The organism is Nonomuraea salmonea (assembly GCF_042428605.1).
GTDB lineage: Bacteria > Actinomycetota > Actinomycetes > Streptosporangiales > Streptosporangiaceae > Nonomuraea > Nonomuraea salmonea.
On sequence record NZ_JBHMCF010000042.1, the window covers coordinates 1 to 115,343 of the forward strand.

The 115,343-nt window shown below is 71.6% G+C and carries 100 protein-coding genes and 2 pseudogenes (1 of these 102 running past the window's edge); 52 read left to right on the top strand and 50 right to left on the bottom strand.

Annotated elements, in window-relative coordinates; genetic code table 11:
- Positions 1–43: 43 nt before the first annotated feature.
- Together ACFFR3_RS38150 and ACFFR3_RS38155 are read right to left on the bottom strand one after the other, a co-directional pair.
- On the bottom strand, positions 44–412 hold the full coding sequence (locus ACFFR3_RS38150) for a YbaB/EbfC family nucleoid-associated protein (RefSeq protein WP_345398876.1): 369 nt from the start codon (positions 410–412) through the stop codon (positions 44–46).
- Between the two features lie 249 nt (positions 413–661).
- Positions 662–5,413 carry an ATP-dependent helicase gene (locus ACFFR3_RS38155; protein WP_379484711.1) on the bottom strand — a complete coding sequence of 1,584 codons (4,752 nt, stop codon included), beginning with the start codon at positions 5,411–5,413 and terminating at the stop codon, positions 662–664.
- A 91-nt stretch (positions 5,414–5,504) separates the two neighbouring features.
- Here ACFFR3_RS38155 and ACFFR3_RS38160 point away from each other — a divergent pair, with 91 nt between their 5' ends.
- Positions 5,505–5,993, top strand: a complete 489-nt coding sequence (locus tag ACFFR3_RS38160; RefSeq protein ID WP_345398886.1) for a VOC family protein — start codon at positions 5,505–5,507, stop codon at positions 5,991–5,993.
- Here the strand turns inward: ACFFR3_RS38160 and ACFFR3_RS38165 are convergent, their stop codons facing one another.
- Positions 5,994–6,188: a hypothetical protein gene (locus ACFFR3_RS38165; RefSeq protein WP_379484712.1), complete on the bottom strand. Its 195-nt coding sequence runs from the start codon at positions 6,186–6,188 to the stop codon at positions 5,994–5,996.
- Positions 6,189–6,231: 43 nt separating this feature from the next.
- Between ACFFR3_RS38165 and ACFFR3_RS38170 the strand changes: the two genes are divergently transcribed.
- A complete protein-coding gene (locus tag ACFFR3_RS38170) occupies positions 6,232–6,426 on the top strand; it encodes a DUF3046 domain-containing protein (protein ID WP_111184544.1) in 195 nt (64 codons plus the stop codon).
- Positions 6,427–6,465: 39 nt separating this feature from the next.
- Here the strand turns inward: ACFFR3_RS38170 and ACFFR3_RS38175 are convergent, their stop codons facing one another.
- Positions 6,466–6,741, bottom strand: coding sequence for a hypothetical protein (locus ACFFR3_RS38175; protein ID WP_379484713.1), 276 nt, complete (start codon positions 6,739–6,741; stop codon positions 6,466–6,468).
- 366 nt (positions 6,742–7,107) lie between these two features.
- Between ACFFR3_RS38175 and recA the strand changes: the two genes are divergently transcribed.
- The 3 genes from recA (at position 7,108) to rny (ending at position 12,869) form a co-directional block, all read left to right on the top strand.
- A complete protein-coding gene (recA, locus tag ACFFR3_RS38180) occupies positions 7,108–8,202 on the top strand; it encodes a recombinase RecA (RefSeq protein WP_345398898.1) in 1,095 nt (364 codons plus the stop codon).
- Positions 8,203–8,213: 11 nt separating this feature from the next.
- Positions 8,214–10,559: a recombination regulator RecX gene (gene recX / locus ACFFR3_RS38185; RefSeq protein ID WP_379484714.1), complete on the top strand. Its 2,346-nt coding sequence runs from the start codon at positions 8,214–8,216 to the stop codon at positions 10,557–10,559.
- A gap of 693 nt (positions 10,560–11,252) precedes the next feature.
- The gene (rny, locus tag ACFFR3_RS38190) at positions 11,253–12,869 is read left to right on the top strand and encodes a ribonuclease Y (RefSeq protein ID WP_345398901.1); all 1,617 of its coding nucleotides are present in this window, start codon (positions 11,253–11,255) and stop codon (positions 12,867–12,869) included.
- Between the two features lie 4 nt (positions 12,870–12,873).
- Here the strand turns inward: rny and ACFFR3_RS38195 are convergent, their stop codons facing one another.
- From ACFFR3_RS38195 to ACFFR3_RS38220, 6 genes are all read right to left on the bottom strand, one after another.
- Positions 12,874–14,691, bottom strand: coding sequence for a S9 family peptidase (locus tag ACFFR3_RS38195; protein WP_379484715.1), 1,818 nt, complete (start codon positions 14,689–14,691; stop codon positions 12,874–12,876).
- Positions 14,692–14,958: 267 nt separating this feature from the next.
- Positions 14,959–15,804 carry a glutamate ABC transporter substrate-binding protein gene (locus ACFFR3_RS38200; protein ID WP_345398907.1) on the bottom strand — a complete coding sequence of 282 codons (846 nt, stop codon included), beginning with the start codon at positions 15,802–15,804 and terminating at the stop codon, positions 14,959–14,961.
- 106 nt (positions 15,805–15,910) lie between these two features.
- A complete protein-coding gene (locus ACFFR3_RS38205) occupies positions 15,911–16,828 on the bottom strand; it encodes an amino acid ABC transporter permease (protein WP_345398910.1) in 918 nt (305 codons plus the stop codon).
- Positions 16,825–17,493: an amino acid ABC transporter permease gene (locus ACFFR3_RS38210; RefSeq protein WP_364377827.1), complete on the bottom strand. Its 669-nt coding sequence runs from the start codon at positions 17,491–17,493 to the stop codon at positions 16,825–16,827. Before ACFFR3_RS38210 ends, ACFFR3_RS38205 begins: the two co-directional genes overlap by 4 nt.
- A 57-nt stretch (positions 17,494–17,550) precedes the next feature.
- Complete coding sequence (locus tag ACFFR3_RS38215) at positions 17,551–18,423, bottom strand: glutamate ABC transporter substrate-binding protein (protein WP_345398916.1); 873 nt, start codon at positions 18,421–18,423, stop codon at positions 17,551–17,553.
- Between the two features lie 19 nt (positions 18,424–18,442).
- Positions 18,443–19,198: an amino acid ABC transporter ATP-binding protein gene (locus tag ACFFR3_RS38220; protein ID WP_355431948.1), complete on the bottom strand. Its 756-nt coding sequence runs from the start codon at positions 19,196–19,198 to the stop codon at positions 18,443–18,445.
- 137 nt (positions 19,199–19,335) lie between these two features.
- On the opposite strand from ACFFR3_RS38220, the gene miaB reads away from it, so the two are divergent.
- The 4 genes from miaB (at position 19,336) to ACFFR3_RS38240 (ending at position 24,139) form a co-directional block, all read left to right on the top strand.
- Positions 19,336–20,829 carry a tRNA (N6-isopentenyl adenosine(37)-C2)-methylthiotransferase MiaB gene (gene miaB, locus ACFFR3_RS38225; protein WP_364377822.1) on the top strand — a complete coding sequence of 498 codons (1,494 nt, stop codon included), beginning with the start codon at positions 19,336–19,338 and terminating at the stop codon, positions 20,827–20,829.
- An 895-nt stretch (positions 20,830–21,724) separates the two neighbouring features.
- A complete protein-coding gene (locus ACFFR3_RS38230) occupies positions 21,725–22,315 on the top strand; it encodes a hypothetical protein (RefSeq protein WP_364377820.1) in 591 nt (196 codons plus the stop codon).
- Between the two features lie 275 nt (positions 22,316–22,590).
- A complete protein-coding gene (locus ACFFR3_RS38235; RefSeq protein WP_379484716.1) occupies positions 22,591–23,331 on the top strand; it encodes an isocitrate lyase/PEP mutase family protein in 741 nt (246 codons plus the stop codon).
- Between the two features lie 151 nt (positions 23,332–23,482).
- Entirely contained in the window at positions 23,483–24,139 is a 657-nt protein-coding gene (locus ACFFR3_RS38240) for a class III extradiol ring-cleavage dioxygenase family protein (RefSeq protein ID WP_379484717.1), read from the top strand.
- Here the strand turns inward: ACFFR3_RS38240 and ACFFR3_RS38245 are convergent.
- Positions 24,112–25,059, bottom strand: coding sequence for a ribonuclease Z (locus tag ACFFR3_RS38245; RefSeq protein ID WP_345398934.1), 948 nt, complete (start codon positions 25,057–25,059; stop codon positions 24,112–24,114). The two genes, ACFFR3_RS38240 and ACFFR3_RS38245, sit on opposite strands and share 28 nt — an antisense overlap.
- 1 nt (position 25,060) lies before the next feature.
- On the opposite strand from ACFFR3_RS38245, the gene ACFFR3_RS38250 reads away from it, so the two are divergent.
- From ACFFR3_RS38250 to ACFFR3_RS38275, 6 genes are read left to right on the top strand one after another with little or no spacing between them, the layout of a single operon-like run.
- Positions 25,061–25,585 (top strand): methylated-DNA--[protein]-cysteine S-methyltransferase, encoded by a 525-nt coding sequence (locus tag ACFFR3_RS38250; RefSeq protein WP_345398937.1) that lies wholly within the window; start codon positions 25,061–25,063, stop codon positions 25,583–25,585.
- 13 nt (positions 25,586–25,598) lie between these two features.
- Positions 25,599–26,504, top strand: coding sequence for a tRNA (adenosine(37)-N6)-dimethylallyltransferase MiaA (gene miaA, locus ACFFR3_RS38255; protein ID WP_364377811.1), 906 nt, complete (start codon positions 25,599–25,601; stop codon positions 26,502–26,504).
- Between the two features lie 9 nt (positions 26,505–26,513).
- A complete protein-coding gene (dapF, locus tag ACFFR3_RS38260) occupies positions 26,514–27,326 on the top strand; it encodes a diaminopimelate epimerase (RefSeq protein ID WP_379484718.1) in 813 nt (270 codons plus the stop codon).
- Positions 27,327–27,374: 48 nt separating this feature from the next.
- Entirely contained in the window at positions 27,375–28,130 is a 756-nt protein-coding gene (locus ACFFR3_RS38265) for an SCO6745 family protein (RefSeq protein ID WP_364377807.1), read from the top strand.
- A 19-nt stretch (positions 28,131–28,149) separates the two neighbouring features.
- Positions 28,150–30,426, top strand: a complete 2,277-nt coding sequence (locus ACFFR3_RS38270; protein WP_364377805.1) for a tetratricopeptide repeat protein — start codon at positions 28,150–28,152, stop codon at positions 30,424–30,426.
- A 46-nt stretch (positions 30,427–30,472) separates the two neighbouring features.
- Positions 30,473–31,231 carry an SDR family NAD(P)-dependent oxidoreductase gene (locus tag ACFFR3_RS38275; protein ID WP_345398949.1) on the top strand — a complete coding sequence of 253 codons (759 nt, stop codon included), beginning with the start codon at positions 30,473–30,475 and terminating at the stop codon, positions 31,229–31,231.
- Positions 31,232–31,319: 88 nt separating this feature from the next.
- Here ACFFR3_RS38275 and ACFFR3_RS38280 read toward each other — a convergent pair whose 3' ends face one another.
- Complete coding sequence (locus ACFFR3_RS38280) at positions 31,320–32,315, bottom strand: helix-turn-helix transcriptional regulator (protein ID WP_364377802.1); 996 nt, start codon at positions 32,313–32,315, stop codon at positions 31,320–31,322.
- Positions 32,316–32,512: 197 nt separating this feature from the next.
- On the opposite strand from ACFFR3_RS38280, the gene ACFFR3_RS38285 reads away from it, so the two are divergent.
- From ACFFR3_RS38285 to ACFFR3_RS38305, 5 genes are all read left to right on the top strand, one after another.
- Positions 32,513–34,894: a GcvT family protein gene (locus ACFFR3_RS38285; RefSeq protein ID WP_379484719.1), complete on the top strand. Its 2,382-nt coding sequence runs from the start codon at positions 32,513–32,515 to the stop codon at positions 34,892–34,894.
- A complete protein-coding gene (locus tag ACFFR3_RS38290; RefSeq protein WP_379484720.1) occupies positions 34,891–36,093 on the top strand; it encodes a sarcosine oxidase subunit beta family protein in 1,203 nt (400 codons plus the stop codon). Before ACFFR3_RS38285 ends, ACFFR3_RS38290 begins: the two co-directional genes overlap by 4 nt.
- Positions 36,093–36,335: a sarcosine oxidase subunit delta gene (locus ACFFR3_RS38295; protein ID WP_345398961.1), complete on the top strand. Its 243-nt coding sequence runs from the start codon at positions 36,093–36,095 to the stop codon at positions 36,333–36,335. Before ACFFR3_RS38290 ends, ACFFR3_RS38295 begins: the two co-directional genes overlap by 1 nt.
- Positions 36,332–39,571 carry a 2Fe-2S iron-sulfur cluster-binding protein gene (locus ACFFR3_RS38300; protein WP_379484721.1) on the top strand — a complete coding sequence of 1,080 codons (3,240 nt, stop codon included), beginning with the start codon at positions 36,332–36,334 and terminating at the stop codon, positions 39,569–39,571. The genes ACFFR3_RS38295 and ACFFR3_RS38300 overlap by 4 nt, the downstream gene beginning before the upstream one ends.
- Before the next feature lie 61 nt (positions 39,572–39,632).
- Complete coding sequence (locus tag ACFFR3_RS38305) at positions 39,633–40,304, top strand: HNH endonuclease family protein (protein ID WP_345398976.1); 672 nt, start codon at positions 39,633–39,635, stop codon at positions 40,302–40,304.
- A 60-nt stretch (positions 40,305–40,364) separates the two neighbouring features.
- On the opposite strand, the gene ACFFR3_RS38310 is transcribed toward ACFFR3_RS38305, so the two are convergent.
- From ACFFR3_RS38310 to aceB, 12 genes are all read right to left on the bottom strand, one after another.
- Positions 40,365–40,718 (bottom strand): PepSY domain-containing protein, encoded by a 354-nt coding sequence (locus ACFFR3_RS38310; protein WP_379484722.1) that lies wholly within the window; start codon positions 40,716–40,718, stop codon positions 40,365–40,367.
- A gap of 67 nt (positions 40,719–40,785) precedes the next feature.
- Positions 40,786–42,024 (bottom strand): sensor histidine kinase, encoded by a 1,239-nt coding sequence (locus ACFFR3_RS38315; RefSeq protein ID WP_345398982.1) that lies wholly within the window; start codon positions 42,022–42,024, stop codon positions 40,786–40,788.
- Positions 42,021–42,698: a response regulator transcription factor gene (locus ACFFR3_RS38320; protein ID WP_345398985.1), complete on the bottom strand. Its 678-nt coding sequence runs from the start codon at positions 42,696–42,698 to the stop codon at positions 42,021–42,023. Before ACFFR3_RS38320 ends, ACFFR3_RS38315 begins: the two co-directional genes overlap by 4 nt.
- Positions 42,699–43,080: 382 nt before the next feature.
- Positions 43,081–43,965, bottom strand: coding sequence for a hypothetical protein (locus ACFFR3_RS38325; protein WP_379484723.1), 885 nt, complete (start codon positions 43,963–43,965; stop codon positions 43,081–43,083).
- A 77-nt stretch (positions 43,966–44,042) separates the two neighbouring features.
- Entirely contained in the window at positions 44,043–45,944 is a 1,902-nt protein-coding gene (locus ACFFR3_RS38330) for a hypothetical protein (RefSeq protein WP_379484724.1), read from the bottom strand.
- 60 nt (positions 45,945–46,004) lie between these two features.
- On the bottom strand, positions 46,005–46,217 hold the full coding sequence (locus ACFFR3_RS38335) for a DUF2277 domain-containing protein (protein WP_345398997.1): 213 nt from the start codon (positions 46,215–46,217) through the stop codon (positions 46,005–46,007).
- 3 nt (positions 46,218–46,220) lie between these two features.
- Positions 46,221–46,961 carry an IclR family transcriptional regulator gene (locus ACFFR3_RS38340; protein WP_364377784.1) on the bottom strand — a complete coding sequence of 247 codons (741 nt, stop codon included), beginning with the start codon at positions 46,959–46,961 and terminating at the stop codon, positions 46,221–46,223.
- Positions 46,962–46,979: 18 nt separating this feature from the next.
- Positions 46,980–47,726, bottom strand: coding sequence for an IclR family transcriptional regulator (locus ACFFR3_RS38345; RefSeq protein ID WP_364377782.1), 747 nt, complete (start codon positions 47,724–47,726; stop codon positions 46,980–46,982).
- Positions 47,723–48,925: a (Fe-S)-binding protein gene (locus ACFFR3_RS38350; RefSeq protein ID WP_345399006.1), complete on the bottom strand. Its 1,203-nt coding sequence runs from the start codon at positions 48,923–48,925 to the stop codon at positions 47,723–47,725. Before ACFFR3_RS38350 ends, ACFFR3_RS38345 begins: the two co-directional genes overlap by 4 nt.
- 1 nt (position 48,926) lies before the next feature.
- On the bottom strand, positions 48,927–50,108 hold the full coding sequence (locus ACFFR3_RS38355) for an FAD-binding oxidoreductase (protein ID WP_379484725.1): 1,182 nt from the start codon (positions 50,106–50,108) through the stop codon (positions 48,927–48,929).
- Positions 50,105–51,541, bottom strand: coding sequence for an FAD-linked oxidase C-terminal domain-containing protein (locus tag ACFFR3_RS38360; RefSeq protein WP_379484726.1), 1,437 nt, complete (start codon positions 51,539–51,541; stop codon positions 50,105–50,107). Before ACFFR3_RS38360 ends, ACFFR3_RS38355 begins: the two co-directional genes overlap by 4 nt.
- Before the next feature lie 25 nt (positions 51,542–51,566).
- A complete protein-coding gene (aceB, locus tag ACFFR3_RS38365; RefSeq protein ID WP_379484727.1) occupies positions 51,567–53,144 on the bottom strand; it encodes a malate synthase A in 1,578 nt (525 codons plus the stop codon).
- 158 nt (positions 53,145–53,302) lie between these two features.
- On the opposite strand from aceB, the gene ACFFR3_RS38370 reads away from it, so the two are divergent.
- From ACFFR3_RS38370 to ACFFR3_RS38405, 8 genes are all read left to right on the top strand, one after another.
- Positions 53,303–53,995, top strand: coding sequence for a DUF4097 family beta strand repeat-containing protein (locus ACFFR3_RS38370; RefSeq protein ID WP_379484728.1), 693 nt, complete (start codon positions 53,303–53,305; stop codon positions 53,993–53,995).
- 108 nt (positions 53,996–54,103) lie between these two features.
- Positions 54,104–55,516 (top strand): GTPase HflX, encoded by a 1,413-nt coding sequence (gene hflX, locus ACFFR3_RS38375; protein WP_379484729.1) that lies wholly within the window; start codon positions 54,104–54,106, stop codon positions 55,514–55,516.
- A 1,519-nt stretch (positions 55,517–57,035) separates the two neighbouring features.
- Positions 57,036–58,244 carry an imidazolonepropionase gene (hutI, locus tag ACFFR3_RS38380; protein ID WP_345399018.1) on the top strand — a complete coding sequence of 403 codons (1,209 nt, stop codon included), beginning with the start codon at positions 57,036–57,038 and terminating at the stop codon, positions 58,242–58,244.
- A gap of 73 nt (positions 58,245–58,317) precedes the next feature.
- Positions 58,318–59,151: a DegV family protein gene (locus tag ACFFR3_RS38385; RefSeq protein ID WP_364377765.1), complete on the top strand. Its 834-nt coding sequence runs from the start codon at positions 58,318–58,320 to the stop codon at positions 59,149–59,151.
- Positions 59,152–60,070: 919 nt separating this feature from the next.
- Positions 60,071–60,604, top strand: coding sequence for a ComEA family DNA-binding protein (locus ACFFR3_RS38390; protein WP_379484730.1), 534 nt, complete (start codon positions 60,071–60,073; stop codon positions 60,602–60,604).
- A 328-nt stretch (positions 60,605–60,932) separates the two neighbouring features.
- Positions 60,933–63,575 carry a ComEC/Rec2 family competence protein gene (locus ACFFR3_RS38395; RefSeq protein WP_379484731.1) on the top strand — a complete coding sequence of 881 codons (2,643 nt, stop codon included), beginning with the start codon at positions 60,933–60,935 and terminating at the stop codon, positions 63,573–63,575.
- 347 nt (positions 63,576–63,922) lie between these two features.
- Positions 63,923–64,906, top strand: a complete 984-nt coding sequence (gene holA, locus ACFFR3_RS38400; RefSeq protein ID WP_364377759.1) for a DNA polymerase III subunit delta — start codon at positions 63,923–63,925, stop codon at positions 64,904–64,906.
- A gap of 294 nt (positions 64,907–65,200) precedes the next feature.
- Positions 65,201–65,611: a cytidine deaminase family protein gene (locus ACFFR3_RS38405; protein WP_379484732.1), complete on the top strand. Its 411-nt coding sequence runs from the start codon at positions 65,201–65,203 to the stop codon at positions 65,609–65,611.
- Between the two features lie 7 nt (positions 65,612–65,618).
- On the opposite strand, the gene ACFFR3_RS38410 is transcribed toward ACFFR3_RS38405, so the two are convergent.
- On the bottom strand, positions 65,619–66,104 hold the full coding sequence (locus ACFFR3_RS38410) for a MarR family winged helix-turn-helix transcriptional regulator (RefSeq protein ID WP_345399034.1): 486 nt from the start codon (positions 66,102–66,104) through the stop codon (positions 65,619–65,621).
- A 67-nt stretch (positions 66,105–66,171) separates the two neighbouring features.
- Between ACFFR3_RS38410 and ACFFR3_RS38415 the strand changes: the two genes are divergently transcribed.
- Complete coding sequence (locus tag ACFFR3_RS38415; protein ID WP_379484733.1) at positions 66,172–67,422, top strand: MFS transporter; 1,251 nt, start codon at positions 66,172–66,174, stop codon at positions 67,420–67,422.
- A 74-nt stretch (positions 67,423–67,496) separates the two neighbouring features.
- Here ACFFR3_RS38415 and ACFFR3_RS38420 read toward each other — a convergent pair whose 3' ends face one another.
- The 6 genes from ACFFR3_RS38420 to ACFFR3_RS38445 form a co-directional block, all read right to left on the bottom strand.
- Positions 67,497–68,189 (bottom strand): ABC transporter ATP-binding protein, encoded by a 693-nt coding sequence (locus ACFFR3_RS38420; protein WP_345399043.1) that lies wholly within the window; start codon positions 68,187–68,189, stop codon positions 67,497–67,499.
- Entirely contained in the window at positions 68,186–69,103 is a 918-nt protein-coding gene (locus ACFFR3_RS38425) for an ABC transporter ATP-binding protein (protein WP_364915806.1), read from the bottom strand. Before ACFFR3_RS38425 ends, ACFFR3_RS38420 begins: the two co-directional genes overlap by 4 nt.
- Positions 69,100–71,682, bottom strand: a complete 2,583-nt coding sequence (locus ACFFR3_RS38430; RefSeq protein WP_379484734.1) for an FtsX-like permease family protein — start codon at positions 71,680–71,682, stop codon at positions 69,100–69,102. Before ACFFR3_RS38430 ends, ACFFR3_RS38425 begins: the two co-directional genes overlap by 4 nt.
- The gene (locus tag ACFFR3_RS38435; protein ID WP_364377749.1) at positions 71,679–74,732 is read right to left on the bottom strand and encodes an ABC transporter permease; all 3,054 of its coding nucleotides are present in this window, start codon (positions 74,730–74,732) and stop codon (positions 71,679–71,681) included. The genes ACFFR3_RS38430 and ACFFR3_RS38435 overlap by 4 nt, the downstream gene beginning before the upstream one ends.
- A gap of 205 nt (positions 74,733–74,937) precedes the next feature.
- Positions 74,938–75,207: a 30S ribosomal protein S20 gene (gene rpsT, locus ACFFR3_RS38440; RefSeq protein WP_106235424.1), complete on the bottom strand. Its 270-nt coding sequence runs from the start codon at positions 75,205–75,207 to the stop codon at positions 74,938–74,940.
- Positions 75,208–75,315: 108 nt separating this feature from the next.
- Positions 75,316–76,302, bottom strand: coding sequence for a glycoside hydrolase family 18 protein (locus ACFFR3_RS38445; protein ID WP_379484735.1), 987 nt, complete (start codon positions 76,300–76,302; stop codon positions 75,316–75,318).
- A gap of 14 nt (positions 76,303–76,316) precedes the next feature.
- On the opposite strand from ACFFR3_RS38445, the gene lepA reads away from it, so the two are divergent.
- Positions 76,317–78,188, top strand: a complete 1,872-nt coding sequence (lepA, locus tag ACFFR3_RS38450) for a translation elongation factor 4 (protein ID WP_345399073.1) — start codon at positions 76,317–76,319, stop codon at positions 78,186–78,188.
- A 53-nt stretch (positions 78,189–78,241) separates the two neighbouring features.
- Entirely contained in the window at positions 78,242–78,733 is a 492-nt protein-coding gene (locus tag ACFFR3_RS38455; RefSeq protein ID WP_364377742.1) for a GNAT family N-acetyltransferase, read from the top strand.
- 9 nt (positions 78,734–78,742) lie between these two features.
- Here ACFFR3_RS38455 and ACFFR3_RS38460 read toward each other — a convergent pair whose 3' ends face one another.
- Both ACFFR3_RS38460 and ccmA read right to left on the bottom strand, forming a co-directional pair.
- Positions 78,743–80,275: a DUF6297 family protein gene (locus tag ACFFR3_RS38460; RefSeq protein WP_379484736.1), complete on the bottom strand. Its 1,533-nt coding sequence runs from the start codon at positions 80,273–80,275 to the stop codon at positions 78,743–78,745.
- A gap of 26 nt (positions 80,276–80,301) precedes the next feature.
- Complete coding sequence (gene ccmA / locus ACFFR3_RS38465; protein ID WP_345399088.1) at positions 80,302–80,925, bottom strand: heme ABC exporter ATP-binding protein CcmA; 624 nt, start codon at positions 80,923–80,925, stop codon at positions 80,302–80,304.
- Between the two features lie 294 nt (positions 80,926–81,219).
- Between ccmA and ACFFR3_RS38470 the strand changes: the two genes are divergently transcribed.
- Positions 81,220–81,546: a hypothetical protein gene (locus tag ACFFR3_RS38470; protein ID WP_364377736.1), complete on the top strand. Its 327-nt coding sequence runs from the start codon at positions 81,220–81,222 to the stop codon at positions 81,544–81,546.
- On the opposite strand, the gene ACFFR3_RS38475 is transcribed toward ACFFR3_RS38470, so the two are convergent.
- The 3 genes from ACFFR3_RS38475 to ACFFR3_RS38485 form a co-directional block, all read right to left on the bottom strand.
- Positions 81,533–82,468 carry a response regulator gene (locus ACFFR3_RS38475; RefSeq protein ID WP_379484737.1) on the bottom strand — a complete coding sequence of 312 codons (936 nt, stop codon included), beginning with the start codon at positions 82,466–82,468 and terminating at the stop codon, positions 81,533–81,535. The genes ACFFR3_RS38470 and ACFFR3_RS38475 overlap by 14 nt on opposite strands.
- A 406-nt stretch (positions 82,469–82,874) precedes the next feature.
- Positions 82,875–84,074: a sensor histidine kinase gene (locus ACFFR3_RS38480; protein WP_379484816.1), complete on the bottom strand. Its 1,200-nt coding sequence runs from the start codon at positions 84,072–84,074 to the stop codon at positions 82,875–82,877.
- Positions 84,074–84,562 carry a hypothetical protein gene (locus ACFFR3_RS38485; protein WP_345399094.1) on the bottom strand — a complete coding sequence of 163 codons (489 nt, stop codon included), beginning with the start codon at positions 84,560–84,562 and terminating at the stop codon, positions 84,074–84,076. Before ACFFR3_RS38485 ends, ACFFR3_RS38480 begins: the two co-directional genes overlap by 1 nt.
- Before the next feature lie 220 nt (positions 84,563–84,782).
- On the opposite strand from ACFFR3_RS38485, the gene ACFFR3_RS38490 reads away from it, so the two are divergent.
- Entirely contained in the window at positions 84,783–85,235 is a 453-nt protein-coding gene (locus ACFFR3_RS38490) for an RNA polymerase sigma factor (RefSeq protein WP_345409620.1), read from the top strand.
- Positions 85,236–85,438: 203 nt separating this feature from the next.
- Positions 85,439–86,344: a hypothetical protein gene (locus tag ACFFR3_RS38495; protein ID WP_379484738.1), complete on the top strand. Its 906-nt coding sequence runs from the start codon at positions 85,439–85,441 to the stop codon at positions 86,342–86,344.
- A 9-nt stretch (positions 86,345–86,353) separates the two neighbouring features.
- Here the strand turns inward: ACFFR3_RS38495 and ACFFR3_RS38500 are convergent, their stop codons facing one another.
- The gene (locus ACFFR3_RS38500) at positions 86,354–87,601 is read right to left on the bottom strand and encodes a glycoside hydrolase family 18 protein (protein ID WP_345399100.1); all 1,248 of its coding nucleotides are present in this window, start codon (positions 87,599–87,601) and stop codon (positions 86,354–86,356) included.
- A 128-nt stretch (positions 87,602–87,729) separates the two neighbouring features.
- On the opposite strand from ACFFR3_RS38500, the gene hemW reads away from it, so the two are divergent.
- Entirely contained in the window at positions 87,730–88,950 is a 1,221-nt protein-coding gene (gene hemW, locus ACFFR3_RS38505) for a radical SAM family heme chaperone HemW (protein ID WP_379484739.1), read from the top strand.
- On the opposite strand, the gene ACFFR3_RS38510 is transcribed toward hemW, so the two are convergent.
- From ACFFR3_RS38510 to ACFFR3_RS38520, 3 genes are read right to left on the bottom strand one after another with little or no spacing between them, the layout of a single operon-like run.
- Entirely contained in the window at positions 88,947–89,891 is a 945-nt protein-coding gene (locus ACFFR3_RS38510) for a DUF4870 domain-containing protein (RefSeq protein ID WP_379484740.1), read from the bottom strand. The two genes, hemW and ACFFR3_RS38510, sit on opposite strands and share 4 nt — an antisense overlap.
- Positions 89,888–90,697 (bottom strand): DUF3097 domain-containing protein, encoded by an 810-nt coding sequence (locus ACFFR3_RS38515; RefSeq protein ID WP_364377722.1) that lies wholly within the window; start codon positions 90,695–90,697, stop codon positions 89,888–89,890. Before ACFFR3_RS38515 ends, ACFFR3_RS38510 begins: the two co-directional genes overlap by 4 nt.
- 17 nt (positions 90,698–90,714) lie before the next feature.
- Complete coding sequence (locus ACFFR3_RS38520; RefSeq protein WP_364377720.1) at positions 90,715–91,224, bottom strand: hypothetical protein; 510 nt, start codon at positions 91,222–91,224, stop codon at positions 90,715–90,717.
- Positions 91,225–91,639: 415 nt separating this feature from the next.
- On the opposite strand from ACFFR3_RS38520, the gene hrcA reads away from it, so the two are divergent.
- The 3 genes from hrcA to ACFFR3_RS38535 are packed head-to-tail and all read left to right on the top strand — an operon-like array spanning position 91,640 to position 94,529.
- Positions 91,640–92,653 (top strand): heat-inducible transcriptional repressor HrcA, encoded by a 1,014-nt coding sequence (gene hrcA / locus ACFFR3_RS38525; RefSeq protein WP_345399109.1) that lies wholly within the window; start codon positions 91,640–91,642, stop codon positions 92,651–92,653.
- Between the two features lie 11 nt (positions 92,654–92,664).
- Positions 92,665–93,807: a molecular chaperone DnaJ gene (dnaJ, locus tag ACFFR3_RS38530; RefSeq protein WP_364377718.1), complete on the top strand. Its 1,143-nt coding sequence runs from the start codon at positions 92,665–92,667 to the stop codon at positions 93,805–93,807.
- Positions 93,804–94,529: a 16S rRNA (uracil(1498)-N(3))-methyltransferase gene (locus tag ACFFR3_RS38535; protein ID WP_379484741.1), complete on the top strand. Its 726-nt coding sequence runs from the start codon at positions 93,804–93,806 to the stop codon at positions 94,527–94,529. The genes dnaJ and ACFFR3_RS38535 overlap by 4 nt, the downstream gene beginning before the upstream one ends.
- A 62-nt stretch (positions 94,530–94,591) precedes the next feature.
- Here the strand turns inward: ACFFR3_RS38535 and ACFFR3_RS38540 are convergent, their stop codons facing one another.
- Together ACFFR3_RS38540 and ACFFR3_RS38545 are read right to left on the bottom strand one after the other, a co-directional pair.
- On the bottom strand, positions 94,592–95,254 hold the full coding sequence (locus tag ACFFR3_RS38540) for a hypothetical protein (RefSeq protein WP_379484742.1): 663 nt from the start codon (positions 95,252–95,254) through the stop codon (positions 94,592–94,594).
- Entirely contained in the window at positions 95,251–95,763 is a 513-nt protein-coding gene (locus tag ACFFR3_RS38545) for a SigE family RNA polymerase sigma factor (RefSeq protein ID WP_080047132.1), read from the bottom strand. Before ACFFR3_RS38545 ends, ACFFR3_RS38540 begins: the two co-directional genes overlap by 4 nt.
- 278 nt (positions 95,764–96,041) lie before the next feature.
- Here ACFFR3_RS38545 and ACFFR3_RS38550 point away from each other — a divergent pair, with 278 nt between their 5' ends.
- The 9 genes and pseudogenes from ACFFR3_RS38550 (at position 96,042) to era (ending at position 102,987) form a co-directional block, all read left to right on the top strand.
- Positions 96,042–96,386 (top strand): histidine triad nucleotide-binding protein, encoded by a 345-nt coding sequence (locus tag ACFFR3_RS38550; RefSeq protein ID WP_345399115.1) that lies wholly within the window; start codon positions 96,042–96,044, stop codon positions 96,384–96,386.
- Positions 96,387–96,551: 165 nt separating this feature from the next.
- Positions 96,552–97,256 (top strand): annotated as a pseudogene (locus ACFFR3_RS38555) (PhoH family protein); the annotation flags it as partial.
- An 816-nt stretch (positions 97,257–98,072) separates the two neighbouring features.
- Positions 98,073–98,408 (top strand): annotated as a pseudogene (locus ACFFR3_RS50280) (PhoH family protein); the annotation flags it as partial.
- Positions 98,405–98,881 carry an rRNA maturation RNase YbeY gene (ybeY, locus tag ACFFR3_RS38565; protein ID WP_345399124.1) on the top strand — a complete coding sequence of 159 codons (477 nt, stop codon included), beginning with the start codon at positions 98,405–98,407 and terminating at the stop codon, positions 98,879–98,881. The pseudogene ACFFR3_RS50280 and the gene ybeY, both read left to right, overlap by 4 nt.
- Positions 98,878–100,191: a hemolysin family protein gene (locus tag ACFFR3_RS38570; RefSeq protein ID WP_345399127.1), complete on the top strand. Its 1,314-nt coding sequence runs from the start codon at positions 98,878–98,880 to the stop codon at positions 100,189–100,191. Before ybeY ends, ACFFR3_RS38570 begins: the two co-directional genes overlap by 4 nt.
- A 409-nt stretch (positions 100,192–100,600) precedes the next feature.
- Entirely contained in the window at positions 100,601–101,248 is a 648-nt protein-coding gene (locus ACFFR3_RS38575) for a hypothetical protein (protein ID WP_379484743.1), read from the top strand.
- A 10-nt stretch (positions 101,249–101,258) separates the two neighbouring features.
- Positions 101,259–101,576 carry a cytidine deaminase-like protein gene (locus ACFFR3_RS38580; RefSeq protein WP_355419232.1) on the top strand — a complete coding sequence of 106 codons (318 nt, stop codon included), beginning with the start codon at positions 101,259–101,261 and terminating at the stop codon, positions 101,574–101,576.
- A 7-nt stretch (positions 101,577–101,583) separates the two neighbouring features.
- Positions 101,584–102,060: an NUDIX domain-containing protein gene (locus tag ACFFR3_RS38585; protein WP_364377709.1), complete on the top strand. Its 477-nt coding sequence runs from the start codon at positions 101,584–101,586 to the stop codon at positions 102,058–102,060.
- Between the two features lie 18 nt (positions 102,061–102,078).
- On the top strand, positions 102,079–102,987 hold the full coding sequence (gene era / locus ACFFR3_RS38590; RefSeq protein ID WP_355419228.1) for a GTPase Era: 909 nt from the start codon (positions 102,079–102,081) through the stop codon (positions 102,985–102,987).
- An 18-nt stretch (positions 102,988–103,005) separates the two neighbouring features.
- Here the strand turns inward: era and ACFFR3_RS38595 are convergent, their stop codons facing one another.
- From ACFFR3_RS38595 to ACFFR3_RS38625, 7 genes are all read right to left on the bottom strand, one after another.
- Positions 103,006–103,473, bottom strand: a complete 468-nt coding sequence (locus ACFFR3_RS38595; RefSeq protein ID WP_345399136.1) for a hypothetical protein — start codon at positions 103,471–103,473, stop codon at positions 103,006–103,008.
- A 152-nt stretch (positions 103,474–103,625) separates the two neighbouring features.
- Entirely contained in the window at positions 103,626–104,408 is a 783-nt protein-coding gene (locus ACFFR3_RS38600; RefSeq protein WP_345399139.1) for an urease accessory protein UreD, read from the bottom strand.
- Positions 104,409–104,653: 245 nt separating this feature from the next.
- A complete protein-coding gene (gene ureG / locus ACFFR3_RS38605) occupies positions 104,654–105,328 on the bottom strand; it encodes an urease accessory protein UreG (protein ID WP_345399142.1) in 675 nt (224 codons plus the stop codon).
- Between the two features lie 14 nt (positions 105,329–105,342).
- Positions 105,343–106,011 carry an urease accessory protein UreF gene (locus ACFFR3_RS38610; RefSeq protein ID WP_379484744.1) on the bottom strand — a complete coding sequence of 223 codons (669 nt, stop codon included), beginning with the start codon at positions 106,009–106,011 and terminating at the stop codon, positions 105,343–105,345.
- Entirely contained in the window at positions 106,011–107,720 is a 1,710-nt protein-coding gene (locus tag ACFFR3_RS38615; protein WP_364377700.1) for an urease subunit alpha, read from the bottom strand. The genes ACFFR3_RS38610 and ACFFR3_RS38615 overlap by 1 nt, the downstream gene beginning before the upstream one ends.
- Positions 107,713–108,024, bottom strand: coding sequence for an urease subunit beta (locus ACFFR3_RS38620; RefSeq protein ID WP_345399151.1), 312 nt, complete (start codon positions 108,022–108,024; stop codon positions 107,713–107,715). Before ACFFR3_RS38620 ends, ACFFR3_RS38615 begins: the two co-directional genes overlap by 8 nt.
- On the bottom strand, positions 108,021–108,323 hold the full coding sequence (locus ACFFR3_RS38625; protein WP_345399154.1) for an urease subunit gamma: 303 nt from the start codon (positions 108,321–108,323) through the stop codon (positions 108,021–108,023). Before ACFFR3_RS38625 ends, ACFFR3_RS38620 begins: the two co-directional genes overlap by 4 nt.
- A gap of 198 nt (positions 108,324–108,521) precedes the next feature.
- On the opposite strand from ACFFR3_RS38625, the gene urtA reads away from it, so the two are divergent.
- Genes urtA through urtE form a run of 5 tightly spaced genes read left to right on the top strand, consistent with a single transcriptional unit; the run spans position 108,522 to position 113,009 of the window.
- Complete coding sequence (gene urtA / locus ACFFR3_RS38630) at positions 108,522–109,742, top strand: urea ABC transporter substrate-binding protein (RefSeq protein ID WP_345399157.1); 1,221 nt, start codon at positions 108,522–108,524, stop codon at positions 109,740–109,742.
- Positions 109,742–110,590 carry an urea ABC transporter permease subunit UrtB gene (gene urtB / locus ACFFR3_RS38635; protein WP_364377695.1) on the top strand — a complete coding sequence of 283 codons (849 nt, stop codon included), beginning with the start codon at positions 109,742–109,744 and terminating at the stop codon, positions 110,588–110,590. The genes urtA and urtB overlap by 1 nt, the downstream gene beginning before the upstream one ends.
- Positions 110,587–111,609 carry an urea ABC transporter permease subunit UrtC gene (gene urtC / locus ACFFR3_RS38640; protein ID WP_345399160.1) on the top strand — a complete coding sequence of 341 codons (1,023 nt, stop codon included), beginning with the start codon at positions 110,587–110,589 and terminating at the stop codon, positions 111,607–111,609. The genes urtB and urtC overlap by 4 nt, the downstream gene beginning before the upstream one ends.
- Complete coding sequence (gene urtD / locus ACFFR3_RS38645) at positions 111,593–112,342, top strand: urea ABC transporter ATP-binding protein UrtD (protein ID WP_379484745.1); 750 nt, start codon at positions 111,593–111,595, stop codon at positions 112,340–112,342. Before urtC ends, urtD begins: the two co-directional genes overlap by 17 nt.
- Positions 112,320–113,009, top strand: a complete 690-nt coding sequence (urtE, locus tag ACFFR3_RS38650; protein WP_355419204.1) for an urea ABC transporter ATP-binding subunit UrtE — start codon at positions 112,320–112,322, stop codon at positions 113,007–113,009. The genes urtD and urtE overlap by 23 nt, the downstream gene beginning before the upstream one ends.
- A gap of 31 nt (positions 113,010–113,040) precedes the next feature.
- Here the strand turns inward: urtE and ACFFR3_RS38655 are convergent, their stop codons facing one another.
- Positions 113,041–115,343, bottom strand: the 3' portion of a protein-coding gene (locus ACFFR3_RS38655; RefSeq protein ID WP_364377687.1) for an AfsR/SARP family transcriptional regulator. 280 nt of this gene lie beyond the right edge of the window; the window shows 2,303 of its 2,583 coding nt (coding positions 281–2,583); its start codon lies beyond the right edge, outside the window — the gene reads right to left on this strand; its stop codon occupies positions 113,041–113,043.

The window sequence follows — 115,343 nt, forward strand, 5'->3', positions numbered from 1 at the left end:
GCGGCTTGACGATGTCGGGCACCAGGTTCGGATCGAGCGGCATCTACTTCTTCTCCGTCCGCGGCAGGTCAGAACCCGGGAAGAACAGATCGGCGCCGGCCTCGGGTCCGAACAGGTCCTCGAAGGGGAGGGTGGGGGTGAAGGGCTCCATCAGCTCCCGCATCTCGCCGGACACCTGCCGGGTGGCGTCCTTGATCTGGGCCATGATGGAGTCGGACAGCTCCGACGGTGACAGCTTGCGGTAGACCCGCGGGTCGAGCTCGATGGCCTGCACATCGCCTCGAGGGCCGACGGTGACGGTGACCATGCCGTCACGGGACTTGGCGGTCGCCGTCAGGTCGCGCATCTTCTCCTGCGCCTGTTTGAGCTGCTCGGCCTGCTGATTGACCTCCTTCACGAGCTGCTCCAGCAACCGCCAATGCTCTTGAGATGTCATCGCCGCCCTCAGATCAACGCCGCGTAACCGTGATCATCGAATCCCCATCATTTATCACTTCAGCCCCATATCGGGACAGCAGAATCGATAAAGACGGGGAGCCCGCACCACGCTCGCAGGCCATCGGTGATGTTCCTCTCGCAACCGCTCCGTCCGTGCCCAGAACACGTCAGCGGCGGGGGCCAGGCGTGCGTGGCAGGGTCGCTCGCCCCCGGAGCGGTGTGGTCAGGCGCGCAGGCGCAGGCCGCGGGGGGTGGGGTGGAAGCCGGCTGCTTCCAGGGCCGCCGCCAGCGGGGAGTCGACGATGCTGGCGCCGTCGGCGCGTTCGACGGTCAGCTTGCCCAGAGCGCCGTCGCGTACGGCCAGAGCCAGCGCGTCGACCGCCGGCCGCAGCCGGTCGCCGTCGGTGAACGACAGCAGCGTCTTGCCGCCGCGCTCGACATAGAGCACCAGGTGCCCGTCCACGAGCACGACCAGCGAACCGGCCTTCCTGCCCGGCTTGTGACCGACCTCGCCGGGATGCTGCGGCCAGGGCAGCGCGGCGCCGTACGGGCTGGCCGGGTCGGCCGCCGCCAGCACCACGGCCCGCCGCCCCGACCCTCCTGAACCACCATCCGCGCCCCTGGCCGACCGCCCCCCGAAGCCGGGCACGTCGCCGGGTGCCGTGGCGCTGAAGCCCGGGTCAGGGGGCGGAGCGGCGCCGGGGGACATGGCGCGCATGCGGTCGACCGCGCCGGGCAGCGCGAACTGGGCGCCGCCGAGCCCCTCGACGAAGTAGCCGCGCCGGCACCGCCCGCTCTCCTCGTACGCCCGCAACACCTGGTAGACGGGCGTGAACCCGCCGGGCAGCCGTTCGGAGGTCACCGCCCCCCGCGTCACCACACCATGCCGCTCGAGCAGGACCTCGGCCTGGGCGTGCGCCCGTTGCGTGGCGTCGGCGGCCGGCTCGGGCAGCAGCCACCACCGCCCTGCCACGGTCGGCGGCCCGCTGCGGCTCGGCAGCACGGCCCGGCGCCGCCGCGTGGTGGCGGGCCGGTGGGCGGGCCGCCCGGTGCCGAGCGTGGCCCGCAGCGGCGCCAGCGTGTCACCCGAGACGCGCCCGGCCCACACGAGGTCCCACAGAGCGGACACGAGCGTGGCGTCGTCGAGCGAGCCGAGCTGGTCGGAGATGCCGCGGAAGAACAGCGCGCCGCCCCCGCCGAGCAGCTCGAGAATCCGCTCGTGGATCGGAGTCATGGTGATCTCGGCGGGCTCGGGCATCAGCAGCGGCGCGGTGTCGGCGAAGTAGAGGGACACCCAGCCGTCGCCGCCGGGCAGCGACCCCTGACCGGCCCACATCAGGTCGCCCGACGAGGTCAGCTCGTCGAGCAGCGCCGGATGGTAGCCGGGCACCCGCGACGGCAGCACCAGCGTCTCCAGCGCGGAGGCCGGGACGGCGGCGCCCTGGAGTTGTTCGATGGAGCGTACGAGCGCGTCCATCGCACGAGCCGACCCGATCGCGCCAGGAGAGACCTCGGCGGCGGTGATGCCGTGCCAGGCGGGCAGGAACCTGGCGAGCGTCTCGGGCGCGACCGGCTCCACCTCTTTACGCAGCCGGGCCAGCGACCTGCGGCGCAACATCCGCAGCACGCCCGCGTCGCACCACTCCTCACCCCGCCCGCCGGGCCGGAACTCCCCGTTCACGACCCGGCCCGACGCGGCCAGCCGCCGCAGCGCGTCGGTCACCACGGCCACGCCGAGCCCGAACCTGGCGGCGGCCGTACCGGCGTGGAAGGGCCCGCGCGTGCGGGCGTGCCTGGCCACCAGGTCGGCCAGCGGGTCGGCCACCGGCTCCAGGAACGCGTGCGGCACCCCGACGGGCGGCGGGACGCCGAGCGCGTCGCGCATGCGGCCGGCGTCCTCGATGGCCGCCCACTGCTCCTCGCCGGCCACCCGCACCCTGATCGCCCGCCTGGCCCGCTCGAGCTCCTCCAGCCAGGCCGGATCGCCGCCGCGCACGCTCACGTCGGGCGCGAGCAGCGGCCCGTGGGAGCGCAGCAGGTCGGCGAGGTCCTCCACGTCGCGCAGCGGCCGGTCGAGCCTGGCCAGCTCGCGTTCGGTGTCGGAGATGACGTCGGGGTCTAGCAGCTCGCGCAGGTCGGCCTGGCCGAGCAACTCCGCGAGCAGCGTGGTGTCGAGCGCCAGGGCCTGCGCGCGGCGTTCGGCGAGCGGAGCGTCGCCCTCGTACATGAACGCGCCCACGTAGTGGAACAGCAGCGCCGCGGCGAACGGCGAGGCCTGCGAGGTCTCCACCTCCACCACCCGCACCCTGCGGGCGGCTATGTCGCGCATGAGCTGCACCAGCCCGGGCACGTCGAAGACGTCCTGGAGGCACTCGCGCATGGTCTCCAGCACGATCGGGAACGAGGCGTATTGCGAGGCCACGCCCAGCAGATGGGCGGCCCGCTGCCGCTGCTGCCACAGCGGGCTGCGCCGGCCCGGCGTGCGGCGCGGCAGCAGCAGCGCACGGCCCGCGCACTCCCTGAACCGGGAGGCGAACATGGCGGAACCGCCCAGCTCCTCGGTGACGATCTGCTCGATCTCGTCGGCGTCGAAGGCCGCGACGTCGGTCGGCGGCTCGGCCAGCGTGTCGGGGATGCGCAGCACGATGCCGTCGTCGGAGTGCACGGCCTGGACGTCGATGCCGTAGCGCTCGCGCAGCCGCCGGTTGATCGCCAGGGCCCACGGGGCGTGCACGCGGGCGCCGTAGGGGGAGTGGATCACCACCCGCCAGTCACCCAGCTCGTCGTGGAAGCGCTCGACCAGCAGGGTGCGGTCGTCGGGGACGTAGCCGGTGGCCTCGCGCTGCTCGCGCAGGTAGGCAAGCAGGTTGCCCGAGGCGTATTCGTCGAGCCCGGCCGCCTGCATGCGTTCGGTGGAGTCCTGTTTCGCCTGTTCGCGCAGGAACTGCCCGATCGCCTTGCCCAGCTCGGCCGGCCGCCCCGGCGCGTCGCCGTGCCAGAACGGCAGCTTGCCCGGCTGCCCCGGCGCCGGCGAGACCAGCACCCGGTCGGCGGTGATGTCCTCGATGCGCCAGGAGGTCGCGCCCAGCACGAACACGTCGCCGACGCGCGACTCGTAGACCATCTCCTCGTCGAGCTCGCCCACCCGGGAGGCGCGCTCGCCCACCAGGAACACGCCGAACAGGCCGCGGTCGGGGATCGTGCCGCCGTTGGTGACCGCCAGCCGCTGCGCGCCAGGCCGCCCCTGGAGGGTGCCGGTGACGCGGTCCCAGACGATGCGGGGGCGCAGCTCGGCGAACTCCTCGCTCGGATAGCGCCCGGCCAGCATGTCGAGGGTGGCCTCAAGCGCGCTGCGCGGCAGCGTCGCGTAGGGGGCGGCCCGCTTGACCACGCTCTCCAGCTCGTCGACCGTCCACTCGTCGAGCGCGGTCATCGCCACGATCTGCTGCGCCAGCACGTCGAGCGGATTACGCGGATAGCGCAGCTCCTCGATGAGGCCGCTCTTCATCCGCTCCGCTACCACCGCCGTCTGTACGAGATCGCCGCGGTATTTGGGGAAGATGACGCCCTTCGACACCGCGCCCACCTGGTGGCCTGCCCGGCCGATGCGCTGCAGGCCGCTGGCCACGCTCGGCGGCGCCTCCACGCACGCGACCAGGTCGACCGAGCCCATGTCGATGCCCAGTTCGAGACTGGACGTGGCGACCACGGCGGGCAGCCGGCCCGACTTCAGCGCCTCCTCGATCTGCGCGCGCTCCTCCTTGGAGACCGAGCCGTGGTGGGCGCGGACGATCTCCGTCACCGCCCCCTTGCTCGCCCCCGCCTGCGCCATCAGGTCGGCAGGCATGCGCGTGGGCGGCTCGGAGCCCGCGGGGGGTGTCTCCCAGATCGACAGGTCGATGGTCTCGGCGCCGTGCTCGCGCTCGTAGGCCAGCTCGTTGAGCCTGGTGCACAGCCGCTCGGCCAGCCGGCGCGAGTTGGCGAACACGATCGTGGAGCTGTGGGACCCGATCAGGTCGAACAACCGGTCCTCCACGTGGGGCCAGATCGATCGGCTGCCCGGCTCCGGCGCGAACTCCTCGCCCTCCTCGCCCCCCTGGCTCGGCCGGCCCTCCATCTCCGTCATGTCCTCGACGGGGACGACGACCTCGACCTCGATGCGCTTGTCCGACGGCGGCTGCACCACCGTGGCGGGGCGCGTGCCGCCCAGGAACGCCGCGACCTCGCTCACCGGGCGTACGGTCGCCGACAGCCCCACCCGCTGCGCCGGCTTGTCGAGCAGCGCGTCGAGCCGCTCGAGTGTCAGCGCGAGGTGGGCGCCGCGCTTGGTGGCCGCGACCGCGTGCACCTCGTCGACGATCACCGTCTCGACGCCGCGCAGCGCCTCGCGCGCCTGGCTCGTCAGCAGCAGGAACAGCGACTCGGGCGTGGTGATGAGGATGTCGGACGGCCGCGACGCGAACCGCCTGCGGTCTTCCGCCGGGGTGTCGCCCGAGCGGATCGCCACCGAGATGTCCGGCACCGGCAGGCCCAGCCGCCTCGCCGTCTGCTTCAGGCCGGCCAGCGGGGCGCGCAGATTGCGCTCGACGTCGACGGCCAGGGCCTTGAGCGGCGACACGTAGACGACCCGCGTGCCCATTGGCCGCTCTGTCGGCTTGGCCTGCTCTGTCGCCTTCGCCCGCTGCGTCGCCTTCGCGTGCTCCGTCGTTTTCGCGCGCCCTCGCGCCGCCGCCACTTTCGCGCCCTTCGGCGCGTCTTCCATGGCGGGCGGCTCTCCGAGGTCGCGGGCCGCCAGCCTGTCGAGCGACCACAGGAACGCCGCCAGCGTCTTGCCCGACCCCGTCGGCGCCACGACCAGCGTGTTGTCGCCACGCGAGATCGACTCCCACGCCCCCTCCTGAGCGGCGGTGGGGGCCTGGAAGGCTCCGGCGAACCATTCCCTGGTCACCTGGCTGAACTGGGCTAGCGAGCTCACCAGCACATACTGCCTCGCGCCACCGACAGAAAACGCATTCGCCCCCGGGGCGGGACGGTTGAGCGGGCGCCCTGGCGGACATACAGCGACCGTGACCATCGACTACGCGGCCATCGAAGCCCGCCGTGCGGAAATACGTGAGCGCTACGTGTTAGCGCACCGGCCCTCCAGCAGCGCACGAGGACTGCACCACATGGCGCTGCTCTCGTCCGACGTCGAACGGACCATCAAGTTCTACCAGGAGCTCCTGGAGTTCCCGCTCACCGAGATCTTCGAGAATCGCGACTACAAGGGCTCCAACCACTTCTTCTTCGACATCGGCAACGGCAACCTGCTGGCCTTCTTCGACTTCCCCGGGCTCGACCTGGGGCCGTACCAGGAAGTGCTCGGCGGGCTGCACCACGTTGCGATCTCCGTCGACCCCGCCACGTGGGAACGGCTGCGCGGGAAGCTGGAGATGGCCGGCGTGCCGCACCAGATAGAGAGCGGCGCCTCCATCTACTTCAGGGACCCCGACGGCGCCCGGCTGGAGCTGCTCGCCGACCATCTCGGTGAGATGTACGGCGCGCGGGTGATGTGACTAGCGCCGCGACGCCCTGCGCGTGCGCGGCCTGCCTGCTCGCGGCGCCTGCCTGATGCCGGCGTGCCGCTCGGCGCGCTCGGCCTTCTCCTTCTTCACGGCCTGCCGCAGCAGGGCTAAGAGGTGACGGCGTCTGGCCCTGTTGGCCTTCGTCTCGGCGGTCTTCGGGGGTGAAGACTTGGGGGTCTTTGGCATGCGGTTGTCCTACCCACCCCCGGGGCGCTTCCATACTTGAGTGATGCGCCTGACCGAGTTCTGGAGACGGATGAACGCCCATTTCGGCGAGACCTACGCCGAGTCGTGGGCCCGCGACTATGTCCTCGCCCCGCTGGGCGGTCGCACCGTCGTCCAGGCGCTGGCCGACGGCGAGAGCGCCAAGACGGTGTGGCGGGCGGTCTGCCAGGTGGAGGACGTCTCGCCGAAGCTCCGCTGACCGCGCTCACTCCACGCTCACTTCACGCTCACTCCGCGCTCACTCCACGCTGGGCGCGTCGAGCGTACGGCGCAGCGCCGCGCACGTGCCCTCCAGGTCGTCGGCCGTTCCCTGCCCGCGCGGCGACCACAGGAACCGCCATCCGTCGTTCGCCGGGGTGGCGAAGACGAGGGTCTGGCGGCTCGTACGCGGATGCCACACCCACAACACAGGATCGTCGCCCCCGACCGTCCTGCTGACGAGGCCGTGCGCGGGCAGCAACGCGGCGAGTGCCTCGAGACGGGCGCGCCGTTCCCCGGTGTAGCCGCTCACCACGTGCGCCTCCAAGCGTCGCCGTTGCAGTGAGTCTCCCCAGCTCAGACCTCGGCCAACACGCCGCGCGAGGGTGATGGGGAACGGTCGGCGGCGCGTGATCGCGACGTCACCGACCGCTGAACCGGCCGGCCTTTTCAGGACGCCCGCCTCGCTCCGACCCGGGACGGGGGAGCACCGGGCGTCCCTGTGACACGCGGGATGGCGATGATCAATGGCTACCTGCGTGTTCCTGCTGTGATCGAACAGCCGTTCGGCTACGATGGACCAAGCCGGGCCACGTCTTCCCCGACTGCGGCAGAAATTGTCGGTGGCAGGCCGTAGCTTTCACTCGACTGATCGGACCACGACCCTCCAGGGGGAGTTCCCATGGCTATCAACGACCGCGAGAAGGCCCTCGAGACCGCCCTCGCTCAGATCGAGCGGCAGTTCGGCAAGGGCTCCGTCATGAGGCTGGGCGACGACGCCCGAGCTCCCATCGAGGTGATCCCCACCGGGTCCATCTCCCTGGACGTCGCCCTTGGCATCGGCGGCCTGCCGCGCGGGCGCATCGTGGAGATCTACGGCCCCGAGTCCTCGGGTAAGACGACGATCGCCCTGCACGCGGTGGCCAACGCCCAGCGCGCCGGCGGCATCGCCGCGTTCATCGACGCCGAGCACGCCCTCGACCCCGAATACGCCAAGAAGCTCGGGGTCGACACCGACGCCCTGCTGGTCTCCCAGCCCGACACGGGTGAGCAGGCGCTCGAGATCGCCGACATGCTGATCAGGTCGGGCGCCGTCGACATCATCGTCATCGACTCGGTGGCGGCCCTGGTGCCCAAGGCCGAGATCGAGGGCGAGATGGGCGACAGCCACGTCGGCCTCCAGGCCCGCCTCATGTCCCAGGCGCTGCGCAAGATCGCCGGCGCCCTCAGCAGCACCGGCACCACCGCCATCTTCATCAACCAGCTCCGCGAGAAGATCGGCGTCATGTTCGGCAGCCCCGAGACCACGACCGGTGGTAAGGCGCTGAAGTTCTACGCCTCGGTCCGCATGGACATCCGGCGCATCGAGACCCTCAAGGACGGCACGGAGGCGGTCGGCAACCGCACTCGGGTCAAGATCGTCAAGAACAAGATGGCTCCGCCCTTCCGGGTCGCCGACTTCGACATCCTCTACGGCGTGGGCATCTCCCGCGAGGGCGGCCTCATCGACATGGGTGTGGAGCACGGCTTCGTCCGCAAGTCCGGCGCCTGGTACACGTACGAGGGCGACCAGCTCGGCCAGGGCAAGGAAAACGCGCGTAACTTCCTGCGCAACCACCCCGACATGGCCAACGAGATCGAGAAGAAGATCAAGGACAAGCTGGGCGTGGGCCCGCGTCTCGACGCTCCCGTCGAGGCCGCCGCCGCGGCCCCTGCTCCGGCCGCCACCTCCTCGGGCCGCGGCTCCAAGTCCACCCCCAAGCCGGGTGACGTCTGAGCGTCGGCCGCATGAGCAACACCGACCGGCCACAGGTGCCCCGTACACCGGAGCGGGGCGCCTGGCCCGACCCCTCCACCCGCCGCCGCGACCTGGCCCGCTCAGCCACGGACGGCTGGCCGTCGGTGTCCGAGTGGCGCGCCCAACGCACCCGCGAACGCGCCGCCCAGGAACCCCCCGCCGAAGGCTCTCCTGAGACACCAACAGCAAGCCTCGCGGAAGACGAAGAGAAAAAGACGCCAGCAGAAGACACCGCCCCTGAGACCACCACGGCAGGGGCCCACCCCAAAGGCACCTCCGCACCGACCGCGGCGAAAGACGCCACCCCTGAGACCACGACGGCAGGGGGCCACCTTGAAGGCGCTCCTGCGCCGGTCACGGCGGAAGGCATCACTGCTGAGGCCACAGCGGCAGGGGAGCAGGCCGAAAGCGCGCCTGCACCTGCACCGGCGGCAGCGGAAGGCGCTCCCTCTTCCCTCATCCCAGGGACTGCCACGACAGAAGACCGCGCAGGGGAGCCATCCGAAGCCACGGTGCCAGGGTCTGGCCGACCCATCGCTGATGCACCCGTGCCCGACGTGGCACCACGGCAGACGTGGCCTCAGGCAGCGGCGGCTGACCGGGACGCCGCCGAGACACCTGCGGCTGGCTCCGCGCAAGCCCCCGTGCAGCCCCCGGAGCCCGGCTCCGCGCGAGCTGCCGTACAGTCCCCGGGGCCCGGCTCCGCGCGAGTTGCCGGGCAGCCCCTGGACCACGACGACCCCGAGCGTGCGGAGGCCGGCTCGGCGGCGGAGCGAGCTGAGGTCAGTGGAAACGGCGCCTGGTGGGGCTCCGAGACCAGCTGGACCCCACCGGCCGTTGTCACCTCGCCGACCGTCGGGCTCCCGCCGACTGCGGGATTCTCACCGGCCGATGACGGCACCCCACCAGAGCCGCCTCGCGGTGCTCAACACCCCTTCTTCGCGCGTGAGGACAAAGAGGGCTCCGTAGCGGCGCAGGACGGCGACGACACCCGTCCAGGTGCTTCGCCGCAGCGCCGCCCGGGTGACGAATGGCACTCGGAGGTCCTCCCCGGCCCCAGCTGGTTCGCCCCCGCTCCAGAAGAGGGTGACTCCGGCCGACCGGGCCGATCACGCCGCAGTGGCGCTTCACGCTCAAGCCGATCCGGTACGACGTCCGCAGGCGCTTCAGCGGGAAACCGATCCAGTACGCCGTCCGCAGGGGCCTCAGCGGGAAGCCGATCCCGCAAGGGTCGCGGCCAACCATCCCCCGGCACCGGGCCGACCGGTGCCGGACAAGACGCCTTCGATGACGCACCCGACTGGCTCACCGGAGGGCCGGACTCGTCGGATGAGGGGCGTGGGGCGTACGGGGGAGGACGAGACTCACTTGGCGGCCGCGGCTCCTCGCGGGGGAAACGTGGCGCCGGTTTCGGTGCGGCAACAGGGCCCTCTGATGAAGGCGCGGAGCCGTTTGGTGCGGAAGCCGGGCCGTCCGGCGACGGCGCTGGAGTGTTCGGCGGAGGGACCGGGGCGGCCGATGAGGGTGCCGGGCCGTTCAGTGATGAGGGGACCGGGGCGGCCGGTGACGGTGCGGGGCCGTTCGGTGGTGAGGGTGCCGGGTCGTTCGGTGGTGAGAGTGGGGCGATCGGTGCGGGAGCCGGGGGCTCTAAGGGGGAGAGCGGGGCGTTCGGCGGGGGAGCCGGGGGTTCCAGCGGGGAGGGAGAGGCGTTCGGTGAGGGGACTGCGCGGCGGGGGCGCAAGGGGGGCCGGTACGGGAAGAAGTCGCGTAAGGGTGGCGCTCAGGGCCGGGGATGGCTGCCTGACGGGCCCGATGGCGACAGCCCGGCCGGCGCTGCACCCCAGGCGGATCCGGAGTCGGTGGCTCGGGCCATCTGCCTGCGTCTGCTCACCATGGCGCCCAAGACCCGCGCTCAGCTCGCGGAGGCCCTGCGTAAGCGGGACGTGCCGGAGGAGGCTGCGGAGGCGGTGCTCAGCCGGTTCTCGGAGCTGGGGCTGATCAATGACGAGGCGTTCGCGGCGGCCTGGGTCGACTCACGTCATCACGGTCGCGGACTGGCCAAGCGGGCGCTGGCGGCCGAGTTGCGCCATCGGGGTGTGGACAGTGAGACGGTCAGTGAGGCCGTGGAGCGGCTCGACCCCGACCAGGAGGAGGAGACGGCCCGGCGGCTCGTCGAACGCAAGCTCGCCGCCACCCGCTCCCTCGACCCGCAGAAGCGCACCCGCCGGCTGGCCGGCATGCTGGCCCGCAAGGGCTACCCCTCCGGCCTCGCCTTCCGCGTCATCCGCGAGGCCCTCGAACAGGAGGGCATCGAGATGGACGAAGACTTCTCGTAGGAACCTGTATCGCGTCCCGAGCCCCGGCGCGTCCCGGCGCGTCCCGCACTCCGGCCGTCCCACACCCCGGCCGTCCCACACCCCGGCCGTCCCGCACCCCGGGCGCTTCCCACGCACTGGCGCGGTGGGAGGATCCCCGCGCTTAAGGTTCACCGCCTCCGTGCTGCCTGCGTGCTGCCTCCGCGCTGGCCCCGTGCTGGCTCCGTGCGGCTTCTATGCCGCCTCCGTGCCGCGCCCCCGTGCTGGCTCCGTGCCGGCTTCTGTGCCGCTGCGGCAGGGCTTGCGTGTTGGGGTGGCGGGGTGGGGGCCCAAAAGCGGCTGGGGGGCGTGAGGTGGGCAATTCAGTGGCAATGGCGGATATGGGGTTGGGTGGGGAGATGCGCGCACGTAAGACACGCTTGATGCCTCGTTTGCTTGCTCGTGACCTGTTCGACGCATAACCTCGACGGCAGTGAGGAGTTACTCCGCGCAGCGCGGATTGCCATACCGGTGAACGACGGACGAATGGGCTTGGTTGATCGAGGCAGGCGAGGTGTCGGCTTTGGCGGTCGACGCCCGGTCGGTCGTGGCTTGATCTCGATCGTGGCGATCATGCCGATCATGCCGACCCGGCGATCCGCGGCGCGCCTGTGACCCCTCCTACATTGTGGCCGCGTTATGAGTTCTTGACGACGCGAGGAGGGCGGGGCGCACATGGGGCCGCTGGTCGTGGTGCTGATGGTGGCGGTGCTCGTGCTCGCGTTCGGCATGATAGGGGCGCTCCTCGTCGTGGTACGGCGCACGTCCGGCGGTGTGCCGCGCGCCGGTAAGCCGGATCCCGAGCAGCTGGAGACCGTGCACGAGGAGCTGGAGCAGGCGCGCGAGGAGGCGCGGGAGATCCGCACCAAGGCGGAGAGCGACGCCGAGGACATCCTGCGCAGGTCGGAGGCGGCGGCCGAGAGCGCCGCGCAGATGCGGCGCGAGGTCGAGGAGGAGAGCCGGATACTCAAGTCCGAGCTCAAGGAGCTGCGCGCCGACCTGGAGCGCAGGGAGGCCCGGCTGGCCGAGCGGGAGCAGCGGCTGGACGAGGAGGCCAGGCGGCAGGCCGAGCGCGACAGGAAGCTGGCCGAGACGGAGATCGAGCTGGCCGACCGCCGTGAGGAGCTGCTGCGGGTCGAGGACGAACGCCGGGTCATCCTGGAGCGGGTGGCCGGGCTGACCGGGGAGCAGGCCAAGGCCGAGCTGGTCAAGGAGATCGAGAACCAGGCCAAGCGCGAGGCGGCGCTGATCGTCAGGGAGATCGAGGGCGAGGCCCGCAAAGAGGGCGAGAAGCGGGCCACGAAGATCGTCACGCTGGCCGTGCAGCGGCTGGCGGCGGAGCAGACGGCCGAGTCGGTCGTGAGCGTGCTGCACCTGCCGGGCGACGAGATGAAGGGCCGGATCATCGGGCGTGAGGGGCGTAACATCCGCGCGTTCGAGTCCACGACCGGGGTCAATCTGATCATCGACGACACGCCAGAAGCGGTGCTGCTGTCGTGTTTCGACCCGGTCAGGCGGGAGACGGCGCGGCTGACGCTGGAGAAGCTGGTGCTCGACGGCCGCATCCACCCGCAGCGCATCGAGGAGGCGCACGACCGCAGCCGCCAGGAGGTCCAGGACCTGTGCGCGCGGGCGGGTGAGGACGCCCTGGTCGAGCTGGGCATCACCGACATGCACCCGGAGCTGACGCTGCTGCTCGGGCAGCTGCGCTACCGCACCTCCTACGGCCAGAACGTGCTCAAGCACCTCATCGAGTCGGCCCACATCGCCGGCATCATGGCGGCCGAGCTGAAGATGAACCAGACGCTGATGAAGCGCTGCGCCCTGCTCCACGACATCGGCAAGGCGCTCACCCACGAGGTCGAGGGCAGCCACGCGCTGATCGGGGCCGAGATCGCCCGCCGTTACGGCGAGGAGGAGGACGTGGTGCACGCCATCGAGGCGCACCACAACGAGGTCGAGGTCCGTACGGTCGAGGCGGTGCTCACCCAGGCCGCCGATGCGATCAGCGGCAGCCGCCCCGGCGCCAGGCGGGAGTCGCTGGAGGCGTACGTGAAGAGGCTGGAGCGGCTGGAGGAGATCGCGCAGTCGTACGAGGGCGTGGAGAAGGTGTTCGCCATGCAGGCCGGGCGGGAGATCCGGGTCATGGTCAAGCCCGACGCCATCGACGACATCCAGGCCCAGGTGATCGCCCGCGACGTGGCCAAGCAGGTGGAGGAGGAGCTGACGTACCCGGGGCAGATCCGCATCACCGTGGTGCGGGAGTCGCGCGCGACCGAGTTCGCGCGCTGACCCCTCAGGCGAAGAGCTGCTGGTAGAAGGCCAGCTCGGCGGCGAGCGCGGCGACGCGGGTCTCGGTGCGGCGGAAGCCGTGCGACTCGCCCTCGAACGCGAGGTACGTGCACGGCACCCCACGCTCGGACAAGGCGTCGGAGAAGGCCGTCGACTGCTGGGGCGGCACGACGGGGTCGTCGAGGCCCTGGAGGAGCAGCATGGGGCAGGTGACGCCGTCGACGAGGGCGAGGGGTTCGCGGCCGGCGTAGACCTCGGGGTCCTCCGGGCCGACCAGCCACTCCACGTACCGTGACTCGAAGTCGTGCGTGTGGGCGTTGAGCGGGCCGAGCGCGCTGACCCCGTAGTACGACACCCCGCCCGCGAACACGTCCGACCGGCAGCACGCGGCCATCACGGTCCAGCCGCCCGCGCTGCCGCCGCGTACGGCGATCTTGCCCGGGTCGGCCAGGCCCTCGGCGGCCAGCCATTCGGCGGCGGCGACCGTGTCGGCGACGTCGACCAGCCCCCACTGGCCCTTGAGCCGGTCGCGGTAGGCCCTGCCGTAGCCGGTCGAGCCGCCGTAGTTGACGTCGAGGACGCCGATGCCGCGCGAGGTCAGGAACGCCTTCTCCAGGTCGAGCCCGGTGTCGGCGTGGGCGGTCGGGCCGCCGTGCACGAAGATCACGTAGGGGGACGGGCCGTCGCCCGCGGCCTCGGCGTGCGGCGGGTAGAGGTAGGCGTGGACGTCGCCTCCCACGAGCACGGCCCGGGGCACCGGCAGGTAGGCGGGGTCGGGCAGGGCGGCGGAGTCGCCGGTGAGCCGCTCGTGAGCGCCCGTCGCGGTGTCGACGGTGACGACCGAGCGGGGCGTCGTGGCGGCGTAGCCGATGCCGGTCACGGCGGAGCCGTCGGCGGTCAGGGCCGCGTCCCAGCCGGTGCAGGGCGTCTCCAGGTCGGTGAGCGTGCCGCGCGCCGGGTCGAGCAGGCCGAGCCGCAGGTCGCCGCGCCCGTGCAGGACCGCGAGCCGGCCGTCGCCGAGCACGGCGTACGGCATGCCGCCCAGCCGCCACGGCGGCAGCGTGAACTCCTCGTCGGCCGGGCACAACGCCCGCGCCCCTTCGCCGCGCAGGCCGATCTCGTAGAGGTTCCACCAGCCGGAGGCGTCGGAGACGAGGTAGAGCCGGGAGTCGTCCTTCCAGCAGGGCGACAGCACGGATTCGTCGGCGCCGCCGCGCACGGTCCACGTCTCGCCGTCGGAGAGGCGGGTGACGCGTAGGTCGGTGCCGTCCCAGGGCATGCGGGGGTGGTTCCAGCAGACGTAGGCGAGATGCCGCCCGTCGGGGGACAAGGTGGGGGATGCGTAGAAGTCGCTGCCGGTGGCCCATTCGCGCACATCGCCGCCGTCGAGCGGGATCGCGACGACGGCCCTGGTGACCTTGCCGTCCTCGGCGTGCCGCTCGCGTACGCACCACACCTGGCCGTCCCGCACCACCAGGTCGGCGTAGCGGCCGTCCTCCTCCGTGAGGGGTTTCGGTTCGCCGTTTTCGCCCAGAACGTAGAGGCGCTGGTCCTTGAGGTTGGCGAACACGACGTCGCCCGACGGGGTCAGCGCATAGGGGCGGCCGCCGTACTCGTGGACCCGGGTGCGCGCGCACCACGGCGCGGGCAGCAGGTCACGGCGGGTGCCGTCGGCGTCGCGGCGCACGATCGTGGTGCGCCCGCCCTCGTCGGGGCGGTCCTCGGTCCACCACACCCGGCCGTCGCGGGCCGTGGGCCAGCCGGGACGGACGCCCGAAGCGGCCACGTCTCTGGTCGAAATGGGGGAGGGCCAGAAAGGCATACCCGCATCCTGCCGGAAGATCGCCGGGAGTGCGGGCCGGTCCTCACAGTTCAGCGCCCGTTCCCCGAGATCACCCGGACCGGGAGCCCAAGGTGAGAGCCCCCGGCACGCGCGCATGGACGCGCGGGTCAGGGGCGAGGGGATGACCTCGTGGGGTGCGGGTCAGGGGCGAGGGGACGGCCTCGTGGGGTGCGGGTCAGGGGCGAGGCGGCGACCTCACGGGGGTGCGGGTCTGGGGGACTCATAGGGGCGGGGGCCTCAGGTGGATCAGGGGCAGCCGGCGGAGCGGGGTGGGCCTTGCGGGAGCGTCAGGTGGGAGCGGCCGAACCATTTGCGCAGCAGCCGGTCGGCCGTCCCGTCCCGCCACATGGCGGTGATGGCCCGGTTGACGGCCGCGCAGGTCTCGACGTCGCCCTGCTTCAGCCCCACCCCCCACTGCTCGTCGCTGATCGGCTCGTTGAGCAGCCGGAACCGGCCTGGTTCGCGCTCGACGTACCCGGCCAGGGCGAGGTTCTCGGTGCTGACCGCGTCGAGCAGGTTGGCGGCGAGCTTGCGCACGCAGGCGGAGTAGTTGACGGCGGGCACGAGCTGCGCGGGCAGGTCGAGCTTGCCGTCGGGCGGCGGGTCCACGATCCGCCGGTACGAGTTCGACCCCTCGGCCAGGCAGATCCGCTTGCCGCGCAGGTCGCTCACGTGGCGGATGCGGGTGTCGCCGGCGCGGACCATGGTGTCCTGGCTGACGATCACGTACGGCCCGCCGAACGTCACCTTGGGCTTGCGGGACTCGGTGATCGAGTACGAGGCCACGATCAGGTCCACGGTGCCGTTCTGCAGCAGCGACTCGCGGGTGGACGACGGCGACTCGCGCCAGGTGATGGCGACCTCGGCGCCGCCCGACAGGTGGCGGACGAGGTAGCGGGCGACGTCCACGTCGAAGCCCTGCGGGTCGCCGCTGCCGGTGCGCAGGGCGAGGCCGGGCTGGTCCCATTTGGTGCCGACGACGACCGTACCGGTGTCCTTGATCTTGTCGACGACGGTCGCGGGCCGCCCCACGCCGCCGCACGCGGCCAGGCCCAGCGTCACGGCCGCTCCCGCGAGCACCACCCCACGCATGGTCTACGGCTAACCAGAAGGGCGCAGCGGTAACCCGGTGTGGGACATCTCTGGGTAAAGCGACGAAGCCCCGGCGAGGGATTCGCCGGGGCTTCGTCGACAGGGGTCATTCCACGGGACGGTCGGGTGCCAGGCCACCGCCTTCGGTGCCCTGGCCCGCGGCCACGCCCACCTCGGCGGAGCCGGGCGCCGCGACGGGCCGCGCCGCCGTCTTCTTGCTGCGCCGGCTGCGCCGCTCCAGCCAGGTGGCCAGATAGCTGAGCACCAGGTTGAGCGCCACGTAGATGATGCCGATGACGATCGCCGCCGGGATCAGCGAGCCGAAGAACGCGGCAGGCAGGATCTTGAAGCCGGTGTTGAGCAGGTCGACGTAGGCGATGATGTAGCCGAGCGCGGTGTCCTTCAGCAGCACCACGAGCTGGCTGACGATCGCCGGCATCATCGCCGTGATGGCCTGCGGCAGCAGCACCAGCCGCAGCACCTGGTTCTTGCGCATGCCGACCGCGTACGCCGCCTCCGACTGCCCCTTGGGCACCGCGTGCACGCCGGCCCTGACGACCTCGGCGAGCACCGATCCGTTGTAGAGCGTGAGGCCGAGCACGACGGCCGCGAACGCGTAGTCGCCGCCGCCGAACAGCGTGGGCGCCAGGTAGAAGATGAAGAAGATCAGCAGCAGCAGCGGGATCGCCCGGAAGACCTCGACCACGACGCCCGCCGGGATGCGGATCCAGGCGTGGTCGGAGAGCCGGGCCAGACCGAAGATCGCGCCGAACGCCAGTGCCAGCACCGCGGCCACGGCCGCCGCGCGCAGTGTGCCGATCAGACCCGGGATGATGAAGACCTGCCAGGTGTTCCACTCCAGGAACGGCTGCCAGATCTTGCCCTCGAACTGGCCCTTGGCGTCGAAGCCGCGGTAGACGCCGTACAGGACGGCGAGCACCGCGATGACGCTGATCACGGTCAGCCCGTGGTTGCGCAGCCGCCCGCGCGGCCCGGGGGCGTCGAAGAGTACGGAGGTGCTCATCGGACCACCGCCAGCCGCCGCGACAGCCAACCGGTGAAGAAGCCGATCGGCATGGTCAGTGCCATGAACGCGACGATGATGCCGAGGAAGATCGGGATCGACGCGCCGGTCGTGTCAAAGGTGATCTTCATGACCGCCGCAGAGTCGAGGAGGAAACCACCGGCCGTCGCGACCGTGGTGTTCTTGATCATGGCGATCATCACGCTGCCCAGCGGCGCGATGACCGCGCGGAACGCCTGAGGCAGGATGATCATCGTCAGCGACTGCATGAACGTCAGCCCGATCGCCCTGGCCGCCTCCGCCTGGCCCATCGGCACCGTGTTCACGCCGGCGCGCAGCGCCTCGCAGACGAAGGCCGCGGTGTAGACCGACAGCCCCATCGACACGATCCAGAACGAGTTGGTCGTCGGCGTCTCGGAGAACACCAGGCCGAGCTGGTCGCTCAGGCCCAGCGCGGAGAACGCCAGCACCAGCGTCAGCGGGGTGTTGCGCACCACGTTGACGTAGATCGTCCCGGCCGCACGCAGGACCGGGGTGGGGGAGACCCGCATCGCCACCAGAATCGTGCCGAGGATCAGGGAGGCGACCGCGGACACGAGGGAGAGCTTGACGTTCTCCAGGAATCCCAGCCCGAGGTCGGGGGCGTACTTGATGAGTTCGTCCATTGTGCTCCACCGCATAGGCAGCGGCGGCCGGTCATCCGGCCGCCGCTATTGGTGAGATCAGGCGCAGCCCTCGGCCGGCGGCGCCTGCGTCGAGAGGTTGAGGCCCTGGATGCCGCCGAACCACTTGTCCAGCAGCTGCTTCATGGTGCCGTCGTCCCACAGCTTCTTGACCGCCGTGTTCACGGCCTCGCACGTCTTGGTGTCGCCCTTCTTCAGGCCGACGCCGTACTTCTCGTCGGTGAAGCCCTGGCCGAGCACCTTGAAGTTGCCGCCGGCCTGCTTGGCGAAGCCCGCCAGGATCAGGTCGTCGGTGGTGACCGCGTCGAGGTTGCTGCCGCTCAGCTTCTGCACGCACTCGGAGTAGTTGGCGGCGTCGACGGTGGTGGCGTCGATGTCGAGCTCACCGTCCGGCGGCGGGTCGGTGATCCGCTTGTACGAGTTGGAGCCCGCGGCCTTGCAGATCTTCTTGCCCTTGAGGTCCTGCGGGGCGTTGATGGAGGTGTCGTCCTTGCGGACCATCACGTCCTGGTGCGCCACGACGTAGGGGCCGCCGAAGGTGACCTTGCCCTTGCGCTCCTCGGTGATGGAGTAGGTGGCGAAGATGATGTCGACCGTGCCGTTCTGCAGGAACGGCTCACGGTTGGAGGAGGCGGACTCCTTCCATTCGATCTTCACGTCCTTGCCGCCGGCCACTTCCTTCAGTACGGCCTTGGCCACGTCGACGTCGAAACCCTCGGGCTCGCTGCCCGTCTTGAGGCCCAGGCTCGGCTGGTCCCACTTGGTGCCGACCACAATGGTGCCGCCCCCGGCGATCTTGTCGGCCACGGTGGCGTAGTCGCCGCCACCGCCGCCGCTCTCGCCGCCGCAGGCCGCGAGGCCGGCGGCCATCGCCAGCACCGAGAGCACTGCTCCCATTCGACGCATGTGCATGTGTTCCCTGCCTTGGTTGTCAGTGCGTGAGAATCTTCGAAAGGAAGTCACGCGCCCGGTCCGTCTGCGCGTTGGTGAAGAACTCGTCGGGGGTGTTCTCCTCCACGATCTGCCCGTCGGCCATGAACACCACCCGGTTGGCCGCCCTCCGGGCGAATCCCATCTCGTGCGTGACGACCACCATGGTCATCCCGTCACGGGCCAGCCCGACCATGACGTCGAGCACCTCTTGCACCATCTCGGGGTCGAGGGCGGAGGTCGGCTCGTCGAACAGGATCATCTTCGGGTCCATGGCCAGCGCCCTGGCGATGGCGACCCGCTGCTGCTGGCCGCCGGAAAGCTGGGCCGGATATTTGTCCGCCTGCGCGGCGATGCCCACCCGTTCGAGCAGCTCCATCGCGCGCTTGTTCGCGGCGTCCTTGGCGACTCCGCGCACCTTGACCGGGCCGAGAGTGACGTTCTCCCTGATGGTCTTGTGCGCGAACAAGTTGAACGACTGGAAGACCATGCCGACTTCGGAACGCAGCCGCGCCAGCCCCTTGCCCTCCTCGGGCAGGACCTGACCGTCGAAAATGATCTTTCCGTCGCTGATCGTCTCCAGCCGGTTCATCGTGCGGCACAAAGTGGACTTACCGCCGCCCGATGGGCCGATGACGACCAGGACCTCGCCACGAGAGACGGTCAAGTTGATGTTCTTCAGGACGTGCAACGCCCCGAAGTGCTTGTTGACGTTCTCCAACTGGACCAGTGGAGTGGCGTCGCCGTTCTCCGTCATGGAGTAAAACGTAGAGGGCATTAGAACGCTGTGCACTAACCGAGCGGTACCGATCCGATCACATCATGCCGTCAAGCTGGCCTTTTAGAACCGTACGGCCCTTGTCAAGGCTGACTGCGACTACCCTTGAACCTGCCATGACTGTGACCCAGGAGGGCGCCCGCACATACGAAGTGCGCACATACGGGTGCCAGATGAACGTCCACGACTCCGAGCGGCTGTCCGGTCTGCTGGAAGAGGCCGGCTACGTGCCCGCTCCCGACGGCGAGACGGCCGACGTGGTCGTGTTCAACACGTGCGCCGTGCGGGAGAACGCCGACAACCGCCTCTACGGCAACCTCGGCCACCTCCGCCCGGCCAAGGCCGGCAACCCCCGCATGCAGATCGCCGTCGGGGGCTGCCTGGCACAGAAGGACCAGGGCGAGATCGTCCGCCGGGCGCCGTGGGTCGACGTCGTGTTCGGCACCCACAACATCGGCTCGCTGCCGGTGCTGCTGGAGCGGGCGCGCATCGAGGGCGAGTCGCAGGTCGAGCTGAAGGAGTCGCTCGAGGTCTTCCCCTCGACGCTGCCCACCAAGCGCGAGTCGGCCTACGCCGCCTGGGTGTCCGTCTCCGTCGGCTGCAACAACACCTGCACGTTCTGCATCGTGCCGTCGCTGCGCGGCAAGGAGAAGGACCGCCGCCCCGGCGACGTCCTCGCCGAGGTGCAGGCGCTGGTCGACCAGGGCGTGCTCGAGGTCACGCTGCTGGGCCAGAACGTCAACACCTACGGCGTGGAGTTCGGCGACCGGCTGGCCTTCGGCAAGCTGCTGCGCTCCTGCGGCGGCATCGAGGGTCTTGAGCGGGTGCGCTTCACCTCGCCCCACCCGGCCGCCTTCACCGACGACGTCATCGCCGCGATGGCCGAGACGCCCAACGTGATGCACCAGCTCCACATGCCGCTGCAGTCGGGTTCCGACCGGGTGCTGCGGGCCATGCGGCGCTCCTACCGCGCCGAGCGCTACCTCGGCATCATCGAGCGCGTGCGCGCCGCCATGCCCGACGCGGCCATCTCCACCGACATCATCGTCGGCTTCCCCGGCGAGACCGAGGAGGACTTCCAGGCCACCCTCGACGTCGTACGCCAGAGCCGCTTCGCCAACGCCTTCACCTTCCAATACTCCATCCGCCCCGGCACTCCGGCGGCCACCATGGCCGACCAGGTGCCGAAGGAGGTCGTCCAGGAGCGCTACGAACGGCTCGTCGCGCTGCAGGAGGAGATCTCGTGGGAGGAGAACAAGAAGCAGGTCGGGCGCACGCTCGAAGTGCTGGTCGCCGAGGGCGAGGGGCGCAAGGACGAAGCCACCAGGCGGCTGTCCGGGCGCGCGGCGGACAACCGGCTCGTGCACTTCGCCGTCGGTGACGAGACGCCGCGGCCCGGTGACATGGTGACGGTCGAGGTGACGTACGCGGCGCCGCACCACCTGGTCGCCGACGGGGCAGTGCTCGGAGTGCGGCGCACCCGCGCCGGCGACGCCTGGGAGGCTCGCCAGGGCGGCGGGGCCCCGTCGCCGGGGGTGCTGCTCGGCATGCCGACCATCGGCCGTCCCGCTCCGCTGCCCGCCGCCACGGGGGGCTGCTCGGCGCACTGATCCGTTTCGTCGAGGGCGGTACCGGTTCTCCGGTGCCGCCCTCTGCCGTGTCCTCTGCCGTGTCCTGGGCCGTCAGCGGGTGAGGCGGTTGAGCACGTCGTAGCAGGGGCCGCGGCGGAAGTCGTGGAACGTGGCGCAGGGGTCGGGCATGCCGGGCTTCTGGGCCGGTTCGGGGTTCTGGGCCGGCTCTGCTGGTGGGGGTGGCTGGGGCGGCGCCTGTGGGGCCGGTGAGCCGTGCGGGCGGGCCTTCTGAGGTGGGACGAGGGGGCGCGCTTCTGGGGTGGGCAGGATCGGCTTCTTGTACGTCGGGGGGACCGCGGACGTCGGGGGGACCGGGGACGTCGGGGGGACCGGGGACGTCAGCGGGCCCGCCGAGGGGAGGGGCGGGAGGGGCCGCCCGGCCGGGGTCTCCCAGGGCGGGAGAAGGTCGGCGGCCGGGTCCCAAGGCGGCACCGGTTCTATCCAGGGTGGGGACAGCGGGCCGAACATGATCGACGCCGGGCGGGGCGACGATGAGTGGATCGCTCCATTCGACCGCCTCGCTGCGGGTGTGGCTGTTTGTGGTGTGATCGACGCCGAGAGTGGCGATTCAGACGAATTCGATCTTACGGAAAGCGGGGTTTCCCGATCGAATCCCTGCGGTCTTTGCGAAGATGGTTCCCGCGAGTCGGTGAATGCTAGGAAAATCCCTAGCATCGCGGTGACCAGTACCCCGAAGACTCCGGCCATGGGCGCGAGGTGGGCGCGGCCACCTGGGGAAATGGATCTAAGGGGGGACAAGTCGTGATTCCTTTGTGATTGTTGTGCGAGCATTAGGCTGTTGCGGCTAGTGTGGTCCATCACCCGCGGAAGCCGGTGAGCTTTCCCCGATACGACCGCAGGGAGCTGTAGCGCCATGCAAGATCCGAACCAGGCGGATCGCCAGGAGATCCTGTCCGGGCCGGGAGACGCCCGGCTCGATCCGCGAAATAGACCGCAGAGAAACAGATCGACCAAGAACAACAAGAAGGCGACGATCCTCGCCGCTTCGGCGCTCGTCGCGTTGCTCGCGGCCGGTGGCGCCGGCTACCTGCTGGCGGGGAACGACGGTGAGGCCGCCCAGAGCGGCGCCGGGCCGCAGACGTCCCAGAGCCCGGGAGACGATCTCCAGGGCGACGACGACGCGACCATGGGCGACGTCACCACCGACGAGCCCGGCGACGGCGCCAAGGACCAGGCCGCCGACGCTCCCGTGGACGACGGCGGCGTGGGCGACGTGGCCGACCCCGGCACCGGTGGCGGCGACCCGGCCGGCACCGACAAGAGCGGCTCGAAGGGCGTCAACGCCGCGCGCGGCGACTCCGGCGAGAAGACGACCAACGGCAAGAAGCCGGTCTCGTCCCCCGCGAAGTCCCCGCAGTCCTCGGGCAACGGCGGCACCTCCGACAGCCCGGCCGACGGCCCCGCGGGCACGGTCGCGGGCCAGTGCTCCAAGAGCGGCTGCTGACCCTTCCCCCGGCCCCAGGCGCGACGCTGGCCGGCTCGTGGCCCGCCCGGCGGCGGCTCGCCTTGTGAGCGGTCGCTGACCCGCCCGTAGCCCCGCCTGGCCGGGGCTCACCATGTGAGCGGCCGCTGACCCTCCTCCGGCCTCCAGCCGTGCGCTGACCCGCCCTTGGACCGTTCACCCTTGAGGGCGGCCGTTGAGGCCGGCGAAAGTGGTTCGGCGATTCCGGGGCGTACTGGACCTTCGGCTCCTGGCGGGCGGGTGCCTAGGGTCGGCGTATGACGACTGACAGAGCGTCCGTGCTGCGGGCGCTGCACGTGCCGGGACGCCCGCTGGTGCTGCCCAACGTCTGGGACGCCGCCTCCGCGCGGGCCGTACGGCAGGCGGGGTTTCCCGCGGTGGCCACCAGCAGCGCCGCGGTGGCCCGCACGCTCGGTCACGAGGACGGCGAGCGGACGCCCGTAGCGGAGATGCTGGCCGCTGTTGCCCGGGTGGCGGCGGCCGTGGACGTCCCCGTGACGGCCGACTTCGAGCGCGGCTACCGGCTCAAGCCCGCCGAGCTGGCCGAACGGCTGCTCGCCACCGGGGCCGTCGGCTGCAACCTGGAGGACTCCCTGCCGGACACCGGCGAGCTGGTCGATCCGGGGGAGCAGGCGGACTTCCTCGCCGAGGTGCGCGCGGCGGCGGGCCCTGGGCTGGTGATCAACGCCAGGGTGGACGTCTACCTCGCCGGACGGCCGTCACGCGAGGAGGCGGTGCGGCGGGGCCGGCGGTACCTGGAAGTGGGGGCCGACTGTGTGTACCCCATCGGCGCGACCGGCGAGGACGAGATCAGGGCGCTGGTGAGCGAGGTGGGCGGACCGGTCAACGTGCTGTCCGCCCCCGGGGTCCCGCCGCTCGGGCGGCTCGCGGAGCTGGGCGTGGCGCGGGTGAGCTTCGGCAGCGGGCTGCACCAGGCGACCCAGGCGTACACGAAGGGGCTGCTGGAGGTGGTGGTTGAGGGCCGCGGCCTGTACTGAGGGCGTGGCTCTCGGCCCTCGCGTCACTCGAGGGCCGTCTTGAGGGCGTGGCTCTCGGCTCCCGCGTCACTCGAGGTCCGTACTGAGGGCGTGGCGGGGACGAGATCGGCCCACCGGGCGCCGTGGTGGGGGGCGTGAGTACTCTTGCGGCGTGCTTGTCGCCGCGGCCGTCTGCCCGCCAACCCCGCTGGTCGTGCTCGATATGCCCGACCTCCGCTCCGCCTGCCACGCCGCCGTCGCCGGGCTGGCCGAGGCCCGTCCTGACACGCTGATCGTGGTGGGCGGGGCCGAGACCACGGCCTCCTACGACGGCACCGCCGCGGGCACCCTGCGCCCCTGGGGCGTGGAGCTGGCGACCCCGGGCGGCGGCGAGCCGGTGCTGCCGCTGTCGCTGACCGTCGCCCGGCTGCTGCTCGGCGACCGGACGCCGGACGCCCTGCGGTCGGTGGCGTTCGACGCGGCGCCGGAGGAGTGCCTGGCGCTGGGGGAGAAGCTGGCCGGTGGCGGCGACCGGGTTGCGCTGCTGGTGATGGCCGACGGCTCGGCGTGCCTGAGCCCGCGCGCACCAGGCCGGTACGACGAGGCGGCCGGCCCGCTCAACGACCGGATCGCCGACGCCATCGCCACCGGAGACCCCGCGCCGCTGGCCACCCTCGACCCCGCGTCGGCCGACCGGCTGTGGGTGAGCGGCAGGGCCGCGCTCCAGGTGCTGGCCGGGGCGGCGGGGGCGCACGCATACGAGGGCCGGCTGCTCATGGCCACCGCCCCCTACGGCGTCGGCTACTTCGCCGGATCCTGGCTCGCCTGACCTGGACGGACCTGGGAGGCGGTGGGCCGGCGCTTGGGGACGGGGACGCGCGTCAGGTCGCGGGCCGGCACCACCTCGCCGTCGAAGTGCCTGCGCACCTCCTCGACGAACGCCGGCTCGTCGTCGAATCCGTACCGCTCGGAGAAGTGGGTGAGCACCAGCCGCCGCACCCCCGCGTCGGCCGCCACGAGTCCCGCCTCCAGCGCCGTCAGGTGCCCGTACTCCTTGGCCAGCGCCGCCTCTGATGACAGGAACGTGGCCTCGATGACCAGCAGGTCGACCCCGTTGGCCAGCTCGAAGACGGAGTCGCAGAGCCGGGTGTCCATCACGAACGCCACGCTCTGACCCGGTTTCGGCTCGCTGCACTCGGCGAGCGTGACCCCGCGTACGGACCCGGTGCGCTGCAGTTCGCCCACCTCGGGCCCGCGGATGCCGTGGGCGGCCAGCTTCTCCGGCAGCATGCGGCGGCCGAGGGGCTCCTGGACGCGGTAGCCGTACGACTCGACGGGATGGGACAGCCGGCGCGCGATGACCGGCCCGACCGAGGACACGTCGCCGGAGACGGGATGTTCGGAGATGACCGCGGTGTCGGCGAAGGCGGCGGCGTGGCGGAGCCTGCGCCAGTACGTCTCGCCGGAGGCGGGGAAGACGGCGCGGACGGGATGGCGTACTTTGTCGCGGGCGATCCGCTGCACGATCCCCGGCACGCCGAGGCAGTGGTCGCCGTGGAAGTGGGTCAGGCAGATCCAGTGGACGTCGTTGGCGCTCACGCCCGCGTACGTCATCTGGCGCTGCGTGCCCTCTCCAGGGTCGAACAGGAAGCCCTGGCCGTCCCAGCGCAGGAGGTAGCCGTTGTGGTTACGGTGTCGGGTAGGAACCGCGCTGGACGTTCCCAGCACCACGAGCTCACGTGAGGACACGATGACCCCTAGCGAGGAGACGGTCGCCATCGCCGAGGTGCCCACGCCGGTGGGCACGTTCGTCCTGGCCCTGACCGAGAACGGCCTCGTGGCGTCGGGCTGGAGGTCCCGCGCCAGGGTGACAGGCCGGCTCGATCTGGCTGAAGTCCATGACCCGGATCGTACGGCCTCCGCCGTCGCCGAGCTGAAGGCTTATTTCGCGGGCGAGCTGAAGACGTTCGGGACGCCGATCGACTGGCGGCTGATGTCGGGCTCGCGGCTGCGGGTCCTCCAGGCGCTGCACAAGGTCCCGTACGGCACCGCCGTCACCTACGGCGAGCTGGCCGCGCTCGCGGGCTCCAGCGTGCCCGCGAGAGGCATCGGCTCGATCATGGGTTCCAACCCGATCCCGATCGTGATCCCCTGCCACCGGGTGGTGGCGGCGGGCAACGGGCTGGGCGGGTTCAGCGGCGGCGAGGGCGTCGAGACCAAGCGGTGGCTGCTGACCCACGAGGGCTACCTGCAGCCGACCCTGCTGGATCTCTAGCAGACTTGTCGCCGTGCGCCAGCAGCCAGTGATCGCCGTCGTGGGTCCCACGGCGGCAGGAAAGTCCGATCTCGCCGTCGACCTCGCCCTCCGGCTGGGGGGTGAGTGCGTCAACGCCGACTCCATGCAGCTCTACCGCGGCATGGACATCGGCACGGCCAAGCTCACCCCGGCCGAGCGCCGCGGGGTGCCCCACCACCTGCTGGACATCTGGGACGTCACGGTCACCGCCAGCGTGGCCGAGTACCAGAAGCTGGCCAGGGCCGTCTTCGATGCCGTCGAGGTGCCCGTGCTGGTCGGCGGCAGCGGCCTCTACGTGCGGGCGGCCATCGACGACCTGGAGTTCCCCGGCACCGAGCCGGAGATCAGGGCCAGGCTGGAGGCGGAGCTGGCCGAGCGCGGCCCCGCGCCGCTCTACGAGCGGCTGCGCGAGCAGGACCCGGCCGCCGCCGCCGCGATCCTGCCGACCAACGGCCGCCGCGTCGTGCGGGCGCTGGAGGTGATCGAGCTGTCCGGCCGGCCGTTCTCGGCGACCATGCCGTCGTACGACGCGGTCTATCCGAGCGTGCAGATCGGCGTCGAGGTGCCACGGCCGGTGCTCGACGAGCGGATCGAGCTGCGGGTCGAGCGCATGTGGGCGGCCGGGCTGGTCGACGAGGTGCGCACGCTGCTGGGCCAGGGCCTGGCCGAGGGCCGCACGGCGAGCAGGGCGCTGGGTTACGCCCAGGTCGTCAAGTTTCTCGAAGGGGAGTGGAGCGAGGAGCAGGCGAAGGCCGAGACGGTCAGGCTGACCAGGCGCTTCGCCCGCCGGCAGGAGTCGTGGTTCCGCCGCGATCCGCGGGTGCGGTGGCTGGCGTACGACGCCCCGGACCTGCTTGAGCGATCCCTCGCTCTCATAGCCGGACACCCGTACGAATAAACTCCTAAGATGCGCTTTCTCAAGGGGCACGGCACCGAGAACGATTTCGTCATCCTGCCTGATCCCGGCGGTGAGGTCGATCTGTCGGCTTCGCTCGTCGCGAAGATCTGTGACAGGAGGGCCGGCATCGGCGCCGACGGCGTGCTCCGCGTGGCGCCCACGAAGCAGAGCCCGGAGGTGGCCGACCAGGCGGCCGCGGCCGAGTGGTTCATGGACTATCGCAACTCCGACGGCAGCATGGCCGAGATGTGCGGCAACGGCGTGCGGGTGTTCGCCCGCTACCTGGTGGACGCCGGGCTCGTGCACGGCACGGAGTTCGGCGTGGCGACGAGGGGCGGCGTACGCAGGGTGCGCGTCGAGCCGAACGGTGACATCACGGTGGACATGGGCAAGCCCTCCGTCCACGGCGAGAGCACGGCGTCGGTGGGTAACCAGGAGTACACCGGCCTCCACGTCGACATGGGCAACCCGCACCTGGCCTGCTCGATCGGCGACCCGGTCGTGCAGCTCGACCTCAACCACCAGCCCGGTTTCGACACGGGCGTCTTCCCCGCGGGGGTCAACATCGAGCTGTTCAACCCGGTGGGCACGAGCCGGGCGGTCATGCGCGTCTACGAGCGCGGCTCGGGTGAGACCAGGGCCTGCGGCACGGGCGCGGTGGCCACGGCGGTCGCGGCGGCGGCGCTGACCGGCGACACCACGGGCACGTGGACGATCGAGGTGCTGGGCGGCACGCTGAGGGTGATCCTCGACGAGGACACCAGCTACCTGTCGGGACCGGCGGTGATCATCGCGAGCGGCGAACTGACTATTGCAGAATGATGTTCTGCTAGGGGATGCTGGGTCCACTTCCTGAACTGAGAGGTGGACATGGCGCACCCACGCACCACGGCGGCCAGGGTCAAGACGCCCATCGGGCAGTTCGGCGGCGGATGGATGATCTCGCGCGAGGTCAAGGCCATCTGCGACGAGTACGGGCTCGGCCCGCGCGAGGCGTACTTCCGGGGCCGCTGCGGCGTGCTCGGCGAGTGCGCGGCCGACGTCGTCACGTCGGTCGCCGTCTTCTTCCCGCCCGAGCACGTCGAGGCGAGCTGGAACGGCGGGCGCGAGCTGGCCGCGGACCGCGCCGTCGAGCTGTACGCCGCCGCCTGCCAGGAGTGGGGGCGGCGCAAGCTCGGCGGCTACGAGGGCTGCGCCAGGATCGCCGAGCTGCTGGAGCCGGTCGTCGAGCAGGCCTCGCCCGTGGGGGCGCCGCTGTTCGCGGGCTGGCGGGCCGTGCCTCTGCCCGGCGACCCGCCCGCCCGGGCCGTCCAGCTCATGCACGTCGTCCGCGAGCTGCGCGGCGGCCTGCACGCCAACGCCGTGATCGCGGCCGGCCTGCACCCCCTGGAGGCGACCCTGGCCGCCGAGCACGACGCGCTGCCGCTGGGACGCTCGTCGGGCGAGGACGTCGCGCGCTTCTTCACCTGGCCCGAGCCGTACGAGAGGCCGGGCCCGGAGGTCGTGAAGCGGCGCGCGGCGGTGGAAGAGAACACCGACGATCTCATGGCTGAGGTGTTCTCGGTTCTCACCGACGCCGAATCGGACGAGCTGATCGAGCTTCTGCGTTTTGGGGACGCTCGTTGACCTGGCAGACTGACTGCCCATGGACGTGGACATCTGGGCCTGGGTCGGCGAAACCCAGCAGCAGCTTTCCGAGGCGGGCAACGTTGGCCTCGCCATGGCGCTGGGAGACCTCCCCGCACAGGCTTACGAGGGCCGATACCCGCAGCTCGACGTCATGGCTCCGGCCATCGCGCAGCAGGCGGAGGCTCTGGAGCTGCCCTGGCTCGAGTTCTACGCCCGCTACTGGCACCTGATCGGCCGCATCGGCGACCGCGCCCAGGGCGCGGTCGCGGTCGACGACGCCAAGCAGTTGCTGGCGTTCGCTCAGCGCGAAGACGTGCGCGAGTGCCCGGCGACTCCGGCGGCGGCCGAGGCGATGGCCATCGCGTGGGCCAACGCCGACGGCCCCGGCCACGCCACCGAGCGGCTCGAGACCGTGGGCGCCTTCCTCGAGGACATGAGCCCGGAAAACCCGGCCTTCTCCGGCCTCACGACGCAATACGTCGCGGCCCTCATCGACGCCGGCAAGGCGGGCGAGGCCGTCACCTACGCGGAGTCCGCCGTCGAGCGGCTGCGCACGGCGGGCCGCGAGGCGAGCTGGGAGCTGGGCGCCGAGAGCGCCCGCGCGCTGCTGGCCGCGGGCCGCGCCGAAGACGCGCTCACCGCGCTGCAGGCCGCGTCCGAGTTCAAGCCCGACGACCCGGTCGCCAAGGAGCACCGCGACGGCGTGCGCAGGGCGCTCATCCTCGCCACGCTCGGCCGCATCGCCGAGTCCGTCGACGCGCTGCCCGACCTCGACGTCGTGGGCGACCACCCGCGCGTGTGGGTCGAGTGGACCGAGGCGGTCAGCAAGCTGGCCGGCTCCGCCCAGATCACCAACACCTGGCAGCTCGGCCGCGTCGTGCGCCAGTGGATCGACTACTTCGGCATGATGGGCGGCTACCGCGCCCGCGTCGAGCTGGCGCTGGTCGCCGGCGACCTGGCGCTCGGCCGGCAGGGCGTGTGGCAGGCCAGGCTGCTCGCCGACCTCGCCGAGTCCGGCACCGCCGAGCTGCGCGAGAGCGGCGAGCTCGCCGAGCGCATCGCCGCGCTGCGCGCCGCCGCCGACGGCGCGCAGGAGCCGGCCGCTCCCGGCCCGCTGGAGGAGCGCGTCGGGCTGTTCGACGCCGCCGACGGCTTCAACGCCGACCCCGAGAAGTGGGTGGGCTGGCTGGCCCCGCTGTCCGGCGACGACCTCGAGGCCACCCGCCGCCACACCACCACGCTCGGCTTCCTCGGCTACCCCGCCACCGGCGCCGACATCTACTGGAAGAAGCTGGTCGACACCGGCGAGATCGCCACCGCCGACGGTGACGACGTCGCCTACCTCACCACGCTGCTCATCGAGGCCCGCCAGGACGAGCGGCTCGAGCAGATGGCCGCCATGCTGCCCCACGCGGCCCAATACCTCGCGCTCACCCGCCTCCACAGCGCCCGCGAGCGCTGGCCCGAGGCGGTCGAGACGGGCGAGCATGCCATCGCGGCCGGGGCCGGCATCGACGCCCGCCGCCTGCTGTCCGGCGCCGCCCAGCAGATCGACCAGAACGCCAGGGGCGCCCAGGTGCTGCTCGAAGTGCTCGACGAGCTCACCGAGGAGGACACCTGGCGCATGATCGTCATGGCCACCTCGGCCGAGGACTGGGAGACCGTGCGCAAGGGCGCGGCCAAGATCGGCATGCCGATCAAGTCCGCCGAGGGGCCGATCGAGGAGGAGATGGGCCTCATCAGGCTCATCCTGCCCGCCCCCGACGGCGGCCAGCGCCAGGTGCTGTCCATCCGCACCGGCCCGGCCACCGCCAGGCTCGCCCTGCCGCAGCCGCGCGGCATGGACTACAACGCCGGCGACCTCGTCGTCTTCGACCCGCAGCTGCTGGAGCCGGTGCCCGAAGACCCCCAGGAGCAGCAGAACTTCGTGCCGCCCTTCGCCGCGGTGCGCATCCTGCGGCCCGGCGGCTACACCAGCTACTTCTTCGACGGCGCCGCGCCGAGCGAGGAGGACTGGGCGGAGTTCACCGAGGTCATGGCCGAGCGCGGCTGGCCGATGTGGGTCTACAGCGACGAGAACTACACCATCACCCACCCCTCCACCGGCGAGTCGCTGCCGGGCGTCTTCGGCTGGGTCGCGGTGCCGCCCAACGTCTCGCCCTCCGAGGTCGACGCGCTGCTCGACGACGCCACCGAGCGCTGGGTGCACCCGCTGGCCTGGCTCGACCTGGCGCGCGAGATCGACGTCGAGGTCGAGCGGCACGAGCGCATCGTCAAGGAATACGGGCTCTAGGCCGGGCTTTCAACCGGGCTCCGGATCTGGTGGAGGGCGGTCAACGGTGCTGGAGCGGTTCCGGCTCGACGGCAAGGTGGCGATCGTCACGGGCGCGTCCGCGGGCCTCGGCGTCGCCTTCGCCCGCGGCCTCGCGGAGGCCGGCGCCGACGTGGTGATCGCCGCGCGCCGCGCCGATCGTCTCGCCGAGACCCGGCGGCTGGTCGAGGAGACCGGCCGCCGGTGCCTGGCGGTCCCGACCGACGTGTCCAAACCGGACGACTGCGACGCGCTGGTGGCCGCCGCCGTCGAGGGCATGGGCGCGGTCGACGTGCTCATCAACAACGCGGGGGTCGGCACCGCCGTGCCCGCGCTGCGTGAGACGCCCGAGGAGTTCCGCCAGGTCATCGACATCAACCTGCACGGCACCTACTGGATGGCGCAGGCGTGCGCGCGGGTGATGCGGCCGGGCTCGTCGATCGTCAACATCGGCAGCGTCCTCGGCGAGACCACCGCCGGCCTGCCCCAGGCCGCCTACAGCGCTTCGAAGGCCGGCGTCGTGGGCCTGACCCGCGACCTGGCCCAGCAGTGGACCGGCCGCCGCGGCATCCGGGTCAACTGCCTGGAGCCCGGCTTCTTCGCCTCGGAGATGACCGAGCAGTACAAACCGGGCTACCTGGAACGCATGACGGAGTCCCGCGTCATCATGGGCCGCCCCGGCGACCCCGCCGAACTCGTGGCTGCAGCCGTCTTCCTGGCCGGCGACGCCTCGTCGTACATCACCGGGGTAACCCTCGCCGTGGACGGCGGCCTCCTCATCACCTAGCGGCCGAAGACGAAGGTCTCGCCGGTGGGGCAGCGCGGGACCCAGCGCTCGTTCTCCTAGGTGAGGACGTACGTGACCGGCTTGGTCATCACGGGTCCTTGGGGAGGAGGTTGTGTTGGGCGGCCAGGTAGCCGGCGTGGAAGCGGGTGCGGGCGCCCAGGCGTTCGGCGAGCATTTGGACGCGGCGTTGCACCGTGCGGGGGCTGAGGCCCAGCTGGCGGGCTATGGCGTCGTCCTTCAGGCCGGCCGCCAGCAGAGCCAGCACCTCCGTGTCCGGGGGTGAGGGCCAGGATTCTGGTTCGAGGTTGTCGGCTGAGAGACGGAGCGGGACGGCCGCGCGCCACAGGGTTTCGAAGAGGCCCACCAGGGCGTCCAGCAGGGCGGAGGGGTGGACGACCAGGGCGCTTTCTACGGCTTTGTCCGTGTCGGAGACCAGCGGGAGGATGGCGGTGCGGGCGTCGGCGACGGCGAGCTTGACGGGCACCGAGCCGAGCCTGGCCTGCTCGCCGTCCGCGACGGCGCGGCGGGTGTGGTCGAGCATGCCGGGCTGCTCGAAGGCGAGCGGGCTGTAGATGCCGCGCGTCACGGGGGCGCCGCCGCGGGCGGCGCGGCGGAGGTTCTCCTGGTCGTCGCTGACGTCCACCGCGTACGGCGGATGCACCAGCACCAGCAGCTCCCTGGTGGCGTTGCGTTCGAGCTGGAGGTAGCGCCGGGCGACGGCGTCGCGCCCCGTCACCACCTCGAGCACCTCCTCGGGATGCGGCCCGCCGCGCTCGGCGACCTCGGTGGCGAGCAGCGCGGCGGCGGCCCTGCTGTGGGTCAGCTCCTCCTGGCGGCGCGCGACGAGGATGTCGATGGCGATGGTCGGCGGCGTCGCGACGAGGCGGAGCGGGCGGCCGGCGACGCGCGAGATGAGGCCGAGGTCCTCCAGCCTGGGCAGCATGCGGCGGATGGCGGCGGCGGACGAGCCGGTCTCGGTGGCCAGCTCGCTCAGCGTGGCGGGGCCGTGCCGCAGCAGGGCGCGGTAGGCCGTCTCCTCGGCCGCCGTGACACCGAGCCCGTCCAGTAAGCGCCGCTGCGCCATGGTGCCGTGACGCCCCCTCCCATGCGATGATCCGAGGTCAGCGTACTGGTACGCCGCCCCGCTCGATCTCCCCGTGCGGGCACAGTCCGGATGCGGCCGTTGTGCACCGAAGTGGCTCTTGTTCCGGCGGTCCCTGGAATCTATGGTCGTTGCGTAGTGCGGTGCGTGTTGCGTCATAAGGAACAACCGGAGGCACCATGAGCCGACCGCGTACGGTGATCGTGGGAGCGGGCATCGTCGGCTGCGCCCTCGCCGACGAGCTCACCGAGCGGGGGTGGACGGACGTCACCGTGGTCGACCAGGGCCCGCTCTTCGCCGCGGGCGGCTCCAGCTCCCACGCCCCCGGCCTGGTCTTCCAGACCAACCCGTCGAAGACGATGACCGAGTTCGCCGCCTACACGGTCAGGAAGTACACCGCGCTCGGCGCGGACTGCTTCCGCCAGGTCGGCGGCCTGGAGCTGGCCACCACCCCAGAACGCTGGACCGACCTGCACCGCAAGCTCGGCTGGGCCGAGTCGTGGGGCGTCGAGGCGCGGCTGCTCGACCCCGGCGAGTGCGCGCAGCTGTGGCCGCTGCTCGACGAGGACAAGGTGCTCGGCGGCTTCCACGTGCCCTCCGACGGGCTCGCGACGGCGGTCGCGTGCGGCGAGCGGCAGGCGGCGCGGGCCACCGAGCGCGGCGCCAGGTTCCTGGGCGGGCACACGGTCGTGGGCATCGACCAGCGCGGCGGCCGGGTGACCGGCGTCGCCGTCGTGGTGGAGGGCGAGCACCGGACGATCCCCGCCGACGTGGTGGTGTGCGCGGCCGGCTTCTGGGGGCCGACGGTCGGCGCGATGGCCGGGCTGAGCGTGCCGCTGCTGCCGCTGGCCCACCAGTACGCGAAGTCGGGCCCCCTCGGCGCCCTGCGACCTGGCCCGATCCTCCGCCACCAGGACCGCGACCTCTACTTCCGGCAGCACGGCGACCGCATCGGCATCGGCTCCTACTCCCACCGCCCGATGCCGGTCACCCAGGACGAGATCGGCCCGCGAGGCACCACGATGCCGTCGGTGCAGGCGTTCACCGAGGAGGACTTCGACCCCGCCTGGCGCGACGCGGTGGAGCTGCTGCCCGCCCTGGCCGAGTCCAAGTACGAGGACGGCATCAACGGCGTCTTCTCCTTCACCCCCGACGGCTTCCCGCTGATCGGCGAGGCGCCGCACCTCGACGGGTTCTGGCTGGCCGAGGCCGTCTGGGTGACCCACTCGGCCGGCGTCGCGCGGGCGGTGGCCGAGGTGCTGGTGGACGGGCGCTCCGAGATCGATCTGCACGAGTGCGAGCTGGGCAGGTTCGAGCAGGCGCAGCTGTCGCCGGCGTTCGTCGAGGAGCGCGGCAAGCAGAACTTCGTCGAGGTGTACGACGTCATCCACCCCCTCCAGCCGATGGAGTCGCCGCGCCCGCTGCGGACGAGCCCGTTCCACGTGCGGCAGCGGGAGCTGGGCGGGTTCTTCCTGGAGGCGGCGGGGTGGGAGCGGCCGCACTGGTACGCGGCCAACGAGGGCCTGCCCAGGGCGGCCACCGGCGCCGAGCTGCGGGACGCGTGGGCGAGCCGCTACTGGTCGCCGATCGCGGCGGGCGAGTCGCTGGCCACCAGGGAGGGCGTCGCGCTGTACGACATGACGCCGCTCAAGCGCATCGAGGTCAGCGGTCCTGGCTCGGCGGCGTTCCTGCAGCGCATGACCACGAACAACGTGGACAGGAAGCCCGGCTCCGTCACGTACACGCTGCTGCTCGACGCCAAGGGCGGCATCCGCTCCGACCTCACCGTGGCCAGGCTCGACGAGCACACCTTCCAGGTCGGCGCCAACGGCAACCTCGACCTCGAATGGCTGACCAGGCACGCGCCGGGCGGCGTACGCGTGCGCGACCTGACGCCGGGCACCTGCTGCGTCGGCGTGTGGGGGCCGCGCGCCAGGGAGCTGGTGCAGCCGCTGACCGACATGGACCTCTCGCACGAGGGCCTGCGCTACTTCGGCTGCCGGCAGGGCCACATCGGGCACGTGCCGGTGCTGGCGCTGCGCGTGTCGTACGTGGGGGAGCTGGGCTGGGAGCTCTACACCAGCGCCGACATGGGGCTGAAGCTCTGGGACACGCTGTGGGCGCCGGGCCTCGCGGTGGCGGGGGGCCGGGCCGCGTTCAACAGCCTGCGGCTGGAGAAGGGCTACCGGCTGTGGGGCGTGGACATGACGAGCGAGCACACCCCGTACGAGGCGGGGCTGGGCTTCGCGGTCAAGCAGGACAAGGACTTCATCGGCCGCGACGCGCTCGACGCCGACGTCACCCGCAAGCTGGTGCCGCTGCTCAGCGCCGAGGTCGTCATGGGCAAGGAGCCGGTCAGGCACGGCGGCCGCACGGTCGGCTACGTCACCAGCGCCGCCTACGGCCACACGATCGAGCGTCCCATCGCCTACGCCTGGCTGCCCGCGGAGCTGGCCCAACCCGGGACACAGGTGGAAATTTCCTACTTCGGCCGCCGCGTCCCCGCGGAGGTCGCCGCCGAGCCCCTGTACGACCCCGGGATGGAGAAGATCCGACGTTGACCCACCCCGACTTCCTCTGGCGCAACCCCGACCCCAAGCCCGCCTACGACGTCGTCATCGTCGGCGGCGGCGGCCACGGCCTGGCCACCGCGTACTACCTGGCCAGGAACCACGGCCTGACGAACGTCGCCGTCCTGGAGCGCGGCTGGCTGGCCGGCGGCAACATGGCGCGCAACACCACGATCATCCGCTCCAACTACCTGTGGGACGAGAGCGCCGCCATCTACGAGCACTCGCTCAAGCTGTGGGAGGGGCTGAGCGCGGAGCTGGACTACGACCTGCAGTTCAGCCAGCGCGGCGTGCTCAACCTCGCGCACAACCAGGGCGACGTGCGCGAGGGCCGGCGCCGGGTCAACGCCAACCGGCTCAACGGCGTGGACGCCGAATGGCTCGACCCCGACGAGGTCAAGAAGTTCTGCCCGGTCATCAACGTCTCCCAGCGGGCCCGCTACCCCGTCATGGGGGCCACGCTGCAGCGGCGCGGCGGCATCGCCAAGCACGACCACGTGGCATGGGCGCTGGCCCGCAAGGCGGACGCGTACGGCGTGGACCTGATCCAGGGCTGCGAGGTCACCGGGTTCGAGATCACCGGCGGCCGGGTCGTCGGCGTCGAGACCTCGCGCGGCAGGATCGCCGCGGGCAAGGTCGCGCTGGCCGCCGCCGGGCACACCTCGGTGCTCGCCGCGCGGGCCGGGCTGCGGCTGCCGCTGCAGTCGCATCCGCTCCAGGCGCTCGTGTCGGAGCTGCTGGAGCCGGTGCTCGACTGCGTGGTGATGTCGAACGCGGTGCACGTGTACGTCAGCCAGGCCCACAAGGGCGAACTGGTCATGGGGGCGGGGATCGACGCGTACACCTCGTACGGGCAGCGCGGCGGCGTCCATGTGATCGAGGCGCAGATGGCGGCGGCCCTGGAGCTGTTCCCCATCTTCAGCCGGGTGCGCGTGCTGCGCACCTGGGCCGGCATCGTGGACGTCTCGCCCGACGCCTCCCCGATCATCGGCCGCACGCCCGTCGAGGGCCTGTACGTCAACGCCGGCTGGGGCACCGGCGGCTTCAAGGCCACCCCCGGCTCCGGCTGGGTCTACGCCGACACGCTCGCCAACGACCGCCCGCACCCGCTGGCGGAGCCGTTCGCGCTTGAGAGGTTCACGACGGGGGCGCTCATCGACGAGCACGGCGCGGCGGCGGTGGCGCACTGATGCTGCTCATCGACTGCCCGCACTGCGGCCCCCGCGACGAGACCGAGTTCCACTACGGCGGCCAGGCCGGCGTCGCCCACCCGGCCGGCGAGACGTCCGACGCCGAGTGGGCCGACTACGTCTTCTTCCGCGACAACCCCAAGGGCTGGTTCCGGGAGCGCTGGTTCCACGTGCACGGCTGCCGGACCTGGTTCGACGTCGAGCGGCACACCGTCACCCACGAGATCAGGAAACCCATATGAGGTTCACGTTCGACGGCCGCCCGCTGCGGGGCGAGCCGGGTGACACGCTGGCCGCCGCCCTGCTGCGCAACGGCGTACGCGTGGTGGGCCGCAGCGTGACCCTCGGCCGGCCGCGCGGCGTCTTCACCGCGGGCCCCGAGGAGCCGAACGCGCTCGTCCGCGTCGGCCCCGACCCGATGCTGGCCGCCACCACGGTCGAGCTGTACGACGGCCTGGAGGCGTGGAGCCTGCGCGGCAAGGGCCGGGTGGACCCGCACGCCGTGGACGAACGCCGCTGCGACAAGGGCTACCTGCACTGCGACGTGCTCGTGGTGGGCGGCGGTCCCGCCGGGCTCGCCGCCGCGAGCGCCGCGGGACGGCTGGGCGCGCGGGTGATCCTGGTGGACGACCAGCCGCGTCTCGGCGGCGACCTGCTCAACGGGCGGCTGCTGCTCGACGACGCGCCCGCGCTCGACTGGGTGGCCGGGCTCGACCTGCCGGGCCGGGTGCTCACGCGGACGACCGCCGTCGGCTACTACGACCACAACTACGTGGTGGCGGTGGAGCGGCGGGCGCGCGGCGAGCGGCTGTGGCACATCAGGGCCCGCCGGGTGGTGCTGGCCACGGGCGCGCACGAGCGCTCGGTCGCCTTCCCCGGCAACGACCGTCCCGGGGTGATGCTCGCCTCGGCGGCCCGCGCCTACGCCAACCGGTACGGGGTCGCGCCCTGGCGGCGGGCGGTCGTCTTCGCCTGCGCAGACTCCGGCCACGAGGCGGCGGCCGACCTGGCGGCGGCCGGGGTGGAGGTCGTCGAGGTCGTCGATCCCCGCCGCGACGGGCAGGTGGTGACCGGCACGACCGGCGACGCCGAAGGCGTGCTCAAGGGTGTGCTGATCGGCTCCCGGCACGTCGAGGCGGACCTGCTGGCCGTGGCCGGCGGCTGGAACCCGGCCGTGCACCTGTTCAGCCAGTCGCAGGGGCGGGCCAGGTTCGACGAGGAGCTGCAGGCGTTCGTGCCGGGCACGTCCGCGCAGGCCGAGCGGTCGGCGGGGGCGTGCAGGGGCCTGTACGGCACCCGCGACGCCATCGCCGACGGCCACGCGGCGGGCACGGAAGCGGCGGAACTGGCACTCGCCGGCAGCGGCGCCGACGGCGCGAGCGGGTTCGGCGCGAGCCGGACCGAGGCGCGCGGGCAGGACGCTGGCGGGCTCGGCGCTGGCGGGCTCCGCGCGGGCAGGCTCGGCGCGGGCAGGCTTGGCGCGGGCAGGCGGGGCGGCGGCCGTGAGGAGTTGCGGGTTCCTGAGTGCGACGAGCGGCCGATCGCGCCGCCGGCCGCTCTGTGGCTGGTCGAGGGCGACGGCGGCGAGCCGGCGTTCGCGGACCTGCACCGCGACGTGACCGTGGCCGACCTCGCCAGGGCCACCGGCACCGGCATGCGCTCGGTCGAGCACGTCAAGCGCTACACCACCGCGGGCACCGGCGCCGACCAGGGCAAGACGTCGGGCGCGGTCGTGGTGGGCGTCATGTCGGCGCTGCTCGGCGCCGCGCCGGGCCAGGTGGGCACGACCACGTTCCGCCCGCCGTACACGCCGGTGTCGTTCGCCACGCTCGCGGGACGCGACAGGGGCGAGCTGTCCGACCCGGTCAGGACCACCGCCATGCACGACGCGCACGTGGCGCGCGGCGCCGTGTTCGAGGACGTCGGCCAGTGGAAGCGCCCCTGGTACTTCCCCCACGACGGCGAGTCGATGGAGGACGCCGTGCGGCGCGAGTGCCGCGCGGCCCGCACGGACGTGGCCGCCATGGACGCCTCCACGCTCGGCAAGATCGACATCAGGGGCGCGGACGCCGGGACGTTCCTCGACCGCGTCTACACCAACATGTACTCGACCCTCCCGGTCGGCGCCTGCCGCTACGGCCTGATGTGCCGGGCGGACGGCATGGTGTTCGACGACGGCACCACGACCAGGCTCGCCGACGACCACTACCTGATGACCACGACGACGGGCAACGCCGCCGCGGTGTTCGACTGGCTGGAGGAGTGGCGCCAGACGGAGTGGCCTGACCTGGACGTGTCGTTCACCTCGGTCACCGACCACTGGGCGACGGTCGCCGTGGTCGGGCCGCACGCCGGGCGGGTGCTCGCGGCCGTCGCGCCGGGGGCGGTGGATCTGGCGTTCATGCGGTACGCGGCCGTCGACGTGCTGGGCGTGCCGGGGCGGGTGTTCAGGATCAGCTTCTCGGGCGAGCTGGCGTACGAGGTGAACGTGCCGTGGGCGTACGGGCGGGCGCTGTGGGAGGCGGTGCTGGAGCTGGGCGCGGTGCCGTACGGGACCGAGACCATGCACGTGCTGCGTGCCGAGAAGGGCTTCGCGATCGTCGGCCAGGAGACCGACGGCACGGTCACCCCGCAGGACCTCGGCATGTCGTGGATCGTCTCCAAGCGCAAGCCCGACTTCGTCGGCAAGCGCTCGCACGCCAGGCCCGACACCGCGCGGCAGGACCGCAAGCGCCTGGTCGGCCTGCTGCCCGACGACCCCGCCGCGCGGGTGGACGAGGGCGCGCAGCTCGTGGCGGCCGGGCGATCGCCGGACGGCGTGGTGCCGATGCTCGGTCACGTCACCTCCAGCTATCACAGCGAGGCGCTGGGCCGTACCTTCTGCCTGGCGCTGGCCAGGGAGGCGGCGCCGGGCGACCGGCTGACCGCGGTGTCAGGGGGCGCGGCGCTGCCCGTGACGGTCGTGGAGCCGGTCTTCTACGACCCCGGCAACGCCCGCCGCGACGGCGAGCCGCTGCCGGCCGGGACGGTCAGGCCGCTCACCGGGGCGCAGGCGGAGAGCCCGGCCGCCGCCTTCGCCGCGCGCTTCGCGGCGGCGAGCGGGGAGCGGGTGCGGCTGCGCGAGGTGGCGTTCGAGCCGATGTGGGAGGTCAGGGGCGCGGATCCGGGGGCGGGGCTGCGGCTGGGGCCGTCCTGGTGGCTCGTGGCGGGGGACGCGACGCCGGGGCCTGCCTGGGTGGAGGTGTCGGGGCAGCGTACGGTGCTGGAGCTGGCGGGCCCGGCGGCCGATGAGGTGCTGATCACCGGCTGCCCGATCGACCTGCACCCGTCGGCCTTCGCCGGGCACGCCCAGACCCTGCTGGGCAAGGCGCCGGTGATCCTGGAACGGCGGGCGCCCGATACGTACCGGATCTACGTGAGATCGTCTTTCGCCAGCTATCTGGCGGAGTGGCTGGTCGATGCCGTAGAGGCGTTATAACGACATACCGGGGAATTACCTAGACTTTACGAGGTTTTTGAGCGAAGTCTGGGGAGCAAGCGTGCGCGTACGGGCGTTCATGGCCGGCCTGGCCACGGTGACGATGCTGGCCGGGTGCGGCGGACTGGAGGCCCGGTCGAGCGGCGGGGTCTCGGACGCGAAGCCCGACTCCGCCGCGGTCGCCGACGCGAAGAAGAAGCTCGGCGAGCTGGAGGTCAAGGGCCGCGCGCCCAAGACCGGCTTCGACCGCGACAAGTTCGGCCCGGCCTGGTCCGACGTCGACCGCAACGGCTGCGACACCCGTAACGACATCCTCAAGCGCGACATGGAGGACGAGACGTTCAAGTCGGGCACCCATGACTGCATCGTGCTGACCGGCACCCTGAACGACCCGTACAGCGGCAAGACCATCGAGTTCGAGCGCGGCCAGAAAACCAGCAGCATGGTCCAGATCGACCACCTGGTGCCGTTGTCGGACGCCTGGCAGAAGGGCGCCCAGCAGTGGTCGGCGACCAAGCGCAAGGAGTTCGCCAACGACCCGCTGAACCTGCTCGCCGTGGACGGCCCGCTGAACGGCCAGAAGAGCGACTCCGACGCGGCCACCTGGCTGCCGCCGCGCAAGGCGTACCGGTGCGCCTACATCGCCCGCCAGATCGACGTGAAAGCGAAATACGGGGTCTGGGTGACCTCGGCGGAGAAGGACGCCATGAAGGGCATCCTGGACTCCTGCTGACCGCATGAGCGCGCCGGCCCACCGTGGGGGTGAGCCGGCGCCACAGGAAGGTGCGGAGGATCAGTCGTCGTCGTTGTCGTCCTGGTCGTCCTGGTCGTCGTTGTCGTCCACCTGGGACTTGGTGACCTTGCCCGAGGCGGCGTCCACCTTCACCTCGTGCCGCTGGGAGCCCTTGACCAGCTCCAGCTCCCAGACGTCGGCGGCGGTGCCGTTGCGGTCGAAGTCGAGCTCGCTGACCCAGGCGCCCGGCACCTGCTGGTGCGCGATCTCGATGGCCTGCTCGGCGGTGACCTTGGGTGCGGCGGGTGCGGCGGCCTCGGCCGCGGTCGCGGCGGTGGCGTACGCCGCGCCACCGCACGCGATCAGGGAGACGACACCGGCACCGGCCACGAGAAGCTTCTTTGTGATTCGCATGCCCCTACCAAACCGCGACCCCCGGTAACCGCGCGCTAAACGGTGGTTAAGGCGGCGAGAAGACACTTCAGGGGGCGCCGAGGAGCAGCTCGACGCGGGCGCCGCCGCGATCTCCGGTGGCGACGGTCAGGCCGCCGCCCGTCGACTCCGCGGTGCGGCGGGCGATGTCGAGGCCCAGGCCGGTCGAGCCGGCGCCGCTGGTGCCGCGCTCAAGGAGGGCCGGTTCGAAGCCGGGGCCCGTGTCCTCGACGGTGAGCAGGGCGCCGGGCGGGTGCGGGCGCAGGCGTACGGACATCGCGACGCCCTCAGGGGTGTGGGCGAAGACGTTGCCGAGCAGGGCGTCCACGCACGCGGCCAACTCCTCGGCGCCCACCGCCACCGGCAGCGGGCCGTCCGGCAACGTGACCGTGACCTCGCGTCCCTGGTCCTCGGCCAGCACCGACCAGAAGCGCACCCGCTCGCCCACCACGGCCGCCGCGTCGCACGACTCGCGGCCGGCGGTGCGGCGGCGGGCCTCGGTGATGACGGCGCTCACCGCGCGCTCCAGCGCGTCCACGCGGGCCTGGACGCGGGCCGCCTCCTCCGGGTCGCGCAGCGACTCGGCGTCCAGCCGCAGGCCGGTCAGGGGCGTGCGGAGCCGGTGCGACAGGTCGGCGACGGACTCCCGCTCGGCGGCCAGCAGCTCGTCGATGCGTCCTGCGAGGTGGTTGAGCGCGAGCGCGACCGAGCGCACCTCGGGCGGCCCGCCCGGCTCGGCCCGCGCCGTCAGGTCGCCGCCGGCGAGCCGGTGGGAGACCCCGGCCAGGCCGTCCACGGGCCGGGTGACGGCCAGCGCCAGCCGGTCGGCCAGCACGATGCCGAGCACCACCAGACCGAGCCCGATCAGCAGCAGCGCCAGCCACGCCTCCCGCACGCCGCGCCCCAGCTCGTCATCGGGCACGAACACCCTGATCACCGCGGTCCCGCCGGGCGACTGCGCCGAGACCAGCACCTCCCTGCCGCCTGGCGCGGCGGCGGTGACGCTGCGGCCGGTCGCGGCCAGGCGGACCGCGTCGGAGCGGCGGGCCGGCGAGCCGACGGTGGTGCCGTCGGGCAGGAACACGGTCACGGGACGCGACACCTGCTCGACCGTCAGCGGCAGGTCGGGCGCGCCGACCGCGACGGCGACCGACTCGGCGGCGGCGGTGGCCCTGCTCATCGCGCCGTTCTCGGCCACGGCGCGGATCAGCAGCGCCATCGGCACCAGCAGCGCGATGAGCACGAGCGAGGTGGTGGCCGCGACGAGCAGCGCCAGCCAGCGCCTCACGACGGCTCGACCAGCTTGACGCCGACGCCGCGCACGGTGTGCAGGAAGCGCGGCTCGGCCGCGGTCTCGCCCAGCTTCCTGCGCAGCCACGACAGGTGCACGTCCACGGTCTTGTCGGCGCCCCCGTACGGCAGCTGCCACACCTCGGTCAGCAGCTCCCGCTTGGTGACCACCTCGCCGGGCCGGGCCGCGAGGTAGTGCAGCACGTCGAACTCGCGCGGCGTCAGGTCGAGCGGCGTGCCGTCGAGCGTCGCCGTACGGGCTCGCGGATCGACCCGCAGCGCGCCCACCGCCAGCGGTTCGGGGGCGGAGCCGCCCGCGCGCCGCAGCACGGCCCGCACCCGGGCGTCGAGCTGCGCCGCGCTGTACGGCTTGACCACGTAGTCGTCGGCGCCCGCGTCGAGCACGGGCACCATCTCGGCGTCGCCGTCGCGGGCGGTGGCCACGATGACCGGCACCCGGCTGACCGCCCGCAGCATGCGCAGCAGCTCCACGCCGTCGAGGTCGGGCAGCCCGAGGTCGAGCACGATCAGGTCGGGCCGGTCCTGGACGGCCAGCCGCAGCCCGTCCATGGCGGTAGGGGAGGAGGAGACGGCATGGCCGAGCTCCCGCAGCCCCCGGCTCAGCGCCGTACGGATCGCCACGTCGTCCTCGATGAGCAGGATGTCTGCCATACGAAGAACGTAGACGCTTTCCTGCCCTGCCTTGAGCAGCCTTAGCGTCGCCTTAACCTGGCGTTAGCCGGACAGGGGAGAACCTGAGCAGGATGAAGAGACTCGTCGCGGCCTGGGCCGCCACCGCGATCGCCGCCACCGGCGCGGCCGTGGCGGTGCTCGGCCTGCTCGGCAACGGACTGACCGGCTCCGACAGCCACGTGCTCGGCCCCGAGGAGGTGCGCGCGGAACTGGCCACGGCCACCACCCGCGGCGCCGCCACTCCGGCCCCCGCGGCGACGCAGACCGGGCAGAGCCGGCTGATCCGCAGCGCGGGCGGCACGGTGATCGCCTCCTGCGACGGCGGCCTGGTCACGCTGCGCTCGTGGAGCCCGGCCCAGGACTACAAGGTGGACGGCGTCGAGCCGGGGCCTGCGGGTGAGGCGAAGGTGGAGTTCGAGCCGGACGAGGGCGAGGAGGTCGAGCTGACCATCGTCTGCTCGGGCGGCGCCCCCGTCGTACGCGAGCACTGACCAGGCCCCTCGCGCCAGCGGTGACCGGACGTGCGCAGGTGCCGGTACTCCAGCACGGCCAGCGTCAGGGACGAGGCGACCCCGCACAGGTTGAGCGTCAGCCACAGCCAGAACGGCACGCCCTTCGGGTCGCCCTCGCTCAGCTCCAGACCGGTGACCAGCAGCATGACGGCCGTCGTGCCGACCGGCGCGAGCAGCGGGTGCAGCTCGGCGCTCCACAGCCCGGTGCGCGCCGCCCAGTAGAGCGTGCAGCCCCAGAAACACCAGAACCAGAGGAAGAGCAGCGGGGACAGCAGGATGAGGAACAACGTCCCCACCCCGGCGTCCGGGAGCGAGATCGCGACGGTGCCGTCGCCGGCCGCCACCAGCAAGGACCAGGTGACGAACGGCAGCACGACGACCGCCACCGCGAGCCCCGCGCGGGCGAGCAGCCGCCGCGCGCCCGGCATGAGCGTGCCGCGCAGGCCGGGCCGGGTCACGAGCAGCAGGACGACGAACGCCAGCGGCGGCAGGAGCAGCGCGACCACGCCGCTCTGCACGACCTTCAGCCCGAGGCTGCCCGAGACGAACATGATGTGCTGGTAGTTCGACGTCGCGATCACGATCATCACCAGGCCGGTCGCCGACCGCCAGAACGCGAGCCGGTCCAGCAGCCGGTCCTTCTTCCCCGTGCCGACCTCGGGTTTGAACACCTGTCTTGCGAAGAGCCACGGCAGCAGCACGTTGAGGGTGGCACGCCGCTGAGGTGAAATCACTCGGTCCTCCCATGTCAGAAGCCGGGGAACACGGCCACGGTAGGGAGATCACCTTGCGGGCGGCTTGACCGCCGGTGTCAGGGCGCCTCGGCGCTCAGCGCCGACTTCGTCAGCTCGGCCTGGCGGCGGATCTGTCCCATGACGATGGGGTTGACGCCCTTCGCCTGGAACATGGCGACCATCGCGTCCATGACGGCGTTCGCCCTGACGAGGTCGCCCTGCCGCGCCTCGGCCCTGGCCAGGCGGCGCATCGCCAGGTTGAGCGTGATGTTGTCGATGCCGCCCGCGCGGACGACCTGGCCGAGGTGCTCGATGCCCTGCTTGGGGTCGGGCGGCCGGACCCGCAGCCCGCCCGGCGTCAGCTCCTTGAACTCGCGCTCGGCGTTGAGCCCCTTGACCAGCCGGGCGTAGACGGCCAGCGGATGGCCGCCGTGCCGGTTGATGAGCTCGTCCAGCGCCAGGTTGCCGGCGCGCAGCTCGGGCGCGTCGGAGCCGAGCAGCGAGAACAGCTTGCCCTGCTGCTCGCCCAGCATCAGCTCGGCCACCTCGTGGTCGGCGCGGCTCACCGGGAGGCGCACCCTGACCGGGCAGGCGGGGGAGACGATGCGGGAGCCGTCGGCGGCGATGTACCGGGCCCGCACCTGGTACTCGCCTGGCTGCTGGAAGTAATGCCCGTCGCGGCCGTGCCCGACGTACGCGCTGCGGTACATCGCCGGGTTGCCCGCATCGAGCCTGACGTCCGTCGAGCCGTCCACGCAGTGCCGCATCATCGGCCGGTACAGCACGGTCGAGCCGTCCGGCCGGGTGATCGAGACCTGGGTGAACTCGGTGTCGGGGTGCAGGTGGCCGTGCGTGGTCACCGGCTCGCCCGCGCACGACAGCTTCAGCTCGACCACGACGGGCTCGCCCAGCTCGAACGACTCCTTGGCGCGCAGCTCCAGCCGTAACCCGGAGTGGTCCTCGACCGGCCGTTCGAAGGGGTCGATCTCGGCGGCGCCCCGGCCGAAGGCGTTCGCGCCCATGGCGACGTCGCGGTAGAAGCCGTGCCGCAGGTGCACCAGTTCGGCGTCGGTGAACTGGAACGGGAAGGCCGCCCAGTACGCCGGCTCGCCGCCGGGACGGTAGTTCCACGCGTAGTTCATCCACGACAGGTCGCCGAAGCCGCCTTCGGGGCCGAGCGGCTGGGGCGGGCCGGCGAGGTTCTTCTCCCAGGAGTGCAGCAGGTTGAAGGCGTGGCCGAGCTCGTGCACGTACGTGCGCAGCTGCGCCCGCCGCGACTCCGGCGTGTCCCCCTTGATCGCGTCGTAGAAGACCGCGGAGCCCTGCCGCTGGTGGGCGTCGTCGTAGTCGAACATGATGCCCCGGTAACCGCCGACGTGCTTGCCGGCGACCAGCAGCCACACCCGCCAGGCGGGCGCGTCGCCGAACGCGCCGAAGTGCCGGGTCATCGCGTGGTGCAGCTCGGCGTCGTCCCACGCCAGGTCGGCGCCCGACCCCTCGACCGGGATCACCTCGGGCCCGGCCACCCGCAGCTCGACGCCGGCCTCCGCGTACGCCGCCGCCACCGTCAGCTCCCTGTCGGGCGAAGCGGCCGGCCCCGGCAGCGTGCCGGTCCGGTACGACGCGAACGGCACGGACCCGACCACGGAGTCCTGTTCGAGCAGCACGCTGCGGAAGTAGGGGGAGGCGAACACCACCGGGTACGCCCGCCCCGCCACCACCGCGCTGCCCGCCCCGTCGGCGAGCTCGACCCGCACGTCACGGTCGGGCACGTCGAAGGTGAAGTCGCCGCGCCCGTGGATGAGCCCGTCGCGCACGTCGGGGGCGTGCACCACGAACGAGCCCGCGTAGGAGATGGTCGCGCCCGCCACGGTGAACAGGTCACCGCTCACCCGCCCGGTCGGCCGCGGCCCGTCGACGTCGACGCGGAGCGCCAGCCGCGAGTCGCCGTCCTGTCCCTCGTACAACCCGCTGATCATGGGAGCTCCTGGGATCGCTAAGGGGTCATACCGGGACACTGATCCCGTGCGCAGGACCTGTCAACGGCTCCCGCGGACCTGCAGCGCGCCGAGCAGCTCCTCCGACGCCCTGGTGATCGCCTCGACCGCGCGGTCGAACGCCTCCGCGTTGTGCGCCGCGGGTGCGCGGAAGCCGGAGATCTTCCTGACGTACTGCAGCGCGGCCGCCCGCACGTCCTCCTCTGTCACGCTCTCGGTGTACGGCGGGCGGAGGGTCTTGATGCTTCTACACATGTCTCAACCGTAATAGCCGATGCGCTGGCTGATCTCGTTCGCGCCCGCCACCAGGGTCGCCCCCACCTCGGGCAGCCGTTCCTGCGTCAGCCGGTACGACGGGCCCGACGCGCTGACGGCCGCCACCACCGACTCGTCGGAGCCCCTGATCGGCGCGGCGACGGCGTTGAGCCCCACCTCCAGCTCTTCGACGGCGGTGGCCCAGCCGCGCTCCTTGATCTCCTCCAGTCCCAGCTCGTCGGCCGAGGTGATGGTGTTGGGCGTGTAGCGTTCCAGCTCGGCGGGCGGCCGCAGCGCGCCGAAGGCGAGCAGCACCTTGCCGCTGGAGGTCGCGTGGGAGGGGGTGCGCTGGCCGACCCAGTTGTGGCCGCTGATGGCGGCGGGGCCGCGCACCTGCGTGATGTTGACCGCGTCGCCGTTGCGCGGCACCGCCACGCTGACGGTCTCGCCGATCTCCTCGGCCAGGCGCAGGCAGACGGGGCGGCTCTCGCCCGACAGGTCGAGGCGGGCGGTGGCCGCGCCGGCCAGCCGTACGACGCCGAACCCGAGCCGGTAGCGCCCGCGATCGCCGCTCTGTTCGACGAGCCCGCCCTGTTCGAGGGCCGATAGCAGGCGGAAGGCGGTGGATTTGTGTACGTCCAGCTCGGTCGCCAGGTCCGTGACCCGGCTGGCGCCGTCGCGGGCGAGGATCTCCAAGATCGCGATGGCACGATCGACCGACTGGACCGACGTGCTGTTGCTCATAGCGCAACAGAATATCGTTCAGTCGGCGATCGGTCCCAGCTCGTCACCGAACTGCGATGCGATCTCCCGCATGCCGGCGGCCAGCTCGTCGCGGTCGAGGGCGTCGATCCGCTCGGCCGGGCCCGAGACGGACATGGCCGCGACCACCCGGCTCCCGTCCCGCACCGGCACCGCGAGACAGTGCACGCCCAGCTCCTCCTCGCCCAGGTCGAGCGCGTAGCCCCGGCTGCTGACGACCTCCAGCTCGGCCTGCATCGCGGGCAGCTCGGTGATCGTGTTGGGCGTGCGGCGCGGCATGCCGGTGCGCTCGAACACCGCCAGCGCCTCCGCCGCCGGCCGCCCGGCCAGCAGCACCTTGCCCACCGCCGTGCTGTGCGGCAGCACCCGCCTGCCCACCTCGGCGAACATCCGGAGCCTGCGCGGGGAGGGCACCTGCGCGACGTAGACGACGAAGTCGCCTTCCAGCACGGCCAGGTTCGCGGTCTCGCCGGACAGCTCGACCATCTTCGTCAGGTACGGCTGCGCCCACACCCCGACCATGCTCTCCGCGATGCCGCCCAGCCGGACCAGCCCGCCGCCGAGCGCGTACCGGCGGTCGGACTCCTGCCGGACGTAGCCCCGCGACAGCAGCGTCTGCAGCAGCCGGTGGATCGTGCCGTACGGCAGGCCCGTGCGCGCCGCGATCTCCGACAGCCCCGCCTCGCCCCCGTGCTCGGCCAGCGCCTCCAGCACGTCGAGCGCCCGCTCCACGGACTGGACGCTCACAGCGTGACCCCGCGCAGGGAGGCGTCGAGCACTTCCGCGGTGTGGGCGACCCTGATGTCGGCGCCCGCCCGCTTCATCGCCGCGGCGATCTGCATCGTGCACCCCGGGTTGGCCGACACCAGCAGCTCGGCCCCCGTCGTGCGGACCGAGGCCGCCTTCCTGTCGCCGAGGTCGCGCGCGGCCTGCGGCTGCAGCAGGTTGTACGTGCCCGCCGAGCCGCAGCAGATCGCCGACTCGGGGATCTCGCGCACCTCCAGGTCGGGAATGCCGGCCAACAGCTCGCGCGGCTGCGCCCGCACGCCCTGGGCGTGGGCCAGGTGGCAGGCGTCGTGGTAGGCCACCGTGAGCGGCAGCGGGTGCCGCTTGGCCACCGGGCCCAGCTCGGCCAGATATTCCGACAGGTCCATGACCCGGAAGCCCGGCTCGCGGCCGAGCAGCTCGGCGTACTCCTTCATGGTGGAGCCGCAGCCCGCCGCGTTGACCACGACCGTGTCCACGCCGGCCCGCTCGAACACCTCCACCGTCCTGCGCGCCAGCCGCCCCGCCTGCCGGTCGAGCCCCGAGTGCACGCTGAGCGCCCCGCAGCAGCCCTGCTCCGGCGGCACCACCACGTCGCAGCCCTCCAGCGCGAGCACCCGCGCGGTGGCCGCGTTGACCTGCGGGAAGAACTCCCGCTGGACGCACCCGGTGAGCATCCCCACAGTGGCGCGGCGCTCGCCCCTGGCCCTCACCAGGCGCGCCAGGCGCTGCCGCCGCTCGACGCGGGGCGCCAGCCCCGCCATGGCGCCCAGGCTCGGGTTCGCCCGCTCGAGGAACGGCGCCATCCGCCTGGCCAGCCCCATCGTCGGGCGCAGCATGCGCAGCCTGCGCGGATAGGGGAACAGGTTGAAGACGATGCCGCGCACGGCGCGCTCCTGCGGCTCGCGGACATGCTCCCGCTCCACCTCCACCCTGGTCTGCTCGATCAGCCGGTCGTAGCGCACTCCAGACGGGCACGCCGTCACGCAGGCCATGCAGCCCAGGCAGGCGTCGAAGTGCCCGGCCATCTCGGGCGTGACGGGGGTGCCCTCGACGTGCTGCTTCATCAGGTGGATGCGGCCGCGCGGCGAGTCCATCTCCTCGCCCCACAGCGCGTACGTCGGGCACGTCGGCAGGCAGAACCCGCAGTGCACGCAGTCGTTGATCAGCTCCGGGTCCACGTCACACGCCTCCCACGTACCGGCCCGGGGACATCCTGCGACCGGGATCGAACCGTTCCTTGACCCGCCGCATCAACGGCAGCGAACCCACCTGCCCCCACCTGTCGACCTTCGCGTACGGCGCCGCCAGCACCCGCACCCGCCCGCCGGCCGCTTCGACCTCGGCCCGCAGCCGGGCCACGGCGGCGGCCAGCTCGCCCTCCTCCATCGCCCGCGCCGACTCCAGCAGCAGCCGCCCGCGCACCGGCGAGCCGCGCAGCGCCATGCCGGTAGGGCCGGCCGCGTCCAGCACGGCCGCCGTCGCCGCCGGCGGGAACCGCAGCTCGATCACCACCTCGTCGGCGAGGATGCGCCCCCACCACGGCGGCGGCTCCTCGGTGACCTCGCCCGCGCCGATCACATCGCGCAGCGCCGCCGCCCTGCCGGCCGCCGCCGTGCCCTCGACCAGCGCGGCGAGCGTGATCGGCGCGTCAGGGGCGGGCCTGTCGATCTCGACCGCGCTCGGCTCGGCCTGCGAGGCGGCGAGGCCGGCCGCCTTCGCGGGATCGTCCAGGCGGGCGACCACCCAGCGGCGGCCGGGCGGCAGCGGGTGGAGGCGGAACGTGGCCTCGGCGATGACGCCGAGCGTGCCGTACGAGCCGGTGAACAGCTTGCCCAGGTCGTAGCCCGCGACGTTCTTGACGACCTTGCCGCCCGAGCGGGCGATCGTGCCGTCGGACAGCACGACCGTGATGCCGATGAGCAGGTCACGGGCGGTGCCGTAGCGGAACGCGCGCGGGCCCGCCGGCCCTCCGGTGGCGAGCGTGCCGCCGACCGTGGCGTCCTCGGCGAACGGCACGTCGAGCGCCAGCTCCTGACCCTCGCTCGCGAGCACGCCGGCCAGCGCGCCCATCGTCACCCCGGCCTGCGCGCGCACCACCAGGTCGCCTGCCGCGTGCTCCAGCACCTCGTTCATGCAGCACAGGTCGAGCAGCACGTCGCAGCGCTCGGGCGGCGGCGCCCAGTGCAGCTTCGTGCCGCCGCCGGCGGGCACCACCGCGAGGTCCCGCTCCGCGCAGGCCCGCAGCGTGGCCGCGATCTCCTCGACGCTCTCCGGCAGCACCACCCAGCGGGGCCGCACCCCGGCCACCGCGTCGCCCGGCCCGGCTTGCCGGGTCGTGACGCCGCCGATCGTGTCGCTCAAAACTGCTCCGCCTTCCCCGACTCGACCAGCGGGTGCACGCCCTTGCGCTTGCCCGGCACCTCGCCGCACAGGCGCGGGGTGGGGAACACCTTGCCCGGGTTCGCCAGCCCCTCGGGGTCGAACGCGCAGCGGACCAGCTGCATGGTGTCGAGGTCGTCGGCGCTGAACATCTTCGGCATGTACCGCGACTTGTCCACCCCCACCCCGTGCTCGCCGGTGATCGAGCCGCCGTGCTCGATGCACAGGTCGAGGATCGCCCCCGACACCACCTCGGCCCGCTCGCCCGCGCCGGGGTCGCCGTCGTCGAACAGCACCAGCGGATGCAGGTTGCCGTCGCCGGCGTGGAAGACGTTGGCCACCCTGATGTCGTGCTCCTCCGACAGCCGGTCGATGGCCGCCAGCACGGCCGGCAGCGACGTGCGCGGCACCACGCCGTCCTGCACGATGTACGCCGGGCTGATCCGCCCCACGGCGGCGAACGCCGACTTGCGGCCCTTCCAGATCGCCGCGCGCTCCGCCGGGTCGGCCGCGACCCGCAGCTCGAACGCCTCGGAGCAGATTTCCCGCAGCCGCGCGAACTGCCGCTCGACCTCGGCGGCCGGGCCGTCCAGCTCGACGATGAGCACCGCGCCCGCGCCCTCGGGATAGGAGCAGGCCACCGCGGCCTCGGCCGCCTCGATGGCGAGCGCGTCCATCATCTCGATCGCGGCGGGCACGATGCCCGCGCCGATGATCGCCGACACCGCCCTGCCGCCCTGCTCGATGCTCTCGAACGCGGCCAGCACCGTGGTCACCGCCTCCGGCGCGCGGCTCAGCCGTACGGTGATCTTGGTGGCGATGCCCAGCGTGCCCTCCGAGCCGATGAACGCGCCCAGCAGGTCGTAGCCGGGGTCCATGCGGTCGAGCGTCACCAGGTCGCCGTCGGGGGTGACGATCTCGCACGCCTCGACGTGGTTGACCGTGAAGCCGTACTTGAGGCAGTGGGCGCCGCCCGAGTTCTCCGCCACGTTGCCGCCGATCGAGCAGACCTGCTGGCTGGAGGGGTCGGGGGCGTAGTAGTAGCCCTGGGCGCGCACGGCCTCGGTGATGGCCAGGTTCGTCACGCCCGGCTCCACCACGGCCCTGCGGTTGGGCAGGTCGATCTCCAGGATCGCCCGCATCTTCGAGGTGACGATGAGCACGCCGTCCTCGCGGGGGAGCGCGCCGCCCGACAGGCCGGTGCCCGAGCCGCGGGCCACGAAGGGCACGGCGTGCTCGTTGCACAGGCGCACCACGGCGGCGACCTGCTCGGCGGTCTCCGGCAGCACCACCACGCCGGGGGTGGCGCGGTGGTAGGTCAGGCCGTCGCACTCGTACGTGCGCAGGCGTACGGGATCGGTGATCACCGCGTCGTGAGGCAGCAGCGAGCGCAGCGCCGCGATCAGCATCTCCATCACCGATCCCCCTTTGTACGCTTCTTTATGGCATTTGAGCATAGGCCGGAAGGGTCAGGAACTCCGCGAAGTCGTCGTCCAGCGCCACCTGCTTGAACAGCTCCGTCGCCTGCCGGAACAGCCCCTCGTCGTAGCCCGGCTCCCCGGAGATCTTGGCCAGCTCCTCCCCGATGATCCGCTCCACGAGCTCCTTCGTCACCTGCTCGCCCGAGTCGGCCAGCGTGATGTCGTTGTGGATCCACTGCCAGATCTGCGAGCGCGAGATCTCGGCGGTGGCGGCGTCCTCCATGAGGTTGTGGATGGCCGCCGCGCCCTGCCCGCCCATCCAGGCGGCGAGGTAGCGCAGGCCGACGTCCACGTTGTTGCGCAGGCCCGCCTCGGTGATCTCGCCCGGCGTGTCCGACACCGCGAGCAGCTCGGCCGCCGAGACGCTGACGTCCTCGCGCAGCCGGTCGAGCTGGTTGGGCCGCGAGCCGAGCACCCCGTCGAACACCTCGCGGCAGATCGGCACCAGGTCGGGGTGCGCCACCCACGAGCCGTCGAAGCCGTCGTTGGACTCGCGCGTCTTGTCGGCCCGCACCTTCTCCAGCGCCACCGCGTTGACCTCGGGGTCGCGCCGCGAGGGGATGAACGCCGCCATCCCGCCGATCGCATGCGCGCCCCGCTTGTGGCAGGTGCGCACCAGCAGCTCGGTGTACGCGCGCATGAACGGCGCCGTCATCGTCACCGCGTTCCGCTCCGGCAGCAGGAACTCCCGCCCCCGCGTGCGGAACTTCTTGATCACGCTGAACAGGTAGTCCCAGCGCCCCGCGTTGAGCCCCGCCGAGTGCTCGCGCAGCTCGTAGAGGATCTCCTCCATCTCGAACGCCGCCGGGTACGTCTCGATGAGCACCGTCGCCCTGATCGTGCCCTGCGGGATGCCGAGCAGCTCCTGCGCCCTGACGAACACGTCGTTCCAGAGCCGCGCCTCCAGGTGCGACTCGATCTTCGGCAGGTAGAAGTAGGGGCCCTTGCCCTTGTCGATCTGCCGCTGCGCGCAGTGGAAGAAGTAGAGCCCGAAGTCGACCAGCGATCCCGACACCGGCTTCCCGTCGACCAGGGCGTGCTTCTCGTCGAGGTGCCAGCCGCGCGGGCGCACGACCACCGTGGCCAGCTCGTCGTCGGGCCTGAGCGCGTACGTCTTGCCGCCGGTCTCGAAGTCGATCGTGCGGTCGAGCGCGTCACGCAGGTTGAGGTGACCGGCCACGCAGTTCTCCCACAGCGGGGAGTTGGCGTCCTCGAAGTCGGCCAGCCACACCTTCGCGCCCGAGTTGAGCGCGTTGATGGTCATCTTCTTGTCGACCGGCCCGGTGATCTCGACGCGGCGGTCCTCCAGGCCGGGCGCCGGCGGCGCGACCCGCCACTCGCCCTCCCTGATCTCCTTGGTCTCCGGCAGGAAGTCGAGCGTGCCGCCCGCCGACAGCTCCGCCTGCCTGGCCTGGCGGGCCTCCAGCAGCTCCAGCCGCCGCGCGCCGAACTCCCGCTGGAGAGTCGCCACGAACGCGAGCGCCTCGGGCGTGAGGATCTCGTCGAACCGGTCGAGCATCGGGCCGGTGATCTCCATGGGCCTCCTCCTTTTCCATATGGTGGAAAGTGAATTCTGGATTGTGGAAGTGAACCTACTCTTACGCGTACAGCGGGTCAAAGGTCGGGGTGTCCCCGGGAGCAACCAGGGGTCATCCCCGATGCGGAACCCCTGCCCACGCGGGGAGGATCCTCTCCATGAAGACGATTGCGATCGCCGGCGGCCTGCTGGCCTCGACCTTGCTGCTGGCCGGTTGCGGACTGGAGAGCCTCGCCGGTCCCAACAACGAGGACACCGTGTCGTACGAGGTGACCGACAAGGTCGCCACGCTGAGACTGGTCTCCAGGTCGGGTGACGCCGTCGTCACCGAGACAGGCGGCAGCGGCATCCGCGTCGTCGAGACCCTTCACTGGCGTGGCGACGACAAGCCGCAGCCGGAGCACAAGGTGGACGGCCAGGAGTTGTTCGTCACCTATGGCTGCCCGTCGGAGTGGGGGAGCTGCAGCGTCGACTACAAGATCGAGGTGCCCAAGGGCGTGCGGCTGAACCTGGAGGCGGGCTCCGGCAACCTCACCCTCAGGGACAGCACCGGCGAGATCGACCTGAACGTCGGCTCCGGTGACGTGGACGCGGCCGGGCTGGCCGGCAAGAAACTCAACGGCGAGCTGGGTTCGGGCAACATCGAGCTCAAGTACGCCGCCGCACCCGAGGACGTCCGGCTCAAGACCGGCTCGGGCGACATCCGGCTGCACGTCCCCGACCAGGCGTACGCGGTGGACAGCGAAGTCGGCTCCGGCGACCTCGCCCTCGACGTCAAGCAGGACAAGGGCGCCTCGAACAAGATCTCCGTCACCGCGGGCTCCGGCGACATCACCGTCTCGCCCTCTTGACAGTCTGTGGGATCACCCTGATAACCAGGTGCTCGCGCCGAGGGTGTCGTGCCACCATCGTGGGAAGACATCGAGGTGTCCAGACGTTCCCTCATAGAGATGACACGTATGCACGAATTTCCCGCGCTCGACCCGATCGAGACCGGCGACCTTGACCTTGAGGACCGTCAGGCTCTGCGCCGCGTGGCGGGCCTGTCCACCGAACTTCAAGACGTCACCGAAGTCGAATACCGGCAGCTGCGGCTCGAGCGGGTCGTCCTCGTCGGCGTCTGGACCAACGGCACGGCGGAAGACGCCGAGAACTCTCTCCTGGAGCTCAAGCTCCTGGCCGAGACCGCCGGGTCGCAGGTGCTCGACGGGCTCATCCAGCGGCGTCAGAAGCCGGACCCGGCCACCTACATCGGCTCAGGCAAGGCCCTGGAGCTGCGCGACGTCGTCGAATCGACCGGCGCCGACACCGTGATCTGCGACGGCGAGCTGACCCCCGGTCAGCTCCGCCAGCTGGAGGAGACGGTCAAGGTCAAGGTGATCGACCGCACGGCGCTCATCCTCGACATCTTCGCCCAGCACGCCAAGAGCCGCGAGGGCAAGGCCCAGGTCGAGCTGGCCCAGCTGTCCTACCTGCTGCCCCGCCTGCGCGGCTGGGGCGGCAACCTGTCGCGCCAGGTCGGCGGCCGCGCCGCCGGCGGCGTCGGCATCGGCGGCCGCGGCCCCGGTGAGACGAAGATCGAGCTCGACCGGCGCCGCATCCGCGAGCGCATGTCCAAGCTCCGCCGCCAGATCAGCGGCATGTCCACCTCGCGCGACACCATGCGCCACCGGCGCCAGCGTCGCGAGGTGCCCGCCGTGGCCATCGCCGGTTACACCAACGCCGGCAAGTCCTCGCTGCTCAACCGTGTCACCGGCGCGGGCGTGCTGGTCGAGGACGCGCTGTTCGCCACCCTCGACCCGACCGTGCGCAGGGCCCGCACGTCCGAAGGCCGGCTGTTCACGATCGCCGACACCGTCGGCTTCGTGCGCCACCTGCCCCACCAGCTCGTCGAGGCGTTCCGCTCCACCCTGGAGGAGGTCGCCGACGCCGACCTGATCCTCCACGTGGTCGACGGCTCGCACCCCGACCCCGAGGGGCAGCTCGCGGCCGTCCGCGAGGTGTTCGCCGACATCGAGGGCGCCTCCGACGTGCCCGAGGTCGTGGTGATCAACAAGGCCGACGCGGCCGACCAGGAGGTGCTCGACCGCATCGCCCGCCGCGAGCGCGACAGCATCGTCGTCTCGGCGCGCACCGGGGCAGGCATCCCCGAGCTGATGGAGCTCATCGAGGAGCGGCTGCCGCGCCTCGACCACGAGGTCCACCTGCTGGTGCCCTACGACAGGGGTGACCTGATCTCGCGGGCCCACAAGGAGGGCGAGGTCCTCTCGGTGGACCACGTCGAGGACGGCACCATCCTGCACGCCCGGGTCCTGCCCAGCTTGTCGCAGGAGCTGGAGCGGGTGGGCAAGCCGGTGGAGCACGCCATCTGACGCCTTCGTGGGCGCCTCTCGACGTGGGGAGGGCCTTCGTGGGCGTCTCTCCACGTGAGAGAACTTCCGCGTCTCTCCGCGTGCGAGGACCTTTGTGAGCGTCTTTCCGCGTGAAAGGCGCTCACGCTCTTTCCTGGGTGGGCGCTTCTCCCTGTGAGAGGCGCTCACGTACTTCTGTTTGCGGCGCTCCCGGCCGGTCAGTGTGCCATCAGCGCTCGGCGTCCGCTGCCGGGTGCTCGTCAGGTGGCCCGGAGCCCTCCAGGTCCTGCAGCCGGGCGTGCCCAGGATCGCCGCCCTCGACAGCTTCGAAGCCCTGCGCGCCTGGGCCGACGTCGCCATCGAACGCCGGCAGGAGACCGGCTGTACTCCCTGCTCGCCGCCCTCCAGGGCGGCACCCTGCTGTCACGGACGATGCGCAACGTCCAGCCTCTGGAGGCGTCCATGAACGTGGCGCTCGCCTACATCCGCTCCCACGCCACCCACCCCCACCCCGTTCAACCCACCACTCCGTGCGGTCCCACCCCGTGCGGTCCCACCCCGTGCGGTCCCACCCCGTGCGGCCCCAGTCCTCGCGGCCCCACTCCCTTGCAGTCCCGCCCCCTTATGGCCCTGCGCGTGTGGGAGGCGCCGGGTGGGCCGCCCTTGCGCCCCACCTTCGCTTGCGGCCCTGGGCCTCGTGCCGTTGCGGCCCCGTTTATCGGCCTCGTGGCCGGCCCTTGCGGCCACGTCCCTGTCAGGGGGCGCCGCCTCGCAGGCGAGGCACTTCCTCTCCGGCTCCCCGCGTGCCCTGAGGCCACCTTGCAGCGCTCTGTCGTGACCCTGGAGGCTCTATGGCGGGCCCCGGCTCCTGAGGGGTGACTTCGGGGCGTCTCGGGGGCTCGGAGCTCCGCCGTCGGTGGTCCCTTCGCGGGCCCGAGCCTCCTCCCTTGCCGTGCGGCGGCCGGGTCATGGCGTGGGGTGGGGCCGGTGGGTGTGGCGGCGTGGTGGTGGCGCTGCGTGCACATGCCGTATAACGGTCTCGTGATAGACCGGTCCTGCGATATGCATACGCTGCTAAAACGCGCGGGGCCGTACCCATCCCCATGGTTGGGCGACACTCTCCACAAAGCGTGCAGACCTCCCCAAAAGCGGCAGTGGTCCCCACCCCCCTGGGGTTGCTAGGATTAGCCAGACCTAACGTTGGTCTGGTTTTTGGGTTCGGGTTCTAGGTTTCGGATGATGACTGCGAGTGTTCACGTCGTCAGCGGGGGCCGTGGGGACGACGCAGGGCTGCGTGACGGTTGGGATGAATGGTCTTTCTTCCGAATAACCCTGTACAGCGGCCCGACATGTGAAATAACGTAACTGAACTGAAATCGCTGGATCATGCGTCCGGCGATACGGTCACCGCACTACTCGATGCGGATGAGAGCAGGAGACCCCCCATGTCGTCCGGACCCGGAGCGGACTCAGTGGGCGCGGCGCCGGCCGTGCGCTGTGCTCTGCACCCGTACGAGGGGTCGTGCGGGGTGGTGATGCGGTGACCGTTCGACTGCTGACCAACATCGGCCGTCTCTGGACCGGCAACGAGGTTCTCAGCAACGCCGCCATCCTGGTGCACAACGACCGCATCGCGTGGGTCGGCCGTGCCCCGGACCTGCCGCAGAGCGTGCCGGGCGTCGTCGATGACATCGTCGACGTCGATCACGTCGAAAACCTGGGCGGCGCTCTCGTCACGCCCGGGCTCATCGACGCCCACACGCATCCCGTCTACGCCGGCAACCGCTACGCCGAGCTGGCGATCCGTACGGGCGGCTCCACGTCCGCCTCGATCACCGCGGCCGGCGGCGGCGTGGGCTCCACCGTCACCGTGACGCGCGGCACCGACCCGTGGACCTTGTGCAACGGCGTACGCGAGCGCCTGCGCGACTGGCTGCTCAGCGGCACCACCACGGTCGAGGCCAAGACCGGCTACCACCTCACCCGCGACGGCGAGCTGGCCGACGTGCGGCTCCTGCGCGAGCTGGAGAAGGAGCCGATGATGCCGCGGGTGCACGTCACGTTCCTGGCGGCGCACGTGGTGCCGCCCGAATACTTCGGCAGGCAGCGCGAATACGTCGAGGCCGTGGGCGCGTGGTGCGCCGACGCGGCGGCGGCCGGCGCCGACAGCGTCGACGTCTACTGCGACGAGGGCTACTTCACGACCGAGGAGTCCCGCTGGGTGCTCGCCTCCGGCCGTAACGTCGGGCTGCTGCCCCGCATCCACGCCGGCATCTACAGCCGCCGCGGCGCCGTCCAGCTCGCCGCCGAGCTCGGCTGCGCCTCCGCCGACGGCCTGCACCACATGTCCGACGAGGACATCGCGATCATGTCGCGCTACGGCGTCCCCGCCGTCGTCTGCCCGGCCACGGCACTGCAGCGCGGCCACCTGCCGCCGGTCCGCCAGATGATCAAGAACGGCGTGCAGATCGCTCTGGGCAGCGACCACAACCCCGGCTACTGCGGCATCACCTCGATGTCCCTGGTGATCGCGATGGCGGTGTCGGCGTTCGGGATGAGCGTCAACGACGCCCTGCGCGCGGCCACCCTCGGCGGCGCCACCGTCCTGGGCGCTCCCGACCGCGGCGTGCTGGCTCCTGGCCGGCTGGCCGACATCGTCCAGTGGGACGCCGACCACGAGGGCGCCTTCGCCTGGTCCTTCGGCCTCAAGCCGCGCCGGGTGTGGCGGGGTGGAACGCCCGTTCAGTAGTTAATCTCGGTGTATGCCGCCCTTGGTCGCTGTTGTCACCGATTCGACCGCTTATCTGGGTTCCGTCCCCGGGGTGTCCGTGGTTCCCGTACAGGTGAACCCGAGGGGCGCTGCCGGGGCATCGGCCGCCGCTCCCGATGGTCCGCCGAAGTCCCCTTCTAGGGCACCGGCCGCCCAGCCTGACTCCTCAGGAGCCTTCGACGAGGGCTCCTTCACCGGCGACTTCACCTCGGCCACCACCTCCCGCCCCTCACCGGCCAGCTTCGCCTCCTGCTACTCCGACCTCGCCGCAGGCGGAGCATCGGCGATCGTATCCATCCACCTTTCCGGCGAGATGTCCGGCACGATCGAGTCCGCCCGCGCCGCCGCCAGGGAAGCCGCCGTACCGGTGGCCGTGATCGACAGCCGCTCGATCGCCATGGGCCTGGGCTACCCCGTACTGGCCGCCGCCCGAGCCGCCACGGACGGTGCCCCCATGGAAGAGGTGGTCTCGGCCGCCAACCGCTGCATCTGCGCCACCCGATCGTTCTTCTACGTGGACAACCTCGAATACCTCCGCCGCAGCGGCCGCATCGGCACGGCCGCCTCCCTCGTCGGCTCCGCCCTCATGATCAAACCGCTGCTGCACATCACGGAGGGCCGCATCTCCCTCCTGGAGAAGGTCCGTACGGCCTCCCGCGCCATCGCCCGCCTGGAGGACCTGGCCGTGGAGGCGGCCGGAACCGGCCCCGTGGACGTGGCGGTGCAGCATCTGGGAGCCCGGGAACGAGCCGAGGGCCTCGCCGAACGCCTCTCGAAGCGAGTGCCAGGGCTGGGGGAGCTGCGGGTGGTGGAGGTGGGCGCGGTGATCGGCGTACACGTCGGCCCGGGGATGCTCGGCGTAACCGTCACGCCCTGCGACACGTAGCGACAGTACGTCCTCCGCCAAGGGGACATGAGCGACAAGGGCCGCTGCTTGTCCACACCCTCGGCAAAGGTTCCGGCCAGTATCCCCAGAACGCCGCTCGGCCCTTCCCCGCCCGCCGCCTCGCCGTACCTTCACTGCCGTGCGAACCCCCGATCCGACGGCAGAACGCGCCATAGCCGAGTCCCGGCTACGGTCGATCACCGCGCCTGCCCGCCGCGCCCGCCGCCGCCTCACCAGGCCGACCTGGGCCACCGGCATCGGTCCCGCCTACAAACCGCCCTACCAAGACACCCCAGGATCCACCACCGCCCTCAGGCCCCCGAAAACCACCAGCCTCACCCCACCCACCGACGAACCCCAGAACGCCGCACTTGCCCGGCTCCCCGACCTCCCCTTCGCCTCACCGCCGCCCTACGTCCCGCACCGCGCTCCTGGAGGCCAGGAGGGCAACTCATCACCGGCTTTGCCATCACCGCCACATCCCGACACACCTCACGACCCCGCAGCGCCACCCCACCCTGCCTCGCCACCGAATGTCCACCAAGCCCCACTTCCGGACCCAGAGGCGGACTTCGCAGCACCACCTCACCTCGACCCGCCAGCCGACCTTGGGACGTCACTCCTCCCGATGCCCGCGCACCTCACCCCTTCAGCGGGCTTGCCCATGCCCGAGCGCTTCGACGCTTCACCGAGCCTCGCCGCGCCCGCGTACCTCAGCCGTTCAGCGGACGTCACGGCACCGCTTGATCCCGGCACGCAACCGCCTCGGCCCTCAGCGCCCGGTCACCCTGCCCCGAAGGCTGCTCCCACCCCGAGCCCCGCGACAGCCTCCCTCCAGTCCCTACGCAAGCTCCTGGCCGCGCAGAGCCCCACTCTCGACCCCGGGAAGCCAGGTCTACGCGTCCTGCTCGCCATCGGGGTGCTCGCCACGGCGGTGGCCGCCTTCCTCGTCTGGCGCTCACAACCGACGCCCCAACCCCTGCCTCCGCCGGCCCCCATCACCCCGCTGACCTCGATCACCCCTTCGTCCACCGCCGCCAAGGTGACCGTCCATGTCGCCGGCAAGATCCGCAAGCCGGGCGTCTACCTGCTCCCCGCAGGTGCAAGGGTGACGGACGCGGTGTCGGCGGCCGGCGGCGTGTCCAAGGGCGCATCCACAGGACAACTCAACCTCGCCAGACGCCTGATCGACGGCGAACAGATAGTCGTGGGCGCCCCACCAGGCACAGCACCGGGCTCCCCGATCACCGACCCCGCCACCGCCGTCCTCGACCTCAACTCCGCCACCCCCGACCAGCTGGAACAACTCCCAGGCGTAGGAGAGGTGCTCGCCGCCCGCATCGTCGAGTTCCGTACCAGCCGTGGCGGCTTCACCACGATCGACCAACTCCGGGACGTCTCAGGCATCGGCCCGAGAAAGTTCGAGGAAATCAAACCCAAGGTCCGTGTCTGACATGCCCGCCCCCGACCCCACTTCACCTCCCGGCCCTGCTACCGACCCGACTCCTGGTTCAGCCTCAGACACCAGCTCAACTACCGGCCACGCCTGGGACACCGGCGCTGCCCCTGCCGCTGCTCCTGGGTTCGGCACTGGGTTGGGCGGCAGATCCACGGCTGCCCGTGGCCCCAGACGCGCTCCTGCCGCCGCCCGCGGCTCCGGCCCCGTTCCTGGTCGCCAGAAGCGGCGGCCAGCTGTTCCGAAAGAGCCTTCCGTTGCCAAGCCTGAGCCCGCATGGCCGCTGGCCCTTCCGGCCCTGGCTGCCTGGGCCACCGCACTGGCCTTGCTCGGTTGCACCGCGCTCGTCGGCCTCTTCACGGCCGCCGGTGTCGCGACCGTCGCCGCCGTAATGGCCTGGCGTACCCGACAACCCCCGAAAGGCCGCACCTGTACGGAGCCTGCCCGGCGGATCAGCCCAGGGTGGCGGAACATCATCCTCGCCACCCTCATCGGCACGGCGGCGACGGCCGCGTCCGTGGCCCTCCGCGTCCACGCCCTCACCACCGGGCCGACCGCCGAACTGGCCGGACAGAACGCCTTCATCACCGCCCAGATCGCCCTGACCGACGACCCGAGACGCAGACCTAACGGAACCGGCCGCTTTCAGCTAGAGAGCTACGTGATCCCGGCGACCCTCAAGGTCCTCCAGACCTCCACAACGCGGCAGGCAGTGGACGTCCCCATCACGGTGTTCGCGACGGGCCCGGCATGGCGTACCTTGCTGCCCACCCAGGAGGTCGAGGTCACCGGCCGCCTGGCCAAGCCGACACCGGGCACGTCCGTGGCGGCGATCCTGCTCGTCCGCCAGGCGCCCCGCCTCCTGACACCCCCGTCCACCCCGCATACGGCGGCGGGCGCCATCAGGTCGGGCCTGAGATCAGCGGCCGACGTACTGCCTCCCGACCAGCGGGGCCTCCTGCCCGGCCTGGTCGTGGGCGACGTCTCCCGCATGGACCCGCAGGTGACAGCCGACTTCAGGGAAGCCGGCCTCAGCCATCTGAATGCAGTGTCGGGGGCCAACCTCGCCATAGTGGCAGGCGCGGCACTCGCGCTCTCCCGGCTCGTCGGCCTCTCCCTCCCTCTGCGTGCGGGCTTCGCCGCCGTCGCGATGCTGGCGTTCACCGTGGTCGCACGGCCTTCGCCGAGCGTCCTGCGTGCCCTCCTCATGGGCCTGGCAGCCGCGATCGCGATGGGCACGGGCCGCTCGAAGGACGGCGTCGCGGCCCTGTCGGCGACGGTCCTCTTCCTGATGCTGTTCGTGCCCGAACTCGCCCGCTCGTACGGCTTCGCCCTCTCCGTAACGGCCACCGCCGGCATCCTTCTCCTCGCCCCACGCTGGCGAGACAAGCTGATGGGCAAGAACAGCGCGGAGGAAGACCCCTCGCCTACCGACGCAGCCGACGTTCCTACCCCCGGCCCTACCGCTGTCTCGGCGGGCGGGGGTGGCGTCCCTGCTCGCGGTGCTTCTTCTACCTTGAGGGGCCGGGAAAGAGTCCCTGCTCCCGGGCCTACGCCTGACGTGATGCGTGGAAGGAGTGCCGTCGCCGGTCTTGCCCGCGTTCCGGAGAGCGGGGAGGGGGCCTGTGTTGTCGGCTCAGCTTCTTCCGGGAGGGGTTCCTCTGGGGCGGGGGAGGCAGGCCCGGCCTCTCAACCTGATCCTGACGCGTCGCTTCTGAGTGGACGTAGGCGGGTGGTGCGGTTGCCGCGGTGGATGGCGGAGGCGGTGGCGGTGCCTGCGGCGGCGCAGCTCGCGGTGACGCCTGTCCTGGTGTTGATGGCCGGGCAACTGACGCCCGTAGCGGTGGTCGCCAACCTGCTCGTCGCGCCGGCGGTGGCGCCCGCGACTCTGCTCGGGTTCGGTGCCGCGTTGGTCGCGCCGGTCTGGCTTGATGGGGCGCGGATGCTGGTGATTCCCGCCGGGTACGCGGCCGGGTGGATCATCACGGTGTCCCGGTGGGCGGTGACCGTGCCGTTCGCGACCGTGCCCTGGCCGGCCGGGCTCGCCGGGCTCGGGTTGCTGCTGCTTGCGGTGGCCGTGGCGGTTCCGGTGATGAGACGCCGGGCCTGGCGTGCGGTGGTGCTGACGGTGGCCGGGGCGGCCCTGGTGGCGGTGCTGGTGCTCCGGCCCATCGCCGGGTCGTGGCCGCCCAAGGGGTGGGTGATGGTCATGTGCGACGTGGGGCAGGGCGACGGCCTGGTCATCACGGCCGGTCCGGGCCGGGGCGTGATCGTGGACACGGGGCCGGATCCGGTGGTCATGGACCGGTGCCTGCGGAGGCTCGGGGTCTCGGACGTGCCGTTGCTCGTTCTCACGCATCCCCACGCCGACCACGTGGACGGGCTGCCGGGCGTCCTCAGGAACCGTCGCGTCGGGGCTGTCGTCGTCAGCCCGCAGCGTACGGGTGCGCGGTCCGGGGGACGCATCACCGGCATGCTGCGGCAACGCGGCATACCCGAGTGGACGGTGCCGCCGGGCACCCGATGGCGGTTCGGGCCGTCGGAGCTGACCGTCCTCGCGCCCGACCCGGCCTCGGGTGAGCTGCACGGGCAGGGTGAGGGCAGCGCGATCAACAACTCGAGCGTGGTGATACACGTACAGTGGCGGTCCGGGTCGATGCTGCTCGGCGGTGATCTGGAGACCGAGGCCCAGGACGAGCTGGCGCGGCGGCTGATCGTACGGGCCGACATCCTCAAGACGCCGCACCATGGCTCCAACAGGCAGTCACCTGAGTTCCTGGCGTCGCTGAGGGCGCGGGCCGCGTTGATCAGCGTCGGAGCCGGTAACGACTACGGTCACCCGGCGACGTCCACGCTGGGTCTGCTGCGACGGCTCGGCCTCACGATCCACCGCACGGACCAGTCGGGGGACCTCGCGGTGGTGGAGCGAGAAGGTGGCGGCCTGGCAGTGGTTCCCCGTGGCCCCTAGCTTCCCGACCCGTTCCGGTCCCGTGCCACATGTGGTTGGGCTCGTGTTGGTCCGTTCTCGGGCCCGTCCGTTCGCCTTGGCGTTCTTGGGTTGGGCTCTGGTTCGCTGCCGGATGCGCTGGGTGGCCGTTCGCGGGGTTGGTTGCGCCTCTGCTCTGGCCTGGGTGGTTTGTTGGGGTTGGCATACTGGCGGGCGTGCTGAGCGACGGTGTGATGCGGGTGCTGCCGCTGCTCGTTCGGGCGGGAGCGCTCGCACGTGGCCAACGCCGGAGTTGAGCTTCCTTCGCGATCCTTGGCGTGAGGACTTGGTGGTGGGTCGCGAGTACCTAGTTGTCGGTGGGGCGTGGCATGCTGCCTGACATGGCGGGAACCGATCCAGCACCTGTGACCTTGGTCGTCGGCGACGAGGAGTTGCTGGCCGAGCGGGCGGTCAGTGGGGTCGTCGCGGCGGCCAGGAGTGTCGATCCCGGGGTCGACGTGCATGACCTCGTCGGGAGCAAGGTCACGACCGGTGAATTGACGCAACTGACGTCCCCTTCGTTGTTCGGGGATCGGTCCGTCGTGGTGATCCGGGGGGCGCAGGATCTCGGCAAGGACGTCATCGCCGAGATCGTGGCGTACGCGAAGCAGCCGTCCGAGGACACCGTGATGGTGCTCGCCCACCCGGGTGGGGTGAAGGGCAAGGCGCTGGTCGATGGGGTGAAGAAGGCCGGGGCCAAGCTGGTCACGATCAGCAAGGTCACCAAGGCCGGTGAGCGGATGGAGTTCATCAAGGCGGAGTTCAAGCGGGCCGGGCGGAACATCTCCGGGGATGCGGCTCAGGCTCTGCTGGACGCGGTGGGGAACGATCTGCGGGAGCTGGCGGCGGCTTGTTCGCAGCTGATGTTCGACACCGAGGACAAGACGATCAGTGCGGCGTCCGTGGCTCGCTATCACAAGGGCCGGGCGGAGGTGACCGGGTTCAACGTCGCCGACTCGGCCGTGGAGGGGCGGCTGGCGGAGGCACTGGAGCAGTTGAGGTGGGCGCTCGGCACCGGCGTCGCTCCCGTGCTGCTGGTCAGTGCGCTGGCCGGTGGGTTGCGGTCGCTGGCCAAGGTCGGCAGCGCGCCTCGTAACCTGCGGGGCGGGCAGCTGGCCAGTCATGTGGGCATGCCGCCGTGGAAGGTCGATCGGGTGAAGCGGCAGCTCAACGGGTGGGGGCCTGAAGGGCTGTCGCGGGCGATCCAGGCGGTGGCTCATGCCGATGAGCAGGTCAAGGGTGGGGGAGCGGATCCGGCTTACGCCCTGGAGCACACGGTGCAGGTGATTGTGGCGAGCCGCACCGGACGGTGAGTGCGGGCCACCGCGTCGGCTAAGGGCTGGGCTGGCACGGGAGGCAAAGGTTTCGGGCTGAGGGCTGAGGGCTGAGGGCTGAGGCAGGAGGTCAGGGCTGAGGGCGGGGAGTGTCGGGTGTGTCGGGCTCGGCGGTGATTGCCGGGCGCCGTGGCGACGTGGGGGATCGGGGAGGTAGCCGGGCGGGCTGCTGGGGAGTGGTGCTGAGCGGGTTCTGCGTGTCGATTGATGGAGGGGAGCGCTGGTGCTGAGCGGGGTTCTGTGCGTCCTGATGGATGTGGGGGAGCGCTGAAGATGGTCGGGCGTGGCGAGTGGGTTGATGATGAGGTGGTGCGGGCGGCGGCGCACGTTGCGGCCACTCGGTGTCGGGGAGACAAGCACACCATGGCGGCTGCTGCTCGGGCTCGGGATGGGCGAATCGTCACCGGGGTGAACGTCTATCACTTCACCGGTGGGCCCTGTGCGGAGATGGTCGTCGTCGGTACGGCGGCTGGGCAGGGGATCTACGACCTGGATGTCATGGTCGCGGTGGGGGATCGTGATCGTGGTGTCGTGCCGCCGTGCGGGCGGTGCCGGCAGCTTCTGCTCGATTATTTTCCGGAGATCAAGGTCATTGTCGGCACCTCGAACGGCCTTCGGATGGTGCCTGTCGCTGAGTTGCTGCCGGTCACCTACGTCTGGGCGGATCATCAGCTCGACGCATGAGTACGGCCTAGCGGGTGGTTTCGGCGTTGTGGAGCAGCTTCTTGAGAAGGCCGTCGAGGTGGGCCTGGTCCTCAGCGGACAGTGCGTTGACCATGGAGGCTTCGACCTCGGCGCGGATGGTCATGGCCTCCATCCACAGGTCGTGACCCTTCGAGGTGAGCTCCACGTCCACCCGGCGGCGGTCCTCGGTGCTGCGGACCCGGCGTACGAGCGCTGAGCGTTCCAGCGTGTCGAGGCGGCCCGTCATGCCCGCCGGCGACAGGAGGAGGTCGGCGGCCAGCTCCGACGGCGTCGCCACGCCCCCGCGGGCGACGAGGCGGTGCAGGGTCTCGAGCTCGAAGTCCTGCATGCCCACCTCCGACAGGGCCGCCTCCTTGGTGTGGGCGATGTGTTTCACCAGGAACTGCAGGCGGGTCACGATCGCCTCCACGCGTTCGTCGAAGGGGGCCTTGCCGCGCCAGCGGGCCAGGTGACGATCGACCGAGTCCTCCATGCCTGGGAGCATAGGGCAGTGATTAATTCGTTGACGTAATATTCGTTGGCGAAATAGTCTCGCCGGCATGGTGATGCGGCTTCTCGTCGGGCGGTGCCTGTCCGCGCTGGGCACGGCGCTCATTCCGACCACTTTGACGCTGGCGGTGCTGCGGGCCGGGGGTGGTGAGGGAGAGCTCGGTCTGGTGCTGGCGGCCGAGCTGGTTCCGTTGCTGGTGTTGCTGCCGGTGGGCGGGGTGCTGGCCGATCGGGTCAGGCCTGCGCGGGTGGTGCTTCTCGCCGACCTGACCCGGTGTCTGTCGCAGGCGGTCATCGCCGGGGAACTGCTGCTCGGTGTCTATCGGGTGGCCGATCTCGTCCTGTTGTCGGCGGTGGCGGGGGTGGCGATCGCGTTCGGGAGTCCTGCGGTGCCGCGGCTCGTGGTGGCGGTGGTGCCCGGGCCGGAACGGTTGCGGGTGAACGCGCGGATCGGGGTGGTGACGAGCCTGTCGGCGGTGGCCGCGCCGGCGATCGCCGGGACGATCACGGTGGTCGCCGGGCCTGGGTGGGCGGCGGGGGTCACGGCTGTGGTGTTCGCGGGCTCGGCATTGACGCTCGGCGGTGTCCGGGCGCCGGTCCTGGCGCCGGAGTCTGGTGGTGTCCGGGCGCCGGTCCTGACGTCGAAGTTCGGGGGTGTCCGCCGGCCGCTCCCGGTCGGGCGGGAGCTGGCGGCGCGGGGGCCTGGGTTCGGGCGGGAGCTGGTCGAGGGGTGGCGGGAGATCAGCAGGCGGCCGTGGTTCGTGGCGTGCGTGGTCGGCCACGGCGTGTGGCACTTCATGGCCGGGCTGTTCCTGACGCTGGGGCCGGTCGTCGCCGTACGGGATCTGGGCGGTGAGGCGAGCTGGGCGCTCGTCGTCCAGTGCGGCACCGTCGGGATGGTGCTGGGCGTGTTCCTGGCACCCCGGCTGCCGGTCCGGCGGCCCCTGGTCGTCGTGCAGATCGGGGCGGCCTGTTACGTGTTCCCGATGGCGGCGCTGGCCGCCGGGGCGCCGCTGCCGGTCATGGCAGGGGCCTACGCCGTGGCGCTGTTCGGGCTGGGGCTGCTCAGCCCGTTGTGGGAGACGGTGGTGGCCGACGAGGTTCCGGAGAGCGCGCTGGGGCGGGTGCGGTCGTTCGATCAGCTGATCTCGTTCGCGTCGCGGCCGTTCGGGCTGGCGGTGGCTGCGCCGCTGGCCGGGGTGGCCGGGATCGCCGCGCCGGCGGTCGTGGGCGGCGTGCTGGTCGCCGCCGCCAACCTCATCGCCATCGCCTGGGCGCCAGGACGCGTCCAGCGGAGGTGAGCAGGGCCGGCAAGCGCGGGTGAGCAGGGCCGGCAAGCGCGCGTGGCCGGCTCAGGTCAGGGCGGGTGGCCGGCTCAGGTCAGGGCGGCCTCGTGGACGACGCCGTCGCTGATTTCCAGCACCCGGTCCGCCACCGTCATCAAGCTCGGGTCATGGGTCGCGACCAGCGCTGTGACCCCCTCGCTGCGGACGAGCGCCCGCAGCAGCTCCATGATCTGCCGCCCGGTCTGCGAGTCGAGCTGCCCGGTCGGCTCGTCGGCCACGAGCAGCCGGGGCCGGTTGGCCAGGGCGCGGGCGATGGCGACGCGCTGCCGCTGCCCGCCGGACAGCTCGTACGGCCGCTGGTTGACGTGCTGCTCGAGCCCGACGAGGGCGAGCAGCATGCGGACCCTGGCCTCGCGCTCGGCCGCGGGCGCGCGCATCAGCCGCATCGGGACGCCCACGTTCTCGGCCGCCGACAGGACGGGGATCAGCCCGAACGACTGGAACACGAACCCGACGACGTCACGCCGCACGGCGAGCAGCTCGTCCTCGGACATGGCGGTGATCTCGCGCCCGTCCACGACCACCCGGCCGGCGTCCGGTTTGTCCAGGCCGCCGATCTGGTTGAGCAGCGTGGTCTTGCCGGACCCCGACCGCCCGCGCAGCGCGACGAGCTCGCCGGGGAAGACGGAGAACGACACGTCCCGCAGCGCCACGACCTCCTTGGGCCCGGTTCGGTAGACCTTGCGCAGCCCTTCGACCTCGACCAGGGGCGACTGACTCATTCGGACGGCTCCTCTCGGGCGGGCCACACGCCGATGTGGTCGGATTCGAGTTCGAGGCGCACGCGTCGTTCCATCTCCAGGGCGTTCATGAAGTCGCGCGGGAGCTGAAGGCGTCCGACGCGGTCGAGTACGGCGTACTCCTCGGCGATGATCTGCCCTTCCGCGCCTTCGCGGCGTACGGTCTCGCTGCTGGTGCGCCCGTCGCGGATGCCGACGGTGCGGTCCACCTGCTCGGCCACCAGCGGGTCGTGGGTCACGATGACGACGGTCACGCCCAGCTCCCTGTTGGCGGTGCGCAGCGAGTCGAAGACCTGCTCGGACGTCTCGCTGTCGAGCTCGCCCGTGGGCTCGTCGGCCAGGATGAGCTGCGGCGAGTTGGCCAGGGCGACGGCGATGGCGACGCGCTGCTGCTGCCCGCCGGACATCTCGGGCGGCCTGCGGTCGGCACAGGAGGCGACGCCGAGCAGGTCGAGCAGCTCGCCGGCGCGTTCGCGGCGGAGCTTGCCGGCCAGCTTCATCGGCAGCTCGACGTTCTCCTTGGCGGTCAGGTACGGCAGCAGGTTCCGCGCGGTCTGCTGCCAGATGAAGCCCACGACCGAACGCCGGTAGCGCAGCCGGTCGCGCGCGGTCATCGACAGCAGGTCCATGCCGGCCACCCTGGCCACGCCCGCGGTCGGCACGTCGAGCCCGGACAGCACGTTGAGCAGCGTGGACTTGCCGGACCCCGAGGCGCCGACGATGGCGACCAGCTCGCCCTTGTCGATGACGAGGTCGAGCCCCTGCAGCGCGACGACCTCGACGCCCTCGGTCTTGTAGATGCGGACGAGGTTGTCGCACACGATGTGCGCGTCCCCGCCGAACGCGGCCTTCTCCTTCGTGGCCTTGGCTTCCAGCTCGGACAGTGTCGGGTTCATGTGAGGTCCCCCACTCGAAGGACGGCGCCGAGACTGCGGCGGCGGCTGATGGCGGTGTGGACGTACGCGCCGAGCACGGCGACGACGGCGAGTCCGGCGGCCAGCGCGCTGGGCAGGACGGGGTCGGGTGAGTAGTCGCCGACGGGCAGGTCACCGGCGTAGGACGACAGGTCGACGCCGGGCCCGAGCGCGGCGGGCAGCGCCAGGCCGAGGCACAGTCCGGCCAGCGCGGTGACGATGATCATGGGCATGATCTCCAGGACGGTGAGCCGCTGCGCCTGCCGGTCGGACAGGCCCAGCGTACGCAGGAAGGAGACCGCCCTGGCGCGGTCGGCCGCGCCGACGATGAGCGTCAGGACGACGGCGAGCAGCGCGTAACCGGCCAGCGCGGCGGTCACGATGGCCAGCGTCGTGCGTACGGTGCTGGTCAGCGGGTCTTCCTGGATGGCGGCCAGCGCGCCCTCCTGGGAGATGACGGTGGCCGACGGCGCGAGCGCGGCCAGCTCGGCCACGTCCGCGTCGCCCTTGATGAGCAGCGTGTTCACGGCGGGGCGAAGCTGGACGCCGATCGGCACGATGAGGAACTTGCCCTTGGTGAAGAAGCCGGGCACCGACTCGACGACGCCGCGGGTGGGCAGCTTGAGCCGGGACTGCCAGCCGAGGTCGAGCGTGCCGCGCCCGCGCAGCTCGGGGGAGACCAGCACGCCTTCCGACAGCGGCGGCACGCTCACGGGCGCGTCGGCCAGGATCGAGCGCCATTGGGCGACGTCCACGGCGAGCGCCTCGGCCCGCTCGGCGCCGTACCCGACCTGGACCTGGCCCCGCTGGGCGAGCACGACCTGCTCGACGCCGGGCACCGCGCGGATCTTGTCGATCGTCTCGGCCGGGATCTCGATCTCGGACGTCACCTTGATCGGCGCGCCGGTCTGCTGCCAGGACGCCAGCCGCTGGGTGCCGGCGATGCCGTCGGTGACGACGGCGGCGAAGACCGACACGGCCAGCGCGGGCAGCAGGATCAGCACCGGCAGGACGGCGGCGGCCCGCGCCCGCGCCGCCCTGGTCAGCCCCAGGAACGGCACCGCGGCCCGCCCGCGCGCGGCCAGCCGGACGATCAGCCGCAGGGGGTACGGGTAGCAGCGCAACGTCACCAGCGCCGCCGCCACGGTCAGCGCGACCGGCACCACCAGCAGGAACGGATCCTGCCCCGCCGACGCGCTCAGCCCTCTGGCCCGCAGCAGGTACGCCCCCGCCACGGCCAGGACGACGATGAGCACCTCCAGCGTGATCCGCCGGGCGGACGGCCGCGCGGTGGCGACGTCCTCGCGCCGCTCGTGCAGGGGGGTGCGGTGGGCCAGCGCGAGCCGGGCGGCGGCGAAGCCGACGGCCACCAGCACCACGAACACCGGCCCCGCGTGCACGATCGGCAGCACGGGCCCCGGCACCAGGTACGACAGCGCGTACCCCGCGACGGCCCCCGGCACGACGGCGACGGCGGTCAGCCCGGCCGCCGTGCGGGCCACCTGCGCCAGCGACCCGCCACGTGCCCTGGCCAGCGACAACGTGTGGTCGAGCCGGTCGGCCAGCAGCTGCAGGGCCAGCACGATCACGCCGAGCGCGACCGCGAGCAGCCCGCCGAGCACGAGGGACATCACGGTCTGCGCGGTGGACAGCTCCGCCTGGAACCCGGTGAGCAGGTTGGGCAGCCCGGTCTCCAGCCGGTACGGGCTGACGGGCCCGTTCGACTGGACGTCCACGACCCGGCCGAACTCGGCGACGTCGTCGAGCAGCCCCGGCACCGCCAGCGCGGTCGCCCCGCGGGGGTCGAGCGGCAGCGTCCACCGGTAGGCCAGGTTGCGTCCCTCGCCGCTCAGGACGGCCAGCCCGGCGTCGGACAGCAGGGCCGTGGCGTGCTTCTCGAAGTCGAGGCTGCCCGGCGGCTGCTGCTTCAGCACGTGCACGAGGTCGTTGTGGTGCGACCAGTAGCGGTCGTCGGGCTGCTTGGCACGGAAGATGCCGACGATCTTGACGGCGGCGTAGTCGTGCTCGCCGATCACCGTGGTCTTGCCGATGCCGAGGCCCATCTCCCGCTCGGCCTCATCGACGATCCCGGCCTCGAACACGGGGATCGTCTCGCCCTCGTACCGCATGGTCGAGGACGCGCCGGGGGCGCGGCCGCGCACCCATTCGACGCGCCGGTCGGCGTCGGACAGCCAGCCCACGTTGAGGTAGGACGAGCCGCCGGTGCCGGCGATGGGGGTGAGCGTGGTCTTGGCGCTCGCGTGGCCGGGCCCGGTCACCAGGGGACGCAGTCCGGCGGGCAGGATCTCGTGCCAGAGGCGGTCGCGCGTGTCGAACTGGGCGCGTTCGCGCAGGTCGAGCGCCGGTGACCAGGACCCGACGGTGACCGTCAGGTCGGTCTGCACGCCGGGCGCGCCGGTCAGCGCGCGCTGCAGCGCCTGGTCGTACGCCGATTCCGTGGCTCGCGGCAGCCCGGCGACCAGCAGGCAGGCGCTCAACGTCAGCGCGAAGAGCACGGCCAGCGGGCCCAGGTGCACCCGGGCGAGCAGCCACGTCCTCACTGTTCCTCCCGAAGGCTGAGGCCCTGGCCGCGTACGGTGCGTGCCAGCCCGGCGAGGATCGCGAACAGCACTGCCGTCACCAGCACCAGCATGAGGGCGGTCGCCGCCCAGGGGATGTCGAGCAGCACGCCGGGCGTCACGGCCGCGGCCTGCCCGGTGAGCACGATGTGCGGCACGACCAGCTCTCCCACGACGATCGCGAGCCCGGTGCCGGCCAGCAGCGACAGCCCGACGACGAACGCCTGCTCCATGGCCAGCATCCCGAACACCTGCCGCGGGCTCACTCCGAGCGCCCGCAGGATCGCGAACTCGGCCATCCGCTCACGCGCCGCGACGGCCGCGTTCACCAGGAAGCCGAGCGCCGCGAACACCAGCGCCGCGAGGAAGCCCAGCATGAGCGCCCCCTGGAGCCCGCTGGCCAGCGGGTCGTCCTGGAGGGTGGCGGCGAGTGCGCGCTGGTCGAGCACGGTGACGTCCCATTCGGGGTGGCTCTTGAGCGCGGCCGTGGCGGCGCCGGGGTCGTCGGTGCCCAGCCACCATTCGGTGGCGGGCCTCGGTGGCTGGGCCAAAGCCAGCTCGTACGCCTGCATCGTCTCCCAGTCGGCGAGTACGGCCTGCTGCCCGGCCGTGGTGGTCGGCATGCTCTCGACGACGCCCGCGACCTTCACCTGCAGCACCCGGCGGTCGATGCTGACCCGCCCCGACTGCCCGGGGGAGAGCTTGAGCGCGGCGGCCAGGTCGGCGGTCAGCACCACCGGCATCGGCCCCGGCTGGGCTCCTTGGACGAACGTCGCGGCGCTGCTGAGCTCGGCCTCCATGGTCAGCGGCGGCGCGGTCACCTGCTGCCCGTCGGCGCTCAGCCCGGTCACCTTGAGCGTCGCGCTGCCCGAGGGCGCCCCGGCGATCACGCCGAGCAGCGACACCGGGTAGGTGATCTGCCCCTTCCGCCCGGCCAGCGCCCGCAGGTCCACCTCGACCTGGCTGGTGCCCGCCTTGAGGACGCCGAGCGGCACGTCCCGCCAGACGCCGAGCGCGTCGGTGAGCACCAGCCGCGCCGCCACCTCGTCGCTCGCCTCGGCGTTCACGGTGAGCGTGGCGGGCTTCCCCGGCAGCTCGAACCGGTCCATACGGTTGCCGGTCAGCGTCCGCGACAGCTCGCTCACCGGCTTGTCGGACAGGTCGGGGCGCAGGTGGAACAGCTCGCCGAGCTTGCTCGCGTCGAGCGTGACCAGCATCGCGTTCTCGCCGCCGACGTCCGCCTGCCCGCGGAAGCCGGGCGACGCGGCGCCGATGCCGGGCAGCGTGGTGAAGGCGGTGCCGCGCCCGAGCGCGCCCAGCTCGGGACCGTCCGGCGGCCCTGACAGCCGCAGGTCGGCCCCGGCCTGGTGGCGGGCCTGGTCGAGCTGGGACGTACGCCAGGTCGCTGCGGTCGCCAGCGACACGATGCCGATCGCGATGGCCATCGTGAGCAGCAGCGCGGGCCCGGCGTACTTGAGCGGGCGCCTGCTCACCTGCCACGCGCCGAGGGCGGGGGCGAGCGCGGGCCGCCTGGAAGTGATCTTCTCGGCCAGCTTGGACACCCGCGGCACCAGCCGCAGCCCCAGCATGCCGCCGGTGAGCAGGGCCAGCGCGGGCCCCGAGATGATCAGCGGGTCGATGCCCAGGCCGCCGGTGGCCGTCGTGGTCACGGGCGCGCCGTAGCGCTGCAGCTGCCAGATCGCGAGCCCGGCCACGACCAGCAGCGCGAGGTCGGCGCCCGCCCGTTCGATGAGGCCGCGCCCGCCGCCGCGCCCGCGCGCCGCCTGCTCCTCCACGTACGTCCGCCGCGCCCCGGCCAGCGCCGGCGCCATCAGCAGCACGGCCGCGGCCAGCGCCACCCCGAACGACACGAGGAACGTCCCCAGGTCGGCCGACGGCGACAGCCGCACCCCGGCGGCCTCGATCCACGGCAGCCGGTTGATCGCGGCCAGCAGCGGCGGGCCGAGGAACGGCGCGATCACCGCGCACGGCAGCGCCACCAGCAGCGCCTCACCGCCCGCCAGCACCGCCAGCCGCACGGTCCCCGCGCCGCGCGAGCGCAGCAGCGCCACCTCCATGCGGCGGTGGTCGGCCAGCAGCCGCGCGGTCAGCATCAGCGCGTACGCGGCCAGCAACAGCAGCTGCAGCACCGGGATCAGCATCGTGGAGCGGGCGACCAGCGAGGCGGTGTCGAGCTGGGTGAGGATCTCGGGCAGGTGGCTCGCGGCGACGCAGCTGCCGCAGCCGGCCGCCTTCAGCCGTTGCTCCAGGCCGGCGACCGCGCCGGCCATCGGGCGCAGCTGCTCGGGGGTGAGCGCGCGCAGGTCGGGGACGGCGGTCCAGGTGGCGTTCACGTTGGTGGCGAAGCGGGCGATGAACGTCTCGCGGGGCACCATCAGCGGCCCGTACGTGGTGAAGTCGCCGCGCTCGACGCCCCGGCTGAGCAGCTGCTCGCCCGCCCAGCGCGCCCCGAACGGGTCGTCGAGCTGGAACACACCGACCACGCGCACCCGCACGGGACGGCTGTCGAGCCGGCCGCGCGTGGTGAACTCCTGCCCGACCTTGAACCCGGTCTCCGAGGCCGCCGACAGCGAGATGACCGCCTGCACCGGGTCGTCGCCCGGCTGCGGCCAGGCACCGCTGACCAGCCGCGCCTGCCGGTCAAGGCCGTCGTAGCCGCCGAAGCGCAGCAGCTCGGGCCGCTGCCTGTCCTCCTGGCCCGGCATGGTGTAGGAGTCGGAGCGGAAGCTGGTGCTCAGCTCGGGCGGGCGGGTGTAGGCGGCGGTGAGCTCCGCGCGTACGGCCTTGTCGAACTCGGGGAACGTCTTGGCCGTGACGGGGGCGCTGACCGTGGCGGCGGTCTGTTCGTAGGAGGCCGTCTCCATCGTCCTGCGGACGCCCGCGTCGGCGATGGAGGAGGCGTACATGGTGAGCGCCACCAGCGTGGTGGTGGCGAGCAGGATCGACCCGAACGCGGCCAGGAGAAGCAGCGGCTCGCTGAGCGCCCTTTTGACGACCAACGGCCCCCGCATGCATCCCCCTTTATCGTGTTTAGTGCACCTTCGGGGATGGCGCAGGTGACGGGCAAGGTGATCTCTGCAACGGTGACTCACCCGATACGGCTGTGTGATATCGAAACTGTGACAAAACGGCCCCAGAGACGACAAGAACGCCGCACTCCGGACATGTGGAGTGCGGCGTCGAGAAGCGCCGTAGCCGCTGCCGCGGCGTCGCTGCTTACTTGGCGGCCAGCGCCGCGGCCTGCTTGGCGATCGCGGACTTGCGGTTGGCGGCCTGGTTCTTGTGGATGACGCCCTTGCTCACGGCCTTGTCGAGCTGGCGGGCGGCGACCCGCTGAAGGGCCGCGGCCTGCTCGACGTCACCCTGCTCGGCGGCCTCGCGGAACTTGCGGACGGCCGTCTTCAGGGACGACTTGACCGCCTTGTTGCGCAGGCGAGCCTTCTCGTTCTGCTTGTTGCGCTTGATCTGGGACTTGATGTTCGCCACGAAGAAGCCTCGGTGAAAGTCTGAGTGATGGATGGGGCGCGCGGGCTCGAGAGAGGGCGCGCCACACGCAGTAGCCCAGGCTACCAATAACTGAGGCGGCTGCTCAAATCAATGCCATCGTGTCATGTACTCGTGCCAGTCCTCTTCCGTCGCGGCGAAGTCGACATAGAGGGCCAGACCGAAGCGCTCGCGCCTGCCGTGGCCGGTCAGCGCCAGCCGGGCGCCCTCCGCGGCCATCGCCACGCTCTCGGCTCCGTCCAGCCAGGGTACGCCGTGGTCGTGGTACGCGGGCGCGCCGATGTAGAGGGTCTTGTCCTGCGGCACCAGGTCCAGGGCGAGCCTGGCCTGGCGGGCGACGTGGCCGCCGTACAGGGACTGGAGCGGGGTGAAGGAGTCGTACGTCATGACCGCCACCTGGTCCACCCGGGCGGCGACCTCCTGGAAGTAGCCCTGCGACCAGTACTTGTCGTGGCCCAGCGCGGCTCTGGCGGCCAGGCGCAGGCCCCAGTAGGGCTCCAGCTGGGGGGTCGAGGTCGACAGCAGGCGGGTGTGTCGCCTCGTCTGCTCCAGCAACTCCAGGAACTCGGTGTCGCCGTCGCCGATGGGCTCGAAGTTGTAGTGGATGCCGTCGAAGCCCTGGTTCATGATGGCGGCGACGCTGGTCAGGACGTTCGTGCGGGAGCGGGGGTCGTCGAGGTCGAGGGTGCCGTCCACCTTCTGGCCGAGCCAGGCGGAGACGCGGAGGCCGGGGAGGTGTTTTCGCACCCATTGGACGAAATTTCCGGCGTTGGGGTATTTAGCTGGATTTAATCGGCCGTCCGCCTCGAACGGGCCGGAGTGGACGTACAGGTCCTTGATGCCTGTGGCGCGCAGCCGTACGGCGAGCTGCTCCAGGTCACGCTCGGTGCGGCGGCCGTCCACCCACGCGTGGCCGAGCCAGAGGGCGTCGTTGCCTGTGCTCTTCGCCCAGGCCGCCGGCGCACCGGTAAACTGGAGGCGGAGCGCTGCGGCGAGCAGGCCGGCCAGCGCGACCAGGACGGCCAAGGCAAGCGCGATCAGGCGCAGGCCGCGGCGGATGACGGTTCGGGCAATCACCCGGGCATGTCACCATGGAAGACTGCTTGACCTCAACCCTGTCGAAACGGACTTCGGTGCGCACTCAGCCTGGCCAGACCGACCCCGCGTTGATCCGCAACTTCTGCATCATCGCGCATATCGACCATGGCAAGTCGACGCTTGCCGACCGGATGCTGCAGATCACCGGCGTGGTCGACGACCGCACCATGCGGGCGCAATACCTCGACAGGATGGACATCGAGCGCGAACGCGGCATCACGATCAAGTCGCAGGCCGTGCGGCTGCCGTGGGACGGTCACGTGCTCAACATGATCGACACGCCCGGCCACGTCGACTTCACCTATGAGGTGTCGCGCTCGCTGCAGGCGTGCGAGGGCGCCATCCTGCTGGTCGACGCCGCCCAGGGCATCGAGGCGCAGACTTTGGCCAACCTCTATCTGGCCATGAACGCCGACCTGCACATCATCCCCGTCCTCAACAAGATCGACCTGCCGGCGGCGCAGCCGGAGAAGTTCGCCGAGGAGCTGGCGGGGCTCATCGGGTGCGACCCCTCCGACGTGCTCAAGGTGTCGGGCAAGACCGGTGAGGGCGTACGCGAGCTGCTCGACCACGTGGTCCAGACGGTGCCCGCACCCGTCGGCCGGGCCGACCAGGCCGCGCGGGCGCTCATCTTCGACTCCGTCTACGACACCTACCGCGGCGTGGTGACGTACGTCCGCGTCGTGGACGGCCACCTCGGCAAGCGCGAGCGCATCCTCATGATGTCGACCAGCGCCACCCACGAGACGCTTGAGATCGGCGTCATCTCGCCCGAGCCCAAGCCCGCCGAGCTCGGGCTCGGCGTCGGCGAGGTGGGCTACCTCATCACCGGCGTGAAGGACGTCCGCCAGTCGCGGGTCGGCGACACCGTCACCTCGGCCGCCAAGCCCGCGGGCGAGATGCTGGCCGGCTACGAGCACCCCAAGCCCATGGTGTTCTCCGGGCTTTATCCGATCGACGGCGACGAATACCCCGAGCTGCGTGAGGCGCTCGACAAGCTGCAGCTCAACGACGCCGCGCTGGTCTACGAGCCGGAGACGTCGGCGGCGCTCGGGTTCGGCTTCCGCGTGGGGTTCCTCGGGCTGCTGCACATGGAGATCGTGCGCGAGCGGCTGGAGCGCGAGTTCGGGCTGTCGCTCATCTCCACCGCGCCCAACGTCGTCTACCGCGTGGTCATGGAGGACGGCAAGGAGCTGACGGTCACCAACCCGTCCGAGTTCCCCTCCGGCGGCAAGATCGCGCAGGTCTTCGAGCCGGTCACCAAGTCCACGATCCTCGCGCCCGCCGAGTTCATCGGCGCGATCATGGAGATCTGCCAGGGGCGGCGCGGCCAGCTCCTCGGCATGGACTACCTGTCGGAAGACCGCGTCGAGATCCGCTACACGCTGCCGCTCGGCGAGATTATCTTCGACTTCTTCGACCAGCTCAAGTCGCGCACCCGCGGCTACGCCTCGCTCGACTACGAGCCCGCGGGCGAGCAGGAGGCCGAGCTCGTCAAGGTCGACATCCTGCTGCAGGGTGAGGCGGTCGACGCCTTCAGCGCCATCGTCCACAAGGACAAGGCGTACGCCTATGGCGTCGACATGGCCAAGAAACTGCGTGAGCTGATCCCGCGGCAGCAGTTCGAGGTGCCGATCCAGGCCGCCATCGGGGCCAGGGTCATCGCCCGCGAGAACATCCGCGCCATCCGTAAGGACGTCCTCGCTAAGTGCTACGGCGGTGACATCTCCCGTAAGCGGAAGCTGCTGGAGAAGCAGAAGGAAGGCAAGAAGCGGATGAAGATGGTCGGCCGGGTCGAGGTGCCCCAGGAGGCCTTCGTCGCCGCGCTGTCCACCGACTCCGGCGGCGAGAAGGCCAAGAAGTAGGGGTTCGCCGGGGCTTGTGCCGTCCTCGTGCCCTGGCGAAATACCCTAAAAGCATGGAAATGGTGCAGACGGCGCGTCTGGTCCTGTCTCGGGTGACGGTTGACGATCTGGACGCCGTACACGAGATCCACTCCGACCCGCGCACCAGCGTCTACCATCCCAGCGGACCCGTCACCGACATCGAGTCCAGCCGGGCCATGCTCGGCCTGTGGCTCGACGACTGGGACGAACGCGGCCTCGGCTACTGGGCCGCGCGGCGGCTCGGCGACTCCCACGTGCTGGGCTTCGGCGGGCTGCGGCACGCCATCGTGGACGAGCGGCACGTGCTCAACCTCTATTACCGGTTCCGGCCCTCCGCGTGGGGGCACGGCTACGCGCTGGAACTCGCCAGGGCCGCCCTTGACGTGGGGAAGTCGGTGGGGACGGTGGTCGCGGTCATCCGCGACACCAACGAGCCGTCGCGGAAGGTCGCGGAGCGGGCCGGCATGCGGCGGGATCGCACCATTCCGTACGGGGGCGTGCCGAGCGACCTGTACGTGGCCTGAGCCGCCCCCTTATCGTGCTCTGCCGCGCCAGACGTATCCCGCCAGCACCACCGCGCTCCAGACGGCTTGAGCCGCCAGGTAGGGGGCCGTGGCGACGCCCGGGGTGGTGAGGGCGATCAGGGCGGGCAGCGAGCCGATCAACGCCAGGTCGGGGCCCGTGGCCGACCACTTCAGGATGCCGGTGGGGATCGGGCCGCCCGGGGTCTCGATGATCGGCATCGAATGGTCGACCGGCGCGCGCCTGGCCATGCGGAGCGCCGCCGCCGCCAGAGCGGGCGCGACCACCAGCCCCAGGGGCGCCACGTCACTCAGGGGCAGGTTCGCGGCGCCGCTCAAGCCGGTCAGGAGAAGGGCCAGGGACGTCCACGTGCCGCTCAGCAGGGCGGGCAGCACCGCGCGGGCCGCCAGCGTGGGACGGTGCGCGGTTCCGATGAGCCTGGCCAGGGCCGGGTTGCCGGCGTCGCGGCGGGCGCCCGAGGTGGCCGTCGCTGCCACGGCCAGCCCGCCCACCAGGACCGCCATCGCGAGCGCAGCCGGAGGAGCGCCCGCCTGAGCGAAGACTGCGGGCAGCACCGACGTTCCCGCGATCGTCGCCAGCCATCCCGGCCTGCGGGCCAGGCGCCGCCAGTCCTGCCAGGCGGGTGCGAGCGGCCCGGACAGCCGCGGCCAGCGACGGGAGCCGAGTCTCCTGGCGCGCCAGTGGTTGTCCTCGACGATCCAGGTGAGCGCGCTGGTGTCCAGCGACGCGGTGGCGCTCGCCACGTGCCCGGCTCGGGTGGAGGCGGTCGTGAGCGTAAGGGTGGGGATGCGGTCGAGCGAACGCCAGGCGTGCCGGGCCAGCAGCCCTGCCGTCACGACCGCCCCGGCTGCCGTGGCGGCCAGGGCCGGCAACGGGGCATGCGCCGCCACGGTCAGCACTGTACGCAACTGGTTCGTCACCGCCACCGCCGCCAGCACCAGCAGCGCGACGATCGCCACGGTCAACCAGAGCTGCCACGGCTGCCACGGCTGCCCGGCCTGGCCCGCCCGCCCCGCATGCGCTGCCTGACCCGCCTGCCCGAGTACCGCCAGCGCCATCCCGCCCACGGTCGTCGCCACGCCGAGCACGAGCGCGGCGAGCACCCGCCACACGAGCTGATCCGGCGCGCCCAGCACCGCCAGCAGGCCCACCCCGAACAGCAGGCCCGCCACCAGCGCCACCACGCCCAGCGTCCTGGCCGGACGGGCCAGCAGGTCCCGGCGGTTGAGCGGGGAGAGCAGCAGCCAGGAGGCGTCAGGCCCGTTCAGCACCACGGGGCCCGCCGTCCGCGCACCCGCCAGAAAGCCGGCCAGGGCGAGCGAGAGCAGCGCCGCGCCCGCTCCCACCCTGCCCGGATCGACCGGGCCCGCCAGCCCCGCGAACACCCCGGCCAGCGGGTGCCCGAGCACCATGACGGCCATGAGCAGGCAGAACCCGGTGACGTACCGGTCTAGGACGCTGGCGGGGGCGGGGCCACGGGAGCGCAGGTACGTGCGAACGGCCCTTACGCCGTACTCGGTCACCGGTCGATCCTCGGAGGAGAGGCCGGTCATGCGGGGACGCCTGACGGGAGGACGCGGCGGCCGTGGCCGGCCAGGTCCTGGTCGTGGGTGGCCAGGACGACGGTGCCGCCCTCGGAGGCGTACTCGTCGAGCAGATCGCCCAGGGCGGCCCGGAACTCGATGTCGAGTCCGCGTTCCGGCTCGTCGAGGAGTAGCAGCTCACTCGGCCTGAGCAGGGCGGCGGCGAGGGCGAGGCGCTGGCGCTGGCCGGTCGACAGATTCAACGGAGCCGCGTCCGCCCGCTCCACCAGCGCGAACATCTCCAGCGCCGCCTCCACGGTCATCCGCGCGGCACTGTGCACGGCGCCCATCAACTCCAGGTGCTCTCGGGTGGTGAGCCCCGGATACCAGGCGGGCTCATCGCCCAGCAGCGCGACCCGGCCCCAGAACCGGCCGTCGTCCACCGGCGCGGCGCCGAACACGTGTACCTCACCGGCGGTGGCAGGCTGCACCCCGGCCAGGCAGCGCAGCAGCGTGGACTTCCCGGAGCCGTTGGGCCCCACCACGGCCACGATCTCACCTGGCGCCACGGTGAACGTCAGGTCGCGGAGCACCGGGTTGCCGCCGAGCTCAACTGAGAGGGAATCGACGCAGATGATCGGGTCTGACACGGTTCGAGGCTAGCTGACCATCAGCGCACCCGCGCGGCCGGTCCTATCTGCCGCTTTGGGCCGGCGAAGGGTCCGCCGCCACCACCCACAGCCGGCGAAGGATCTCCGCCGCCACCCACCGACGCACCTGGAGGTTGGTCAAGCGGCGCAGCGTTCAACAGGCCGGGCCGGGCAGGGCTGAGCCGTGTCGGGCCGAGCCGTCTTGGGCCGAGCCGTCTCGGGCTGGCGGGCGGATTTTGTCGGTGCCGTCGTCTACCTTTCATTCTCCGAACACCTGTGCGACTGGAGGGTGACGTGATTGCTTCTGAGCGATTCGAGCGTGCAGCCGTTCTTGGGGTCGCCGTGGCTGAGGAGACACGGCGGCTGCTGAGACGTCACGTGGGCGAAGGAGAGGAGGCGGCTGACGGCACCGTCCTGGTCGATGTGCCCTATCCCGACGCGGCGGTGGTGGCGACGTTGCTTGACGTGGCGGCCGAGTGCTTCGGTGAACGCGGTGATTCGGTCGAGGAGACCCGGCAGGCGGCATTGGAGACGCTTTTACAGCTCGCCGGATTCGACGAGGAATCCCAGCTCAACGGGCATGTTGGCGGGCGTCCAGGAGGTGGGCTCAGCCGGGGGTGACCAGGCCGTGGCGGTAGGCGTACGTGACGGCTTGCGCGCGATCCCTGAGCCCCGCCTTGGCGAACAGGTTGTTGATGTGGGTCTTCACCGTGGCTTCCGTGATGAAGAGACGCGCGGCGATCTCGGCGTTGGAGAGGCCGTCGGCGATGAGCATCAACACCTCGCCCTCGCGCGGTGTCAGGCCATTGGGAAGGGACTCACCACTCCGGCGCGCCCGCCGCTCACCCGAATGCTGCTGCCGCCGCGACTCCGAGGCCCCCGTACGGGAGAGTGGCGCAGCGGAAGCAGTTCCACCGGGTGGCGGCGCTTCGCCAGGGGGCGATGGGAGGGGCTCGGCAGGGGGAGCCGTGGTCGAAGAGGGCACAGCGGGCCGGCCCGTCGTGGGCGGAGACGTCGAGGAGGGGGACGTTGTGGCTGGGGGCGCAGCCAGTCGATCCGTCGTGGGCGGAGACGTCGAGAAAGGAGTCGTTGTGGCTGGGGGCACAGCGGGTGATGGTGGGCCGGGTGGGGACATGCTGTCGAGGAGGCGGCGCTGCACGGTGGGGTCGAGCTGGGCGTCCCCGCGCATCACGGTCGCCAGGGCCTTGGCGATGTCGTCCGCCTCGGCGTCCTTGGTGAGGAAACCCCGCGCACCCGCCCTGAGCGCGGCGAAGACCGACTCGTCGTCCGAGTACGTCGTGAGCACCACGACCTGCGTCCCCGGATGGGCGGCCCGGACCCGGCGAGTGGCCTCAACGCCGTCCATGCGCGGCATGCGCAGGTCCATGAGCACCACGTCCGGCCGTTCCGTCTCGACCAGCCGCAACGCCGCCTCACCATCACCCGCCGACCCGACCACGTCGATCCCAGGCAGCAGACCGAGCAGCAACACCAGCCCTTCCCGCACCACAGCCTGGTCATCCGCCACGACCACACGAATCATCCGCCCACCCCCTGAGCCATCGAAGCGCGGTAAGCAGCACCTTCCCCGACCGTCGCCCACACCGTCGAAATCGGCCCAGCTGCCGTCACCGCCGCCCAGTTGCGGTTGACCACCGCCAGCACCGCCCAGCCGAGTGCCAGGGCCGCTGAGGTCGCCCAGCGGGGTGTGATGGCCGCGCGGACCGTCAAGGCGAATGTCGCCGCTGCCGGAGCCGCTGGGGCAGCTGACTTGGGCGTGACTGTCGTTGCCGCTGCGGCTCCTGAGCCCGGTCTGCCTCGCCTGATCGCCGTCGGGCGCGATGCGCGAATTGCCAGGGCAGCAGAGCCGAGGGTGGGTGCAGGTGACGGCGTCGAGGTCGGTGCCGCGGGTGCCGTGGAAGGAGGGCTGGGTGTAGGGGTTGTTCGGGTCATGCCGGGATCCTGAGGTGGACCGTGAAGCCGTGGTCGTCGGCGCCTGCCGTGAGGGTGCCGCCGAGGAGTTCGGCGCGTTCGCGCATGCCGATGAGGCCGTGCCCGCCGCCCGACGACCGTTGCTCCGCCGCAATGTCGTGGGGTGGCCGTTGCTTCGCCCCTACGTCGTTGGGCGGCCGTTGCTGCCCCGCACCTTCCTTGGGCGAGCGGTGTTCCGGGGCGGAGCTGTTCGGTGGGTGGTGGGTCGGTGGGGTGGGGTTGGTTATGCGGAGGTCGCACCACGTGGTGGAGAAGGTCAGGTCGATGGTCGCGGGGGTGCCGGGGGCGTGGCGGCGGATGTTCGTGAGGGCTTCCTGGGTCGTTCGGGTCAGGGCCAGCTCGGCTTCCGGGGTCAGGCGGTGTTCGGGGCCGGAGATGTGGAGGGTGCAGGGGTGGTGGGTGGTGCTCTCGAAATCCTCGGCCAGCCGGCGTAGGGCGGTGGGGAGCTCTGGTGGGTCCTCACGTAGGGCGGCCACTGCGCGCCTGGCCTCTTCCAGACCCGACTTCGCGAGGTCGCGGGCGCGGGTGACGCGGTCGAGGGCCTCGTCGGTACGTTCGGCGCGCAGGAGCAGCTTGGCGCCCTCCAGGTGGACGAGCTGGGCCGACAGGGAGTGGGCGAGGATGTCGTGGAGTTCCCTGGCGATCCTGGCCCGCTCCGCGAGCACCGCTTCCCTGGCCTCGGCCTGCCTGATGGCCTTGCGCTGCCTGGCCGCGTACGCGACGAGGAAGACCAGGCTGGTGCTGAAGGCGAGGGTCAGGTTCCGGGTGACGTCACCGGTGATCGCCCCCGCCACCAGCAGGCTGACGATCGCCGTCAGGGCGATCGCCAGCGACTGCGGGAGGGGACGGCGGCCGGCGGCGGCCACCACGCAGGCGAGCAGGACCAGGGCGGGGGTGCCGTTGGGGGTCAGCTCGTGCAGGGCGACGGCGATGATCGTGGCGGCGCCGAGGGCGATCAGCGGGATCGGCGTGTCCGCCGACCTGCGCCCGGCGACCTTGAAGGGGAGCAGGGCCAGGGCAAGGCTGAGCACCAGGGTGGAGGTCAGGATGATGCTCGGCGGGCCGGCCACGAGCGCGGTGTGCGCCTGTCCCGCGCCGACCAGCACGATCACGCCCAGCCGCAGCATGCGGGAGATGAGGCTGGACGTAACGGGCATCACCTTTCGACGTTATAGGACCGTGCGGCGGACCCGGGAAGCGCACGGGCGCGACGTGACACCACGAGCGCCTGCGTGGCCAGGGTCAGGCCGACGAAGATCAGGATGCCGCCGGTCGTGACGGTCAGTCCCATGGAGGTGCCGGCGACCTGCTCGATGACGCGCACGGCTATCGACGCCAGCCAGGCCAGCAGGGTCCAGACCGTCCCCTTGGACCAGGCGACTCCTTGGGCGTCGGCCCAGATGCGCACGGTCATCGCCCGCAGGATGCCGAGTCCGACGCCGGCCACCCCTTCTGCGGCAAGGAAGGCGAGGCTGAGGGCGAAGTGGTCGGGGTCGAAGAGGCCGCCCGAGACCAGGCCGATCACGATCACGACGGCGGAGATGTAGAAGATGCTGGAGCGGTCGGCCGGGCGGGTCTTGAACTGGCGGTAGATGACGAACGCGAGGACAAGGAGGATCAGCAGGCCGGTTTCGACGGAGTTCATGTCACGTGACGGTAGGGACGGGTCCGTCATGGCGGATCGACCAGCGGGTGGAGCTTCGCAGATCTCCACCCAGGGGTGGACGCACAACCCGGCGGCCGGGCTGCGCGGTCGGGGCCGTTCATGCGAGGCGGGCGTCGGTTTTGGGGGTTGATGTGACCATTACGGGTTTTGGGGCGTCTGTTGGTGACATGACCTTTGAAACCGTTCGGGGGGCGACATCATCGAGGAGCTCTATCGCGAGCACTGGCCGCTCGTGTGCGGGTTCCTTCTGCGCAGGACCCGCGATCCGCATCTCGCCGAGGACTTGGCGCAGGAGACCTTCGTCAAGGCGACCAGGGCGCTGCTCGGCTGGCGAGGGGAGAACGCGGCTGCGTGGCTCCTCACGATCGCCAGGAACGTGCTGCTCGATCACGTACGGAGGAGCCGGCGGGAGCTTGCGCTGCCCGACGCCGATGAGCTCGGTGTGCCGCCGCTGCACGTGGCCGCGCTGGACGTGCGCGACGCGCTGGAGCGGCTGCCCGAGCAGCAGCGGCGGCTGCTCACCTTGGTCTACTTCGAGGGCTTCTCGATGGTTGAGGTGGCCGCTATGACCGGAAGGTCGCACAACTCGATCAAGACCGCGGTGTGGCGGGCGCGGGCCGCCTTCGCCGACCTGTACGGGGAGGATGCATGAGCACGTCCGATAGGCCGGGCACGCCGGGCACGCCTGGCTCGCACGATAAGTCAAATACGTCTGACCCGCTCGATGCATCGGATGCTCCTGGCTCACTCGATGCGCCGGACGCGACTGGTTCGCTCGATATGCCGGACGCGCCTGGCCGGCTCGATACGCCGGATACGGCGGGTAATGCACCTAGCCTGCCGGAGTTGCCCGCGATGCCGGACTTTGATCCCAGGCGTACCAGGCGTGCCGTTCGGCGGGGGCTGGCGCGGACGGTGGTCAGCGTGCTGGCGGTGCTGGCGCTGGTCGCGGTGGTCGTGACCGAGGGGGCCTCGCTGGTGCAGACGCGGGGTGATCGTGAGCGTCGCATGATGGACGTGCTCGGGACCGCGTTCAAGATGTACAACCCCGCCTACCTCGTGGACAACGGGCCCTGCTGCGAGACGACGCCCGTCTCCATGGCGTTCGAGGTGACCGCCCGTCCCATGGGGCCCGTCGGGGCGTGGCCGGGTGGGAGTCAGACGTACTCGATCAGTCAGGACTTCTTCGGACGGGTCGGACGGCTGCCGCTCGGACACACCGCCAACACCCGGCTCTCCCAGTCGTTGTTCAACGTCGGCACCACGCTGGGGAGGAAGGAGGAGGTGAAGCAGGTGCTCGCCCGGTTGCCGGCCGATCTGAGCGCGCTGGCGGTGGTGGAGTTCGAGCGGCCGCTCCCGGAGGCGGAGTTCGAGGCGTTCGTACGGCGCCACGGCTCCTGCGCCGAACGGGTCGTGTACGAACGCAGGCCGGGGTCGCTGCCGATCACATGGGGCTTCGACTACTGGACCGACCCGGCGGACCTTCGCAAGGGCGGCGACGTCACGGATGAGGTGTGCCGGGGCGGGCTGCCGCAGTTCCGGGCGTGGGTCGGGCTGCTGCGTGACCACGACGACGCCAACCTGCGCTCCTTCGACCTGAGCCTGAAGCGGCTGCGGGAGGCTTCGGGGGCCGGCCTCGCCCACGCCTACGTGGACGAGCTCAGCTCGGTCCGCGAGTTGCGGGAGTTGCTCAAGGACCCGCAGGTGCGGACGATCCGGCTGGCCGACGTGGCGTTCGACCTGGATCGTCCGCACCCATGAGAGCCCGGGTCAGCGAAGGACGCTGGAGAGGGCGGAGGTGAGGGAGGCGCGGGAGTCGTCCTGGTCGATGGACCACAGCATGAACCCGCCGAGCCCCTTCAGCCGGATGTACGCCGCCTTCTGCAGCATCACCGCCGGATCGTCGTACGACCAGAACTCGTTGCCGTCGTACAGCCACATGGCGCCGGTGAGCAGGTCGCGGTGGCGCTTGCCCGGCTTGTTCACCAGGTCCTTGTAGTCCTCGGTGCCGGGCGCCCACTTGCCGGGGGCAGGGCCGGTGGCGGGCTGGTAGAGGCCCTTGGAGCGGTCGGTGACGCCGGTCCAGCCCTGCCCGTACGCGGGCACGCCGACCACGAGCTTGCGTGCGGGGGCCCCGCGCTTGAGGTAGTCGCGGACGGTCTGGTCGACGCTGTACTTGACCGGGTTGGGGTCGCGCCGGTCGGTGAACAGGTTGGCGTGGTGCGCGGTCTGCTGCTCCCAGGTGCCGTGCAGGTCGTACCCCTGGAGGGTGGCGAAGTCGAGCTGCCTGAAGACCTCGCGTACCTCGAAGCCCGCGTCGATCTTGGCGGCGGCGGCCGGGAGGAACGCGCTGAGCTGCGCCTTCCGCGAGAACGCGGTGAGCTGGCGGCGCAGCTCGGTCACGAACAGCGTGAAGTTGCGCTTGTCCTCGGGCCTGATCACGTTGCCCTCGGCGCCGGCCGAGCCGGGCCACTCCCAGTCGAGGTCGATGCCGTCGAAGACGCCCGCGGCGGCGCCGGGCTCGAGGCCGGGCAGGTTGCCGCGCAGCCACATGTCGATGCAGGAGGAGGCGAGCTTGGAGCGCGACTCGGGGGTGAGGACGGCGTCGGAGAACGCGGCGGAGCCGGTCCAGCCGCCGAGCGAGATCATCACCTTGAGCTTGGGGTGCTTGGCCTTGAGCTTGCGGAGCTGGTTGAGGTTGCCGTTGAGCGCCTGTCCCGGCTCGTCGGCCACGCCGTCCACGCTCTGCTCGGCGGGCACGGGCCGCTGCCAGTCGGCCCACGGGTCGGAGGAGTAGCAGGTGCCGTCGCCGTTCACGAACCCGAACGCGTAGTTGAGGTGGGTGAGCTTGGCGGCGGCGCCGCTGAGGTGCACGTCCTTGACGTGGTAGTCACGTCCGTAGACGCCCCATTGGATGAAGTACGCGACCCGGTTGAACCCGGTGCGGGCCTCGGCCGGTACGGAGACCAGCGTGAGCCCGAGTAAGACGGACAGGGCGATGAGGATCTTCTTCTTCACGGGGCCGCTCCCGGACAGCTACAAATAGGAAACTTTCCTATAAGTTGACGCGATCGTAGAGCCGCCCTGAGCCCTCGTCAACGACCCGCACCGGTCGGAGCACTGCGGGGGACGGGCACACTGGAAACGTGCCATCCATCCTGCCTGACGGCGATCCCGCGCCCACCTCGGGCGAGCTGCCCGACAGCGCCCTGCGCGGCCTCGGCGAGCGCCCGTTCGGCTTCTACGTGCACGTGCCGTTCTGCCTGACCCGCTGCGGCTACTGCGACTTCAACACCTACACCGCCTCCGAGCTGGGCCCCGGCGCCTCGCAGCGCGACTACGCCGACACGGTGATCGAGGAGATCCGCCTGGCGCGCCGCGTCCTGGGCGAGACCGACCTGCCGGTGGAGACGGTGTTCTTCGGCGGCGGCACCCCCACGCTGCTGCCTCCCGAAGACCTGGCACGCATCCTGGCCGCGATCGGCTCGGAGTTCGGGTTGCGGCCGGACGCCGAGGTCACCACCGAGGCCAACCCCGAGTCGGTCGATCCCTCGTCGCTGGAGAAGCTGCGCCACGGCGGCTTCAACCGCATCAGCTTCGGCATGCAGAGCGTACGCGAGCACGTGCTGCAGGTCCTCGACCGCCGCCACACGCCCGGCCGGGCCGCCGCGGCCGTCAGGGAGGCGCGCGCGGCCGGGTTCGAGCACGTCAACCTCGACCTGATCTACAGCACGCCGGGCGAGTCCGACGACGACTGGCGGGCCTCGCTGGGCGCGGCGATCGAGGCAGGGCCCGACCACGTGTCGGCGTACTCGCTGATCGTCGAGGAGGGCACCCGCCTGGCCGCGCGCATCAGGCGCGGTGAGCTGCCGATGCCCGACGACGACGTGGCCGCCGACCGCTACCTCATCGCCGACGAGCTGTTGTCCGCGGCCGGGTTCGCGTGGTACGAGGTGTCCAACTGGGCCGTCACCGACGACGCCCGCTGCCGCCACAACCTGCTCTACTGGACCGGCGGCGACTGGTGGGCGGCCGGCCCAGGAGCCCACAGCCACGTCGGCGGCACCCGCTGGTGGAACGTCAAGCACCCCGCCGCCTACGCCCAGCGCCTGGCCGCGGGCCACTCGCCGGCGCACGCCCGCGAGGTGCTCGGGCACGACGACCGCGACGCCGAACGCCTCATGCTGGAGCTGCGGCTGTCGTCCGGCTATCCGCTGGCCGAGGTCGCGCCCGCCGCGCGGCCCGTGGTGGCGAGCGCCCTGGCGCGGGGGCTGCTGGAGCCCGAGCCGTTCAAGGCGGGCCACATGGTGCTGACCCTCCAGGGCCGGCTGCTGGCCGACGCCCTGATCAGGGACCTGCTGGTCTAGGTGATCAGGCGGATGGAGATGGGGTAGCGGTAACGCTCGCCCCGGTACGTCGCCATCGCCGCCTGGATGTGGAAGATCAGCGACACGACGAAGACCGCCGGCAGCAGCAGGAAGCCGATGAACAGCAGCATCAGGAACGCGGACACGATGTAGCCGATGAACATGGTGATCTGGAAATTCAGCGCCTCCGCCGCCTGGTCCCTGACGTAGGGCGACTGGTCCTTGCGCATCACGTAGATGATGAGCGGGCCGATCCACGAGACCAGCAGGCCGAGGAGGTGGGCCAGCATCGCCATGGAGTTGTCGTCGGTGCCGGGGCGGGGGCCGAAGCGGCCGGGCACGTAGGGCTCGCCGGGGTGCTGCGGGTAGCCGTAGCCGGGCGGGGGCGGCGGATAGCCGGGCCGGCCGTAGCCGCCGGGCGGACCGTAGCCGCCGGGACCGCCGTAGGGGCCCTGCTGGCCGTAGCCGCTGGGCGGCTGCGGGTGGTAGATCGGCGCCGACCCGGGCTGCTGCCCGTAGGGGAGCTGCTGCCCGTAACCGGGCGCCGACCCGGGCTGCTGCCCGTAACCGGGCGCCGACCCGGGCTGCTGCCCGTAACCGGGCGCCGACCCGGGCTGCTGCCCGTAGCCGGACGACCCGGGCTGCTGCTCATAACCCGGCACGGAACCGGGCTGCTGCGAGTAACCCGGGGTGGAGCCGGGTTGCGGTGGGTAGCCGGACGTGGAGCCGGGTTGCTGGGGATGGCCGGGCGTGGAGCCGGGTTGCTGGGGGTGGACGGGTTGTTGTCCGTACGGTGGGGGCGGGCCGGGTTGGGGGCCCGAGCCGGGCGCGGGCGGCGGCAGGTCGGACGGGGTGACCCTGCGCGTGGCGTCGTCGTCCGCCGGGGCGAACCTGCGGGTGGCGTCGTCGTCGGCGGGCGGCGGGGTCGGGTCCTGGCTCATGGGGCCTCCGTAACGAAGTCGATCAGTTCCTCGACCCGGCCGAGCAGCGCCGGTTCCAGGTCCGTGTACGTCGAGACGGCGCCGAGAATGCGCCGCCACGCCTCCGCGGGCTCCATGCGCCAGCCCAGCGCGGCGATGACGCCCTCCTTCCATGGCACCCCGCGCGGCACGTCGGGCCAGGCCGGGATGCGCAGCACGGACGGCTTGACCGCCTGCCAGATGTCGACGAACGGATGCCCGACCACGAGCACGTCGGGCGAGGTGATCTCGGCGGCGATCCGGCTCTCCTTGGAGCCGGGCACCAGGTGGTCGACGAGCACGCCGAGGCGCCGCCCCGGCTCGGGGCCGAACTCGTCGACGATGGCGGGCAGGTGGTCGACGCCTTCGAGGTATTCGACGACGACGCCTTCGACCCGCAGGTCGTGGCCCCAGATCTTCTCGACGAGGGCGGCGTCGTGGACGCCCTCGACGTAGATGCGGCTCTGCCTGGCGACCCTGGCCCGCAGCCCTTCGACGGCGATCGAGCCCGACGCGCTGCGCCGAGGGCCGGTGGGGGCGGTGGCGGCGGGGCGTACGAGGGTCACGGGACGGCCTTCCAGCAGGAACGCCGCGGGCGCGAGCGGGAAGAGCCGGCGCTTGCCGAACCGGTCCTCCAGCGTGACGGCCTCCTTGTCACAGGCCACCACGGCGCCGCAGAAGCCGCTGTCGGCGTCCTCCACGACGAGGTCCGGCTCCGCGGGCACCTTGGGGATCTTGCCCTTGCCCGGCCGCCGCCAATTTCCCGCCAGTACATCGCCCTCGTACACACGGGGACCGTAGCAAATCACCCGCTCACTGCAAGGCGCTTCCGCGCGCCGCTGCGGCGGACGAGGACGACGATCGTGCCGGCGATGGCGGCGAGCAGCCCGGCGCCCGGCAGGGCCACGAGGGCGATGAGGCCGTCGGCGACGCCGTTCACGACGGAGTAGGAGTCGCGGCCGACGCCGTAGCGCACGGTGGCGTCCTCCTGGTTGACGCAGGTGAGCTGGTAGTCGCCCTTGGCCGGCGCGTTGATCACCAGGAACTGCTCCCACACGGCGTCGCCGGCCGACACCGTACGCCGGTCGGGGGTCTTGGCCAGCTTGGCCTCGCCGCTGATCGAGCAGTCGTAGGTGACGGCGGTGTCGCTGGCGAGGTAGACGCCCGGCTTCTCGGCCGGGTCGACCGTCACCGTGACGCTTTCGCCGGACGCGAACGTCTGCTTGGGCACCAGGTCGGTCGCGCCGCCCAGGCCGGTGGCGAACAGCACGCCGCCGGCCGCCAGGCAGGCCACGAACACGCCCCAGACGGCCACCAGCCACCAGCGGCTGGGCTTTATGGCTTTGGAGTCGATTCGTGGTGGAAATTGGGCCTGTTGGCCGTATTGTCCGTACTGAGATGGCGGGCCGAACTGAGCGGGGTCACCGTACTGCGGTGGCCCCTGTCCGAACGGAGGCTGTTGCCCGTACTGGGGTGGTCCCTGCGGCGGCTGTCCCTGTGGGGGCGGTCCGTACTGGGGCGGACCGTAGCCTGGCGGCGGGCCGTACGCCGGGGGCCGGGAATCGTCGGTCATGAGGGCAAGTGTGGGGCCTGTCGCTCACAGGAAGCCAGACAGCAGTTGGGACGCGGTGTTATCGCACCTTGTGGGCGAGAGCCGTACACTTGGCACTCGGGAACACAGAGTGCTAGACACCACGTTCCTGTAAGGGACAGAGGCAGGAGGTGAGCACGTGCTCGACGATCGGAAGCTGGCGGTGCTCCGGGCCATTGTCGAAGACTACGTGTCCACCAACGAACCGGTGGGCTCCAAGGCGCTGGCCGAGCGTCACAATCTGAAGGTCTCCCCGGCGACGGTCAGGAACGACATGGCCGCGCTGGAAGAGGAAGGCTACATCACCCAGCCCCACACCAGCGCGGGCCGCGTGCCGACGGACAAGGGCTATCGCCTGTTCGTCGACCGGCTCTCGCAGGTCAAGCCGTTGTCGGGGGCCGAGCGGCGGGCGATCGAGACGTTCCTCGCCGGCGCGGTCGACCTCGACGACGTCGTCACCCGCACGGTCCGGCTGCTCGCGCAGCTGACCAGGCAGGTGGCGGTCGTGCAATACCCGACGCTCAACCGTTCGACGGTCCGGCACGTCGAGCTCGTCCCGCTGACCGACCGGCGGGTCATGCTCGTGCTGATCACCAACACCGGCCGCGTCGAGCAGCGCGTGGTGGAGCTGCCCGAAGTGGTGGAGGACCACCGCATCGCCAACCTGCGCGCCGTGCTCAACGCCTGCCTCGACGGCTGCGGCCTGAGCAGCGTGCCCGAGCTGGTGGCCGACCTGCCGGAAAGACTCCCGGTCGAAGACCGGCCCGCCGCGGCGACGATCCTCTCAGTGCTGCTCGAGACGCTGGTCGAGCGGCACGACGAGAAGATCGTGTTCGCCGGCGCGGCCAACCTCGCCGGCGCCGACTTCGCCACCGGCCTGCGCGACGTGCTGGAGGCGCTTGAGGAGCACGTCGTCCTCATGCGGCTGCTCGGCGAGACAACCTCAGACACCCCGTCCGCGCTCACCGTGCGCATCGGCTCGGAAAACCCCTACCTGAGGGGCACATCCATCGTCGCGACCGGATACGGTTCTGGCGACAACCAACTGGCCCGGCTCGGCGTTCTGGGGCCGACCAGGATGGACTATCCCGTGACGATGGGCGCCGTACGCGCGGTGGCACGCTACGTCAGCCAGATCCTGGCTGCATCATAAGAGGTCGATAAGTGGCAAACAGCGACTACTACGCCACCCTCGGGGTGCGCCGTGACGCGAGTCAGGACGAGATCAAGAAGGCGTATCGCCGGCTCGCCCGAGAGCTGCACCCTGACGTGAACCCCGATCCTGACACGCAGGAGCGGTTCAAAGAGATCACGCAGGCCTACGAGGTGCTGTCCGACCCGAACAAGCGCCAGATGTACGACCTGGGTGGCGACCCCTTCGGCGGCGGCGCGGGAGCGGGCGCCGGCGCGGGAGGCTTCGGAGCGGGCTTCCCGTTCAGCGACATCATGGACGCCTTCTTCGGCACCGCCACCGGTGCCAGGGGGCCCCGCTCACGTGCCCGCAGGGGCCGCAACGCCACCATCAGGGTCGAGCTCGACCTGCGCGAGACGGCGTTCGGCACGACCCGCGAGCTGGCCGTCGACACGGCCGTGCTGTGCGACATCTGCCACGGCGCCGGCACCGCGCCCGGCACCCACCCCGACACCTGCGACATGTGCAGCGGGCGCGGCGAGATCTCCCAGGTGACACGGTCCTTCCTGGGCCAGGTCATGACCTCGCGGCCCTGCCCGCAGTGCGGCGGCTTCGGCACCATCATCCGCAACCCCTGCCAGGAGTGCTCCGGCGACGGCCGGGTGCGCACCCGCCGTACGATCAAGGTCCGCATCCCCGCGGGCGTCGAGGACGGCACCCACATCCAGCTCGCCGGCGAGGGCGAGGTCGGCCCGGGCGGCGGCCCGCCCGGCGACCTGTTCCTCGAGATCGTCGAGCGGCCCCACGAGATCTTCGAACGGCGCGGCGACGACCTCCACTGCACCGTCCAGATCCCGATGACGGCCGCCGCGCTCGGCACCGTGCTGACCGTCGAGACCCTCGACGGCGCCGAGGAGATCGACGTCCGGCCCGGCACGCAGTCGGGCCAGGTCATCACCATGTACGGCAGAGGCGTCCAGCGGCTCAACGAGTCCGGCAGGGGCGACCTGCTCATCCACGTCAACGTCGAGACGCCGAGCCGTCTCGACGCGGCTCAGGAAGAGCTGCTGCGCGAGCTGGCCAGGCAGCGAGGTGAGGAGCGCCCGCCTGGCAAGTTCGCACCGGGCCAGCAGGGTTTTTTCTCCCGCCTGCGTGACGCGTTCAACGGCCGGTGACGGCTCCGGTCTTCCTGAGCGCGCACCTCGAAGGGCCCGAGCTGACGCTCGACGGCCCCGAGGGGCGGCACGCGGCCTCCGTACGCCGGTTGCGCGCCGGTGAGCGGGTCGACCTCACCGACGGGGCGGGCGGGGTGGCCGAGTGCGTCGTACGCGAGGCGCTGAAGGACGCGCTGCGGCTCGAGGTGCTGCACCGCTACGACGTCGAGCCGCCGCGGCCCCGGCTGGTGGTCGTCCAGGGGCTGCCCAAGGGCGACAGGGGCGAGCTGGCGGTCGAGATGATGACCGAGGCCGGCGTCGACGTGATCGTGCCGTGGGCGGCGGCCCGCAGCATCACCCAGTGGAAGGGCGACAAGGTCGCCAAGGCCCTCGGCCGCTGGCGCTCCACCGCGCGCGAGGCGGGCAAGCAGGCCCGCCGCTTCCACCTGCCCGAGGTGGCCGACCTCGCCTCCACGGCAAGCGTCGAGCGGCTGCTGGCGGAGGCGGCGCTCGGGCTGGTGCTGCACGAGGAGGCCGCCGAGCCGCTGTCGGGCGTGGCGCTGCCGGCGGGCGGCGACGTCGTCATGGTGGTGGGGCCGGAAGGCGGGGTCTCGGAGGAGGAGCTGGAGCGGTTCAGGGCGGCCAAGGCGGAGCCGGTGCTGCTCGGGCCTACGGTGCTGCGCACGTCCACGGCGGGGGTGGCGGCGGCCGCCGTGCTCTTCAGCCGCACGGGCCGCTGGTGAGCCGCTAGGGGTGCTCTGCGCGTCTTGCCGCGGGGCGAGCTGTCTTGCCCGGCGATGAGCCTCTAGGGCGTGGTCTGCGTGTCCTGCAGGGGGGTCGCCTCGACGGGCGGCGTCTCGGTCATCTCGTCGTCCGGCGGGCACTGCTCCGGCGGGCACGACGGCGGCGCGGACGTCTCGATCATGGTGGGCGACGGTGTCGGCGTCGGCGACGGCGAGAGAGTGGGGCAGTCGGACGGCGGCTCGGCTTCCTCGGCGAGCGCCGAAGGACACGGGGTCGTGGTGGGCGTGGGGGTGGGCGACGGAGACGGCCTGCTGGTCGACTCGGCCTTACGGGTCGGCTTGGGCGAGGTGGGCGACGGCGTCGCCGGGATCACCACCGCGGGCGGCGACTGACGGGGCGGCACGCTGGTCGCGGGCGGATCGATGGACCGGGTGGTCGAGGAGTTGGACGGCACCTTGCTCGTCTCGTCGTCCACGATCCGCACGGGCGCCTGATCGATGATCTGGGAGCGCAGGCCGGGGACGGCGAACACGATCGCGCCCGCCACCAGCACCGCGCTGGCCGCGGCCGCTCCCGCGCGCCACCAGAACAGATTGCGTACGCCCCGCCGCTCGATGCGGGCACGGATGATCTCCAGTCCGTCCGGCGAGGGCACGACCGCGTCCGCCTCCGCGCGGAGCGCACGGCGCAGCAGGTCGCCGTACTCGTCGGGGGGCTGGGTCATGACATTTTCTCCAGGACCGATCGCAAGGCGGCCATGCCACGTGCCGTGTGGCTCTTGACCGCCCCCTTGCTGATGCCCATGGCGTGGGCGATCTCAGCTTCGGACAGATCACCGTAGTAGCGTAGAACCAGAGCCTCTCTCTGTCGGGTCGGAAGGGCACGTAATGCCTCGATCACGGCAGAACGTTCCAGTTCGCCGATGGCGCCGTTCTCGGCGCTCGGCGCGTCGGGCAGACCTTTGGGAGCATACTTCTCGACGACCGCGCGGTGGCGCAGCACCGACCTGGACCGGTTGACGACTGACTGGCGCAGGTAGGCAAGTGCTTTGTCGGGATCACGCAGCCTGCGCCAGGCGCCATGGATGGCGACGAACGCATCCTGCACGACTTCCTCAGCTGTTGCTATGTCGCGCACCAGCAACACAGCGAGACGCACCAATGACCGAAAATGCGCACTGTACAGCGCCGTAACGGCCATGTCGGCATCCCACCCGACCGGCACCGCCCCCATCGACCTGTCGGCCAGAAGGGTTTCGGTGGTCACATCAGTGGGACGCGCGGCCTTCCCAGAGGGTTTACGCTCTTCCGGTTCTGGAGGTTTCCCCGGTTCCTTAGGGTGCATTACCCAGTCGTGTCCTCGCCAGGTGGCGCTCGCCCGACCCTGAATCGTCTTTTCTGCTGAAGTGTCGCACACTCACCCTAACCTTGTGGATCTTCCTGCGCACGACACAGCTGATTACCGATTCGCAACGGACTCACCGACGGCGGCGCCCTCGGTAGGCTGATCGAGTGAGCGATTGCCTCTTCTGCAAAATCGTCGCCAAGGAGATTCCCGCCGAGATCGTTTACGAAACCGGCCGGACCCTGGCGTTCCAGGACATCAACCCGCAGGCGCCGACCCACGTGCTGGTGATCCCCAAGGAACACCACGCCAACGCCGCCGCGCTCGCCGCGGCCGACGACGGGCTCGCCGACGAGGTGCTCAAGACCGCGCACGAGGTCGCCGTGCTCGGCGGCGTCTCCGAGAGCGGCTACCGCGTCGTCTTCAACACCGGTCCAGGCGCCGGTCAGACCGTCTTCCACGTACACGCCCACGTGCTCGGCGGGCGCGATCTCACCTGGCCGCCCGGCTGACGGCCTGGGCAGGCCGGGCGCAGTGATCGGCGCAGTGATCGGCGCGGTGATCACCGCGGTGATCACCGCGGTGATATTGACGCGAGCAATCGGCCTGGCCCCGGATACGATGGGCGGAGAAGAACTCCGAAAGAGACCGGGAGGCATCAGGCCGCTGGCCTGCCCATGTCTGAACTACACGAATCCCGACGCACAGCACCTCCCTCGCGGACTCAAGCGAAGGTGCTGATACCGGACGAATACCCGATGGTCAGCCTCCTGGGCTCCCGCGACGAGCTGCTACGCGTCATCGAGGGTGCCTTCCGGGCCGACATCCACGTACGCGGCAACGAGATCACCGTCACCGGCAGCCCCGACGAGAGCGGCACCGTCGTGCGCCTCTTCGAAGAGCTCGTCGAAGTCCTGCGCAGCGGCGGAGAGCTCACCCCCGACGCGGTCGAGCGCAGCATCGCCATGCTCCGCATGACCTCCGACCGGCCCGCCGAGGTGCTCTCGCTCGACATCCTGTCCTCGCGCGGCCGCACCATCCGCCCCAAGACCGTCAACCAGAAGCGCTATGTCGACGCCATCGACGACCACACCATCGTCTTCGGCATCGGCCCCGCCGGCACCGGCAAGACCTACCTCGCCATGGCCAAGGCGGTGCGCGCGCTGCAGGAGAAGCGGGTCAACCGCATCATCCTGACCCGGCCGGCGGTCGAGGCGGGCGAGCGCCTGGGCTTCCTGCCCGGCACGCTCTACGAGAAGATCGACCCCTACCTGCGCCCGCTCTACGACGCGCTGCACGACATGGTCGACCCCGACTCCATCCCCAAGCTGATGGCGGCGGGCACGATCGAGGTCGCGCCGCTGGCCTACATGCGCGGCCGGGCCCAGCCGGTGGACAGCCAGGTGCTGACCCCCGACGGCTGGCGGGCGATCGGCGAGCTGGAGGTCGGCGACCTCGTCGTCGGCTCCGACGGCGAGCCGACTCCCGTGCTGGGGGTCTATCCGCAGGGCGAGAAGACGATCTACCGGCTGTCCAGCGACGACGGCGCCTCCGTGCTCGCCAGCGAAGACCACCTGTGGACCGTCCGCGACGGCGCGGGTGAGCCGTGGCGGGTGCTGGAGACCAAGCAGCTGCTCGGCGAGCGCCGGTGGGAGCTGCCGATGCTCACCGCGCCGGTCCGCTTCCCCGAGCGTGCGGTGCCGATGGATCCGTACGCGCTGGGCCAGCTCCTCGGTGACGGCCGGGACGTCGAGCCGCGCACGAGCGGCCACCACCCGGCAGGGCGCTCCGGCGGCGCCATGACGCTCACCCATCCGCTCGCCGAGCTGGGCCTGGCGGGCCGCACGGCGGCCACGACGTTCGTGCCCGAGGTCTATCTCCGCAACACGCCGGAGATCAGGCTCGCGCTGCTCCAGGGCCTGCTCGACGCGGCCGGGACGGTCACCGAGGACGGCCCGCGCTTCACCACCGGCTCCGAGCGGCTCCGCGACGACGTGATCGCCCTCGTGCGGTCGCTCGGCGGCGTGGCCTACGCGAGCCGGGAGGAGGCGTACGTCCTCGACATCCGCCTGCCCGGAACGAGGCCCGCGCGGCACATCGCGCGCATCGAGCCGGCCGGCACCGCCGAGTGCGTGTGCATCCAGGTGGCGGCCGAGGACTCCCTCTACGTCACCGAGGGCCACCTCCTCACCCACAACACGCTCAACGACGCCTTCATCATCCTCGACGAGGCGCAAAACTCCTCGGCCGAGCAGATGAAGATGTTCCTGACCAGGCTCGGGTTCAACTCGAAGATCGTGGTAACCGGTGACGTCACGCAGGTCGACCTGCCCTCGGGCACGGTCAGCGGGCTGCGGGTGGTGCAGGAGATCCTCGAGGGCATCCCCGACATCCACTTCGCCCGGCTGACCAGCTCCGACGTGGTGCGGCACAAGCTCGTCAGCGACATCGTCGACGCCTACGGGCGCTACGACGCCACGCAGGCGGCCCAGGAGCCGAAGGCGATCCAGCAGCGAGGGAAGCGGCGGCCGTGAGCATCGAGATCAACAACGAGTCGGGCGTCGGGGTCGACGAGGAGAGCATCGTCGCCCTGGCCGCCCACGTGCTCGGCGAGATGGGCATCAACCCGCTCGCCGAGCTGTCCATCGTGGTCGTCGACGAGGACGCCATGGCGGAGCTGCACGAGAAGTGGATGGGCGAGCCGGGCCCGACCGACGTGCTGGCCTTCCCGATGGACGAGCTGCGGCCCGGAGGCGGCGCGCGCGGCGAGTCCGAGGGGCCGGTCGACCCGGCGCTGCTGGGCGACGTCGTGCTGTGCCCGCAGGTGGCGGCCAGACAGGCGAAGGAGGCCGGGCACAGCACGGCCGACGAGCTCGAGCTGCTGTGCACCCATGGCATCCTGCATCTGCTCGGCTACGATCATGCCGAGCCGGAGGAGCACAAGGAGATGTTCGGACTGCAGTCCCGGCTCCTCGAGTCGTGGCAGGAGGTGCGCAACCCGCGGTGAACGCCTGGTTGCTGTCGGCCATCGCGCTCGTCGTCGTCGGTGGCCTGATCGCCAGTGCGGAAACGGCGCTGACACGCATCTCCCGGGTGCGTGCCGACGAATACGTCCGTGAGGCGCGGCGCGGTGCCGCGCGGTTGCAGACGATCGTGACCGATCCGCCGCGCTACCTGAACCTGCTGCTACTGCTGCGGCTGAGCTGCGAGCTGGTCGCGACGGTGATCGCGACGCTGCTCTTCATCGACCTGCTCGACGACCAGGGCTGGGCCTACTTCTGGGCCGCGGCTGTGATGATCGTGATCAGCTACGTCGTGGTCGGCGTCATGCCGCGCACGCTGGGCCGCCAGCACGCCGAGCCGGTCGCGCTGGCCAGCGCGCCGATCGTGTACGGCCTGACCCGCATCTTCGGCCCGCTGCCCAAGCTGCTCATCCTGCTGGGCAACGCGCTGACGCCCGGCAAGGGGTTCCGCGACGGCCCGTTCACCTCGGAGGCCGAGCTGCGTGACCTGGTCGACCTGGCCGAGGAGCGCCGGGTGATCGAGCCGGACGAGCGCGAGATGATCCACTCGGTGTTCGAGCTGGGCGACACGCTCGTCCGCGAGGTCATGGTGCCCCGCACCGACATGGTCTACATCGAGCGGTCCAAGACCATCAGCCAGGCGCTGTCGCTGGCGCTGCGCAGCGGGTTCTCCCGCATCCCCGTGGTGGGCGAGAACGAGGACGACGTCATCGGCATCGCCTACCTCAAGGACATCGCCCGCAAGATCCACGAGTCGGGCGAGGGCGGGGGCAAGGAGACGATCGAGTCGATCCTGCGGCCGGCCGCGTACGTGCCGGAGAGCAAGCCCATCGACCAGCTCATGCGGGAGATGCAGGCCCGCCAGATCCACATCGCGATCGTCATCGACGAGTACGGCGGCACCGCCGGGCTGGTCACGATCGAGGACGTCCTGGAGGAGATCGTCGGGGAGATCACCGACGAGTACGACCAGGAGGCCCCCCGCGTCGAGCCCATGGACGACGGCGGCATGCGGGTCACCGCTCGCATGCCGGTCGACGAGCTGGGCGAGCTGTTCGACACCGAGATCGAGGTCGACGACGTCGAGACCGTGGGCGGGCTGCTGGCCCACGCGCTGGGCCGGGTGCCGATCGCCGGTTCGCACGCGGAGGTGGCCGGGCTGTCGCTGACGGCGGAGAGCCTGGCCGGGCGGCGTAACCGCATCAGCACGGTGGTGGTGCGGCGGGTGGCGCCGCCGCCGGACGAGGTCGTCCCCGCCACCGCCGAGCGCGAGCGGTCCAACGGACGGGAGTGAGCGTGCACGAGGGCCGGCGGTGAGCGTGCACGAGGGCCGGCGGTGAGCGTGCACGAGGACCGGCGGTGAGCGGGCGCGAAGGTCGGCGGTGAGCGGGCAAGACAGCGGCGAATGCGGACGAAACGGCAAGCGTTCTACAAGTCAACTGCAAGCCGCCTCCGGCACTCTCAAATCACGACATCCAGTGCGGTGGGTGTCTACAGGGGAATCGTCCGAAGGCCGGGTGGGGTTCGCGGCCTGACGACGATCCCGGGGGGACGACGGCGTCACGATCCTGGTCGCGACGCTGGTCGGCGTAAAGGGTGTTCTCGTCCTGATCAGGGCGGGGGCACCCTTTTTGCGTATTGGTGGTCACTCCGGTGGATTGCCGCATTCCTCGTGCGGGGAAGCCACCGATCAAGGGGGGACCATGAAACGAAGACCAGGGATCGGCGCCTGCGCGCTGCTGACCTGCCTCCTGGCGGGTTGCGGCGGCGGTGGAGCCGAGAGCTTCCTCGACGCACAGGCCATGGCGCAACTGCGCGAGGTGGTCAGCAAGGAGCAGCCACGCCTGCCCGACGGCTTCACGATCAGGCCGGAGCAGGCCTGGCGGATGCCGTTCGGGCAGGCGGACAGGAACTGCCGGGCCGTGCTGGAACCGGCCGGCGGGCAGGCGCCCGGGCAGGCGCTGACCGCGCAGGCCGCGGTCAGCTACCTCGGCGACGGGCTGGGTGAGCAGGCCGGGGTCGGCCTCGCCAGGTACGCCAACCAGGAAGCGGAAGAGCACCTCGACGCCCTGTCGGAGGCGATGCGCAACTGCCGCGAAGTGCACACGTCCAGCGGCACCGACATGCTGCTGCACGAGCTGCCCATCGAGCAGGCGGTGCAGCAGGCGGCCGACGACGCCGTGGGCGCGCGGTTCAGCGGGCGGCTCAACGGCTACCCGTACGCGCTGGACGTCGTGCTCGCCCGCGTCGGTGACACGCTGGTGTCGGTGGTGCACACCGGGATGAACGACGTGGACACCGAGCGTACGCGTAAGGTCGTCGAGGCGGCGATCTCCATGGTCAACGCCTAACCTAGAGCGCGTGACACTCGATCCCGAAGACAGCAAGATCATCACGTTGGCCCGCGCCGCCAGGGCGCGCAACGGCTCCGCCGAGGGCGCGGCCGTGCGCGACGAGACGGGCCGCACCTACTCGGCGACGAACGTGGCCCTGTCCGCGCTCACGCTCTCAGCCGTGCAGGTGGCGGTGGCCATGGCCGTCTCCAGCGGCGCGCGCTCGCTCGAAGCGGTGGCGCTGGTGAGCGAGGGCGACCCGAGCCCCGCCGACGAGGCGGTGGCGGCCGAGCTGGGTGCGGGCAAGCTGCTGCTGGCCGGTCCCGACGGCACCCTGCGAGGCTGACATGCCCATGTCGCCATTTTTGGCGAGGTTGCGGGAGAAGGTCGGCACGGATCTGCTCATGCTGCCGTCGGTCACCGGGTTCGTGTTCGACGACGCCGGCCGCATGCTGCTGGCCCGCCACGGCGACGTGGGGCTGTGGGCGGCGCCCGGCGGCGGCGTCGATCCCGACGAGCGGCCCGAGGCGGCCGTGCTGCGGGAGCTGCGCGAGGAGCTGGGCGTCGAGATCGAGGTGCTCGGGCTGGTCGGCGTCTACGGCGGGCCCGAGTTCCGTACGGTCTATCCCAACGGGCACGAGGTCGGCTACGTCATCACCGGCTACGGCTGCCGGCTCGCGCCCGGATCCCCCGCGCCGCGGCCCGACGGCGTCGAGATCAACGACTGCCGCTGGGTGGCCGAAGAGGAGCTGAGCGGCCTCGACACCACCGCCTGGACACCCGGCGTGCTGCCGCTCGCCTACGCCTGGTGGCGTGAACACGCCGGTTGATGGGCCACAATGCACTATGTGACTTCGCCAGACAACCATCGCGCCGGATTCGCCTGCTTCGTGGGGAGGCCGAACGTCGGCAAGTCCACGCTGATGAACGCCCTGGTCGGCACCAAAGTGGCGATCACCTCGTCCAAGCCGCAGACCACCAGGCGCGTCATCAGGGGCATCGTGCACCGGCCCGACGCCCAGCTCATCATCGTCGACACCCCCGGCCTCCACCGCCCCCGCACGCTGCTCGGCGAGCGGCTCGACAGCCTCGTGCTGTCCACGCTGACCGAGGTCGACGTGATCGGGTTCTGCGTTCCGGCCAACGAGCCCATCGGCAAGGGCGACCGGTTCATCGCCGACAAGCTGTCGGCCGTGAAGAAGACGCCCGTCATCGCGGTGGTCACCAAGTGCGACCTGGCGAGCAAGGAGCAGATCGCCCAGCAGTTGCTCGCGGTGTCGCAGATCGCGGAGTTCGCGGCGATCGTGCCCGTCTCGGCCGAGTCGGGCGACCAGCTCGACGTCGTCGCCGACGTGCTGATCGAGCACCTGCCCGAGTCGCCGCCGCTCTACGAGGGCGGCCAGCTCACCGACGAGCCCGAGCAGGTGCTGGTCGGTGAGCTGATCAGGGAGGCGGCGCTGGAGGGCGTACGCGACGAGCTGCCCCACTCCATCGCCGTGGTCGTCGACGAGATGCTGCCCAGGGAGGGGCGCGACGACCTGCTCGACATCTACGCCCACATGTTCGTCGAACGGCCCTCACAGAAGGCCATCGTCATCGGGCACAAGGGCGAGCGGCTGCGCGAGGTCGGCACCAAGGCCCGCAAGCAGATCGAGGCGCTGCTCGGCACCCGCGTCTATCTCGACCTGCGCATCAGCGTGGCCAAAGACTGGCAGCGCGACCCCAAGCAGCTGCGCCGGCTCGGCTTCTACGACTGATACTCGCGCGCGGGGCGGTCAGCGGCGCACCAGCGCGAGCACCGACAGCAGCACCACCGCGACCGCGCAGGCCAGCGCGGCGAACCAGCCCGACCTGATCACCGGCTCGATCGACAGCAGGTCGCCGAGGTGGATGGAGACGCGGTCGCGCAGGCCGCCGTCGCCCATCACGAACGTCACCAGCACGAACACCGCCACGCTCCCCGGCACGATCGCCACCGCGGCCAGGCGGGGGCGGGCGAGCAGGCCCGCCACGCCGCAGCCCACCGCGGTCAGGCCGGCCAGCAGGGTGTAGACGCCGAGCGGGTCGTCGATGCCGCGCACGTCGCTGGCCACACCGGCGCCGAACAGGCTGCTGGTCGCCTGAAGGCCGGCCCACGGCAGGACCGCGCAGCACGCCAGCAGGGCTCCGGCCGCCAGCACCGCGAACGCGGGGCCGCGACCGAGGCGGGAACGGGTGGGCGCGGGCTTGAGGTCTTCGGCCACACGATCAGCGTAAGCCGGGGAAGGCCGCCTCACCACCGTACGCAACGGAGTCGTCACCGTGGCGCGGCAGGAGTGCGAGCCGATCACCTGGCAGCGGTCCGGTCACCTGGCAGCGGGCCGGTCATCCGGCGTCCGTCCGGGGGTGGGTGCGGTCACGGGGTGGCGGGTGGGAGGGCTTGGCGTTCGCCCCACTCCAGGCGGGTGCGGAGCTGGACGGCGTCGTCGGCCAATGCCGACACCAGGGTGCCGGGGGCGGCCAGGGGGAGGACGGCGATGCCCTCGGCCACCGCCGCCGCCGGGGCCTGGGCGGTCATGAACGTCGTACCGACGCAGCGGGCGTTGCCGTACACGGCGGGGGAGCCGTCGACGGTCGGGTCGCCGACCGTGAACTCCTGCCTGAGCAGCGGCACGCCGTCGCGGGTGGCGTCGAAGCGGGCATGGCAGCGGCCGGACGGCTCTCCGTGACGGCCGAAGACGATCTCCTCCCGCCACAGGACCGTCGCGTCCTCCTCCAGGGTGAGGCGTACGTGGAGGCGGTGATCGCTGCGTGCGGCCAGGACGGTCGGCTCGGGGACGAACCTGAGCGTCGCTCCCGCACCGACGTGCCCGGTGACCACCATCGTGGACGGCCCATCACCGGGCAGCACGAGAGTGGCGGCCACCGACCCCAACTCCAGCGTCGTGCCGGGCGCGACCCGCAGGTCCAATCGCAGGCGATCACCGCCGAGCGGCCCGGCCGCGGTGGACACCAGATGCACGGTGTGCGGCCCCGTCTGCCGCAACGTGAGCGGCGGCGCGGAAGCCAACCGCCGCATCACCGTACGCCCCCCACCCCCGGCGGCGGTCTCCACCACCGCCACCGCCCGCATCCCCCGCGCCCCGGTGGCGGCCACCGTCCGCGTGTCCCGCGCGCCGCTCTCCACCCCGGTCCCCACCTGCTCCTCCCTCGCCCCCGCCCCATGCGTGGGCAGGCGCTCAGCGGCCGTCTGCGCGGAGCGCGTGGTCTCGGTGGAGGCGGGTGATGTGGCGGTGGGGCCGGTGGTGCGGGGAGCCTCAGGGACGGGTTCGGCCGGCGGGGCGGGGCGCGAGGGGGCTTCGGGTCCGGCCGATGGGGGTGACGATGAGGTGGCCGGCCGGGTGGCCGGCCGGGTGGGGGGCAAGGTGGGGGCGGGGAGGGGGTTCATGAGACGGGGGTGGCGTGGGAGTGGGACCAGGCGCGGACCTCGTCCCTGACCCAGTCGGCGACCGTGTCGGCCGTCGGGTCCTGGCGGATCGAGGTGAACAGCACCGGCCGCTCCCCGCGTACGGCCGCCGCGTCCCGGGCCATGACGCCGAGGTCGGCGCCCACCATCGGCGCGAGGTCCGTCTTGTTGACGACCAGGAGGTCGGCCGTCGTGACGCCGGGACCGCCCTTGCGCGGGACCTTGTCACCGCCCGACACGTCGAGGACGAAGATCTGCCGATCGGCCAGCCCGCGGCTGAAGGTGGCGGTGAGGTTGTCGCCGCCGCTCTCCACGATCACCAGGTCGAGCGGCCCGAAGCGGTATTCGAGGGTCTCGACGGCGTCGAGGTTGGCGGCGATGTCGTCGCGGATCGCGGTGTGCGGGCAGCAGCCGGTCTCGACGGCCAGGATGCGCTCGTCGTCGAGGACGCCGGCGCGGCGCAGGAAGTCGGCGTCCTCGGTGGTGTAGATGTCGTTGGTCACCACGCCCAGCGACAGGGACGGGCCGAGCGTCCGGCACAGGGCCGCGACCAGGGCCGTCTTGCCGCTGCCCACCGGCCCGCCCACGCCGAGGCGCAGCGCGCGGCCGCGGCCGTCGGGCGTGTGGTGGTGGTCGTCGTGGTTGGCTCCCATGGTGGGGTCCTTTCCTAGGAGACGAAGAGCCTGACCTCGGCCTGAGCGTGCTGCTCGGCGAGGAGGTCGAGGGCGGGTGCGGAGTGCGCGGGCAACGAGTCCCACCCGGCGGTGGAGCCGGCGCGGGCGGCGATCGCGGACAGGTCGGGGGTGAGGCCGGCGAGCAGGGCGTGCACGGCGACGGGGTCGAGGCCGAGCAGGCGTACGGCGGCGGTGGCGGGCCCGGTGATCGCGTGGTAGGCGGCCGCCAGCGCGGCCTCCTCGGAGGTGGCGCCGGCGACGTGGGCCGCCGCGCCGAGGGCGATGGGGTGGTGCGGATCGCGTACGGCCCGTCCCAGCTCCTCCAGCACGGACGACGGCCACACCCGGCGGGCGACCCGCAGCAGCAGCCTGCCCTGGGTGCGGGAGGCGTCGCGCTGGGCGGGGGACGAGGTCCTGGCGTCCACCTCGGCGTCCAGCTCCGCCCATCGCCGCGCGCCAGGGGCGGCGGCGTGGGTGCGGGCGGCGGCCGTCAGCCCGGCGGCGACCGCGCCTGCGGTGTGCAGGCGCCCGCGCAGGAACGCGGCCAGCGACGGCGCGTCGTGCACCGAGCCCGCCGCGACGGCGCGCTCGGCGCCGCCCGAGTGGGCGTGGCCGCCCGCGGGGAGCCTGGAGTCGGTGAGGAGCAGCAGGGACGGGTTCATCAGAAGAGGAAGTAGCGCTGGGCCATGGGCAGGGACGTGGCGGGGGCGGGCTCGATCAGCTCTCCGTCGATGCGGACCTCGAAGGTGTCGGGGGCGACGTCGATCCGGGGGAGCGCGTCGTTGAGCGGCATGGCGGCCTTGCCACGCCGGCGTACGTCGGCCGTGGGCGCGAGCCTGCGGCGGACGTCGAGCCGGTCGGCGAGGCCGGACTCCAGGGCGAGCGGGGCGACGAAGTGCAGGGAGGTCGCGGCGGCGGTGACAGGGGAGGCGCCGAACATGGGGCGCGGCAGCACCGGCTGGGGCGTGGGGATGGAGGCGTTGGCGTCGCCCATCTGCGCCCAGGCGACGACGCCGCCCTTGAGCACGAGGTCGGGCTTGACCCCGAAGAAGGCCGGGTCCCACAGGACGAGGTCGGCGAGCTTGCCGCGCTCGACGGAGCCCAGCTCGCCGTCGAGGCCGTGGGCGACGGCGGGGCAGATGGTGTATTTGGCGATGTAGCGGCGGGCCCGCAGGTTGTCGGCCGGGCCGTCGCCGAGCTGCCCCCGGCGGGCCTTCATGACGTGGGCGGTCTGCCAGGTACGGATGATCGTCTCGCCGATGCGTCCCATGGCCTGGGAGTCGGAGCCGATCATGGAGATGGCCCCGAGGTCGTGCAGCACGTCCTCGGCCGCCATCGTGCCGGGCCTGATGCGGGACTCGGCGAAGGCGAGGTCCTCGGGGATGGCCGGGTTGAGATGGTGGCAGACCATCAGCATGTCGAGGTGCTCGTCGAGGGTGTTGACGGTGTGGGGCCTCGTGGGGTTGGTGGAGGAGGGCAGCACGTTGGCGTAGGAGGCGGCGCGGATGATGTCGGGCGCGTGCCCGCCGCCGGCCCCTTCGGTGTGGTACGCGTGAATCGTCCGGTCACCGATGGCCTTGAGCGTCGATTCGAGGAAGCCGGCCTCGTTCAGCGTGTCGGTGTGGATCGTGACCTGCACGCCGGAGGCGTCGGCCACGCTCAGGCAGGCGTCGATGGCGGCCGGGGTGGTGCCCCAGTCCTCGTGCAGCTTGAAGCCGGAGGCGCCGGCCCTGAGCTGCTCGACCAGCCCCTCGGTGCTGACCGTGTTGCCCTTGCCGAGGAGGGCGAAGTTGAGCGGGTAGGCGTCGAGGGACTCGAGCATGCGGCCGAGGTACCAGGTGCCGGTGACGGTGGTGGCCTTGGTGCCCTCGACGGGTCCGGTGCCGCCCCCGACGATCGTCGTGACACCGGACCCGATGGCCTCGTCGAGGAGTTGCGGGCAGATGAGGTGGACGTGGGAGTCGACGGCCCCGGCGGTGAGGATCTTGCCGTTGCCGGCCAGCACTTCGGTGGACGGGCCGATGACGATGTCGACGCCGTCCATCGTGTCGGGGTTGCCGGCCTTGCCGACGGCGGCGATGCGGCCGTCGCGGACGCCGACGTCGGCCTTGATCACGCCCCAGTGGTCGAGGATGACCGCGCCGGTGATGACGAGGTCGGCGGCGCCGTCGGCGCGGGTGGTCCTGGCCTGGCCCATGGACTCGCGGATGACCTTGCCGCCGCCGAAGACGGCTTCGTCGCCGGCGCCGGCCGCGCCCATGGACAGGTCGTCGGTGACCTCGATGAACAGGTCGGTGTCGGCCAGCCGGACGCGGTCGCCGGTGGTGGGGCCGTAGAGGGCGGCGTACCGCTCGCGGGACAGCTCAGTCATCGAGCGGCCCCGCCCACTCGGGCCGCAGCCCGGGGACGACCCGGTGCCCGGCCAGCGGCACGAGCGTCACGTCGCGCTCGACGCCGGGCTCGAACCTGACGGCGGTGCCGGCGGGCACGTCGAGCCGCATGCCCCTGGCCGCGGCCCGGTCGAAGTCGAGGCCGGGGTTGGCGGCGGCGAAGTGGTAGTGGGAGCCCACCTGGACGGGCCGGTCGGCGGTGTTGACCACGCGGATCGTCACCCGCTCGCGCCCAGGGTTGAGCGGGATCGCGCCTTCGGGGTGGACGTACTCGCCGGGGATCACGGGATCGGCCTGTGGACGGTGACGAGCTTCGTGCCGTCGGGGAACGTGGCCTCGATCTGCACGCTCTCCAGCATCTCCGGCACGCCCTCCATGACGTCGGCGCGGCCGAGCACCGACCGGCCCGCCTCCATCAGGTCGGCCACGCTGCGCCCGTCTCTGGCGCCTTCCATGAGGAACGAGGCGATGACGGCGGTAGCCTCGGGATGGTTGAGCCGCAGGCCTCTGGCCCGCCGCTCACGCGCCACCCCGGCGGCGACATGGATGAGCAGCCGCTCCTGCTCGTGTGAGGTAAGCCGCATGGCCGGACCATAGGAACCGGCCGTTTCCGGCCTGTTGCCGGTCGATGTCGTGTTGGTTTCGTGCCCTGGCGAGCACCGACATGACGCGCTATGTGCGCTTGTGAAGACTCGGCAATCGCCAATTAACCTTCGAGATCTAAAGGCGAAATGTCGCGGAGTCACCTTTCTCGCAGTACCGGTCGGCAGGAAGGAACGGCTGTGCGCATCTCCCGCCCGATTGCCCGCGCGCTCGTCTCCGCGCTCCTCGTCACAACCTTAGCGGCGTGCGGATCGGACGCCGGACCCGCCGCCTCGTCCAACGAGATCAAGGTCGGTCTCCTGCACTCGCTGAGCGGCACGATGGCGATCAGCGAGGTCACCGTCCGCGACGCCGAACTGCTCGCCATCGACGAGATCAACAAGGCCGGCGGCGTGCTCGGCAAGAAACTCGTCCCCGTCGTCGAGGACGGCGCCTCCGACTGGCCGACCTTCGCCGAGAAGGCGACGAAACTGGTCAGGCAGGACAAGGTGGCCACCGTGTTCGGCGGCTGGACGTCGGCGAGCAGGAAGGCGATGCTGCCGGTCTTCGAGCGGTACAAGGCGCTGCTGTGGTATCCGGTGCAGTACGAAGGGCTGGAGAGCTCGCCGTACATCTTCTACACCGGCGCCACCACCAACCAGCAGATCATCCCCGGCCTCGACTACCTGAAGGAGCAGGGCAAGAAGAAGCTGTTCCTGGTGGGCAGCGACTACGTCTTCCCGCGTACGGCCAACAAGATCATCAAGGCGTACGCCGCCGCGAACGGCATGGAGATCCTCGGCGAGGAGTACACCCCGCTCGGCCACACCGAATACTCCACACTGACCAACAAGGTCGTCCAGGCCAAGCCCGACGCCGTGTTCAACACGCTCAACGGCGACAGCAACGTGGCCTTCTTCAAGCAGCTCAAGAGCGCGGGAGTCAGCGCGGAGACCATGCCGGTGCTGTCGGTGAGCGTCGCCGAGGAGGAGGTCACCGGCATCGGCGTGGACAACATCGCCGGCCACCCCGTCGCCTGGAACTACTACCAGACCACCGACACCGCGGCCAACGAGGCGTTCGTCAAGGCGTACAAGGCGAAGTACGGCCAGAACAAGGTCACCTCCGACCCGATGGAGGCCGGCTACAACGCCGTCTACCTGTGGGCCGAGGCCGTCAAGAAGGCCGGCACGACCGAGGTGGAGGCGGTCAAGAAGGCCGCGCCCGGCATCGCGCTCGAACGCCCCGAGGGCCTGGTCACCATCGACGGCGAGAACCAGCACATGTACAAGACCGCCCGCATCGGCATCATCCAGCCCGACGGCCTGATCAAGCAGGTGTGGGACTCGGGCGAGCCGATCAAGCCCGACCCGTACCTCAAGGGCTACCCGTGGGCGGGCGGCCTGGCGGCGGGTCAGTGATGTCGGCCTTCGTCAACCAGCTTCCCATCGGGCTGTCCATCGGGGCGGTGCTGCTGCTGATCGCGCTCGGCCTGACGTTCACGTTCGGGCAGATGGGCGTGATCAACATGGCGCACGGCGAGTTCATCATGGCCGGGGCCTACACCGCGTTCCTGCTGCAGGACCTCGTGCTCGCGCTGCCGGTCGCGTTCCTGGTGGCCGGGGTGATGGGGCTGATCCTGGAGCGGGCCGCGATCCGCCACTTCTACGGCAGGCCGCTGGACACGCTGCTGCTCACCTGGGGCGTCAGCCTGGTGCTGCAGCAGCTCGCCCGCGACCTGTTCGGCGCGCCCAACGTGCAGGTGCCCGCCCCCTCGTGGCTGGCGGGCGGGGTCGGCATCCTGCCCTACAACCGGCTGTTCATCATGGCGCTGGCGGTGGCCGGCGTGGTGGGGGTCTGGGCGTACCTCACGCGCACCGGCCTGGGCCGCAGGACCCAGGCCGTGGTGCAGAACCGGCAGCTCGCCGCCACCAGCGGCATCGACACCGGCCGGGTGGACATGCTGACGTTCTTCGTCGGCTCCGGCCTGGCCGGGGTGGCCGGGGTGGCGCTGACGCTCATCGGGCCGGTCGGGCCGGCGCTCGGCACGTACTACATCGTCGACGCCTTCCTCGTCGTCGTGGCCGGCGGGCTCGGGCAGCTGCGCGGCGCGGTGCTGGCCGCCGCCGGCCTGGGGCTGCTGAACTCCTACGCCGAGTTCTGGTCGGACGCCTCGCTGGCCAAGGTCATCGTGTTCGCCGTCATCATCGCCTTCCTGCAGATCAGGCCGCAGGGGATGTTCGTGCTCAGGTCGAGGGTGCTGACGTGATCAAGCGCAACCTTCCTTTCGCGACCATCGCGGTGATCGCGCTGATCGTCGCGCCGCTGCTGCTTGAGCCGTTCCGGCTCGGGCTGCTCGCCAAATACCTGTGCTACGCGATCGTCGCGCTCGGCATCGGGCTGGCCTGGGGGCGGGGCGGCATGCTCACCCTCGGGCAGGGCGTCTTCTTCGGGCTCGGCGGCTACTCCATGGCGATGTACCTCAAGCTCCACGAGGCCGGGCCGGGCGGGCTGCCCGACTTCATGGTGTGGAGCGGGGTGGAGGAGCTGCCCGCGCTGTGGGCGCCGTTCGCCAACCCGGTCTTCGCGGTGGCGATGGCGGTCCTGGGGCCCGCGGCGCTCGCGGTGCTGCTCGGCACGCTGGTCTTCCGCCAGCGCGTACGCGGTGCGTACTTCGCGATCCTCACCCAGGCGCTGGCGGCCGCCATGGTCATCCTGCTGGTCGGGCAGCAGGGCCTGACCGGCGGCACCAACGGCTTGACGAACTTCTTCGAGCTGTTCGGCCAGGACCTCGCCGACGACTCCACCCAGCGCGGCCTCTACCTGGTCGTCGCGGGCGTGCTCGGCGTGCTCTACCTGGCCACCAGGCAACTGGTGAACAGCCGGTACGGCCGGCTGCTCGTCGCCGTGCGCGACGGCGAGGACAGGGTGCGCTTCCTCGGCTACGACCCGGCCCTGGTCAAGACCGTCACCTTCGCTCTCTCAGCGGGCATGGCGGGGCTCGCGGGCGCCCTTTTCGTCCCCGTCGTCGGCATCATCTCGCCGGCCCTGCTCGGCGTCGTGCCGTCACTGGAGCTGGTCGTCGCGGTGGCCGTGGGCGGACGGCACGCGCTGGCCGGAGCCGTGCTCGGCGCGGTCGTCATGGGTTATGCCAAGACCGCCTTCAGCGAGCAGTTCGCCGACGGCTGGCTCTACCTGCAGGGAGCGCTCTTCATCCTGGTCATGACGCTGGCCCCGAGAGGGATCGTGGGCCTGGCAGGGAGGCTGCGACGTGCTCGAACTACGTGACGTCCAGGTCGTGTTCGACGGGTTCCGCGCACTCGACGGCGTGGACCTGACCGTGCCCGAGGGCGAGCTGCGCTTCCTCATCGGGCCCAACGGGGCGGGCAAGACCACGCTCATCGACGTGATCACGGGGCTGACCAGGCCGGCGGCCGGCACCGTACGCTTCGGCGGCCAGGACCTCGTCGGCAGGAAGGAGCACCAGATCGTCCGGATGGGCGTCGGCCGCACGTTCCAGACCTCGGTGGTGTTCGAGGCGCTCACCGTGCTGGAGAACCTCGACCTCGCCGCCACCTTCCGCAAGCCGCTGTGGACGCTCGCGCGCAGGCGCGACGGCGTGTCGGAGGCCGTGCAGGAGGCGCTGGCCAGGACGGGTCTCGAAGAGCTCGCCGGACGTTCAGCCGGCGTTCTCTCGCACGGCCAGCGCCAGTGGCTCGAGATCGGCATGCTGCTGGCGCAGCGGCCCCGGCTGCTGCTCCTGGACGAGCCGGTCGCCGGCATGTCCAAGGACGAACGCGAACGCACCGGCGAGCTGCTCACCCAGATCGCCGATGACCACACGGTGATCGTGGTCGAGCACGACATGGAGTTCCTGCGGCGGCACGCCTCGACGGTGACCGTGCTGCACGAGGGCAAGGTGCTCGTGGAGGGATCGGTCGAGCAGGTCAGCGCCGACCCCCGCGTGCAGGAGGTCTACCTGGGGAGGAGGACAGGGGATGCTGTCGGTAACCGGCCTTGAGTCCGGCTACGGGCGGGCCCGCGTGCTGTTCGGGGTCTCGGTGGAGGTCGGGCCGGGGCAGCTCGTGTGCGTCATGGGACGTAACGGCGTGGGCAAGACCACGCTGCTCAACACCGTCATGGGGGTGCTGCCCGCGACGGCGGGCACGGTGACGTTCGACGGCCGCGACGTCACGAGGCTCAAGCCCCACGAGCGGGTGCGCCTCGGCATGGGGTACGTCCCCCAGGGCCACCAGTGCTTCCCGCAGCTGTCGGTGCTGGGCAACCTGCTGGTCACCGTCGAGGCCGCCAAGCAGCCCAGGTCGGCCGTGGACGAGGCGCTCGATCTCTTCCCCGCGCTGCGCCCGCTGCTCAAGCGCAGCGCCGGGCACCTGTCGGGCGGTCAGCAGCAGCAGCTCGCGATGGCCCGCGCGCTGGTGACCAGGCCACGCATGCTCATCCTGGACGAGCCGACCGAGGGCATCCAGCCGTCGATCATCCTGGAGATCGAGGCGGCCATCGAGCGGCTGCACGCGTCGGGGCTGGCGGTGCTGCTGGTCGAGCAGTATCTGGACATCGCGCTGCGGCTGGCCGACACGTTCGTGATCCTCGACGCGGGACACGTCGTGCGCACCGGAACGGCCGAGGAGCTGCACAGGGAGGACGTCCAGCGCCTCCTGGCCGTCTGACCTCGCCGCCCACGGCGGCGAGGCGCGGCGATCAGCGGGGCGAGGCGCGGGCCAGGAACGCGCGGGCGTTGGCGGCGCCGCGCTGGTCGCCGGTCTCGTCGAACACCTCCAGCGCCGCGCCCGCCAGTTCGGCGGCCCGCCCCGCCGCGCCCTCCGCCCGGTTCACCCCGGCCAGGGCCAGCAGGGCGTAGGCGTCGAGCAGCCGGTCGCCGAGGCGTACGGCGATGCCCCTGGCCTGCTCGGCGGCGGCCCTGGCGGCCGGCTTGGCGGCCTGCGCCAGGCGCACGGCGGACAGGTCGAGCAGCGCGTCGGCCTGCCGGTGCCGGTCGCCCAGCTTGGCCAGCCCCTCGACGGCGGCGAGCAGGCGGCCGGCGGCCTCGTCGAGGCGGCCCGCGCGGCGCAGCACCTCGCCGAGCACCCGGTCGGCGTCGGCCTCGTCGCGCACGTTGCCGGCGGCCTCGCGGCACTGCCGCAGCGTCTCCTCGGCGGCGTCGAGCCGGCCCAGCTCCAGATGGACGCGGCCGAGCCGGAGCCGCACCCGGTTCGCGTGGCGGGCCCCGCCGTGGCGCAGGCACGTCTCCAGCGCCGGCCGCAGCACCTCCTCGGCCTGGTCCCACCGCCGCTCCGCCAGATGCAGGTCGCCCAGGTCGAGCAGGACGAGCCCGGCGCCCTGGTCGTCGCCCGCCCGGCGCGCCGACGCGAGGCCGAGCCCGGCCACCGTCCGCCAGTCGTCGAGGAACCTGTGCCGCTCCAGGAACGGCGCCAGCAGGTGGCCGAGCCGCCAGCACTCCTCGTCGAGCCCCGCCGCGTGCAGGTCGCCGACCAGGCTGACCAGGAACGCCCGCTCGGCGGCCAGCCACTCCACCGACTCCCTGATGTCCCGCGTGGCGACCGCCGTCTCGGGATCGCCCGACACCAGCGAGAACCGCGAGGCCCGCACCCGCGTCAGCGCCGCCGCCGCCACCTTCGCCGGCACGCCGGGCACCGGCTGCTCGCGGGCGAACAGCCGGGTCAGGTCGTGCATCCGGTAGCGGACCTGGCCCGCGACGTCGACCCCGTACGTCTCCAGCAGCCCCGCGTCCACCAGCGCCTCCGCCTGCCCGCCGAGCAGCTCGGTCACCCAGTCGGCGACGTCGGGCGCGGACAGGGCGCCGAGCCCGCGCAGCGTCAGCCTGGCGGCCTCGGGCAGGCCGTCGAAGCCGATCGCGAGCACGCTGCGCACGGTCTGGTCGCCCGCGTGCAGCCGGTCGAGCCGACCCTGCTCGTCCTCCAGCAGCCGCACGAGGTAGCCGACCGTCCACTCGGGGCGGGCCGCCAGCCGGGAGGCCGCGATGCGCAGCGCGAGCGGCAGCCCGCCGCACAGCCGCGCCAGCCGCGGCCAGGACTCGTCGCCCGCGTCCCGGCCGGAGCCCGCGATCAGCAGCTCCAGCGCCTCCTTCTCGTCGAGCACCCCCACCGACAGCCGCCGCGCCCCGGTCAGGCCGCCGAGCGGGGACCGGCTGGTCACGACCGTCGGGCAGGCCGACAGCAGCGGGCGCACCTGGGCCTCGTCCGCCGCGTTGTCGAGCAGCACCAGCATCGACCGGTTGGCGGCGTACGCGCGGAACAGCCGGGCCCGCTGCTCCAGCGAGGCCGGGATGGCCTGGGCCGGGCAGCCCAGCCAGCGCAGGAAGTCCTCGAGGACGGCGGCCGGTGCCGTGGTCTCGCGCAGGTCGGCGTACAGGATGCCGTCGGAGAAGTCGGCACGGCGCAGCCAGGCCGCGTGCACGGCCAGCGCCGACTTGCCCGCGCCCGCCTGCCCGTGCACCACCACCTGCTCGCCGATCACCCGCTCCAGCAGTCCTGCGCGGCCGGTGAAGCCGCTGACGTCGGGCGGCAGCAGCACCGGCGGGCCCGCCGACACGTGCAGGGAGACGTCGTCGTGCAGCATGCGGTGGTAGAGCAGCTGCAGCTCGGGGTCGGGCTCGATGGCGTGGCCGCCGTCGAGCTTGTCACGCAGCACCGCGTACGCCGCCAGCGCCTCGACCCGCCGCCCGCTGCGGTAGAGGGCCAGCATGTACTGGCCGCGGAAGCGCTGCCACGTCGGGTGGAGCCGGGTCAGCTGCTTCAGCTCGGCCAGCAGCTCGCGGTGCCGCCCGGCCTCGAGGTCGGCCTGCACCCGGCGCTCCAGGGCGAGCAGCCGCAGCTCCTCCAGCTCATCGCGCAGCCGGCGCGTCCCGGCCCACCGCGCGCCCTCGGGGTCGACGTCCTCCAGCGCCTCGCCGCGCCACAGCGCCAGCGCCTCCTCGTTCGCGCCCCTGTCGACCAGCAGCCGGAACCTGTCGACGTCGAGCA

What these genes read in the sequence shown, in the direction of transcription:
- ACFFR3_RS38310 (WP_379484722.1), bottom strand. Translation starts at nt 40,718, where the DNA reads ATGCGAATCACAAAGAAGCTTCTCGTGGCCGGTGCCGGTGTCGTCTCC.
- recX (WP_379484714.1), top strand. Translation starts at nt 8,214, where the DNA reads ATGAGCAACACCGACCGGCCACAGGTGCCCCGTACACCGGAGCGGGGC.
- ACFFR3_RS38425 (WP_364915806.1), bottom strand. Translation starts at nt 69,103, where the DNA reads ATGAACCCGACACTGTCCGAGCTGGAAGCCAAGGCCACGAAGGAGAAG.
- ACFFR3_RS38480 (WP_379484816.1), bottom strand. Translation starts at nt 84,074, where the DNA reads ATGCCCGTTACGTCCAGCCTCATCTCCCGCATGCTGCGGCTGGGCGTG.
- ACFFR3_RS38475 (WP_379484737.1), bottom strand. Translation starts at nt 82,468, where the DNA reads ATGATTCGTGTGGTCGTGGCGGATGACCAGGCTGTGGTGCGGGAAGGG.
- ACFFR3_RS38625 (WP_345399154.1), bottom strand. Translation starts at nt 108,323, where the DNA reads ATGCGGCTTACCTCACACGAGCAGGAGCGGCTGCTCATCCATGTCGCC.
- ACFFR3_RS38210 (WP_364377827.1), bottom strand. Translation starts at nt 17,493, where the DNA reads ATGGACGAACTCATCAAGTACGCCCCCGACCTCGGGCTGGGATTCCTG.
- ACFFR3_RS38510 (WP_379484740.1), bottom strand. Translation starts at nt 89,891, where the DNA reads ATGAGCCAGGACCCGACCCCGCCGCCCGCCGACGACGACGCCACCCGC.
- urtE (WP_355419204.1), top strand. Translation starts at nt 112,320, where the DNA reads ATGCTGTCGGTAACCGGCCTTGAGTCCGGCTACGGGCGGGCCCGCGTG.
- ACFFR3_RS38615 (WP_364377700.1), bottom strand. Translation starts at nt 107,720, where the DNA reads ATGACTGAGCTGTCCCGCGAGCGGTACGCCGCCCTCTACGGCCCCACC.
- ACFFR3_RS38265 (WP_364377807.1), top strand. Translation starts at nt 27,375, where the DNA reads ATGGCGCACCCACGCACCACGGCGGCCAGGGTCAAGACGCCCATCGGG.
- ACFFR3_RS38360 (WP_379484726.1), bottom strand. Translation starts at nt 51,541, where the DNA reads ATGGAGATGCTGATCGCGGCGCTGCGCTCGCTGCTGCCTCACGACGCG.
- ACFFR3_RS38170 (WP_111184544.1), top strand. Translation starts at nt 6,232, where the DNA reads ATGCGCCTGACCGAGTTCTGGAGACGGATGAACGCCCATTTCGGCGAG.
- ACFFR3_RS38370 (WP_379484728.1), top strand. Translation starts at nt 53,303, where the DNA reads ATGAAGACGATTGCGATCGCCGGCGGCCTGCTGGCCTCGACCTTGCTG.
- lepA (WP_345399073.1), top strand. Translation starts at nt 76,317, where the DNA reads ATGGAAGACTGCTTGACCTCAACCCTGTCGAAACGGACTTCGGTGCGC.
- rny (WP_345398901.1), top strand. Translation starts at nt 11,253, where the DNA reads ATGGGGCCGCTGGTCGTGGTGCTGATGGTGGCGGTGCTCGTGCTCGCG.
- ACFFR3_RS38295 (WP_345398961.1), top strand. Translation starts at nt 36,093, where the DNA reads ATGCTGCTCATCGACTGCCCGCACTGCGGCCCCCGCGACGAGACCGAG.
- ACFFR3_RS38320 (WP_345398985.1), bottom strand. Translation starts at nt 42,698, where the DNA reads ATGGCAGACATCCTGCTCATCGAGGACGACGTGGCGATCCGTACGGCG.
- dapF (WP_379484718.1), top strand. Translation starts at nt 26,514, where the DNA reads ATGCGCTTTCTCAAGGGGCACGGCACCGAGAACGATTTCGTCATCCTG.
- ACFFR3_RS38250 (WP_345398937.1), top strand. Translation starts at nt 25,061, where the DNA reads ATGACCCCTAGCGAGGAGACGGTCGCCATCGCCGAGGTGCCCACGCCG.
- ACFFR3_RS38195 (WP_379484715.1), bottom strand. Translation starts at nt 14,691, where the DNA reads ATGCCTTTCTGGCCCTCCCCCATTTCGACCAGAGACGTGGCCGCTTCG.
- urtB (WP_364377695.1), top strand. Translation starts at nt 109,742, where the DNA reads ATGTCGGCCTTCGTCAACCAGCTTCCCATCGGGCTGTCCATCGGGGCG.
- hflX (WP_379484729.1), top strand. Translation starts at nt 54,104, where the DNA reads ATGCACGAATTTCCCGCGCTCGACCCGATCGAGACCGGCGACCTTGAC.
- recA (WP_345398898.1), top strand. Translation starts at nt 7,108, where the DNA reads ATGGCTATCAACGACCGCGAGAAGGCCCTCGAGACCGCCCTCGCTCAG.
- ACFFR3_RS38415 (WP_379484733.1), top strand. Translation starts at nt 66,172, where the DNA reads ATGGTGATGCGGCTTCTCGTCGGGCGGTGCCTGTCCGCGCTGGGCACG.
- ACFFR3_RS38330 (WP_379484724.1), bottom strand. Translation starts at nt 45,944, where the DNA reads ATGATCAGCGGGTTGTACGAGGGACAGGACGGCGACTCGCGGCTGGCG.
- miaB (WP_364377822.1), top strand. Translation starts at nt 19,336, where the DNA reads ATGACTGTGACCCAGGAGGGCGCCCGCACATACGAAGTGCGCACATAC.
- ACFFR3_RS38420 (WP_345399043.1), bottom strand. Translation starts at nt 68,189, where the DNA reads ATGAGTCAGTCGCCCCTGGTCGAGGTCGAAGGGCTGCGCAAGGTCTAC.
- ACFFR3_RS38495 (WP_379484738.1), top strand. Translation starts at nt 85,439, where the DNA reads ATGCCGGACTTTGATCCCAGGCGTACCAGGCGTGCCGTTCGGCGGGGG.
- ACFFR3_RS38335 (WP_345398997.1), bottom strand. Translation starts at nt 46,217, where the DNA reads ATGTGTAGAAGCATCAAGACCCTCCGCCCGCCGTACACCGAGAGCGTG.
- ACFFR3_RS38220 (WP_355431948.1), bottom strand. Translation starts at nt 19,198, where the DNA reads ATGACGGAGAACGGCGACGCCACTCCACTGGTCCAGTTGGAGAACGTC.
- holA (WP_364377759.1), top strand. Translation starts at nt 63,923, where the DNA reads ATGCTGCCTGACATGGCGGGAACCGATCCAGCACCTGTGACCTTGGTC.
- ACFFR3_RS38230 (WP_364377820.1), top strand. Translation starts at nt 21,725, where the DNA reads ATGCAAGATCCGAACCAGGCGGATCGCCAGGAGATCCTGTCCGGGCCG.
- ACFFR3_RS38585 (WP_364377709.1), top strand. Translation starts at nt 101,584, where the DNA reads ATGTCGCCATTTTTGGCGAGGTTGCGGGAGAAGGTCGGCACGGATCTG.
- ACFFR3_RS38165 (WP_379484712.1), bottom strand. Translation starts at nt 6,188, where the DNA reads ATGCCAAAGACCCCCAAGTCTTCACCCCCGAAGACCGCCGAGACGAAG.
- ACFFR3_RS38200 (WP_345398907.1), bottom strand. Translation starts at nt 15,804, where the DNA reads ATGCGTGGGGTGGTGCTCGCGGGAGCGGCCGTGACGCTGGGCCTGGCC.
- ACFFR3_RS38610 (WP_379484744.1), bottom strand. Translation starts at nt 106,011, where the DNA reads ATGAACCCGTCCCTGCTGCTCCTCACCGACTCCAGGCTCCCCGCGGGC.
- ACFFR3_RS38540 (WP_379484742.1), bottom strand. Translation starts at nt 95,254, where the DNA reads ATGACCCAGCCCCCCGACGAGTACGGCGACCTGCTGCGCCGTGCGCTC.
- ACFFR3_RS38280 (WP_364377802.1), bottom strand. Translation starts at nt 32,315, where the DNA reads ATGGCGCAGCGGCGCTTACTGGACGGGCTCGGTGTCACGGCGGCCGAG.
- ACFFR3_RS38340 (WP_364377784.1), bottom strand. Translation starts at nt 46,961, where the DNA reads ATGAGCAACAGCACGTCGGTCCAGTCGGTCGATCGTGCCATCGCGATC.
- ACFFR3_RS38285 (WP_379484719.1), top strand. Translation starts at nt 32,513, where the DNA reads ATGAGCCGACCGCGTACGGTGATCGTGGGAGCGGGCATCGTCGGCTGC.
- ACFFR3_RS38270 (WP_364377805.1), top strand. Translation starts at nt 28,150, where the DNA reads ATGGACGTGGACATCTGGGCCTGGGTCGGCGAAACCCAGCAGCAGCTT.
- ACFFR3_RS38485 (WP_345399094.1), bottom strand. Translation starts at nt 84,562, where the DNA reads ATGAACTCCGTCGAAACCGGCCTGCTGATCCTCCTTGTCCTCGCGTTC.
- ACFFR3_RS38205 (WP_345398910.1), bottom strand. Translation starts at nt 16,828, where the DNA reads ATGAGCACCTCCGTACTCTTCGACGCCCCCGGGCCGCGCGGGCGGCTG.
- ACFFR3_RS38545 (WP_080047132.1), bottom strand. Translation starts at nt 95,763, where the DNA reads ATGGGGGCGGTGCCGGTCGGGTGGGATGCCGACATGGCCGTTACGGCG.
- ACFFR3_RS38455 (WP_364377742.1), top strand. Translation starts at nt 78,242, where the DNA reads ATGGAAATGGTGCAGACGGCGCGTCTGGTCCTGTCTCGGGTGACGGTT.
- ACFFR3_RS38575 (WP_379484743.1), top strand. Translation starts at nt 100,601, where the DNA reads ATGAAACGAAGACCAGGGATCGGCGCCTGCGCGCTGCTGACCTGCCTC.
- ACFFR3_RS38235 (WP_379484716.1), top strand. Translation starts at nt 22,591, where the DNA reads ATGACGACTGACAGAGCGTCCGTGCTGCGGGCGCTGCACGTGCCGGGA.
- ACFFR3_RS38435 (WP_364377749.1), bottom strand. Translation starts at nt 74,732, where the DNA reads ATGCGGGGGCCGTTGGTCGTCAAAAGGGCGCTCAGCGAGCCGCTGCTT.
- aceB (WP_379484727.1), bottom strand. Translation starts at nt 53,144, where the DNA reads ATGGAGATCACCGGCCCGATGCTCGACCGGTTCGACGAGATCCTCACG.
- ACFFR3_RS38300 (WP_379484721.1), top strand. Translation starts at nt 36,332, where the DNA reads ATGAGGTTCACGTTCGACGGCCGCCCGCTGCGGGGCGAGCCGGGTGAC.
- ACFFR3_RS38410 (WP_345399034.1), bottom strand. Translation starts at nt 66,104, where the DNA reads ATGGAGGACTCGGTCGATCGTCACCTGGCCCGCTGGCGCGGCAAGGCC.
- ACFFR3_RS38215 (WP_345398916.1), bottom strand. Translation starts at nt 18,423, where the DNA reads ATGCACATGCGTCGAATGGGAGCAGTGCTCTCGGTGCTGGCGATGGCC.
- ureG (WP_345399142.1), bottom strand. Translation starts at nt 105,328, where the DNA reads ATGGGAGCCAACCACGACGACCACCACCACACGCCCGACGGCCGCGGC.
- ACFFR3_RS38405 (WP_379484732.1), top strand. Translation starts at nt 65,201, where the DNA reads ATGGTCGGGCGTGGCGAGTGGGTTGATGATGAGGTGGTGCGGGCGGCG.